This window comes from Duganella sp. CF517, assembly GCF_900110275.1.
In the GTDB taxonomy this organism is placed as follows: Bacteria; Pseudomonadota; Gammaproteobacteria; order Burkholderiales; family Burkholderiaceae_D; genus Rugamonas.
In genome coordinates this window covers 1,086,491-1,199,388 of sequence record NZ_FODC01000001.1, presented here as the reverse complement: position 1 = coordinate 1,199,388, position 112,898 = coordinate 1,086,491, and the positions used below count along the sequence as shown (strand labels likewise).

General features: G+C 64.7%; 104 protein-coding genes and 4 tRNA genes (2 of these 108 running past the window's edge). 62 read left to right on the top strand and 46 right to left on the bottom strand.

Features of this window, described 5'->3' with window-relative positions; all coding sequences use genetic code 11:
• A protein-coding gene (locus BMX85_RS05160) for a pirin family protein (protein ID WP_090314563.1) crosses the window boundary here: on the bottom strand, positions 1 to 878 show its 5' portion. The gene continues 148 nt to the left of window position 1, outside the view; only the first 878 of its 1,026 coding nucleotides appear in the window; its start codon is at positions 876 to 878; the stop codon falls past the left edge of the window.
• A 9-nt stretch (positions 879 to 887) separates the two neighbouring features.
• Positions 888 to 2,969: an excinuclease ABC subunit UvrB gene (gene uvrB / locus BMX85_RS05155; protein ID WP_090314562.1), complete on the bottom strand. Its 2,082-nt coding sequence runs from the start codon at positions 2,967 to 2,969 to the stop codon at positions 888 to 890.
• Between the two features lie 114 nt (positions 2,970 to 3,083).
• Here uvrB and BMX85_RS05150 point away from each other — a divergent pair, with 114 nt between their 5' ends.
• Both BMX85_RS05150 and BMX85_RS05145 read left to right on the top strand, forming a co-directional pair.
• The gene (locus tag BMX85_RS05150) at positions 3,084 to 4,286 is read left to right on the top strand and encodes an amino acid aminotransferase (RefSeq protein ID WP_177196647.1); all 1,203 of its coding nucleotides are present in this window, start codon (positions 3,084 to 3,086) and stop codon (positions 4,284 to 4,286) included.
• A gap of 125 nt (positions 4,287 to 4,411) precedes the next feature.
• A tRNA-Asn gene (locus tag BMX85_RS05145) sits at positions 4,412 to 4,487 on the top strand.
• An 83-nt stretch (positions 4,488 to 4,570) separates the two neighbouring features.
• On the opposite strand, the gene BMX85_RS05140 is transcribed toward BMX85_RS05145, so the two are convergent.
• A complete protein-coding gene (locus tag BMX85_RS05140; RefSeq protein WP_090314560.1) occupies positions 4,571 to 4,927 on the bottom strand; it encodes an ArsR/SmtB family transcription factor in 357 nt (118 codons plus the stop codon).
• Complete coding sequence (locus BMX85_RS05135) at positions 4,924 to 5,403, bottom strand: SRPBCC domain-containing protein (protein WP_090314559.1); 480 nt, start codon at positions 5,401 to 5,403, stop codon at positions 4,924 to 4,926. The genes BMX85_RS05140 and BMX85_RS05135 overlap by 4 nt, the downstream gene beginning before the upstream one ends.
• Positions 5,404 to 5,539: 136 nt before the next feature.
• Here BMX85_RS05135 and BMX85_RS05130 point away from each other — a divergent pair.
• Positions 5,540 to 5,615, top strand: a tRNA-Asn gene (locus BMX85_RS05130).
• Positions 5,616 to 5,698: 83 nt separating this feature from the next.
• On the opposite strand, the gene BMX85_RS05125 is transcribed toward BMX85_RS05130, so the two are convergent.
• Positions 5,699 to 6,949, bottom strand: a complete 1,251-nt coding sequence (locus BMX85_RS05125; RefSeq protein ID WP_143067898.1) for a hypothetical protein — start codon at positions 6,947 to 6,949, stop codon at positions 5,699 to 5,701.
• A gap of 439 nt (positions 6,950 to 7,388) precedes the next feature.
• On the opposite strand from BMX85_RS05125, the gene BMX85_RS05120 reads away from it, so the two are divergent.
• Both BMX85_RS05120 and BMX85_RS05115 read left to right on the top strand, forming a co-directional pair.
• A complete protein-coding gene (locus BMX85_RS05120) occupies positions 7,389 to 7,592 on the top strand; it encodes a hypothetical protein (RefSeq protein ID WP_143067897.1) in 204 nt (67 codons plus the stop codon).
• A gap of 452 nt (positions 7,593 to 8,044) precedes the next feature.
• Complete coding sequence (locus BMX85_RS05115; protein WP_090314556.1) at positions 8,045 to 8,737, top strand: DUF3334 family protein; 693 nt, start codon at positions 8,045 to 8,047, stop codon at positions 8,735 to 8,737.
• A gap of 39 nt (positions 8,738 to 8,776) precedes the next feature.
• On the opposite strand, the gene BMX85_RS05110 is transcribed toward BMX85_RS05115, so the two are convergent.
• Together BMX85_RS05110 and BMX85_RS05105 are read right to left on the bottom strand one after the other, a co-directional pair.
• Entirely contained in the window at positions 8,777 to 9,112 is a 336-nt protein-coding gene (locus BMX85_RS05110; protein WP_090314555.1) for a hypothetical protein, read from the bottom strand.
• Positions 9,097 to 9,414: a hypothetical protein gene (locus tag BMX85_RS05105; protein WP_090314554.1), complete on the bottom strand. Its 318-nt coding sequence runs from the start codon at positions 9,412 to 9,414 to the stop codon at positions 9,097 to 9,099. The genes BMX85_RS05110 and BMX85_RS05105 overlap by 16 nt, the downstream gene beginning before the upstream one ends.
• Positions 9,415 to 9,888: 474 nt before the next feature.
• On the opposite strand from BMX85_RS05105, the gene BMX85_RS05100 reads away from it, so the two are divergent.
• A complete protein-coding gene (locus BMX85_RS05100) occupies positions 9,889 to 12,078 on the top strand; it encodes a TonB-dependent receptor (RefSeq protein ID WP_090314553.1) in 2,190 nt (729 codons plus the stop codon).
• 56 nt (positions 12,079 to 12,134) lie between these two features.
• Positions 12,135 to 12,210, top strand: a tRNA-Asn gene (locus BMX85_RS05095).
• 68 nt (positions 12,211 to 12,278) lie between these two features.
• Here BMX85_RS05095 and BMX85_RS05090 read toward each other — a convergent pair.
• Positions 12,279 to 13,436, bottom strand: coding sequence for a sterol desaturase family protein (locus tag BMX85_RS05090; RefSeq protein WP_090314552.1), 1,158 nt, complete (start codon positions 13,434 to 13,436; stop codon positions 12,279 to 12,281).
• 217 nt (positions 13,437 to 13,653) lie between these two features.
• A complete protein-coding gene (locus BMX85_RS05085; RefSeq protein ID WP_229210282.1) occupies positions 13,654 to 14,595 on the bottom strand; it encodes a hypothetical protein in 942 nt (313 codons plus the stop codon).
• Positions 14,596 to 14,690: 95 nt separating this feature from the next.
• Between BMX85_RS05085 and BMX85_RS05080 the strand changes: the two genes are divergently transcribed.
• The 4 genes from BMX85_RS05080 to BMX85_RS05065 all read left to right on the top strand — a co-directional run bounded on the left by BMX85_RS05080 (position 14,691) and on the right by BMX85_RS05065 (position 21,198).
• Positions 14,691 to 15,530, top strand: a complete 840-nt coding sequence (locus tag BMX85_RS05080; protein WP_090315241.1) for a M15 family metallopeptidase — start codon at positions 14,691 to 14,693, stop codon at positions 15,528 to 15,530.
• Between the two features lie 114 nt (positions 15,531 to 15,644).
• Positions 15,645 to 19,406 carry a type VI secretion system membrane subunit TssM gene (gene tssM / locus BMX85_RS05075; protein WP_090315239.1) on the top strand — a complete coding sequence of 1,254 codons (3,762 nt, stop codon included), beginning with the start codon at positions 15,645 to 15,647 and terminating at the stop codon, positions 19,404 to 19,406.
• Positions 19,403 to 20,371, top strand: a complete 969-nt coding sequence (tagF, locus tag BMX85_RS05070; protein ID WP_090314551.1) for a type VI secretion system-associated protein TagF — start codon at positions 19,403 to 19,405, stop codon at positions 20,369 to 20,371. The genes tssM and tagF overlap by 4 nt, the downstream gene beginning before the upstream one ends.
• A 38-nt stretch (positions 20,372 to 20,409) precedes the next feature.
• Positions 20,410 to 21,198 (top strand): OmpA family protein, encoded by a 789-nt coding sequence (locus BMX85_RS05065; RefSeq protein ID WP_090314550.1) that lies wholly within the window; start codon positions 20,410 to 20,412, stop codon positions 21,196 to 21,198.
• Between the two features lie 16 nt (positions 21,199 to 21,214).
• On the opposite strand, the gene BMX85_RS05060 is transcribed toward BMX85_RS05065, so the two are convergent.
• Genes BMX85_RS05060 through tssJ form a run of 3 tightly spaced genes read right to left on the bottom strand, consistent with a single transcriptional unit; the run spans position 21,215 to position 23,951 of the window.
• Complete coding sequence (locus tag BMX85_RS05060) at positions 21,215 to 21,997, bottom strand: DotU family type IV/VI secretion system protein (RefSeq protein WP_090314549.1); 783 nt, start codon at positions 21,995 to 21,997, stop codon at positions 21,215 to 21,217.
• Complete coding sequence (gene tssK / locus BMX85_RS05055) at positions 21,994 to 23,352, bottom strand: type VI secretion system baseplate subunit TssK (RefSeq protein ID WP_090314548.1); 1,359 nt, start codon at positions 23,350 to 23,352, stop codon at positions 21,994 to 21,996. Before tssK ends, BMX85_RS05060 begins: the two co-directional genes overlap by 4 nt.
• Before the next feature lie 14 nt (positions 23,353 to 23,366).
• Entirely contained in the window at positions 23,367 to 23,951 is a 585-nt protein-coding gene (gene tssJ / locus BMX85_RS05050) for a type VI secretion system lipoprotein TssJ (protein ID WP_090314547.1), read from the bottom strand.
• A gap of 167 nt (positions 23,952 to 24,118) precedes the next feature.
• Here tssJ and BMX85_RS05045 point away from each other — a divergent pair, with 167 nt between their 5' ends.
• From BMX85_RS05045 to BMX85_RS05005, 9 genes are all read left to right on the top strand, one after another.
• On the top strand, positions 24,119 to 24,727 hold the full coding sequence (locus BMX85_RS05045) for a tetratricopeptide repeat protein (protein WP_090314546.1): 609 nt from the start codon (positions 24,119 to 24,121) through the stop codon (positions 24,725 to 24,727).
• A gap of 35 nt (positions 24,728 to 24,762) precedes the next feature.
• Complete coding sequence (tssB, locus tag BMX85_RS05040; RefSeq protein WP_090314545.1) at positions 24,763 to 25,272, top strand: type VI secretion system contractile sheath small subunit; 510 nt, start codon at positions 24,763 to 24,765, stop codon at positions 25,270 to 25,272.
• A 1-nt stretch (position 25,273) separates the two neighbouring features.
• Entirely contained in the window at positions 25,274 to 26,761 is a 1,488-nt protein-coding gene (tssC, locus tag BMX85_RS05035; RefSeq protein ID WP_090314544.1) for a type VI secretion system contractile sheath large subunit, read from the top strand.
• Between the two features lie 32 nt (positions 26,762 to 26,793).
• On the top strand, positions 26,794 to 27,285 hold the full coding sequence (locus BMX85_RS05030; protein WP_090314543.1) for an Hcp family type VI secretion system effector: 492 nt from the start codon (positions 26,794 to 26,796) through the stop codon (positions 27,283 to 27,285).
• A gap of 91 nt (positions 27,286 to 27,376) precedes the next feature.
• Positions 27,377 to 27,847 carry a type VI secretion system baseplate subunit TssE gene (tssE, locus tag BMX85_RS05025; RefSeq protein ID WP_090314542.1) on the top strand — a complete coding sequence of 157 codons (471 nt, stop codon included), beginning with the start codon at positions 27,377 to 27,379 and terminating at the stop codon, positions 27,845 to 27,847.
• A 2-nt stretch (positions 27,848 to 27,849) separates the two neighbouring features.
• Positions 27,850 to 30,465: a type VI secretion system ATPase TssH gene (tssH, locus tag BMX85_RS05020; protein WP_090314541.1), complete on the top strand. Its 2,616-nt coding sequence runs from the start codon at positions 27,850 to 27,852 to the stop codon at positions 30,463 to 30,465.
• A gap of 12 nt (positions 30,466 to 30,477) precedes the next feature.
• Positions 30,478 to 31,347: a type VI secretion system protein TssA gene (tssA, locus tag BMX85_RS05015; protein WP_090314540.1), complete on the top strand. Its 870-nt coding sequence runs from the start codon at positions 30,478 to 30,480 to the stop codon at positions 31,345 to 31,347.
• Positions 31,348 to 31,467: 120 nt separating this feature from the next.
• Positions 31,468 to 33,198, top strand: coding sequence for a methyl-accepting chemotaxis protein (locus BMX85_RS05010; protein WP_090314539.1), 1,731 nt, complete (start codon positions 31,468 to 31,470; stop codon positions 33,196 to 33,198).
• Positions 33,199 to 33,226: 28 nt separating this feature from the next.
• Entirely contained in the window at positions 33,227 to 33,865 is a 639-nt protein-coding gene (locus tag BMX85_RS05005; RefSeq protein WP_090314538.1) for a tRNA-uridine aminocarboxypropyltransferase, read from the top strand.
• Here BMX85_RS05005 and BMX85_RS05000 read toward each other — a convergent pair whose 3' ends face one another.
• Genes BMX85_RS05000 through BMX85_RS04990 form a run of 3 tightly spaced genes read right to left on the bottom strand, consistent with a single transcriptional unit; the run spans position 33,866 to position 39,218 of the window.
• Positions 33,866 to 36,757: an Hsp70 family protein gene (locus BMX85_RS05000; RefSeq protein ID WP_090314537.1), complete on the bottom strand. Its 2,892-nt coding sequence runs from the start codon at positions 36,755 to 36,757 to the stop codon at positions 33,866 to 33,868. It abuts the gene before it with no gap.
• A gap of 2 nt (positions 36,758 to 36,759) precedes the next feature.
• A complete protein-coding gene (locus tag BMX85_RS04995) occupies positions 36,760 to 38,625 on the bottom strand; it encodes an Hsp70 family protein (RefSeq protein ID WP_090314536.1) in 1,866 nt (621 codons plus the stop codon).
• Positions 38,622 to 39,218, bottom strand: coding sequence for a DUF2760 domain-containing protein (locus tag BMX85_RS04990; protein WP_090314535.1), 597 nt, complete (start codon positions 39,216 to 39,218; stop codon positions 38,622 to 38,624). The genes BMX85_RS04995 and BMX85_RS04990 overlap by 4 nt, the downstream gene beginning before the upstream one ends.
• 264 nt (positions 39,219 to 39,482) lie before the next feature.
• Between BMX85_RS04990 and BMX85_RS04985 the strand changes: the two genes are divergently transcribed.
• Positions 39,483 to 40,637, top strand: a complete 1,155-nt coding sequence (locus BMX85_RS04985) for a PA0069 family radical SAM protein (RefSeq protein ID WP_090314534.1) — start codon at positions 39,483 to 39,485, stop codon at positions 40,635 to 40,637.
• Here the strand turns inward: BMX85_RS04985 and BMX85_RS04980 are convergent.
• The 3 genes from BMX85_RS04980 to BMX85_RS04970 are packed head-to-tail and all read right to left on the bottom strand — an operon-like array spanning position 40,629 to position 42,804.
• Positions 40,629 to 41,273 carry a gamma-glutamylcyclotransferase gene (locus BMX85_RS04980; protein WP_090314533.1) on the bottom strand — a complete coding sequence of 215 codons (645 nt, stop codon included), beginning with the start codon at positions 41,271 to 41,273 and terminating at the stop codon, positions 40,629 to 40,631. The two genes, BMX85_RS04985 and BMX85_RS04980, sit on opposite strands and share 9 nt — an antisense overlap.
• Before the next feature lie 31 nt (positions 41,274 to 41,304).
• Entirely contained in the window at positions 41,305 to 41,832 is a 528-nt protein-coding gene (locus BMX85_RS04975) for an NAD(P)H-dependent oxidoreductase (protein ID WP_177196646.1), read from the bottom strand.
• Between the two features lie 57 nt (positions 41,833 to 41,889).
• Positions 41,890 to 42,804, bottom strand: a complete 915-nt coding sequence (locus BMX85_RS04970; protein WP_090314531.1) for a LysR family transcriptional regulator — start codon at positions 42,802 to 42,804, stop codon at positions 41,890 to 41,892.
• A gap of 125 nt (positions 42,805 to 42,929) precedes the next feature.
• Here BMX85_RS04970 and BMX85_RS04965 point away from each other — a divergent pair, with 125 nt between their 5' ends.
• Together BMX85_RS04965 and maiA are read left to right on the top strand one after the other, a co-directional pair.
• A complete protein-coding gene (locus BMX85_RS04965; RefSeq protein WP_090314530.1) occupies positions 42,930 to 43,955 on the top strand; it encodes a fumarylacetoacetate hydrolase family protein in 1,026 nt (341 codons plus the stop codon).
• Positions 43,952 to 44,599, top strand: a complete 648-nt coding sequence (maiA, locus tag BMX85_RS04960) for a maleylacetoacetate isomerase (protein WP_090314529.1) — start codon at positions 43,952 to 43,954, stop codon at positions 44,597 to 44,599. The genes BMX85_RS04965 and maiA overlap by 4 nt, the downstream gene beginning before the upstream one ends.
• 26 nt (positions 44,600 to 44,625) lie before the next feature.
• Here the strand turns inward: maiA and BMX85_RS04955 are convergent, their stop codons facing one another.
• Genes BMX85_RS04955 through BMX85_RS04940 form a run of 4 tightly spaced genes read right to left on the bottom strand, consistent with a single transcriptional unit; the run spans position 44,626 to position 48,904 of the window.
• Positions 44,626 to 45,792, bottom strand: a complete 1,167-nt coding sequence (locus BMX85_RS04955) for an ABC transporter permease (RefSeq protein WP_090314528.1) — start codon at positions 45,790 to 45,792, stop codon at positions 44,626 to 44,628.
• A gap of 7 nt (positions 45,793 to 45,799) precedes the next feature.
• Complete coding sequence (locus BMX85_RS04950; RefSeq protein ID WP_090314527.1) at positions 45,800 to 46,957, bottom strand: ABC transporter permease; 1,158 nt, start codon at positions 46,955 to 46,957, stop codon at positions 45,800 to 45,802.
• Between the two features lie 28 nt (positions 46,958 to 46,985).
• Positions 46,986 to 47,681 carry an ABC transporter ATP-binding protein gene (locus BMX85_RS04945; protein WP_090314526.1) on the bottom strand — a complete coding sequence of 232 codons (696 nt, stop codon included), beginning with the start codon at positions 47,679 to 47,681 and terminating at the stop codon, positions 46,986 to 46,988.
• Positions 47,678 to 48,904 (bottom strand): efflux RND transporter periplasmic adaptor subunit, encoded by a 1,227-nt coding sequence (locus tag BMX85_RS04940; RefSeq protein ID WP_090314525.1) that lies wholly within the window; start codon positions 48,902 to 48,904, stop codon positions 47,678 to 47,680. Before BMX85_RS04940 ends, BMX85_RS04945 begins: the two co-directional genes overlap by 4 nt.
• A 162-nt stretch (positions 48,905 to 49,066) precedes the next feature.
• Here BMX85_RS04940 and BMX85_RS04935 point away from each other — a divergent pair, with 162 nt between their 5' ends.
• The 13 genes from BMX85_RS04935 to BMX85_RS04875 all read left to right on the top strand — a co-directional run bounded on the left by BMX85_RS04935 (position 49,067) and on the right by BMX85_RS04875 (position 59,791).
• Entirely contained in the window at positions 49,067 to 50,413 is a 1,347-nt protein-coding gene (locus tag BMX85_RS04935) for a glucoamylase family protein (protein ID WP_090314524.1), read from the top strand.
• 69 nt (positions 50,414 to 50,482) lie between these two features.
• Positions 50,483 to 51,262 (top strand): uracil-DNA glycosylase family protein, encoded by a 780-nt coding sequence (locus BMX85_RS04930; protein WP_090314523.1) that lies wholly within the window; start codon positions 50,483 to 50,485, stop codon positions 51,260 to 51,262.
• Positions 51,263 to 51,402: 140 nt separating this feature from the next.
• The gene (gene iscR / locus BMX85_RS04925) at positions 51,403 to 51,879 is read left to right on the top strand and encodes a Fe-S cluster assembly transcriptional regulator IscR (RefSeq protein ID WP_090314522.1); all 477 of its coding nucleotides are present in this window, start codon (positions 51,403 to 51,405) and stop codon (positions 51,877 to 51,879) included.
• A gap of 42 nt (positions 51,880 to 51,921) precedes the next feature.
• Positions 51,922 to 53,178: an IscS subfamily cysteine desulfurase gene (locus BMX85_RS04920; protein WP_090314521.1), complete on the top strand. Its 1,257-nt coding sequence runs from the start codon at positions 51,922 to 51,924 to the stop codon at positions 53,176 to 53,178.
• Positions 53,179 to 53,202: 24 nt separating this feature from the next.
• Positions 53,203 to 53,592, top strand: a complete 390-nt coding sequence (gene iscU, locus BMX85_RS04915) for a Fe-S cluster assembly scaffold IscU (protein ID WP_020702063.1) — start codon at positions 53,203 to 53,205, stop codon at positions 53,590 to 53,592.
• Between the two features lie 67 nt (positions 53,593 to 53,659).
• On the top strand, positions 53,660 to 53,983 hold the full coding sequence (iscA, locus tag BMX85_RS04910; protein ID WP_019920390.1) for an iron-sulfur cluster assembly protein IscA: 324 nt from the start codon (positions 53,660 to 53,662) through the stop codon (positions 53,981 to 53,983).
• A 6-nt stretch (positions 53,984 to 53,989) separates the two neighbouring features.
• A complete protein-coding gene (gene hscB / locus BMX85_RS04905) occupies positions 53,990 to 54,508 on the top strand; it encodes a Fe-S protein assembly co-chaperone HscB (RefSeq protein ID WP_090314520.1) in 519 nt (172 codons plus the stop codon).
• A gap of 115 nt (positions 54,509 to 54,623) precedes the next feature.
• The gene (gene hscA, locus BMX85_RS04900; RefSeq protein ID WP_090314519.1) at positions 54,624 to 56,504 is read left to right on the top strand and encodes a Fe-S protein assembly chaperone HscA; all 1,881 of its coding nucleotides are present in this window, start codon (positions 54,624 to 54,626) and stop codon (positions 56,502 to 56,504) included.
• Positions 56,505 to 56,529: 25 nt separating this feature from the next.
• Positions 56,530 to 56,871 carry an ISC system 2Fe-2S type ferredoxin gene (fdx, locus tag BMX85_RS04895; protein ID WP_090314518.1) on the top strand — a complete coding sequence of 114 codons (342 nt, stop codon included), beginning with the start codon at positions 56,530 to 56,532 and terminating at the stop codon, positions 56,869 to 56,871.
• 1 nt (position 56,872) lies between these two features.
• Positions 56,873 to 57,067, top strand: a complete 195-nt coding sequence (gene iscX, locus BMX85_RS04890; RefSeq protein ID WP_090314517.1) for a Fe-S cluster assembly protein IscX — start codon at positions 56,873 to 56,875, stop codon at positions 57,065 to 57,067.
• Positions 57,068 to 57,140: 73 nt separating this feature from the next.
• A complete protein-coding gene (locus BMX85_RS04885) occupies positions 57,141 to 57,986 on the top strand; it encodes a class I SAM-dependent methyltransferase (RefSeq protein WP_090315237.1) in 846 nt (281 codons plus the stop codon).
• A 24-nt stretch (positions 57,987 to 58,010) separates the two neighbouring features.
• Positions 58,011 to 59,033 carry a low-specificity L-threonine aldolase gene (gene ltaE, locus BMX85_RS04880; protein ID WP_090314516.1) on the top strand — a complete coding sequence of 341 codons (1,023 nt, stop codon included), beginning with the start codon at positions 58,011 to 58,013 and terminating at the stop codon, positions 59,031 to 59,033.
• A complete protein-coding gene (locus BMX85_RS04875; protein ID WP_090314515.1) occupies positions 59,030 to 59,791 on the top strand; it encodes an rRNA pseudouridine synthase in 762 nt (253 codons plus the stop codon). The genes ltaE and BMX85_RS04875 overlap by 4 nt, the downstream gene beginning before the upstream one ends.
• 7 nt (positions 59,792 to 59,798) lie before the next feature.
• On the opposite strand, the gene BMX85_RS04870 is transcribed toward BMX85_RS04875, so the two are convergent.
• From BMX85_RS04870 to BMX85_RS04845, 6 genes are all read right to left on the bottom strand, one after another.
• On the bottom strand, positions 59,799 to 60,830 hold the full coding sequence (locus BMX85_RS04870; RefSeq protein WP_090314514.1) for a PEP-CTERM sorting domain-containing protein: 1,032 nt from the start codon (positions 60,828 to 60,830) through the stop codon (positions 59,799 to 59,801).
• 141 nt (positions 60,831 to 60,971) lie between these two features.
• A complete protein-coding gene (locus tag BMX85_RS04865) occupies positions 60,972 to 63,131 on the bottom strand; it encodes a prolyl oligopeptidase family serine peptidase (protein WP_090314513.1) in 2,160 nt (719 codons plus the stop codon).
• 50 nt (positions 63,132 to 63,181) lie between these two features.
• Positions 63,182 to 63,706 (bottom strand): RDD family protein, encoded by a 525-nt coding sequence (locus tag BMX85_RS04860; protein WP_090314512.1) that lies wholly within the window; start codon positions 63,704 to 63,706, stop codon positions 63,182 to 63,184.
• A 20-nt stretch (positions 63,707 to 63,726) separates the two neighbouring features.
• The gene (locus BMX85_RS04855) at positions 63,727 to 64,395 is read right to left on the bottom strand and encodes a DUF3106 domain-containing protein (protein WP_229210281.1); all 669 of its coding nucleotides are present in this window, start codon (positions 64,393 to 64,395) and stop codon (positions 63,727 to 63,729) included.
• A 104-nt stretch (positions 64,396 to 64,499) separates the two neighbouring features.
• On the bottom strand, positions 64,500 to 64,907 hold the full coding sequence (locus BMX85_RS04850; protein WP_090314510.1) for a DUF3619 family protein: 408 nt from the start codon (positions 64,905 to 64,907) through the stop codon (positions 64,500 to 64,502).
• Positions 64,904 to 65,473, bottom strand: coding sequence for an RNA polymerase sigma factor (locus BMX85_RS04845; protein WP_090314509.1), 570 nt, complete (start codon positions 65,471 to 65,473; stop codon positions 64,904 to 64,906). The genes BMX85_RS04850 and BMX85_RS04845 overlap by 4 nt, the downstream gene beginning before the upstream one ends.
• Before the next feature lie 549 nt (positions 65,474 to 66,022).
• On the opposite strand from BMX85_RS04845, the gene BMX85_RS04840 reads away from it, so the two are divergent.
• From BMX85_RS04840 to BMX85_RS04825, 4 genes are all read left to right on the top strand, one after another.
• Positions 66,023 to 67,774, top strand: coding sequence for an acetolactate synthase 3 catalytic subunit (locus BMX85_RS04840; protein WP_090314508.1), 1,752 nt, complete (start codon positions 66,023 to 66,025; stop codon positions 67,772 to 67,774).
• 1 nt (position 67,775) lies between these two features.
• Entirely contained in the window at positions 67,776 to 68,267 is a 492-nt protein-coding gene (gene ilvN / locus BMX85_RS04835; RefSeq protein WP_090314507.1) for an acetolactate synthase small subunit, read from the top strand.
• A 61-nt stretch (positions 68,268 to 68,328) separates the two neighbouring features.
• Positions 68,329 to 69,345, top strand: a complete 1,017-nt coding sequence (ilvC, locus tag BMX85_RS04830) for a ketol-acid reductoisomerase (protein WP_090314506.1) — start codon at positions 68,329 to 68,331, stop codon at positions 69,343 to 69,345.
• Between the two features lie 230 nt (positions 69,346 to 69,575).
• Entirely contained in the window at positions 69,576 to 70,271 is a 696-nt protein-coding gene (locus BMX85_RS04825) for a PEP-CTERM sorting domain-containing protein (protein WP_090314505.1), read from the top strand.
• Positions 70,272 to 70,279: 8 nt separating this feature from the next.
• Here BMX85_RS04825 and BMX85_RS04820 read toward each other — a convergent pair whose 3' ends face one another.
• The 5 genes from BMX85_RS04820 to BMX85_RS04800 all read right to left on the bottom strand — a co-directional run bounded on the left by BMX85_RS04820 (position 70,280) and on the right by BMX85_RS04800 (position 72,852).
• On the bottom strand, positions 70,280 to 70,513 hold the full coding sequence (locus tag BMX85_RS04820; RefSeq protein ID WP_090314504.1) for a hypothetical protein: 234 nt from the start codon (positions 70,511 to 70,513) through the stop codon (positions 70,280 to 70,282).
• A gap of 122 nt (positions 70,514 to 70,635) precedes the next feature.
• Entirely contained in the window at positions 70,636 to 70,902 is a 267-nt protein-coding gene (locus tag BMX85_RS04815; protein ID WP_090314503.1) for a hypothetical protein, read from the bottom strand.
• Positions 70,903 to 70,904: 2 nt separating this feature from the next.
• Positions 70,905 to 71,420 (bottom strand): YcxB family protein, encoded by a 516-nt coding sequence (locus tag BMX85_RS04810; RefSeq protein ID WP_143067896.1) that lies wholly within the window; start codon positions 71,418 to 71,420, stop codon positions 70,905 to 70,907.
• A 15-nt stretch (positions 71,421 to 71,435) separates the two neighbouring features.
• The gene (locus BMX85_RS04805; protein ID WP_229210280.1) at positions 71,436 to 72,302 is read right to left on the bottom strand and encodes a prolipoprotein diacylglyceryl transferase; all 867 of its coding nucleotides are present in this window, start codon (positions 72,300 to 72,302) and stop codon (positions 71,436 to 71,438) included.
• Positions 72,303 to 72,339: 37 nt separating this feature from the next.
• Positions 72,340 to 72,852, bottom strand: coding sequence for a CPBP family intramembrane glutamic endopeptidase (locus BMX85_RS04800; protein WP_177196645.1), 513 nt, complete (start codon positions 72,850 to 72,852; stop codon positions 72,340 to 72,342).
• A gap of 149 nt (positions 72,853 to 73,001) precedes the next feature.
• On the opposite strand from BMX85_RS04800, the gene BMX85_RS04795 reads away from it, so the two are divergent.
• The 6 genes from BMX85_RS04795 to BMX85_RS04770 all read left to right on the top strand — a co-directional run bounded on the left by BMX85_RS04795 (position 73,002) and on the right by BMX85_RS04770 (position 82,086).
• On the top strand, positions 73,002 to 73,766 hold the full coding sequence (locus BMX85_RS04795) for an SIMPL domain-containing protein (RefSeq protein ID WP_090314499.1): 765 nt from the start codon (positions 73,002 to 73,004) through the stop codon (positions 73,764 to 73,766).
• A 67-nt stretch (positions 73,767 to 73,833) separates the two neighbouring features.
• Positions 73,834 to 74,604 carry an SIMPL domain-containing protein gene (locus BMX85_RS04790; protein WP_090314498.1) on the top strand — a complete coding sequence of 257 codons (771 nt, stop codon included), beginning with the start codon at positions 73,834 to 73,836 and terminating at the stop codon, positions 74,602 to 74,604.
• Positions 74,605 to 74,708: 104 nt separating this feature from the next.
• Complete coding sequence (pssA, locus tag BMX85_RS04785) at positions 74,709 to 75,581, top strand: CDP-diacylglycerol--serine O-phosphatidyltransferase (RefSeq protein ID WP_090314497.1); 873 nt, start codon at positions 74,709 to 74,711, stop codon at positions 75,579 to 75,581.
• 70 nt (positions 75,582 to 75,651) lie between these two features.
• A complete protein-coding gene (locus tag BMX85_RS04780; protein WP_090314496.1) occupies positions 75,652 to 77,199 on the top strand; it encodes a 2-isopropylmalate synthase in 1,548 nt (515 codons plus the stop codon).
• Positions 77,200 to 77,421: 222 nt separating this feature from the next.
• A complete protein-coding gene (locus BMX85_RS04775) occupies positions 77,422 to 79,950 on the top strand; it encodes a TonB-dependent receptor (protein ID WP_090314495.1) in 2,529 nt (842 codons plus the stop codon).
• Between the two features lie 54 nt (positions 79,951 to 80,004).
• The gene (locus tag BMX85_RS04770; RefSeq protein ID WP_090314494.1) at positions 80,005 to 82,086 is read left to right on the top strand and encodes a beta-N-acetylhexosaminidase; all 2,082 of its coding nucleotides are present in this window, start codon (positions 80,005 to 80,007) and stop codon (positions 82,084 to 82,086) included.
• Between the two features lie 63 nt (positions 82,087 to 82,149).
• Here BMX85_RS04770 and BMX85_RS04765 read toward each other — a convergent pair whose 3' ends face one another.
• Positions 82,150 to 82,542, bottom strand: a complete 393-nt coding sequence (locus BMX85_RS04765; protein ID WP_090314493.1) for a RidA family protein — start codon at positions 82,540 to 82,542, stop codon at positions 82,150 to 82,152.
• Positions 82,543 to 82,751: 209 nt separating this feature from the next.
• Between BMX85_RS04765 and BMX85_RS04760 the strand changes: the two genes are divergently transcribed.
• The 8 genes from BMX85_RS04760 to BMX85_RS04725 are packed head-to-tail and all read left to right on the top strand — an operon-like array spanning position 82,752 to position 91,994.
• Positions 82,752 to 84,332, top strand: a complete 1,581-nt coding sequence (locus BMX85_RS04760; protein ID WP_090314492.1) for an ABC transporter substrate-binding protein — start codon at positions 82,752 to 82,754, stop codon at positions 84,330 to 84,332.
• A gap of 5 nt (positions 84,333 to 84,337) precedes the next feature.
• Positions 84,338 to 85,279 carry an ABC transporter permease gene (locus BMX85_RS04755; RefSeq protein WP_090314491.1) on the top strand — a complete coding sequence of 314 codons (942 nt, stop codon included), beginning with the start codon at positions 84,338 to 84,340 and terminating at the stop codon, positions 85,277 to 85,279.
• A gap of 11 nt (positions 85,280 to 85,290) precedes the next feature.
• On the top strand, positions 85,291 to 86,124 hold the full coding sequence (locus tag BMX85_RS04750; protein WP_090314490.1) for an ABC transporter permease: 834 nt from the start codon (positions 85,291 to 85,293) through the stop codon (positions 86,122 to 86,124).
• 12 nt (positions 86,125 to 86,136) lie between these two features.
• Positions 86,137 to 87,156 carry an ABC transporter ATP-binding protein gene (locus tag BMX85_RS04745; RefSeq protein ID WP_090314489.1) on the top strand — a complete coding sequence of 340 codons (1,020 nt, stop codon included), beginning with the start codon at positions 86,137 to 86,139 and terminating at the stop codon, positions 87,154 to 87,156.
• The gene (locus BMX85_RS04740) at positions 87,153 to 88,217 is read left to right on the top strand and encodes an ABC transporter ATP-binding protein (RefSeq protein ID WP_090314488.1); all 1,065 of its coding nucleotides are present in this window, start codon (positions 87,153 to 87,155) and stop codon (positions 88,215 to 88,217) included. Before BMX85_RS04745 ends, BMX85_RS04740 begins: the two co-directional genes overlap by 4 nt.
• 8 nt (positions 88,218 to 88,225) lie before the next feature.
• Complete coding sequence (locus tag BMX85_RS04735; protein WP_090314487.1) at positions 88,226 to 89,512, top strand: alanine racemase; 1,287 nt, start codon at positions 88,226 to 88,228, stop codon at positions 89,510 to 89,512.
• A 12-nt stretch (positions 89,513 to 89,524) separates the two neighbouring features.
• Complete coding sequence (locus tag BMX85_RS04730) at positions 89,525 to 91,018, top strand: N-acyl-D-amino-acid deacylase family protein (RefSeq protein ID WP_090314486.1); 1,494 nt, start codon at positions 89,525 to 89,527, stop codon at positions 91,016 to 91,018.
• A gap of 40 nt (positions 91,019 to 91,058) precedes the next feature.
• Positions 91,059 to 91,994, top strand: coding sequence for a sugar kinase (locus BMX85_RS04725; protein WP_090314485.1), 936 nt, complete (start codon positions 91,059 to 91,061; stop codon positions 91,992 to 91,994).
• On the opposite strand, the gene BMX85_RS04720 is transcribed toward BMX85_RS04725, so the two are convergent.
• Entirely contained in the window at positions 91,991 to 93,193 is a 1,203-nt protein-coding gene (locus BMX85_RS04720; protein ID WP_090314484.1) for an aminotransferase class V-fold PLP-dependent enzyme, read from the bottom strand. The genes BMX85_RS04725 and BMX85_RS04720 overlap by 4 nt on opposite strands.
• A gap of 209 nt (positions 93,194 to 93,402) precedes the next feature.
• On the opposite strand from BMX85_RS04720, the gene BMX85_RS04715 reads away from it, so the two are divergent.
• Positions 93,403 to 94,233, top strand: a complete 831-nt coding sequence (locus BMX85_RS04715) for an IclR family transcriptional regulator (RefSeq protein WP_090314483.1) — start codon at positions 93,403 to 93,405, stop codon at positions 94,231 to 94,233.
• 82 nt (positions 94,234 to 94,315) lie between these two features.
• Here the strand turns inward: BMX85_RS04715 and BMX85_RS04710 are convergent, their stop codons facing one another.
• A complete protein-coding gene (locus tag BMX85_RS04710; protein ID WP_090314482.1) occupies positions 94,316 to 95,128 on the bottom strand; it encodes a hypothetical protein in 813 nt (270 codons plus the stop codon).
• Positions 95,129 to 95,245: 117 nt separating this feature from the next.
• Entirely contained in the window at positions 95,246 to 95,734 is a 489-nt protein-coding gene (locus tag BMX85_RS04705) for an outer membrane protein assembly factor BamE (RefSeq protein ID WP_143067895.1), read from the bottom strand.
• Between the two features lie 167 nt (positions 95,735 to 95,901).
• Here BMX85_RS04705 and rpsO point away from each other — a divergent pair, with 167 nt between their 5' ends.
• The 7 genes from rpsO to BMX85_RS04670 all read left to right on the top strand — a co-directional run bounded on the left by rpsO (position 95,902) and on the right by BMX85_RS04670 (position 101,233).
• Positions 95,902 to 96,171: a 30S ribosomal protein S15 gene (gene rpsO, locus BMX85_RS04700; protein ID WP_008450438.1), complete on the top strand. Its 270-nt coding sequence runs from the start codon at positions 95,902 to 95,904 to the stop codon at positions 96,169 to 96,171.
• Between the two features lie 224 nt (positions 96,172 to 96,395).
• Complete coding sequence (gene pnp / locus BMX85_RS04695; RefSeq protein ID WP_090314480.1) at positions 96,396 to 98,516, top strand: polyribonucleotide nucleotidyltransferase; 2,121 nt, start codon at positions 96,396 to 96,398, stop codon at positions 98,514 to 98,516.
• A 118-nt stretch (positions 98,517 to 98,634) separates the two neighbouring features.
• Positions 98,635 to 99,054, top strand: coding sequence for a DUF29 domain-containing protein (locus tag BMX85_RS04690; RefSeq protein ID WP_090314479.1), 420 nt, complete (start codon positions 98,635 to 98,637; stop codon positions 99,052 to 99,054).
• A 2-nt stretch (positions 99,055 to 99,056) separates the two neighbouring features.
• Complete coding sequence (locus BMX85_RS04685) at positions 99,057 to 99,533, top strand: DUF29 domain-containing protein (protein ID WP_090314478.1); 477 nt, start codon at positions 99,057 to 99,059, stop codon at positions 99,531 to 99,533.
• Entirely contained in the window at positions 99,530 to 99,985 is a 456-nt protein-coding gene (locus tag BMX85_RS04680; RefSeq protein WP_090314477.1) for a DUF29 domain-containing protein, read from the top strand. The genes BMX85_RS04685 and BMX85_RS04680 overlap by 4 nt, the downstream gene beginning before the upstream one ends.
• Positions 99,986 to 100,072: 87 nt before the next feature.
• On the top strand, positions 100,073 to 100,714 hold the full coding sequence (gene udk, locus BMX85_RS04675; RefSeq protein ID WP_090314476.1) for a uridine kinase: 642 nt from the start codon (positions 100,073 to 100,075) through the stop codon (positions 100,712 to 100,714).
• Positions 100,715 to 100,798: 84 nt separating this feature from the next.
• Positions 100,799 to 101,233 carry a DUF29 domain-containing protein gene (locus tag BMX85_RS04670; RefSeq protein ID WP_090314475.1) on the top strand — a complete coding sequence of 145 codons (435 nt, stop codon included), beginning with the start codon at positions 100,799 to 100,801 and terminating at the stop codon, positions 101,231 to 101,233.
• 52 nt (positions 101,234 to 101,285) lie between these two features.
• Here BMX85_RS04670 and BMX85_RS04665 read toward each other — a convergent pair whose 3' ends face one another.
• The 9 genes from BMX85_RS04665 to fdnG all read right to left on the bottom strand — a co-directional run.
• The gene (locus BMX85_RS04665) at positions 101,286 to 102,710 is read right to left on the bottom strand and encodes a c-type cytochrome (RefSeq protein WP_090314474.1); all 1,425 of its coding nucleotides are present in this window, start codon (positions 102,708 to 102,710) and stop codon (positions 101,286 to 101,288) included.
• 70 nt (positions 102,711 to 102,780) lie between these two features.
• A complete protein-coding gene (locus tag BMX85_RS04660) occupies positions 102,781 to 104,373 on the bottom strand; it encodes a methyl-accepting chemotaxis protein (RefSeq protein WP_090314473.1) in 1,593 nt (530 codons plus the stop codon).
• Between the two features lie 173 nt (positions 104,374 to 104,546).
• A tRNA-Sec gene (locus BMX85_RS04655) sits at positions 104,547 to 104,642 on the bottom strand.
• A gap of 15 nt (positions 104,643 to 104,657) precedes the next feature.
• Positions 104,658 to 106,589 (bottom strand): selenocysteine-specific translation elongation factor, encoded by a 1,932-nt coding sequence (selB, locus tag BMX85_RS04650; RefSeq protein ID WP_090314472.1) that lies wholly within the window; start codon positions 106,587 to 106,589, stop codon positions 104,658 to 104,660.
• On the bottom strand, positions 106,586 to 108,043 hold the full coding sequence (gene selA, locus BMX85_RS04645) for an L-seryl-tRNA(Sec) selenium transferase (protein WP_090314471.1): 1,458 nt from the start codon (positions 108,041 to 108,043) through the stop codon (positions 106,586 to 106,588). The genes selB and selA overlap by 4 nt, the downstream gene beginning before the upstream one ends.
• A complete protein-coding gene (gene fdhE, locus BMX85_RS04640) occupies positions 108,040 to 109,053 on the bottom strand; it encodes a formate dehydrogenase accessory protein FdhE (RefSeq protein ID WP_090314470.1) in 1,014 nt (337 codons plus the stop codon). Before fdhE ends, selA begins: the two co-directional genes overlap by 4 nt.
• Before the next feature lie 96 nt (positions 109,054 to 109,149).
• Positions 109,150 to 109,824, bottom strand: coding sequence for a formate dehydrogenase subunit gamma (locus BMX85_RS04635; RefSeq protein ID WP_090314469.1), 675 nt, complete (start codon positions 109,822 to 109,824; stop codon positions 109,150 to 109,152).
• Between the two features lie 8 nt (positions 109,825 to 109,832).
• Complete coding sequence (fdxH, locus tag BMX85_RS04630; protein WP_090314468.1) at positions 109,833 to 110,747, bottom strand: formate dehydrogenase subunit beta; 915 nt, start codon at positions 110,745 to 110,747, stop codon at positions 109,833 to 109,835.
• Between the two features lie 20 nt (positions 110,748 to 110,767).
• Positions 110,768 to 112,898 carry the 3' portion of a formate dehydrogenase-N subunit alpha gene (gene fdnG / locus BMX85_RS04625; protein ID WP_143067894.1) on the bottom strand. It continues 941 nt past the right edge of the window, so the window shows 2,131 of its 3,072 coding nt (coding positions 942–3,072); its start codon lies off the right edge, out of view — the gene reads right to left on this strand; its stop codon occupies positions 110,768 to 110,770.

Sequence of the window (112,898 nt, the reverse complement as noted above, 5' to 3'; positions counted from 1 at the left end):
CTGTTCATCACGAATGGCCCCGATTGCACCACCGGTTCGCCGATCGGTCGTCCTTGCAGGATCAGGAACTGCGCCTTGCCGGCGGCGCCATTCACCAACTGCCAAGGCGTGTCGGTGCGCACGTCGTTGACGCTGCGCGATGCCAGCGGCTGGCCGCCAAGGCTGGCGCCGTCGCCGTCGAAGTAGTACAAGGCCCGCTTGGTGTCGGCGCCGCGCGCCGGCGGCAGCGTCCATTGCGCGCCGGGCTCCATCGTCACCACCCAGATCGCCAGGTCGCTGTCCTCGGCGGCGGCCCAGGAATCCGGCGGCGGGGGCAGGGCCTGCGAGGCGCCCACGCGGCCGGCCACGCAGACCACCTCGGTGCGCGCGCCGGCTGCGTCGACCACGGTTTCGCGGGGAACATCCTCTGACCACAGCATGGTGAAGTGCGGCTCGGCGAACTTGCTGCGGGCCGGCAGGTTGAGCCAGATCTGGAACAGTTCGAGGGGATTGTCATCTTCGGTCTTCAGCAGCGGGAACATCTCAGAGTGGACGATGCCGCGTCCGGCGGTGAGCCACTGCACATCGCCGGCGCCGAAGCGCGCCGCCGCGCCCAGCGAATCGGCGTGGTCGATCAGGCCATGGCGGACAATGGTCACCGTCTCGAAGCCGCGATGCGGGTGGCCGGGAAAGCCCGGCACCTGCTCGCCGTGGTACATATTCCAGCCGTCGATATTCATGAAGTCCTGCCCCAGGCGGCGCCCGGCCAGCGACGCGGCGGGGCCGAACTTGCCATCGCCCTTGGGATAGTTGTCCACGTGGTGGACGCAAAACAGGAACGGGTCCATGGTGGCCCACGGGAAGCCCAGCGGGCCGCTGCTTAAAATCGGATTCGTCATAGGTGCCGGTCAGTTTGGGGTGGGCGGCGTGTCCGCGCCCGGGGCGCCGAACAGCTGCTGTTTGAGCCCGTGCAGCTGGTCGCGCACTTGCGCGGCCTTTTCGAACTCCAGGTTCTTGGCATGATCGAGCATCGCCTTTTCCAGCCGTTTGATCTCCTTGCTGATCTGCTTTTCGCTCATCGACTCGTACTTGGCCGCCTCCTGCGCCACCTGCTGGTTCTCGCGCGCGTCCTGCGGGCTGTAGACGCCGTCGATCATGTCCTTGATGATCTTGCTCACCCCGCGCGGGATGATGCCGTTGGCGGCGTTGAATTCGATCTGCTTGGCGCGCCGGCGTTCGGTCTCGCCGATGGCGCGTTCCATCGAATCGGTCATGCGGTCGGCGTACAGCAGCGCCACGCCGTTGAGGTTACGCGCGGCCCGGCCGATGGTCTGGATCAGCGAACGCTCGGAACGCAGGAAGCCTTCCTTGTCGGCGTCCAGGATCGCCACCAGCGACACCTCCGGCAAATCGAGGCCCTCGCGCAGCAGGTTGATCCCCACCAGCACGTCGAAGGTGCCGATGCGCAGGTCGCGCAGCAGCTCGACCCGTTCCACGGTTTCGATATCGCTGTGCAGGTAGCGCACCTTGATGCCATGGTCGCTGAGGAATTCGGTCAGCTGCTCGGACATGCGCTTGGTCAGCGTGGTCACCAGCACGCGCTCGTTCTTGGCGACGCGGTCGGTGATCTCGGACATCAAGTCCTCCACCTGCGAACGGGCGGGGCGCACGATGATCAGCGGGTCGACCAGACCGGTCGGACGCACGACCTGCTCGACCACCTGGTCGGCGTGCGTGTTTTCGTAGTCGGCCGGGGTGGCGGAGACGAAAATCGTCTGCCGCATCTTCTGTTCGAATTCCTCGAACTTCAACGGCCGGTTGTCCAGCGCCGACGGCAGGCGGAAGCCGTAGTCCACCAGGTTGGTCTTGCGCGAGCGGTCGCCGTTGTACATGGCGCTCAGCTGCCCGATCAACACGTGCGACTCGTCGAGGAACATCAGCGCGTCCTTCGGCAGGTAGTCGACCAGGGTCGGCGGCGGTTCGCCCGGCATGGCGCCGCTCAGGTGGCGCGAGTAGTTCTCGATGCCCTTGGTGAAGCCGATTTCGGCCATCATCTCCAGATCGAAGCGGGTGCGCTGCTCGATGCGCTGCTCTTCGATAAGCTTATTCTCCTTGCGGAAGAACTCCAGGCGGTCGCGCAGTTCGAGCTTGATGCTCTCGATCGCGCGCAGCACGGTCGAACGCGGCGTGACGTAGTGCGAGCCCGGATAGACGGTGAAGCGCGGGATCTTCTGCTTGACGCGGCCCGTCAATGGATCGAACAGCTGGATCGATTCCAGCTCGTCGCCGAACATGTCGAGGCGCACCGCCAGCTCCGCATTCTCGGCCGGGAAGATGTCGAGCGTGTCGCCGCGCACGCGGAAGGTGCCGCGGCCGAAATCGACCTCGTTGCGCGTGTACTGCATCTGGATCAGGCGCGCGATGATGTCGCGCTGCGAGACGCGGTCCTTCTGGCGCAAGGTCAAAATCATCTGGTGGTATTCGTTCGGATTACCGATACCGTAAATGGCCGACACGGTGGCGACGATGATGACGTCGCGCCGCTCCATCAGCGACTTGGTGCACGACAGGCGCATCTGCTCGATGTGCTCATTGATGGACGAATCCTTTTCGATGAACAGGTCGCGCTGCGGCACGTAGGCTTCCGGCTGATAGTAATCGTAGTACGAGACGAAGTACTCGACCGCGTTCTCGGGGAAGAACTCGCGGAACTCGGAATACAGCTGCGCGGCCAGCGTTTTATTGGGCGCGAACACGATCGCCGGACGGCCCTTGCGGGCGATCACGTTGGCCATCGTGTAGGTCTTGCCGGAGCCGGTCACGCCGAGCAGCGTTTGGAAAAACAGGCCGTCGTCGATGCCTTCGCACAGCTGGTCGATCGCCGCCGGCTGGTCGCCGGCGGGCGGGAACGGCTGGTGCAATTTGAACGGCGAATCCGGGAAGGTAATAACCGTTGCCTTGGGGGTATCTACTACTGGTAATTCAGCCATCGTGGTCCGACCTTTGTTAGAATAATGGCCTGCCAGCGGCCTGAAGTAGTTTTTTGAGGGGCGCTGTCTACGTTCATCCGCTGCGAAACGCTTCCAATCGAATCCAATCTTATCATGACGAATCCTAGCTTGTTCAGCGCCATCGACATGGCACCACGCGACCCGATCCTGGGTATCACCGAAGCCTTCAACGCCGACCAAAACCCAGCCAAAATCAACCTGGGCGTCGGCGTTTATTATGACGACAACGGCAAAGTGCCTCTGCTGTCTTGCGTACAGAAAGCGGAAGAAATCCTGATCGCCACGCCGGCCCCGCGCACCTACCTGCCGATCGAAGGCCTGGCTGCCTATGACAAGGCGGTGCAAGAGCTGGTATTTGGCGCCGACAGCGCGGTAATTCAAGAGAAACGTGCGATCACCGTGCAAGCGATCGGCGGCACCGGCGCGCTCAAGATCGGCGCCGACTTCCTCAAGCGCTTCGCGCTTGATTCGCAGGTCTACATCAGCGATCCAAGCTGGGAGAACCACCGCGCGCTGTTCGAAAGCGCCGGCTTCACCGTCAACAACTACGCCTATTACGATGCCGCCACCCACGGCGTCGACTTCGCCGGCATGCTCGCCGCGCTGAAGGCCATGCCGCGCGGTTCCATCGTGCTGCTGCACGCGTGCTGCCACAACCCGACCGGCGCCGATCTGACGTCGGCCCAGTGGGACGAAGTCATCGCCGCCGTCACCGGCGGCGGCCTGGTGCCGTTCCTCGACATGGCGTACCAGGGCTTCGGCGCCGGCATCGCCGAAGACGGCGCCGTGGTGCGCCGCTTCGCCGACGCCGGCGGTCCGCTGCTGGTGTCGAATTCGTTCTCGAAATCGTTCTCGCTGTACGGCGAGCGCGTCGGCGCGCTGAGCGTGGTCGCCGCCAGCGGCGAAGAGGCGAGCCGTCTGATGTCGCAGTTGAAGCGCGTCGTGCGCACCAACTACTCGAACCCGCCCGTACACGGCGGCAAGGTCGTCGCCACCGTGCTGACCACGCCGGAACTGCGTCAGATGTGGGAAGACGAACTGGCCGGCATGCGCGTGCGCATCAAGGAAATGCGCGAAGCCTTCGTCGAGAAGCTCAAGGCGAAGGCTCCGGCCCATGATTTCGCCTTCGTGCGCGACCAGGTCGGCATGTTCTCGTACTCGGGCCTGACCAAGGCGCAGGTTGAGCAGCTGCGCGCGCAGTCGATCTACGCGGTCGACACCGGCCGCATCTGCGTGGCGGCGTTGAATTCGCGCAATATCGACATCGTTATTGACGCCATCGCCAAAGTGCTCTAAACTCTTGCTTCTTCGGGTTGAGCACTAGCTTGACCTGAGTGGCGACACGGAGTGCTGGCAGAAGTTGCGCTGATAGAAATCTTTCTTGATGGCGCGAACGAAACAGTATAAAATGTTGCCTCTAATCCCTGATAGCTCAGTTGGTAGAGCGACGGACTGTTAATCCGCAGGTCCCTGGTTCGAGTCCAGGTCGGGGAGCCAGAATTCAGTAAGACCAAAAAGCCCATGTGTGCTTGCAACGTTTAAGATCGTTGCAGTGCCACATGGGCTTTTTTGCGTTTGGCTCACTCCGTCTTATCGTCCTCCTTCAACAGCTCGTCGAGCGCATCGAAGCGCTGCTCCCACATTTGCCGGTTCAGCGCGACCCATTCGGCCAGCACGTCGAGCGCCTCGCGCCGCATTTCACAGATGCGCACGCGCCCTTGTTTGCGGGTGCGCAGCAATCCGCACGATTCCAGCACCGCCAGATGCTGCGCAACGGCCGTCAGGGTCACGCCGAGCGCGCCAGCCAGCGCGCTCACCGTCTGCGGCCCGCCGGTCACCAGGCGGAAGATCGCGCGCCGCGTGGCGTCGCCCATCGCGACGAAGATCTGGTCGACCGCGCCGGGCGCGAATGGTTGCGGCCGCGGTGTCCTGCTCATGCGTGCGCGTCCAGCGCATGCTGCAATTGTTCAAGCAGCTGTTCCCAGCCCATGCGGCGCATCGCCGGGCCGTCGGCGCCCTCGAAAAACGCGGCCTGGTGGGTGAACGTCAGGTGCGCGCCACCGGCCGGCGTCGCCGAAAACTCGAACGTGTGGATCGACGCGGAAAAGCGCCGGCCATTCATCGCCATCGTATTGGCGATGACGATGCGCTGCTCCGGCACCAGGTCGAGCACGACGCCATCGGCTTCGATGCTGCTGCCGGGGAAGGGCGTGCCTTCGCGCAAACGGTAGCGCGCCAGCTCGCGGCCGCCGACTTCGAGCTGCATCGAGAATTGCTCCACATCGTGGTTCCGGCCGTCGGCGAACCAGCGTCGCTTGCGCTCGGGATCGGCAAAGGCGGCATACAGGCGGCTCAGCGGCGCGGCAAATTCGCGTTCGAGGCGAAAGGTATCGAATTGGGCGGGGGCGGTCATGGCAATCTCCTTTGGCGAAGTTGAGACTTCAGTATCGGCCGGTTCAGCTCAAAGGTCAAGTCCGGACTTCAGTATTGCGCGGCGGCGAAAAGGGGGTTTGCAGATGCGGGATTGCCGTATATAATCACGCCTCTTTTCCCTGATAGCTCAGTTGGTAGAGCGACGGACTGTTAATCCGCAGGTCCCTGGTTCGAGTCCAGGTCGGGGAGCCAGAACACAGCAAGATCAAAAAAGCCCAGCCTTTACCGGTTGGGCTTTTTGCTTTCATGGCTGCGCGGAATCCGACAGCGCGATCTTACTCGGCAGCAGGTTGGCTTTTGCCGCAGTGGCTGCAGTGGAAGGCTATCATGCGATGCGGCTGGCTGCATTTCCCGCATGCTGTCAGTTGGTCGGCGCCGCAGATCTCGCACCAAGCTTGTTCGCTGTGCCGCAATTTTTCCCCACAACTCCTGCATAGGACTTTGAGCAGGCGCCTCATCCTCTGTCGGGATGGCGTGAAGAACGTCCGTTGGGCAATGAAGATCAGCAACAATCCTGCGCCGACGCTTGCAAAGATCAAGCCGTAGTACCACAGGAAGCTGATGTGCCATTGCTCCAATTTATACAGCAGCCAGCCCAGTAATTCCTCCGGCAGGAATTCGCGCATCAGTTGCAGCAAGCGTAAAGCGATTGGAATTCCACCCACCAATATGAGATGGGAAGAGACCATGATGCTGGTGTCACGTTGTTTGTCGAGCGCTTGCCGGTTCCATAACACCGCCAGCAACAATAGCGGCAGGAGAAAACCGGTTTGCGCCGCGAAGATTTTGACTGGATACCAAGCGCGCGCGGTTTCGTAAAGTTCTTGGTCGGATTGGTAAGCCGCGACCACGGGAAGCGTTTGCAGGTAGGCGGTATATGCTTTAATCGCCGGATGCTCGTTGATGGATGCGCGGGTCTCATCGCGTTGCCGTTGCGTTTTTTCGAGCGTCGCGTTCATATCATCCAGCGTGACTTTCATTTTTCCAGCTTCAACGGGCGTGATAGAGTCGCTGCGTTTTTGGTTGGCTATTTTTTCCAACAGCGCGTTGCCGTAGGTTGATTCGAGCTTACTGATCGCCGCTTTTATCTCTTCGATTTCTTTCAGCTGCTGCTTTCGTGCTAAGAAAAGCTTGCTGAGCGTCGGGTCGCTGACGGTTGCCAACAGTTTGTCGCGTACCTGATCGCACATTGGATGGCGTCCGCTAACGTACTCGTCGAATTGATCAATGGCGTTTTGCCGGTCTTCCGAAACGCGGTCGCCAAACCACTCGATGCTCCGGATACCCTCGTCGGCGCCCTCCTGAAGATAGCGCACCGTAAGATCGACACAGTGCCGATTCATTTTCGGATGTGGAGCATCAATTAATCGCGCGGTTCGATTCAATCCATCGAAGAGCAGGCTCAGGACGTAGGCATCGATGAGGAATACGAGTATCAAAGAAAACCATGATAGACGTCGCGACGACTGGGACAGCGTTAGTCTTTGCCAGTGTGTCCGGAAGAATAACGCGAGGCGGGTTAGCATAATGATCGCTCCTTAATTGCAACATATCACCCATTCTGAGAGTGTCAGCCGCACAGCGCGTTGTTGCTAGTCAAGGGAGGGCTTTTCCGTCGATTGGTGCGGCGGCGGATGCGCAGAAGTCGCACAAGCGCATCGCCGGGTCATCCTTTCGTTGGTGGTGCCTTTGCTGATGCAGCAGGCAGGCAAGCCAAGTACTGGTCGTTGGAGACTCGTCTTGCTTCGATGTTTGGGCGAGGCACTAGGGCACTTGCGACACGGGTCACGCACGCCACGTCGCAGGAAATTTTCGCGACCGCCAGAAGCGTTGCCCGTTGTGCATGCTCTGTGCATGTTCGTCGGATTGAGGCCACGGTGGACGCGGGCAGCGTGGGATAGCGAACGGTGGCCTTCGTGCTAACGTTGTACCGTTGGCACTCACTTCTCGAGATCAGGTGCCGATATGAAAAATCCATTCATGAGCATGTTCCTTAGTCAGGCCAACCGCGTCGCCAATCAGGTAGCCGGCTCCGCCCGGGCGCAGGCTACGGCTGCGGTTAAACGTGAGACGGCAAAAAACATGACGCAAATGACCAGGGTCTGGACCGACGCCATGTTCCCGCTCGCTGCACCGCCGAAACGCAAAAAGCGCCGGACTTCTAAGTAAGTCCTGGGGGCGGGTGCGGTGGTGGCTTGTTCGCGCGCCGCCGACGGCTCTTCGATGGACGATTGCGCTTCGCCAATCCGCCCTACATATTGCAGACGCTGCTTCCTCATCTGTTATCGTTGGTCGACCATCTGCGCGGAGGAGGGCGGGGGCGATCGACGCCATGCGCAACGCGCGGCTTGGATTGCAAAAAAAACACCGTTGCACAATTCGTCTCTGTCGTGGACGCAAGGCCCCAGAATTTTGCATTCAGGCACCGAATTTTGACGTAAATGTGTGAATCAGGTGGACGGGAATCTTGCGCCTCGGCATACTCAGTGGTATTGATTTTATTTCGGCTACGGAATGGAAAGATGAGGCCGCCCGCTTGCTGAGCGAGGAGGCCATGTTTCGTTTGGCGCTGGACCATGACACAGCGTCGTCATCGATAAAAAGTATATAGAGGTTGCCCCATGAGCGAAGAAAAGGATGTTGTGTACGGTACAGAAGATTTGTTGATCAGTTTGTGTAACTCGGTGACCCGCGTGCTGAACGTCGCCACGCAGAGTAAAGTGAATTATTCGGGCATGGTGCAGCGAATCACCAAGACCGGGTTGAAGCCCGACATCGGTTGCTTCGTGATGTTCGACGGCGGCTTCACCGGCCTGGTGGTGCTGAATTTCGCCGCCGATACCGCGATGGAAATCTACGAGCGCTACATGCTGCACATGGGCATGCCAAAGTCTGAGCTGGCCAGTTCGCACACGTCGGACGAAGTGTCCAACATCATGGGCGAGCTGATGAACCAGATCGTCGGCGACTTCACCGGCAAGGTGCGGCGCGAGCTGCAGACCAACATCACCCAGAACCAGCCGAAGATGCTGGTGCTGACCAAGCAGGTGATGCTGAGCGTGGACACGCCGCTGGACCGTCCGGAAATGCGCCGCGTGACGTTCTACACCGAAAAGAGCAACATCTTCTACCTGGAGCTGGCCATCGACCGCACCGAGTTCATCCGCCTGCACGATTTCGATGCGAGCGAGGTGGACGATCCGGACGTGTTGATGGACCAGGAGCGCAGCAACCAGAGCGCGGCCTCTTCGGCGGCTGCCGCATCGGCTGAAGACGAGGCCCAGGACGCGCTGCTCAAGTCGCTGGGTATGTAAGCAGGCGGGCGTAGCGGACCCGCCGCGACGCTGGCCGGCTCACTCTCCGGCCGCGTTGGACAGTGCGGCGCCCTTGGCGGGCACGCCCAACCGGCGGACGGCGCCGATGTCGGCCCGGGCATCGCCGGCAAGGGCGTACACTTCGGTGTCGGGCGCCAGCATGGCCAGCGCGAGCAGCGCGCTCGCCCCCAGCGCCACGCGGCCGTCCGCCGGCGGCGCCATCGTCCGGCGCCGCGCCAGCCAGCCACGCAGCGCGGTGGCGACATGCAAAACGCCCAAGGCCGCCAACGCCGTGTAGGCGGGTAGCGCCGGTGTCAGATAGCGGTCGTCGATGGCAACGGGCACCAGCGATTGCAGCGTCAGCTTCGCCAGCACCAGGCTGACGGCGATGCTGACCAGCGCCCAGCGCGGCGGCGCCTCCCGGCGCTGCCTGACTCCACTACGATGGCGATCAGCGCCAACGGCGCGCCCGCGTAGCCGAGGTTGCGCAGCAGCGTGTGCAGGTTGGCCGTGAGCGCCTGCCAGGCGTAGCGCAGGCCGGCCTGGTGGTTGAAGCCGTCCGCCGCGATCGACGCCGTCAGGCAGTAACACGGCACCACGACCAGTCCCGCAGCCAACGCCGCCAGGTACAGATGCGGCAGCGCCAGCGCGTAACCGCCAAGCGCAGTCCATGCCATGCCGCGATGCCGGAGCCGGGTCATCATTGCGGTCCGTTTGGGTGCCAACCTTGGTTATAGCATCTTGGGCGGGCCGAACAATGAGAGGGCGCAAGCATCGCCGGCGCGCTGGAAATGTGGGTTTTTTCATACACTTGCCATTGCCACTACGCGCGCAAACGGCCGTCATGATAGCGAAAAGGCAATGTTGCGATTCCGATCAAGCGGGGCGGCCGCGCCGGGCGCGCTGCCCACTATTATTCCGTCTGCTCCTATCGAGAACCGAATATCTAACACTTAATGCCATTTGAGATATATACGTCTTGCAATACCTGGTATCAATGAAAGAAAATACCGCCTTTCTAACGGACGGTGCATTCTAGACATCCACCGTTTGCCGTCACGGCCCCATCAGAGGACTGGACGCGTCACGAAAAGAGAGAACAGGAGACGCTGTTTTTTACTCTTTGCATTACATTTAAATCGGGAAATTGAATGATCAAATTGTCTAAGATGCACAAGCGCCTGCTGGCGCTGAGCGCCGTTATGCCCATCGGTTCCGCCTTCGCGCAAAGCGCCGCGACCGACGCGCAACTGGAAACCGTTGTCGTGACGGCCCAGCGCCGCGCCGAGAACATTAAGGATGTGCCCGTCTCGGTCACCCTGCTGAAGGACGAGAAGCTCGACGTGCTGCTGTCCGGCGGCCAGGACATCCGCCTGCTGGCAGGCAAAGTGGCATCGCTGAACGTCGAATCGTCGAACGGCCGCACCTTCCCGCGCTTCTACATCCGCGGCTACGGCAACACCGACTTCAGCACCTTCGCCTCGCAGCCGGTATCGCTGGTGTACGACGACGTCGTGCAGGAAAACGGCATCCTCAAAGGTTTCCCGATGTTCGACATGGCCGGCGTGGAAGTGCTGCGCGGCCCGCAGGGCACCCTGTTCGGCCGCAACACCCCGGCCGGCGTGGTCAAGTTCGAATCGGCCAAGCCGAACCTGAAGCAGGTCGAAGGCTACTACAGCCTGTCGTGGGCCTCGCACAACACCGTCAACCTCGAAGCGGCCGCCAACGTGCCGTTGTCGAGCGAGTGGGCGATGCGCGTATCGACCCTGCGCCAGCACCGCGACGACTTCGTCGACAACACCTTCACCGGCGCCAAGGATTCGCTGGAAGGCTACAACGAACACGCCGAGCGCGTGCAGTTCCTGTACAGCCCGAGCACCACCTTCAACGCCCTGTTCAACGTGCACGCGCGTTCGACCACCGGCAGCGCGCGCCTGTTCCGCGCCAACATCATCAAGAAGGGCACCAACGACTTCGCCGATGGCTACAACTTCAACCAGATCAGCACCAACGGCCAGAACGCCCAGGAACTGACCACCAACGGCGCCAACGCCCGCCTGACCTGGGACCTCGGTTCGGTCAAGCTGTTCTCGATCACCGGCTACGAAGGCGTGGACAATTATTACAGCCGTGGCGACATCGACGGCGGCACGCCGACCGGTCCGGGCTTCATTCCGTTCCAGGTTGAAACCGGTGGCGGACTGAGCGGCCTGCACCAGTACAGCCAGGAATTCCGCGTCGAATCGAAAAACGCGGGTCCGCTGAACTGGCAGACCGGCGTCTACTACTTCAAGGAAAGCGCCGACGGCTACAGCAACAACTACAACAGCACCACCGGCGCGCAAACGTCGCACCTGGCCAGCCATCAGACCAACAAGGCTGCTGCCGTGTTCGGTTCGGTGACCTACGACCTGGCCCAGGACCTGATCCTGCGCGGCGGCCTGCGCTACACCAACGACAAGAAGGACTTCTACACCGTCGAAGCCCAGAACGTCGTGCTGGCCGGCCCGCAGTCGGTCGACGAGAGCAAGAGCAAAGCCAGCTGGGATCTGAGCCTGACCTACAAGGTCAACCCGGACGTGAGCACCTACGCCCGCGTGGCCACCGGCTTCCGCGCGCCGAGTATCGCCGCCGCCTCGGCGTCGGTGCCGATCACCGTGGCCGACGCCGAAACCATCACCTCGTATGAAGCCGGCGTCAAGGCCGACCTGTTCAACCGCCGCGCGCGCGCTTCGTTCAGCGTCTACAACTACGAAGTGAAGAACCAGCAGCTGACCGTGGTCGGTGGTAACTCCAACGTCACCCGCCTGATCAACGCCGCCAAGACCGACGGTCGCGGCGTCGAGGCGGACTTCGAGGCGTTCATCACGCCGGCGTTCAAGGTCTCGGCCGGCGGTTCGTACAACTTCACCAAGATCAAGGACCCGAGCCTGTCCGTGGCCAAGTGCGGTTCGTGCACCGTGACCGACCCGCTCAACGCTGCCGGCCGCGTCGACATCAACGGCAACCCGCTGCCGCAGGCGCCGAAGTACATCCTGAACGCGACCGCGCGCTACAACTGGGCGCTGGAGAACGGCAACCTGTTCGTGCTGACGGACTGGTCGTATCGCAGCAAGATCAACTTCTTCCTGTACGAAGCCAAGGAATTCACCGGCAAGTCGATGGTTGAAGGCGGCCTGCGCGTCGGCTACAACTGGGATGGCGGCAAGTACGAAGTGGCCGCATTCGCGCGCAACCTCACCGACACCCAGCGCATCATCGGCGCGATCGACTTCAACAACCTGACCGGCATGGTCAACGAGCCGCGCCAGTTCGGTGTGCAGTTCAAGGGCGGTTTCTGATTTTCGCCCGCTAGCCTAGACAGCTAGAAATTGGCCGTATATAATGCGGCCTCTTTTCCCTGATAGCTCAGTTGGTAGAGCGACGGACTGTTAATCCGCAGGTCCCTGGTTCGAGTCCAGGTCGGGGAGCCAGAATTTAGCAAGATCAGAAAGCCCAGCCTTCACCGGTTGGGCTTTTTGCTTTCCGGCGGCGCGGTGGACTATTTCTGCGCCGTAAACGGGAACTTCTGCTGCTTCACAAAACCATCGGGCATGTAGTCGCCCTGCACGCCGTATTTTTCGGGAAAGCCCTTTTGTCCCTTGATGGCGGTGCCGAACAGGTGATCCAGGAAGGCGTAGTGCGCCGCGTAGTTACGGTCGATGGCGACCTCGTCCGATGAATGATGCCAGTGATGGAAATCCGGCGTGACGAACACGTATTTCAACGGGCCCCACGGCAGATGGACGTTGGCGTGGTTGAACACCGCCTGGAAGCCGACGATGATGATGTAGGCATCCATCACGTTCTTTTCAAAACCAAGCACGTACAGCCCGCCCAGCACGCCCACCCGGGTGCAGATCAGTTCGAGCATGTGCTGGCGCGAACCGGCCAGCCAGTCCATGGTCTTTGCCGAATGATGCACGGCATGGAACCGCCACAGGAACGGCACCTCGTGATAGCTGCGGTGGAACCAGTATTGAACCAGGTCGGCCACCAGGATGCATACCAGCAGCTGCGGAATGAAAGGCAGGGCCTGTACCGCGTCATGCACGCTATCGTTCACCATCCAGCCGAACAGGCGGTGGATCGCGAAGTTCACCGTCAGTAACGCCAGGCCGACGATGAAATGGTTAAACGCGAAGTGCATCATGTCGGTCTGCCACTCCTTACGGAAAAGCAGCTGGCCTTTATAGAGCGGGAAGAGTTTTTCCAGCGCCGCGAAGATGATCGTGGAGCCGAGCAGGTCGAGGATGAACCAGTCCAGGCCAATGTACGGCGTGTGGTCGGGGAAATCGGCGACAGGCACGTGGGAGCCGCCGGCCGCCACGCTGATCAGCACGAGCGCGCCGGCCACGGCGTTGAGCCCGCGCCTGCGCCTGAAGAGCACATTGAGCAGGCTGATCGAGCCGGACAGCACCAGCGCGGCAAACAAAATGTGGCGTATCACATCCGGCGAGTAGGCCTGCCGCAGTTCGGGGGTGGTCAGGTATTGCGGATAGTGGAACGCCGCCACGCCCAGCACAGACAAAATCGCCAGCGTCAACGCCAGCACGCCGCTGGCCAACCCGTTGCCTTTCGATAGCGGTCCGCTTTGCTTGAGCAAGTCGCTCGTTTCCTGAACCGCGCTACTAACCTGACTGATGACCTTGTACTCCATCACATTCTCCAATTATTGCTAAGTGGCAATAATTGGAATCATAGCCGAAGTTAGGACCTCGGGGTGCGCGATCTTCTTGACCGAGGTCAATGTTCACCATCATGCTCAGGTCCCGCAATATCTCCTCGGTATCGGATCGCGCATCGCGGCTCTCTTTTCGTTTGACGCAGCGACACCGGCGGCCAACAGCAGGCGATTCAGTAACGCCAGGCCGACATCAATTGGCCGGCGCGCGACAGGTGGCGTCCGAATCCCAGCGTCCGGAGCAAATGCGCGAGCGGCACAGCATCCCCTCGATCAGGCCGAGCTGCTTGCAGCGCGCCAGCAGGTCCGCCGTGTTGTCGCCGTCGCGACGCTCGACGATGTCGCGGCTGCGTTCGGGGGCGACGACCGCAGGCTTGCCGGCGTGCGCGACAAGCGCTGTGAGCAGGGCGACATCGGTGTCGTTGGTTGGCGCCGCCGCCTTGCCGCGTGATGCCGTAGCCGTAGCGGTGGCCTGGCTCACGCGCGGCGTTGCGGCGCTGGCGCTGTTGTATTTGCTGATGGCGCCGGCCGGCTTCGGATAAGCGGCGCCGACCGAGGCGACCCGCGTCGTCTCGGCAAGCAAGGGCTGCGGTCCGGGCGTCGGCCTCGCGGCGGCGGCGGCAGACTGCGTGTAGGCCGTCGGCCCGACTTCGCGCGGCGCCGTTGTTGGCGTCGTCATTGACCGACTCTCGCTCCTGCCCGCGAGCTTGTTTTCCGCCAGTAGCTGCGCCGGATCGTTCACGATCGCCGCCGGCAGTTCAACCGGATCGACGATCACTTCCCCCGGGTCGACGTGGGCGTTTTCCAACCGCGCGCGCGCCGGTATGGCCTCATGCCGCGGCAATGCCCGCGTGCTGCTGTAGCTGGTCTTGAAGCCGTTCGATGTGGCGCTCTTATCGTGCATCAGCCAGGCGATGCCGCACATCGCCAGCAGCAGCATGCCCAGACCCAATGTCCAGCCGTCGACGGCCCAGGCGGCGCGCGCCGGTTTGGAGGCGGGCAGCCGCGCGCCGTGTTCGAGATGCGCGAGGATGCGTTTGGCGCTGTCCATCTGCGCCCCCGGCGCTCCCATCAAGTCCGGCTTTCGTTTTGATGTGTCCACAATATTCCCTTCGAATTTGATCTGGTCTTTCACGCCGATCGCCGATCGGGCCTACGATGAAACGCTATTGACCCGATCGCTTGCCAGTGTCCATCCGGCGGCCGGACTTTGCTTTGACGGAGCGCACCATGTTTCTATTTTCTGTGTTGATGTTTTTCGTGTTCGCGTGCGTTGGCGCATGGCTGCTGCTGTTTCCGGCGGGACGCGATCTGATGACGCAGTCGGCCAGCGCGATCGGGCGCCGTCTGGAGCAGCGCCTGCGGCGCGATTGTCAACAAGGCACGCGGCAGGCGTCGGCGCTGGGACGCGGCGCGCGCGGCGGCGCCGGCAGCGCATGGCGATTCGTGCAACGGCGCTATCCGCTGATACTGGCCGCGTCCGTGCTGATGACGGTGCCGCCGCTGCTGGCGCTGATGCTCAGCGGACGCGACATGCTGGGCGGTTATGACGGCGTCGGCCATGTCACCAACGACCAGGTGGCCGATTTGCTCAAGGGCGAGCAATTGGTGGCGCCGGCGCCGTTGCCGCCGACGACGTTCACGACCGCCGAGGTTACCCTGGTGCGGCCCATGCTCGACAGCGCCAACCGCAACTGGCAATTGCTCGACCCCGACTTTTCCCAGCGCATGCTGCTGGTGTTCCGGATCATGAAGGAGCGCCACGGCTACGACATGGCGATCCTGGAGGGCTACCGCAGCCCGGAGCGGCAGAACTCGTTGGCGGCGGCCGGTTCCAGCGTCACCAATGCCAAGGCCTTCCAGAGCTACCACCAGTTCGGGCTGGCGGCCGACTGCGCGTTCCTGCGCGACGGCAAGCTGGTGATCTCCGAAAAAGATCCGTGGGCGATGCGCGGCTACCGCCTGTATGGCGAGGTGGCCGAATCGGTTGGCCTGACCTGGGGCGGACGCTGGACGATGATGGATTTCGGCCACACGGAACTGCGCGTGCCCGGCACTGTGCGCAAATAGAACAGGGCGCGGCCATCATTGTCCCCGCTCAAGAATTCGCGTCATGATTGGTGGCAACATTGATCGGTCCGCCTTCCTTTCAAGCGCTGTCGTCCGAGCCCCGACCGAACCATGATGCGAAAAATTTGGCACTTCCTGACCGATACCCGTCACCTGACGATTTTTGGTTTGGCCGCGATGGCGGCGATATTCTATCTAGGCGCGCAAGTGCTGGAGCTGGCGCTGATCTGGGCGCTGGCCGCGACCGCCGTGATGCTGGCGCTGGCGGGCCTGGTGTGGCTGTGGCGCTGGTCGCGCGCCAGGCGCGAGTCCGAAAAGCTGGCCGACGCCATCGGCACCAGCGCCGCCGCCGACGAGCCGCCGAAGGACCAGGCGGGCGCCGAGGTCAAGGCCATCCGCGACAGTCTGTTGAAGGCCATCGAGACGATCAAGGGTTCCAAGTTGGGCATCGTCTCCGGCACGCGCGCCTTGTACGAACTGCCGTGGTACATGATCATCGGGAATCCCGCCGCCGGCAAAAGCACGGCGATCACCAACTCCGGCTTGCAGTTCCCCTTCGCCGACGGCAAGGTGGTGCAGGGCGTCGGCGGCACCCGCAACTGCGACTGGTTCTTCACGCCGGACGGCATCCTGCTCGACACGGCCGGCCGCTACTCGGTCATGGACGAACACCGCGCCGAGTGGTTCGGCTTTCTCGATTTGCTCAAGAAGTACCGCCGCCGCGCGCCGGTCAACGGCATCCTGATCGCCGTCAGCATCGCGGAACTGCGCGGCGATGATCCGGAGGCCGGCATCAAGCTCGCGCTTAGCCTGCGCAAGCGGGTGCAGGACCTGATCGAGCGGCTGGAGGTGTTCGCGCCGGTGTACGTGGTGTTCACCAAGGCCGATCTGATCGCCGGCTTCGGCGAGTTCTTCGCCAAGGCCGAACGCTCGGAGCGCGAGCGCGTGTGGGGCGCGACCATGCCGTACAAGCGCAAGGCGACCAGCCAGCAGTTGATGGCGTTCTTCGACCAGAGCTTCGCGGAGCTGTGCGACGGCTTGAAGGAGCTTAGCCTGGCCAACATGAGCCAGCAGCGGCGCGAGCGCATGGAGCCGGGCGTGTTCACCTTCCCGCTGGAGTTCGCGACGATCAGGGCGCCGCTGCGGGCGTTTCTGGCGACGCTGTTCGAGGAAAACCCGTTCCAGTTCAAGCCCGTGTTCCGCGGCTATTACTTCACCAGCGCGCTGCAGGAGGGCATGCCGGTCAGCGAGCAATCGCACAGGGTGGCCAAGCGCTTCGCGCTGTCGGTGCCGGATGCGCAGGCCGTCGCCGGGGCCGGGCAGTCCGGCTTCTTCCTGCAAAATCTATTCCGCAAGGTGATCTTCGCCGACAAGGAGCTGGTCTCGCAGTACGCCAGCAAGCACAAGGTGCGGTTGACGTACGCCGCCTTCTTCGGCGCGGTGCTGTTGCTGGGCGCGTCGCTGGGCGGGTGGAGCTGGTCCTACCTGGGCAATCGCCAGTTGGTCAGCAATGTGCAGGCCGACCTCGATAAGGTGATCAAGCTGCAGGACAAGCGGCTCGATTTGCAGTCCCGGCTCGAGGCGCTGGAGATCCTGCAGGACCGCATCGAACAACTGGACAAGTACCGCGACGAGCGGCCATGGTCGCTGCGCATGGGACTTTACCAGGGCGCGCTGCTGGAGCGGAAGCTGCGCGAGGAGTACTTCTCCGGCGTGCGCGAGGTGATGATCAAGCCGGTCGTCGCCAACCTGGAGACGCTGCTGTCCGAGATGAACGCCCGCGCCGACGAATTGCAGGCGCAGGGCGCCGCTCCCGCGCAGCCTGCCGGCGAAGGCGCCGCCGCGCCGGCGGCGCCGGTCAACCGCCAGTTCCAGCAAGCCTCCGCCGGCAACGTGGAAGACGCCTACAACGCGCTGAAAAGCTATCTGATGCTGGTCGATAAAACGCACGCGGAGCCCAGCCATCTGAACGATCAGTTGACCCGCCACTGGCGCGTGTGGCTGGAAAACCACCGGGCTGCGATGCCGCGCGAGCAGATGATCCACAGCGCCGAACGGCTGATGACCTTCTACCTTGCGCAGATCGCCGACCCGTCGTGGCCGCGCGTGGAGCCGAAGCTGGCGCTGATCGACCAGGCGCGCGAGAATCTGAAGCGCGTGGTGCGCGGCATGCCGGCGCGGGAGCGCGTCTACGCCGACATCCGTGCCCGCGCCAATACCCGCTTCCCGGCGATGACGGTGGCGCGCATGGTCGGAGAGCAGGACCAGGCGCTGGTCACCGGCAGTCATGCGATCGCCGGCGCCTACACGCGCGATGCATGGGAGAAGTATGTGCAGGGCGCCTTCCGCGAGGCCGCCACGCGCGAGCTGCAAAGCGCCGACTGGGTGTTGAAAACCGCCGCGCGCGACGACCTGACCCTGGAGGGCAGCCCGGAACAGATCGAAAAGGGCCTGACCGATTTGTACAAGGCCGACTATGCGCGCGAATGGCAGAAGTTCGTGCAGGGCGTCACCATCGCCAACTTGAACGGCTTCGACGCCGCCGTCGTCGCCATGAACCGCCTGGGCGATCCGCAATCGTCGCCGATCTCGAAGCTGCTCACCACCATCTATCAGCAGACGTCGTGGGACAATCCGGCGGTGATGAGCACCGAGCTGAAAGAGGCGCAGTCGGGTTTCGTCAACTGGGTGAAGAACACCGTGATGCGGCGCGGATCGTCGCAGATCAACGTCAACGTGCGGATGGACCAGACCCGTGCCGACCGGCCGATGGGGCCCATCGGCCGCGAGTTCGCCGGCGTCGGAAAACTGGTCGCCGCCAAGGACAAGGATGCGTCGCTGATGCGCGCCTACATGGACACCTTGTCCAAGCTGCGCAGCCGGTTGAATCAGCTGAAAAACCAGGGCGACCCCGGTCCGGGCGCGCGCCAGTTCATGCAGCAGACGCTCGAAGGCACAGGCTCGGAACTGGCCGACGCGCTGCGCTACGTCGACGAGCAAATGCTGACCGGGATGAGCGACTCGCAGAAACAGGCGATCCGTCCGATCCTGGTGCGGCCGCTGATGCAAACCTTCGCGGTGCTGATCGGACCGGCCGAGGCGGAAATCAACAAGACCTGGCTGGCGCAGGTTTACGAACCGTTCCAGCAATCGCTGGCCAACAAATATCCGTTCTCGCCCAACGCCCGCATCGAAGCGGCCAGCACGGAGATCGCGCAGTTCTTCGGTCCCGACGGATTGATCGCCAAATTCGCCACCACCGCGATGGGCCCCTTGGTGCTGCGCCGTGGCGACGTGCTGGCGCCGCGCACCTGGGCCGACATGGGCATCACGCTGGCGCCGCAGACGGTGGCGCGTTTTCCAGGCTGGATAGCGCCGATCGGCGCCGGCGGCGTGGCCGCCGCCTCGGCCGCCGCCCAAACCGTGTTCCAGCTCCAGCCGATGCCCGCGCCGGGAACGCTGGAGTACACGGTCGATATCGACGGCCAGCAGATCCGCTACCGCAACACGCCGGCGCAGTGGACCAATATGGTCCACCCCGGCAGCCAGGGCGTCTCCGGCGCGCGCATCACCGCCGTATCCTTCGACGGCCGCAGCGTCGAAGTATTCAACGAGCCCGGACAGTTCGGCCTCAAACGCATGATCGACGCGGCGGCCAAGCAAAGGCGCGAAGGCGGCGTGTTCGAGCTGCGCTGGACCAACGGCGCGATCACCATCGCCATGGGCCTGAAGATCATCAGCAGCCCCGATGTCAAGGACAACGACAACACGCCGCAGGGGCAGGGCTTCCGTGGCATGCGGCTGCCGGAAACCATCGTCGGCGCTCCCGCCGTCCCCGCAGTCCCCGCGATCGCGGCCACCGGAGCGCCACAATGAAACGCCTCCCACAGAATGTACGCATCGGCTACTTCGGCAAGCTTCCATCCCGGGGGGACTTTATCAAGGCGACCAGTAACCTGGCGCTGGCCAATCTGCTTGACGGCTGGCTGGCGGAGGTGATGAACCTGTTAAGTACCGATCCGCGCTGGAAAATCAATTACGACGCGATGCGCCCGTTGCAGTTCGCTTTCGTCGGCACGCGCAGCAGACGCGCGATCGCCGGCCATCTGGCGGCCAGCAGCGACGCCTCCCAGCGGCGCTACCCGTTCCTGAGCATGACGGCCATCGAGGTCGAGTCGCCGCGCACCTTCCTCGCGCTGAGCCCCGTGGTTCTGGCGCCGCTGTGGAACGAGCTGGAACACCTGGCGGGCGATGTGCTGGATGCGGCCGATCCGGACCCCGCGCTGCAGGTGCTAGCGGCCACCACCTTCGATATCGAACCCGGCGCCGCCGAACATGAAATCGCGTTCGTCGATTTCCTCGATCGCCACAGCGTCGCCAGCCTGGAGGCGATGCTGGGCCGCGATTCGGCGCGCCGCATGATACTGGCGATCGGGCTGCTGCTTCAGCCGGTGCGGCGCAGCGCCGAGGCGCGGCTGGAGAAAAGCCTGGCGCTGCCGCTGCCGCAGGCTGCCCGCCAGCGCTACCTGGTTGCCGCATTCTGGCTGGACCTGATCGCGCCTTTCCTGCATCAGGCGGATTTCGAACTGTGCATATTCGTGGCCGATATCCGCGAGCAGCCGTCGCTGGTGATCGGCTTCGGCGGCGCCGCCCCGGAAACGCTGCAGGCCATCATCGATCCGGCGTGCGCCGCCGACCATCAGATCAACTTCGATTATTCCGGTTGGGTCGATGAACTGATCGTCAGCGATGCGCGGGTGCAAAAGCTGTCGGCCTATCTGGAACAGGGCCAGTTGTCGCTGCGTTCCGTGCAGGCGCTGTTCCACGAGACTTTCGTCTGATTCTTATACTTCGATTCCATCCAAAGAGGAGCTTTTCGATGCGCCAGCGGACCATCTGGCCGGCGGTGATGCCGGCATTGTTATCGACATCGATCTACTGCGCGGCGCAAGTGCCCGCGCCGGCGTCGCCCAGGCCCGGCCAGGTGCTGGTCAGCGGCTCGGTGCCGGACGAGGCCAGCAAGGCGGCCATGCTGGCGCGCGTGCGGGAGCTGTATGGCGCCGAGCGCGTGGTCGACCAGGTGTCGATCGCGCCGGTGTCGCTGCCGCCCAACTGGAACGGCTACGTGCAAAAACTGATCGGCCCCAATCTGAAGTTGATCAGCAAGGGTGAAATCAAGATCGACGGCACCAACGTCACCCTGCGCGGCGAGGTCGCCAACGAGGCGCAGCGCCAGCAGATCGCCAGCGACTTCGCCACCAGCCTCAATCCCAGTTACACGGTCAACAACGGCCTGCGGGTGAGCGCGGCGGAACAGAACCTGCTCGACGCGACCTTGGCTAAGCGCATCATCGAATTCGAAAGCGGCAAGGCGACGCTGACCGACTCCGGGAAGGCCATCCTGGACGAGATGGCGGCGGCGATGCAGAAGGTGAAGGGCAAAAAGGTGGAGGTGATCGGGCACACCGACAATGTCGGTCTGCGCGACAGCAACCTGGCCTTGAGCCACGCGCGGGCGCAGGCGGTGCGCAGCTACCTGGCAGAGAAGGGCATCAGCCAGGATATGGTGATGGTGTCGGGGCAGGGACCGGACCGGCCTGTGGCCGAGAACAGCAGCGCCGACGGCCGCGCGCGCAACCGTCGTATCGAATTCCGCATCGCCCAGTAAAAAAAACGCTGCCCGTTCAGGGCAGCGTGATCGTCACATACGCCGGCCTTGGCGCCAGCTTGACCAGATCCGAGTAGGCCGCCAGCGTGTCCTGCGTGTCGTGCGACAGCGACGACTCCAACCCGATATAGGCCGCCAGGCCGATTACCGCGAACAGCGCGCACAGTGCCCACAATGGCGTATTGCTACGCAGCTTGTTGACGATTTGGTCGGGGCGCTCGGCCTGCGGCGCGAAGCCCTTGCTTTTGCCCTGGATATGCGCAATCTCGTCGCCGAGGCGCGCGGTCATGTACGCCAGCCTGTCGGCGGCGTCGAGCGCGTATTTGCCGCGAAAGCCGATCAGCAAACACATATGGAACACCTGCAACGCCGGCAGCCGCGCGCCGCCGGTGCTGCGCAGCGCTTCCAGACGGTCGAAGAAGTGTTCGCCGGCCAGCTGGTCGCCAAAGATCACCAGTTGCAGCGGACGGCGCTCCCACGCGAAACGCATCGGGAACTGCGACCCCAGGATGATCTCGTCGAGGGCGGCGCAGAACGCGTACTTGGCGTCGTCGATATCTTCGCCTTGCGCGCGCAGCTTGCGCGCCTCGCTGTCGAATTCCGCCAGGTAGGCGGTGATGGTGTCGAGGAAGGCCGCTTCGCCCGGCGGCGCGCTGCCGTTCTTGAGCATGAACAGCAGATAGAAGCCCTCCTGTAGCAGGTCGAGCAGGGTTTGCACATGGCCGTAGCCCGGCTGCATCTGCCGACGCTGGCCGCCCATCAGCGTCGGGATCGCGCGGCGTTCGACTTGGGGCGTCATGCCGTCACCGCGATCAGGTTGATGCGCAGGTCGCGTATGCCGCTCGGTACATAGATCGAGATCGACTGCGCCTTGAGCATTTGTTCATACAACATGCCTTTGCTTTCCAGCGCAAAGTAGTAGGTGTCCGGCTGTACCGGGATCGCCGCCGGCACCTGCGGCGCGTGGATGATTTTCACCCCGGGCATGGCCGTCAGCACGCATTTTTCGACGTCGTCCGGCGCGCCCGCCTTGACGCGCAGCGGCACGATTTCCACCAGCTCCAGCGCCGACAGCGAGGCGCTGACGGCCAGGTAAAGCGTGGTGCGCTGGTCGATTTTTCCGGAATCGAGCTTGCCCAGGTGGTAGCTCGGCTTTTCTTCCGACAGCGCGATCGAGAAGTATTTGGTCGAGATCACGGTATCGAGCAGGTCGCGGATGATGTCATCGATCCCGGAGAAGCATGCCGCCATGTCGTCATGGCGGTAGCAGGGCAGGTGGACCAGCGAGTACTGTTTCGAGTAGGTCATCAGGGCGCCGGCCAGTCCAAGCAGCGATTCGAACAGACGTTCCGGATGCAGCTCGGGATTGCGCACGTAGTGCATCAACGACGCGGCCGAAGTGCTGACCGTATGCAGCAGCCAAAAAGACGAGACGTCGCCGGAGCGGAACTCGATGACGTTGCGGCTGGGCTCGCGCATGTGTCCCTGCAAGGACTGCACCTTGGCCTGCAAGGCGTCCATCAACCGGTCCAGCATCGCTTTCAGCGCCGGGGCGCTGGCGATCGACAGGCCCGGCGGGATAAACGAAGGATCGGGTTCGAATCCGCCCGTCACCAGGCGGCGCAGCCGTATCACCGGCACGCAGTCGTACGCGCCGAGCGGCTCCTGGTCCGATACCAATCGCACCGATTTCTTCAGGTAGCTGACTTCCGCGCTGACGGCGCGCGTGTACAGATCCGGCGTTTCACTGGTCGTTTCGCGATAGCGGGCACCCGCCTGCTGTTCATCCTTTTGCGGACCGTTCGGCGCCGCGTTGCCGCCGGCGGGCGCCAGCGCGGGCAGGGCGGCATACCAGGTCACCTCCTGCAGGCTTGGCGGCAGGGTGGACAAATCGATCGCCACCGGCAGCGGTTCGCTCGATGGCGCGTCGACGATTTCGCCATCCTGGAAGATGATGGACAGCGCCTGCAGGCGCAGACGATCGGCCTTCAGCGCATCATGATCCCATTCGATGCGGCGCACGCCCCACAAGTACGGATGCAGCGCCCGCGCGGTCTGGTGCAGCCGCGCCTCGTGATACTGGTCCTGCTGCTGGAAGTGCTGGGGGCGCAGGAATACGCCTTCTCCCCACAGGACCTTGGATGGAATGCTCATGTCGACTCCTTCGGTTATTGGCAGCGTACCGCCGCCAGGGGCTTGCCGGTTTGATTGACGGCCGTTGTCGCAAGGGCGCCGGCGCCGAGGCTCATCGCGCAGGCATGCAAGCCAACGGTGATGCCGGATTTTTCGGCGTCGGCGGCTGCGAACGACAGGCGCCAGCGTTGCTCGGCCGGCGCCTGGAACAAGGCGACGACGCCGATGAAATATGCCTCGCGCGTGACCTTCTCGGCGACCTCGTAGCGCTGGCCGGGTATCAGCGTCACCTCTTTGACTTCCAGCAGGTCGTTGCCGAGCAGTTCGCGTTCGGTCTGCGCGTTGAGGAAGGCGTTGAAGTTCATTTGCTGGAAGGTGGCGGTCTGGCGCAGCTTGTAAATCCGCGTCGTCAGCGCCATCGGCTGCTCCCCCTTGCCGGCGTTGAGGTTCTGCGCCGCGTGCAGCCGGATCGCCACAGTGCGCGGCGGCTTTTGCGCGTCGGGCAGCTCCGGCGGCTTTTGGACGCCGGCCAGTTGCAGCGCCGCGCCGGCGATGGAACCGGCCGCGCAGCCTTGGAGGGCCAGTAAGCCCGCTATCACGATCATAGTTGTTCCGTTCATGTTTTCTCCAGACGATCCATGCATTAGAACGAAAGCGGCATCGATTGAATTTGCGGCGGCGCAAGCAATTTGGAAGGGGATGAGTAATTGATTAGACGCAACTAGTGCTGCCACCGTTCATGAATAATGGCTCTCTCGTATCTGGTTTCGCAAACAAGGAGAGAGTGATGAACATCGCAAGAACATGGTTGCCCTGCGTGGCGAGCCTGATCCTGTTGTCCGGCTGTGCGACCGATGGCGACATGGTCCGCAACAAGAAATCGCAGGCATCCACGCTGGAGCAGGCGCTGACCGAGGCCGGCGCCGCGCTGAGCGCCGGCGAAAGCGACAGGGCTCAGGGAATCCTGAAGGCCGCCGCCACCAACTATCCCGCCGAGAAGGCGCCCTGGCTGCATATGGCGCAAATCAAATTCGACCGCGCCAGCTACGGCGAGGCGATCACCAATGCGCTGGAGGCGCTGCAGCGCGACCCGAACGACAAACTTGGCAACAGCATCGTCGCCGTCAGCGGCCTGCGTCTGTCGACCAAGGCGCTGTCGGACCTGAGCCGCCAAAACAACCTGAATGGCTCGCTGCGTTCGGAGGCGCAGGAGCTGGCCAAACTGCTGCGCGGGAGCCTGGGCGAGGACGTGCTGGTGCCCTCGTCGGCGGCTGCGCGCAAACCCGCTCCAGCCAAGAAGGCCACCGCCACGGCGCCGGCAAAGACCAACAACCAGACCAACAGCCAGACCAACAGCCAGAGCAACAGCAGCGATCCTTTCGGCGGCTTGAAGTAAGCCGTTTTCCTCGTTCCCTTTTTGATGGAGTTTGTATGGCAAATGGTGACAGTGTCCAAAAGCGCCTGACCAAAGTGCGTCCACCGCGCGTGCAGATGACGTACGACGTGGAGATCGGCGACGCGATGGAAAACAAGGAACTGCCCTTCGTGGTCGGCGTCGTCGGTGATTTCGGCGGCAACTCGGAGGTGGAGAAGAAGCGCCTGAAGGACCGCAAGTTCGTCGGCATCGACAGCGACAACTTCGATGAAGTGCTGAGCGGCGTCGAGCCGGTCGCGCGCTTCAAGGTGCCCAACCAGCTGGCCGGCGACGATACCAGCTTCAATGTGGAACTGCACTTCAAGGCGATGTCGGACTTCCGGCCGGAAGCCGTGGTGCGCCAGGTCGAGCCGCTCAGCCGCCTGCTCGAGGCACGCGGCAAGCTGGCGGACCTGCGCAACAAACTGGCAGGCAACGACAAGCTGGAGGACATCCTGAGCGAGGTCCTGAGCAGCACCGACAAGCTGGCGACGCTTAAATCGGCCAAGCCGGCGAAGGGAGACTGACATGCCGGCACAAATCAACCCGCTGCAGGAAGCCGCCGTCACGACCGAAGACGTCAACCTGCTGGACCAGATCGTCGAGCAAAGCAAGGTCGCCAAGTCGACGGTGGAACACGAGCGCGCCAAGGACATCATCTCGGAACTGGTCAGCCAGGTGCTGGACGGAACGGTGGTCATGTCGAACAACCTGTCGGCGACGATCGATGCGCGCGTGGCGGAAATCGACCGGCTGATTTCCAGCCAGTTGAGCGCCATCATGCACGCGCCGGCGTTCCAGAAGCTCGAACAGAGCTGGACCGGCCTGCACTACCTGGTCCAGAACTCCAATACCGGCCAGGGCCTCAAGATCCGCATGCTCAACGCCACCAAACGGGAACTGGTCAAGGACTTCCAGTCCGCGCTGGAGTTCGACCAGAGCTCGATGTTCAAGAAAGTCTACGAAGAGGAGTTCGGAACCTTCGGCGGCGCGCCCTATGCGGCGCTGCTGGGCGACTTCGAAATCTCGCGCCAGCCGGAAGACATGTACTTCATCGAGCAGATGTCGCACGTGGCGGCGGCGTCGCACGCGCCGTTCATCGCCTCCGCCGGCCCCGAGTTGTTCGGGCTGGAGACCTACGGAGACCTGGGCAAGCCGCGCGACCTGTCCAAGGTGTTCGACACCGTGGAATACGCCAAGTGGAAGGCCTTCCGCGAATCGGAGGACTCGCGCTACGTCGGCCTGGCGTTGCCGCGCTTCCTGGGGCGCCTGCCATTCAATCCGGTCGACGGCACCACGGTCGAGGGCTTCAACTTCGTCGAGGAGGTGGACGGCACCGATCACCAGAAGTACCTGTGGTGTAACGCCGCCTATGCCTTCGGCGCCAAGCTGACCAAGGCGTTCGACGATTTCGGCTGGTGCGCGGCGATCCGCGGCGTCGAGGGCGGCGGCCTGGTGGACGACCTGCCCACGCACACCTTCAAAACCGACGACGGCGAGGTGGCGCTCAAATGTCCGACCGAGGTGGCCATCACCGACCGCCGCGAGAAGGAGCTGAGCGATCTCGGATTCATCTCGCTGGTGCACTGCAAGAACACCTCGTACGCCGCCTTCTTCGGCGCGCAGTCGGCGCAGAAGGCGAAGAAATACAGCTCGGAGGCGGCCAACGCCAACGCCGTGTTGTCGTCGCAGCTGCAGTACATCTTCGCCGTGTCGCGCATCGCCCACTACATGAAGGCCATGATGCGCGACAAAGTCGGCAGCTTCGCCTCGGCCTCGAACGTCGAGGATTTCCTCAACCGCTGGCTGATGCGATACGTTCTGCTGGACGATAACGCCAGCCAGGAACAGAAGGCGCAGTTCCCGTTGCGCGAGGCCTCGGTCCAAGTGCACGAGGTGGCGGGGCGTCCCGGCGTGTACCGCGCCGTGTCCTTCCTGCGCCCGCATTTCCAGCTCGATGAGCTGTCCGTTTCCCTCCGACTGGTCGCGGAGCTTCCGCAGTCGACCAATAGCTGATTTTTCACCACAACCTGAGACTGGAGCATGCAATGGCAATCGACGTCTATCTTCACATTGAAGGCATCAAGGGCGAGTCCACCGACGACCGCCACAAGGATTGGATCGAATGTAAATCGGTCACTTTCGGCGTCGACCAGCCGAAATCGGCCACCGCGTCCACCGGCGGCGGCCATACGGCCGAGCGCTGCGAACACCGCGACATCGTGTTTTCAAAACTGGCCGACCTGTCCTCGCCGATCCTGCTGCAGACCTGCTCGGCCGGCCGCACCATCCCCAAGGCCCGGCTCGAGTTCATGCGGGCCGACGCCCAGGGCGAGCGCGTTAAGTACTTCGAAATCGAAATCGAAAATGTGCTGATCGGCGCCGTGTCGCCGGCCGTGCACGAGGGCGATATCCTGACCGAGGAAGTCGCGCTGAAATTCTCCAAGATCAAGTGGCGCTACACGCAGCAGAAAATCACCGGCGGCGCCGGCGGCAACACCTCCGGCGGCTGGGATCTGGCCACCAACCGCATCGTCTGACGATCCCCCCAGCGCCCGCCGTTTCGCGTTGCGGCGGTGCGCTTTTTGGGCCAGGCCGGCCTGGCCTGGCCTTTTTTTGCGAGGGTATCCGATGAACGGCTTCACACCTGGCCTGCTGGATCGTCTGCTGGGCGAGCAAAGCACCTGCCGTCCCGGCCACGGCATGACGTTGGAACAATTGAAGGATTCCGTTGCGCGCGACCTGGAAGATCTGCTCAACACGCGCTGCGCACTGTCCGACGAGTTGTTGGAAGCCTACCCCGAGTGCGCCGGCTCCATCATCAACTATGGCTTGATCGACTTCGCCGGCATGTGCCTGGGCAGCAGCGAGGATCGCGCCCGCATCTGCGCCGCGCTGAAGACCGCGATCGAGCGTCACGAACCGCGCCTGCGCAACGTGCAGGCATGGCTGGAGCGCGAAAACGGCTCCATCAACCGCGTCAGCTTCGCCATCAGCGCCACGCTGGCCGGCCTGCCGATGACTGAGTCGATCAATTTCGACGCGGTGCTGCAACCTTCATCCCTGCATTACTCGATCAACCGCAGCGCCCGCGGAGCCTAGACATGAATTTGAATCTGAAAACCCTGATCGGCAAACTGAATGACACCACGCGCCTGGCCGCCACGCGCGCAGCCAGCATCTGCGTGGCGCTGGGCCAGTATGAAGTGGAGGTCGAGCACCTGTTCCTGGCACTGCTCGAACAGGAACGCTGCGACGTGGTGCTGATCGCGCGCCAGTGCGGCGTCGGCATCGATGCGCTGGAGGCGGACTTGCACCATGGGGTCAGCCAGTTCAAGACGGGCAGCACGCGCACGCCCGTATTTTCGCACCACCTGCCGCTGCTGCTGGAAAACGCATGGCTGATCGCCTCGCTGGCGACACCGCAGCCGGCCGGCATTCGCAGCGCGCATCTGCTGGTCGCGCTGTTGACCGATCCGGAACTATCGCAGATCGCGCACCGCGCCTCGCCGGCGTTCGCGCGGATACCGATCGATGAAGTCAAACACCGGCTGGATAAATATACCGATGGCTCGCAGGAGGAAACGGCCGTCATCGCCGCCACCGGCCGCGAACCGCTTGTCGATGCCGCGTCACAAACCATCCATCGCACCCCCGCCCTCGACCAGTACACAACCAGCCTGACGCGCGCCGCCGGCGATGGCAGGCTTGACCCGGTGATCGGCCGCGAGACCGAAGTGCGCCAGATGATCGACATCCTGCTGCGCCGCCGCCAGAACAACCCCATCCTCACCGGTGAAGCCGGCGTGGGCAAGACGGCGGTGGTGGAAGGCCTGGCCCTGCGCATCGCCGCGGGCGACGTGCCGGCCGTGCTGCGCGGCGTGGAGATCCGCACGCTGGACATGGGCTTGTTGCAGGCCGGCGCCAGCGTGAAGGGTGAGTTCGAGAACCGCCTGAAGAACGTCATCGACGAAGTCAAGCAAAGCCCGCACGGTATCATCCTGTTCATCGACGAGGCCCACACGATGATAGGCGCCGGCGGAACGGCCGGGCAGAACGACGCCGCCAATCTACTCAAGCCGGCGTTGGCGCGGGGCGAGCTGCGTACCATCGCCGCCACCACCTGGAGCGAGTACAAAAAGTATTTCGAGAAGGATGCGGCGCTGGCGCGGCGCTTCCAGGTCGTCAAGGTCGAGGAGCCGAGCGAGGAAATCGCCAGCGCCATGTTGCGCGCGATGGCGCCGCTGATGGAAAAGCACTTCGGCATCCGCATCCGCGACGAAGCGGTGACCGAGGCGGTCCGGCTATCGCATCGCTATATCAGCGGCCGCCAGCTGCCCGACAAGGCTGTCAGCGTGCTCGATACGGCCTGCGCGCGGGTCGCGCTGGGCCAGAGCGGCACGCCCGCGCTGTTGGAATCGACGGCCAGGGGGATGGAGCGCATCGACGCCGAGATCCACGCGTTGCGGCGTGAAGAGGGTGGCGAAAAGAACGCCGACGCGGCGCGCCGCCAGCGCCTGCAGAAGCTGGCCGACACCCGCGCGGCGCTGGCCGGGGAGCACGCGAAGAACGGCGATCGTTGGCAGCAAGAGCAGTCGATCGTCGCCGCCATCTCGCGCCTGCGCGCCGGCGGCGACGGCGCCGGGGAGGTCGGCGTGCTGAAGGAGCAACTTGCGGCGCTGCAGGGCGAGACGCCAATGGTGCCGATGGAAGTCGACGCCGCGACGGTCGCCGCCATCGTCTCCGGCTGGACCGGCATCCCGCTTGGGAAGATGGTCAAGGATGAAATCCGCACCGTGCTCAAATTGCAGGACGCGCTGGAATCCCGCATCCTCGGCCAGTCCGCGGCCATCGCCGCCGTGGCGCAGCGCGTGCGCACCGCGCGCGCCAACCTGGACGATCCGAACAAACCCAAAGGGGTGTTCATGTTCGTCGGCCCCTCCGGCGTCGGCAAGACGGAAACCGCCTTGGCCCTGGCCGATCTGCTGTATGGCGGCGAGCGCAAGCTCCTGACGATCAACATGAGCGAATACCAGGAGGCGCACAGCGTCTCGGGTTTGAAAGGCTCGCCACCCGGCTACGTCGGTTACGGCCAGGGCGGGGTGCTGACCGAGGCGGTGCGCCGCAACCCGTATAGCGTGGTGCTGCTCGACGAGATCGAGAAAGCCCATCCCGATGTCACGGAACTGTTTTTCCAGGTCTTCGACAAAGGGGTGATGGACGATGCGGAAGGGCGCGAGATCGACTTTCGCAACACCATCATCATCGCCACCTCCAACGCCGGTTCGGCGGCCGTCATGCAGGCATGCCTGAACAAGGAAACCCCGCCGACGGTGGATGAACTGGAGCAGCTGCTGCGCCCCCAACTCGTCAAACACTTCAAACCGGCTTTCCTCGGGAGGCTCACGGTGGTGCCGTACTACCCGATCCCGGACCAGGTACTGGCGCGCATCATCGGGATGAAACTGGACCGCATCGGCCAGCGCATCCGCGACCAGCACCATGCGGAATTCAGCTACGACGAGGCGCTGGTCGAAGCGGTGCTGGCGCGCTGCACGGAAGTCGATTCCGGCGCCCGCAATGTCGACCATATCCTCAACGGCAGCCTGCTGCCGGAGATCGCCGAGGCGGTGCTGGAAAAAATGGCGCAGGGCGCGGCGATCGCCAGGATCAAGGTGGGCGCCAGCAAGCAGGGGCACTTTAAATACGCTATCAAATAACAAGGAGCCACCATGTTCAGCATCGCACAACTGCTGTTGCCCATCAGCGCGGACCGGATCTGCGGCGAGGACCTGTCCTTTAGCAGCGAGGTGGACGCCATCGCGCACGCGCGCACCTACGACGATCCCACGCTCGATCAGGGCGAGTGGGTGGCGGTGCTGAAGGAGGCCGACTGGCAGTTTGTCGGCAGCCGCTGCGCGGCGATGATCGAAACGAAAACCAAAGACCTGCGGCTGGCCGTCTGGCTGGCCGAAGCCCACGCCAAGACGCGCGGCCTGCGTGGCCTCGGCGACGGCTACGCGGTGCTGTCAGGCCTGTGCGAGCATTACTGGGAAGGCCTGCATCCGCTGGCCGACGACGGCGACTACGACCAACGCATCGGCAATCTGTACTGGCTGCTCACACGCACCCTGGTATTGGTCAGGGAGATGCCGCTGGACGATGGCGCCGCGCTGCTGCCGGATGCCCAATACTGCCTCGCCATGCTTGGTGAACTGGAGCGCGTGGTCGACCGGCGCCTGGGGGCCGAAGGTCCGGGTTTCAGCGCCGCCAGGGACGCCCTGCAAGCGGTGATCGTCGCCATCGCGCCCCTTGGCGGTCCGGCCGTGCTGTCGGCGGGCGGCGAGTCCACCCCCGGCGGTTCCACGCAAACGGCGCCGGGCGGACCGCTGCAAAATCGGGCCCAGGCCCTGTCGCAACTGCGTCTTGTGGCCGATTTTTTCCGCCGCACCGAGCCCCATAGTCCGGTGGCCTACCTCGCCGACAAAGCCGCCAGCTGGGGCGAGATGCCGCTGCACGTCTGGCTGCGCGCGGTCGTCAAGGATCCGGGCGCCATCGCCGGCCTTGAAGAACTGTTGGGGTCACAGCCCGCCGGCGAGTGAGCGCGGAGTGTGTGTGCGTCGCTTAGTTGTTGTAACGCAACGCTCAATCTTGCTCTCAGTGCTACGAATTTCAGCGAACAGTGCTAGCATGGGCCCATGATCCTTCGCTAGGGGTTCGCCATGAACAATCTGAAAATCGGCACGCGGCTCGGCTTCGGCTTTTCGCTCATTCTGCTGTTACTGACCACGATGACCATCATCGGCATCATGCGCCTCAGTAGCGCCAGCGCGCTGACGGACCACATGATCGACGTGAAGATCCGCGACCAGCGGCTGATCGCGGAGTGGGGCAAGATCATCGAGGTCAACGCCGCGCGCACGACGGGCGCCTGGATGGTCGCCGATCCGGCCGATCAAAAGAGTCTGGAAGCGCTGATGGCCGGATCGTCCGGACGCGCGACCAAAATCCAGGACCAGATCGGCGCCGCCATCGAGGAAGAGGAACTCAAGCCGCTGTTCAAGCAGGTGCTCGACACGCGCAAAGCCTACACCGACGTGCGCAAGGCCGTTTTTGCCGCCAAGGCGGCGGGCGACCTTGAATTGGGCAAAAAACTCTACGAAGGCGACCTGGCGCAAACCCGCACCAGCTATCTCGCCGCGCTGAAAACCTTCTCCGACCGGCAGGCCGACCTGCTCGACGCCGCCGCCGTACAGATTCGGGACCAGTACACCAGCGGCCGCACGCTGCTGGTGATGCTGGGCCTTGCCGCCATCATCTTGGGCGTGCTGGCCGCCTGGTGGATCACCCGCACCATCACAAGGCCGATCAACGAAGCGGTGCGGGTCGCGGAAACCGTATCGTCCGGCGATCTGACCAGCGAAATCCGGGTGCACAGCAACGACGAAACCGGGCAGCTGATGAACGCCCTGAAAATCATGAACTCCAACCTGGTCAGCATCGTCGGCCAGGTGCGCAACGGCACCGATCTGATGGCCACCGCATCCACCGAAATCGCCGCCGGCAATCAGGACCTGTCGTCGCGCACCGAGCAGCAAGCCAGCTCGCTGGAGGAGACCGCATCGTCGATGGAGGAATTGACATCGACGGTGAAGTTCAACGCGGAGAACGCGCGGGAGGCCAACGCGCTGGCGATCAACGCGTCGGAAATCGCCAGCCGTGGCGGCGCCGTGGTGGGCGAGGTGGTCAACACCATGGGCTCCATCAACGACTCGTCGCGCAAAATCGTTGAGATCATCTCGGTCATCGACGGCATCGCCTTCCAGACCAATATCCTCGCGCTGAACGCGGCGGTCGAAGCGGCGCGCGCCGGCGAGCAGGGACGCGGCTTCGCGGTGGTGGCATCGGAGGTGCGCAATCTGGCGCAGCGCTCGGCGTCGGCCGCCAAGGACATCAAGAGTCTGATCAACGACTCGGTCGAAAAGGTCTCGCAGGGCTCGGACCTGGTCAACAAGGCCGGTGAGACCATGAGCGAGATCGTCACCAGCATCAACCGCGTGACCCAGATCATGACCCAGATCAGCCATGCCAGCGAAGAGCAGAGCCTTGGCATCGCCCAGGTCAACGACGCCATCACCCAGATGGACCAGGTGACGCAGCAGAACGCGGCGCTGGTCGAACAAGCCGCGGCGGCGGCCGAATCGATGCAGGAGCAGTCGGCCAAGCTGGCCGACGTGGTGAGCGTGTTCAAGCTCGATGGTTTGCAGTTGCCCGCGCCGGTGGCCGCGTCCAGCCGCGCGGCGCCGCGCATGCCGCTGCGCCCGGCGCTGCCGCCGCGACGCGCCAGGCCGGCAGCCGTGGCGGCAGTCCCCGCGCCCGCCCGCAAGGCGGCGCCGGACAGCACGCGCAAAGCCATCACCACCAACGACGCGGACGGCTGGGAAGAGTTCTAAGCAGGGCCGCGCTTCGGTACAATGGCATATGACCAGTACCGACGCCGTATCCCCCAAGCCGCGCGGCACTCGCGCGCATTGTGCCGCGTGCCTGCGGCCGCAGCAAACCTGTATCTGCCGTTGGGTGGCATCGGTATCGAACCAGGTGGAAGTGCTGATCCTGCAGCATCCGATGGAGGTCGCGAACGCCAAGGGCAGCGCGCGTTTGCTGCATCTGAGTTTGTCCGGTAGCCGCCTGGAATGCGGCGAGGCGTTCGAGCCGGATCGGCTGGGCGAACTGCTCTCCGGTGGCCGCCGCAACGTGCTGTTGTATCCGGAAACTGCCGACGACAAATCACTGGGACTGGCCACGCCGCAAATGTTCGATCAGGATTGGCTCGGCGAGCCACAGCGATTGCGGCTGGTGGTGCTGGACGGGACCTGGCGCAAGAGCCGCAAAATGCTGTATCTGAATCCGCCGCTGCAAGCGCTGCCCCGGCTCCCGCTGCGCGACACCCCGCCGTCGCATTACCTGATACGCAAGGCGCACCTGCCGGACCAGCTTTCGACGCTGGAGGCGACCGCCTACGCGTTGGCGCAACTGGAAAACGACCCGCGCAAATTCACTCCGCTGATCGAGGCCTTCGACGGTTTCGTCGCACAGCAGGCCAGCTACGTACGCGCCTGATCAGGCGAGCAGTTTCAATCCTGGCGGCAGCGATTCGCCCAGCATGCGTTTTTCGTCGGCCTGGTCGAGTTGCACCACCTCGCGCACCATCGCGCTCCAATTCGCGGGAGCGCCGATCGCGCCGAGGCGCCGCAGTATCTCCGCGCGCAAGGTCTGGTCGATGTCGCGCGCACGGTCGCCCGTCATGCGTGCCAAATGGGCTGCCGCGAAGCCGGCCGGCTCCACCTTCTTCCAGTCCAGCGCCAGTATTTTTGACAGCCATTGCTCGACGACCGCGCTGTCGACGACATCGTGCGCGCTGCCGTGGAAGGGCTGGCGCGCGCCGACGCGGCTCAATCCCCACAGGAAGCGCGCCTGCGCCGCTTCCGCCTTGCCGGCGTTCGCCGCGCCGGCGCGGGTCTGGTTGGCGCCCGCCTTGGTGGCCGAGCGGGTTGCCGCGTCAAGCTGCGACAGCATCCACGCGCCGATTTCGGCCTTGTAGTTGCCGGGTATGCGTTCGAGCGACGCGCCCAGGCGCAGCATGTCTTCCTCGCTGCCGTTGACCAGCGTTGCCGGCCGCCGGCCGCGCTCCTGCGCATCCGCCTGGACGTTGAAGGCGAAATCGTCGAGCACCCGCAACTGCGCTTCCACGCTCAAGCCGCCGGCCACGCGCCGCCACAGGGTCCACCACTCGGCGCCGACCTGGCCGTCCTTGTGGTGCTGGGCGCCGGCCTCGAACATCGCCCACAATTGTTCGATGCGCCACTCGTCGAGCGGATGGCCGAAGCCGGGACGCAGGCAATACCCGCTCAGATTGAGCCACGCGCGCTCGTGTTCCGAGGACCGCCGGCGACCCTTGGCGCGTTCGATCAGCGCGTCGAACAGGCGGCGCAGCAGCGGCGTGGCCCAGCTTTCGCGGCCGCCCAACAGGTGCTCGAGTTGCGCGCGCAGCTGTTTCACTTCCTTGACGTCGACCTGCAGCGCGCGGCTGCCGAAGATACGGTCTATCTTGTCGATGGCCGCGTTCAGGCCCGCAGGCATCGGCGCGTCCTGGGGGGCGGCCGTGCCGACATCGTCGCTCTCGGCGATGCCGGCGTCGCCGCGCAGCTGGAACTCCAGCAGCCAGCGCTGCGCGTCTTCGAGCGCCACGCAATGCACCTCCAGCGTGCCGACTTCGCTCAGCGTGGTGGCCAGTTGCACCGGGATTTCCTTGCGGGCGCCGGCGGCGCCGCTGTCGCGCAGCACGGTGGCGATCGGCGGCAGCTGGACGTAATCGTCCGGCTGGAGCTCGACCAGTTCCCCGGCCAGCGGCGGGGTGGCGTCTGACGTCGACGATGCCAGGTGAAAGCGCACCGGCCGCCCGAGCCGCAGCGCGAAGGTGCGCTCGGCCAGCAGGATTTCGCGGTTTTCGGCGCTGCCGCGCGGCAGGATGCAGACCGCACGGCGCGGCTTGTCGGCGCGCTGTTCGTCGTCCAGAAGCAGGAAGTAACTGCGTGGCGAGCCGCCGCCGATGACCGGGGCCTGGCCGGTTTGACCGAGCGCATAGGCCACGCCACCGCGCGCGACGGCGACATCGGGGTCGTCGTTGTTCAGAACGCGCAGCGGCTTGCCGCGCCAATGGGAAAGCACTTCCTCCAAACGGCGTGCCAGGGCGTCGGCGCGGAACACGCCGCCGTTCAACAGCAAGGTATCGGGAACCGGTATCGTCGCATGATCGTCCGCCGGCAGGCCCAAGGCCTCGCGCGCCGCCGCCGCGTGCTGGCGCAGGAAGCCCGCCAGGTGGCGGGTGATGGCGGCGTCGCTGGCGTAGGGCAGGCCGAACTCGATGATGGCGCCGCGCCCGCGCGTGGCCGGTTCGCGCGACGGGTTCATTGGGACGAAACCGTCCACCACCAGCGCGGCCACTTCGTCGCGGGTCAGTTCGGCCGAGCGGGAGCCGCCGATCAGGCGCGAGCCGGACCCCAGCAAGGTGACGGTGGCGCGCTCCGGCGCGTCCGCCGCCAGCAGCAGTTCCTTGGCGGCGCGGCAGCGCTCCGCCAGTTGCGCCAGACGGCTCGACGACAGGCGTGGCGCGGGCGCGTCGCCATGTTGGGCGGCCGCCATGCGCGTTTCGACCAGATGCGCCAATGCCAGATCCATATTGTCGCCACCAAGGATCAGGTGATTGCCGACGCCGATGCGGCTCATTTCCGGCCGGCCGTCGGCCATCTGCACCTTGATCAAACTGAAGTCGGTGGTGCCGCCGCCGACATCGCACACCAGCAGCAGCCGCGTATCGGCCAGATCGGCGGCGAGGGTTTCGCGCTGGCGGTATAGCCAATCGTAGAAGGCAGCCTGCGGCTCCTCCAGCAGACGCAGGCCGGACAGGCCCGCCATGCGCGCCGCTTCAAGCGTCAGCGCCCGCGCGCCTTCGTCGAACGACGCGGGAATCGTCAGGACGATCTGCTGCCGCTCCAGCGGATGCGAAGGAAAGCGGGTATTCCAGGCCGATCGCAGATGCGAAAGGTAGGAAGCGCTGGCGGCGACCGGCGACACCTTGGCCACATCGGCTTCGGAACCCCATGGCAGGATGGCCGCCGTGCGGTCGACGCTCGGATGCGACAGCCAGCTCTTGGCGCTGGAGACCAGTCGTCCCGGCACCTGCGCGCCGAGCTTGCGCGCCAGACGCCCCACCACCACCTGCCGCAAACCGGCCACGTCGTCCGGCAGCCATGGCAGTTGCAGCTCGCCGTCAGCCAGCTCGCCGTCGGCCGGGTGGTAGCGCACCGACGGCAGCAACGCGCCAGCGCCAACCTCGCCCGGCGCCACCAGCTGTTCGATGTCGAACAGTTCGATGGCGGCTTTGCCCGGCGCCGAATAGGCCAGCACCGTATTGGTGGTGCCAAGGTCGATGCTGACGATGTATTGACTCATGCTCAGGCGGCGGCGCTCTCACTACCGCCCGAGCGCACGTCGAACTCCACTTTCCAGCGCTGGCCGTCGTTGGCCACGGCCAGCAATTCGAGCGTGCCCGATTCGGTCGCCATCGCATGCAGGCGCACCTGCACCACATCGCCGGACTGGCGGCCTTCCGGCGACAGCGTGGCCTGGATCTCGTTCAACTCGATCAGTTCATCCGGCCCCCAGAAGTCCAGCAGGTCGCCGATCTGGTCCTGGCGGCGCACCGAGGAGCCGAAGAAGCGGAACTGCACCGGCTCGCCGACGACCAGCCCGAACTCCTGGTTCGGCAGTTCGATCTCGCTGCCTTCCTCCATGCCGAACGGCGCCACGCACAGCGCCTGGATCGGCGGCTCCATGCCGGGGATGGCCGGCATCGACGACTCGATCGCCACGTAGTAGGCGCGCGCCGTGCCGCCGCGAATCCGCACGCCGCTGCCGCGACGCACGTAGCTGTAGTAAGCCGCGCCGCGCGCGACCGCCAGATCCAGATCGGCGCCGCCCAGCATGCGGGCCGGCTCCGCGCCTTCCATGTACAGCCAGTCGTTGAGGGTGCCCATGACGCGCTGCGCCAGCAGCTCGGACTTGAACACGCCACCGTTGAACAGCACCGCCGTCGGATGCAGGAAGGTGGCGTCGGCACTGTGCTTGCCGGCGTAGCCTTCCAGTTCGCTGGTGGCGCCGACCTGGCGCGCCAGGAAAGCGGCCAGGTGGCGCGTGATGCCGGCGTCCTGCGCATACGGCAGGCCAAGCTGCGTCAGGCCGGCGCGCGTGCGCACCGCCGGACGCGCGGCAGCGTCCACCGCCGGGAAGAAGCCGTCGAGAATAAAGGTGGTCACCTCGTCGCGCGTCAGTTCGGTGCGGATCGAACCGCCGATCAGCTTCGAGCCGCGGCTCGGCACCACGATAGGCCAGGTGTCGACGGTCGCATCGGCCAGCAGCTTCTCCTTGGCCGCGCGGCAGCCGTAGGTCAGCGCCCGCATCTGCCAGGCGTCGAGCTGGGTGCCGTTGGCGGCCAGCTTGCGCGCCACCAGGTGCGCCAGCGCCAGGTCCATATTGTCGCCGCCGAGCAGAATGTGGTCGCCGACCGCGATGCGGTGCGGTTCCAGCACGCCGTCGCGTTCCAGCACCGCGATCAGCGAGAAGTCGCTGGTGCCGCCGCCGACGTCCACCACCAGAATGATGTCGCCCGGCTTGACCTCTTTGCGCCAGCGGCCTTCGCTGCCCTGGATCCAGCTGTACAAGGCAGCCTGCGGCTCCTCCAGCAAGGTCAGATTGGTGTAGCCGGCGGCGCGGGCCGCGTCGGCCGTCAGTTCGCGCGCGCCCGGATCGAAGGAGGCGGGAATCGTCACCGTCACCGCCTGTTCGCCGAACGGCGCCTCCGGGTGCGCCTGTTCCCACGCCTGGCGCAGGTGCGACAGGTAGCGGGTCGACGCCTCCAGCGGCGAGACGCGCGTCACTTCTTCCGGCGCGTCGTTCGGCAGCAGCGCGCTGCGGCGGTCCACGCCCGGGTGGCTCAACCAGCTTTTGGCGCTGGAGACCAGGCGGATCGGCGTGGTGGCGCCACGGCTGCGCGCCATCTCGCCGGCCACGCCGGTCTGTTCGGCCGCCGACTGCTGCCACGGCAGGCTCAAATCACCCGGCGCCAGTTCGTCGGCGTGCGGCAGATACAGGAAGGACGGCAGCAGCGGCAGGTCTTCCACCGTGCCCGGCGCCGTCAACTGGGGAATTGCCAGCACGCCGTGCCGGGTTTTTTCGCCGTCGCTGGTGGCCAGGTCGACATAGGACAGCGCGCTGTGGGTGGTGCCAAGATCGATACCGATGGCGTAGCGTGGGTCGCTCATAATTCCACCTCCGCCGGTGCCAGGATCGCCGCGTCGTGCGCTTCGGCCAGCTTCGGCAGGCGCACGTTCGATGCGCGCCAGCCGCGATGGCTCAAGGCGCCGCGGAACGGCGCCTTGCCGACCACGTTGCCGGTCAGGCGCACGGCGCTGGCGTCGAAGCCTTCCTCCAGCACCACGCGGCTGCCTTCGGCCTCGCTGCGCACCGCTTCGATGGTGAAGTGCTCGCGCAGCACCTTGCCGCAGCCTTCGTGCACCACGCGCGCGGCGGCGCCGATGTCGGCGTCCGAGTAGGCGCTCAGGTTTTCCTGGGTGAAGTCGATCAGGCGCGCCTCGCGCTGGAACAGGCCAAGCAGCTGGAGCGCGGCGTCCGGCGTGGCGACGCGCAGCGTGACCGGAGCGGGGACCGGGGCAGGCGCGGGGACCGGGGCAGGTGCGGGAGCGGAAACCGGCGCGGCGGATGGCTGCGGTTCGCCGGCGGCGATGCGCGCCAGTCGCGCGGCGTACTCGGCGTCGGACAGCGCGCGGAAGAAGGCGCCGATGGCGATCGATATCCGGCTAAAAAAAGACGGCAACGGTTGAGTCGAATTGTTCATGTTTAGCTCGCGTAGAGTGAGCCGGGCCGCTGCCTGGGGCGGCAGCCTGGCGGAATGTGGGGTGGGGGCGCGCGTGGCGCGGGGAAAGTCTTTCCCCCGGAAGCCCCGCATGATACCAGTTCGGACGCGGGCGCCAAAGGCGCGCGGGCCGCACCTTTGATTTTTCGCTTGATATGGCCATTTGGAGCGCTTAGAATACTGGATATATATACAGTATCGGCGCGGCAGTGGCGATTCCCGCCCGGCGCCCGGCCCTTAGCGATCATGAACCACGACGAAAACAACCAAGAGCACGTGATGCTGCCGCCGCCTTCGCTGAAAGCGCAAAAGGGCCGTGGCGCGGTATCTAACCTGCAGGGACGCTTCGAGGTCAATGCGCGGGAAGCCTACGACGACGGCTGGGAGCGCGAGGAAGAGGAGGCGGCGCCATGGAAGACCCAGGTCACCGACGAATATTGCAAATCGATTTTGAGCCGTAACGCCTCGCCGGACCTGCCGTTCAGCGTGTCGCTGAATCCGTATCGCGGCTGCGAGCACGGTTGTATTTACTGCTTCGCCCGTCCCACCCACAGCTATCTGGGCCTGTCGCCGGGCATGGACTTCGAGAGCAAGATTTTCGCCAAGGTCAACGCGCCGGAGATGCTGCGGCGCGAGCTGGCCAAGGCCGGCTACGAGCCCGAAGCGATCGCCCTCGGCGTCAACACGGACGCCTACCAGCCCTGCGAGCGCGAGCGCAAACTCACGCGCCGCGTGCTGGAAGTGCTGCAGGAATGCCAGCACCCGGTCGGCCTGATCACCAAATCGTCGCTGATCGAGCGCGATATCGACATCCTGGCGGCGATGGCCGCCAAGCGGCAGGCCGGCGTCGCCATCACGCTGACGACACTGGACCCGGCCATCTCGCGCACCCTGGAGCCGCGCGCGGCGGCCCCGGCGCGCCGCCTGCGCACCATCCGCACGTTGACCGACGCCGGCATTCCGGTGGCCGTCAGCGTCGCGCCGATCATCCCGTTTGTCACCGAGCCGGATATCGAGCGCTTGCTTGAGGCGGTCAAGGAAGCCGGCGCCGTCACCGCGCACTACACGGTGTTGCGGCTGCCGTGGGAGGTGGCGCCGTTGTTCCAGCAATGGCTGCAGGCGCACTTCCCGGAGCGGGCGCAGCGGGTGATGAACCGCGTGCGTGAAATGCGCGGCGGCAAAGACTACGACAGCACGTTCGGCTCCCGCATGAAAGGCGAGGGCGTGTGGGCGGAACTGATACGGCAACGCTTCAAGATCGCCACCGAGCGCCTCGGGCTGTCGGGCAAGGGCAGCCGCTTTCACAGCATGGACGCGTCGCAGTTCACCCGTCCGCTGGTGGTGCCGCCGCTGGGCGCGCGCGCCAGGCCCGCCGACGAGGGGCAGCTGGATTTATTCTGACGAAGTGTTCGAGGGAGGGTTCAACGCGGCCAGGTGCCGTTCGATCTCGAAGACGTGCTGGTCGTGGCGGCCCAGTTCGCGCAGGGCGTGCGCCAGATGATTCAGGTAGTCGCTGTTCGGCCCGCTCGGTCCGGTCGAGCGGGCGATGTGACGCGCGATTTCCTGCTCGGACGCTTCGCCCAGGAAGGCCGTGTTGTCCGGCGTGGCGATGTACACCAGGCCGATGGTGCTGCCGTTGCCATCGTTGCCTTCGCCCGCACGGCCGGTGCGGTCGTCCCCGCTGCCGCTGTCGCCGTCATCGAACGTGATGGTCGTTGCCAGCCGCAGGTAGCCGTTCTTCTCGCGGTGGTCCAGATGGGCGAAGACTTCCGGCGTGACCAGGTAAGCCATGCCGTGGCATATGGCGCCGGCTTGCTCGATGATGGTCACCACGCGGCCCGGGGCCTCCGGCGTGCCGCGGTGGTCGTGCGAACCTTGCCAAAAGCGGCGCGTCCAGTTGGCGATGCTGGCCGGCCGGCGTTGCAGGTAGGGGAAGTCGGCCTTGTAGATCAGCGAGCCGTAGCCGAACAGCCATACACTGTGGTGGCCGTCGAACTGGTCCATCATCTGGTTGATGGCGATGGTGTCTGCTGTCATGATCGGTGTGCCCGCATGGGTGGCGTGGCGGTCAGTTCATGTCCGCGCGGGCGATATCCAGGTGCCGCACGCCGATGGATTTGAACGCCGCCGTCAATTGGCCTTCGTAGTTGTGCATCAGCTCGGCCTGTTGCGGGTCGTCCGCGCCCCAGCCCGACGTCACCAGCATCACGCGTTGCGAATCGGACCGCTTCGCCAGGTCGCCATGCAAGTGCAGCAAACGGTCCAGCCAGGCTTTGAGCGTCGACGGCGTGAAGTAGTTGTGCATCGGCGCGCCGACCACGACAATGTTGGCGTCGATGAATTCCTGCAACAGCGACGCGCTCAGCAGCGACTCCGCCCGCAGCTCGGCGTGCATCGGGATGGCGCTGTTCCACTGCTTGCGCATCACCTGCAACAGCGGTGCGCTGACGTGCGATAAAGGCGACGCCGCAAGGTCCCGATAGTTCACGCTGGCGCCCGCGTGCGCCGCCGCCAGCCGCGCCACCGCAGCGGCCGTATGCTGGCGCGATAGCGAACTGTCGCCCAGCGCGCAGGAGTCGATATGCAGAATATTCATACACCGAAGCATACACACGCCGCCCGGGGCGCGGTAGTGGGAAAAATGTAAGATATCTTAACCGAGCGGAACGTTCCACGCGTGCGCGGCGACGTAATCCCGCAGGAAATCGACGAAGCTTTCCGCCGCCGGCGACAGCGCCCGGGCGTTGCGCGTGTAGACAAAAAAGCGGCGGGTGAGCGCGGGATCGACCAGTTGCCGCATCCGCAGTCCATATAATTGCACCATTTTTTCCGCATACGGCAGGCAGACCGTGATGCCCAGCCCCGCGTGCACCATTGCCAGCGCGGTGGTCATGAAGGTCACCTCGTTGCAGGGGCTGAGCGACAGCTCGCGCAACGACACGTGCATATCGCGTAGCAGCCGTTCGGTGAACTGTCCCTGCAACGAAATGAACGGAAATTCGTTGATGTCGGCCCAGGCGATCCGCGCGCGCGACTCCAGCGCATGCCCGGCCGGAAACACCAGCACAAACGGCATCTCGAACAGCTGCCGCGCTTCGATCTCGGCATTGGCGTCGCGCTCGGGGCCGATGCCGAAGTCGACTTCGCCGCTGAACACGCGCGCCGACACTTGCTCGACCGGGCAGTCGGCCAGCCGCACCTGCACATCGGGATAACGCGCGGAATAGGCGGCGATGGCCTCGGGCAGCAAGGTACACGACAGCATCTGCGGCGCCGCGATACGGACGATGCCCTGCTTGAGGGCCTTGCGGCTGGCGATGTCGGCCATCGCGCGGTCCAGATCCTGCAGCATCTTCTCGAACAACGGCGTCAGCTCGCGCCCCAGCTCCGACAATTGCGTCTTGCGCGTGGTACGCTCGACGACGCGCACGCCCAGCATCTGCTCGAGCTCCTTGATCTGGCCGCTGAGCGCGGATTGTGTCAGGTTCAGATGCTCGGCCGCCAGCGTAAAACTGCCGGTTTTGGCCAGCGCGACCAGCGCCCGCATTTGTCGTAAACTCGGATTCATGGGAAAACCTGATAAATGGCGGTAAAAATACTGTTTGTATGATATCTGAGATTCGCATCTAATGTCGACGGACTGGAATTGGAGGCAACCATGAAAATCAAGCAACATCACCACGGAGAACAGCCATGAAGCTCGCCACACTCAAAGACGACAGTCGCGACGGGCGCCTGGTCGTGGTCAGCCGCGACCTGTCGCAGTACCAGCTGGTGCCGAAGATCTCGGCCACGCTGCAGCATGCGCTCGACCACTGGGACCTGGTCGCGGACCGGCTGGAAGCGGTGTACACGCTTCTCAACGCCGGCGACGCCGTCGACGCCAAGCCGTTCGACCAGCAAGCCTGCCATTCGCCGCTGCCGCGCGCCTACCAGTGGGCGGACGGTTCGGCCTACATCAACCACGTCGAACTGGTGCGTAAGGCGCGCAACGCCGAGGTGCCGGCGTCGTTCTACACCGACCCGCTGATGTACCAGGGCGGCTCGGACAGTTTCATCGGCCCGCGCGATCCGATCTACGCGCTGTCGGAGGAGTGGGGCATCGACCTGGAGGCCGAAGTGGCCGTCATCACCGCCGACGTGCCGATGGGCGCGGACGTGGCCGATGCGGCCCAGGCGATCCGCCTCGTTATGCTCGTCAACGACGTCTCGCTGCGCAACCTGATTCCGAACGAACTGGCCAAGGGCTTCGGTTTCTTCCAGTCCAAGGCGGCCAGCGCGTTCTCGCCGGTGGCGGTGACGCCGGACGAATTGGGCCTCGACTGGAGCGACAGCAAACTGCATCTGCCGCTGCTGGTCGATATCAACGGCAAGCCGTTCGGCAAGCCGAATGCCGGCGAGGACATGACCTTCAGCTTCGCGCAGCTCGTCGCCCACGCCGCCGCCACGCGGGAACTGGCCGCCGGCACCATCATCGGCTCGGGCACCGTCTCCAACAAGCAGGGCGGCCTGAATGGCTCGAGTATCGACAACGGCGGCGTGGGCTATTGCTGCCTGGCCGAGGTGCGCATGTACGAAACCATCGAGACCGGCAAGCCGCAGACCGGCTACCTGAAATTCGGCGACAGCGTGCGGATCGAGATGCGGGACGCGCAAGGCGCCAGCATCTTCGGCGCGATCGAGCAGACGGTCGCGCATTACGGGGAGCGCCGTCGATGAAGCTTTACACCTACTTCCGCAGTTCCGCCGCCTACCGGGTGCGGATCGCGCTCAATCTCAAGGGGCTGGCCTACGACGCGCAGCCGGTGCATTTGCTGCGCGATGGCGGCCAGCATCTGGCCGACGCCTATCGCGCGGTCAATCCATCGGCGCTGCTGCCGACTCTGGAGGACGACGACGGCGCCGTCATCGGCCAGTCGCTGGCGATACTGGAATACCTTGACGAGACGCGGCCGCAAATTCCGTTGCTGCCGGCCGATCCGGCGGGTCGCGCCCGCGTGCGCGCGCTGGCGTTGACGGTGGTGGCCGATACGCACCCGCTGGGGAATCTGCGGGTGCTCAAGTACATCAAGGGCGAGATGGGGCTGACCGAGGAGGTCAAGTTGGCGTGGCACCGGCACTGGCTGCGCAGCGGGCTGGAAACGCTGGAAGCGCTGCTGGCCGGCGATGCGCGCACGGGCGTCTATGCGCATGGCGACACGCCGACGTTGGCCGACTGCTGCCTGGTGCCGCAGGTGTTCAACGCACAGCGGTTCGAGGTCGATACGGCGCCGTATCCGACCCTCATGCGCATCAACGCCGCCTGCGCCGCGCTGCCGGCGTTCCAGCAAGCGCACCCGTCGCAACAATCCGACGCCGAGTAACGTCTCTTCGAACGATTGTCCCTACCTTACGCGGCGCGCAACGCATCCACGATCTTCATGCGCGCCGCCCGCAACGCCGGCAGCACCCCGCCGACAAAGCCCATCACCAGCGAAAACACCAGCGTCTTGACGACGATGTCCGCCGTCAGCCTGAACCCGAACGCCAACTCCGAGAACGACTGAAAATTCGTCGTGGAGAACGAGATGAACTGCATCAGCGAAGCGCACCCCAGCCCCAGCATGCCGCCCACCACCGCCAACAGCATCGACTCCGTCAAAAAAGCCGCCAGGATACTCCGCCGCTGAAACCCCAGCGCCCTCAGTGTTCCGATCTCCCCGACCCGGTTGGCGACCGACGCATACATCGTGATCGTCGCCCCGATCATCGCCCCGATCGAAAAGATCACCGACAAGATCAGCCCCAGCACGCTGATGAAGGTCGACAGCGCCTTCGACTGGTCCGCATAAAAAGTCTGCTCGCGCTTGGCGTCGAGCGTCAGGCGCTGGTCGCCCTCGATGTCCTTCTTGAAGGCGTCGAACAGCGACGTGTCGGCCAGGCGCAGCACCACCGCCGAATAGGCGACCCGCCGGAACGCCGGCATCAGCTGATCGGCGTCGCCCCACACCTCCGAATCGAAGCCGCTGTTCCCGGCGTCGAACAAGCCCACGACCGTCCATTCGCGCTGGCCGAAGCGCAGCGTCTCGCCGATGCCGGCGCCGGAGAAGCGGCGTGCGATGCTGGCGCCGGCGACGATCTCGGACGCGCCCGGCCGGAACATGCGCCCGGCCGTCAGCTTCACCTGCGGCCGCAGCGCCAGCCCGCGCTCGCCGATGCCACGGATAATGACGTTCGACGGCTTGGCCGAACCCCGTTTGTCGAGCGAAATGAGCACCACCGTCTCGCGCGACAGCAATGGCCGGCCGTCGGCGCCCAGCGCAATGGAAGGGTGGCTCGAGACGATGCCGGCCTGCGCCCGTTCGACGCTGCTCTGCACCTCGGTGTCGGCGCTGCGCCGTATCAGCACCACGTTGTCATATTCGCCGGTGGTCACCAGCGTGTTGCGCAAGCCTTCGTCGAGCATCAGCACCGTCGCGAACACGAACACCACCAGCGCCAGTCCGGCGGCCGTCAGCGCCGTGGTCAGGCGGCGCGCCCACAGGTTGCGGGCGACGTAGAACAGTGGAATCTTCATCGCATCGTCATCCTACGCTCCGCAGTCCCTCGACGATATTGACGCGGGTCGCCCGCAAGGCCGGCGCGATGGCCGCGACCGACCCGATGGCCAGCGCCGCCAGTATCTGCTGGATCACCGTCAGCCGCGTCACCTCGAAGACCGGAAACATCGTGCCCATTACACTCCCCAGGAAGGCGGCGAACGGAAACAGGATGACGATGCCGAGCGCCGCGCCGAACAGCGACAGCAGCAGCGATTCGCCCAGGATCATCGCCGTCAGGAAGCCGGGGCCGAAGCCCAGCGCCTTGAGCGTGGCGTATTCGCCCAGGCGCTCGCGCGCGCTCATGGCCATCGTGTTGGCCATCACCGCCGCGATGATCACGATCACGACGAACGACACCACGCGGATCGCCACCACGATCGCCTCCGACATCGACACGAAGCCGAGCTGGAAGGCCTTCTCGGTCTCGGTCAGCGTCTCGGCCAGCGAATTGCCGAATTCCTTGTCGATCGCCGCCGAAATGGCGGCGGCGTTTTCCGGCTCGTCGATCCGCACCACGTACACGCCGATCTGGTTGGCGCGCCTCGGCAGGGTTTTCTTGAGCGACTCGTTGACGTAGTCCCAGTGCAGGAACAGGGTCGCCGTGTTGGTCGTGCTTTGGCGGCCGTCGAAGATGCCGCGCACGACCAGCTCCCAGTCGCCGGGATAGATGGTCCCCTTGAGCGGGATCACATCGCCCACCTTGAAGCCGAATTGGTCGGCCAGCTTGCGGCCGACCAGGGCGCCCTTGCGGTCGCGCAGGAAGGCGGCGCGCAGGTCGGGCGGCAGCAGATAGTCGGGGTAGATATCCAGATAGCTGGCGCCCGAGATGGCGAACTGCGCGAAGAAGTTTTTCGGGTCCTTGTAGGTGCCCTGGAACCAGTTGGCGTAGCCCACGCCGGTCACGCCGGGCACGGCGCGGATGCGCGCCTCGTACGACAGCGGCAGCGGAAACACCAGCGACGTCTTGTTGCGCGTGACCAGCGTGGTGTTGGAGGCCCCCTCCGCGCCGGCGTACCAGGCGTCGATGACCGTCTGCAGCAGGCCGAAGGCGAAAAGCGCCACCACCAGCCCGAGTACCGTCAGTGAGGTGCGCAGTTTGTGGCGCAGGGCGTTCTTGACGATCAGCCGCAGGGTGTACATGGTGGCGTCCTGGCGGTCAAGGTCGGTCTCATGCCCGCTGCGGTTCGTCGGCGAGCAGTTCGCCTTTTTCCAGGTGCACCACGTTGCGCGCCTGCGCCGCCGCTTGGGCGTCATGCGTGACCATGATGATGGTCTTGCCCAGTTGCTGGTTCAATTGCTGCAGCAGTGACAGGATCTCGGCCGCCGAATGCCGGTCAAGGTCGCCGGTCGGTTCGTCGGCCACGATCAGGGTCGGATCGCTGACGATGGCGCGGGCGATCGCCACGCGCTGCTGCTGGCCGCCGGACAGCTCGTTCGGCGTATGGTCCATGCGGTCGGCCAGGTTGACCATCTCCAGGGTCAGCGCCACGCGTTCGCGCCGCTCGCGCCGCGACAATGGCGTGAGCAGCAGCGGCAGCTCGACGTTCTCGAACGCGGTCAGCACCGGCATCAGGTTATAGAACTGGAAGATGAAGCCGACGTTGGCGGCGCGCCAGGCGGCCAGCTCCGACTCGCCCATGCCGGCGATATCGAGACCGGCGATCCGCAACACGCCGCTATCCGGCTTGTCGATGCCGGCGATCAGATTGAGCAGCGTGCTTTTGCCGGAGCCGGACGGCCCCATCAGCGCGGTGAAGGCGCCGGCCGGTATCGCCAGGCTGATATCGCGCAGCACCTCCACCACCTGATCGCCACGGCGATAGGACTTGACCAGATGTTCGATCAATACCAGCGGCGCGGTCATTTCTTCGCCAATCTGACGGCCTGGCCATCTTGCAGCTTGTCTTCCGGCGCCAGTACCACCTTGTCGCCCGGCTTCAGGCCTTTGACCTCGACCAGCTCGCCGATTTTACGGCCCGGGGTGACCGCGACCCGCTTGATCCTGGCGCCGTCGGCTTCGAGCAAAAACACGGACGGCGCGCCGGCGCGCGCCACGATCGCCGCCGGCTGCACGGCGGTCACCGGTAGTTTGTCCCCCGGCGGCACGGCCTTGGACAGGAAGGCGACCTTCGCGCTCATGTCCGGCAGCACGCGCGGATCGCGCTCATCGAACCGCACCTTGACCAGCAAGGTCGCCTTGCTACGGTCCATGGTGGGCACCATGCGCGAGACGGTGCCGGCCAGGCGCAGTTCCGGGAAGGCGTCGAGCAGGATTTCGGCCGGTTGGTCGACGCGGATCTTGCTCAGGTTCGATTCGGAGACATCCGCCTCCACCTCCAGGGTGTCCATATCGGCGATGGTGACCACCGCGCCCTTGCTGTCGGCGGCGGAGGAGAACGGCGTGATGTTGTCGCCGACATTGGCGCTCTTGGTCAGGATCACGCCGTCGAAGGGCGCGCGGATCACCGTCTGGTCCACCGCCACCTGCGCCGCCTGCGCGTTGGCCCGGGCCGCGGCGATGGCGGCCTGATAGCCGGAGATGCTGGCCTTGGCCTTGTTCAGGCGCGCTTGTGCCGTGTCGTGGGCCGAGGCGGCGATGAATTTCTGGTTCAGCAGTTCTGCCGCGCGCCGGAAGGCCGACTGCGCGTCCTGCAACTCGGCCTGGCCCTGTTCCAGGTTGGCCTGCGCGACCTTGACATTGGCCTGCGCCTGGCCCAGCGCCGCCGCCACGTCCCGGTTTTCCAGCCGCGCGACCACTTGGTCCTTCCGCACGTGCGAGCCTTCCAGCACGCCCAGCCACTCCAGCCGGCCGGTGGCCTTGGACGACAGCGCGGCCTTGCGCTGCGCCACCACGTAGCCGGTCGCGTTGAGCAGCGTGTAGTTTTGCGCCGGCCAGGTCTGCGCGACCGCGACCACCTCCACCGCCGGCTTGCCGCCGAACACGCCCACGGCGACGGCGGCCACCAGTGCCAGGGCCAGTGTCAGCAGCACCATCCGGCTCCAGCGGCGGCGCCCGGGGCGCGACCCGGCCGCCGGCGTCTTGGCCTCGCGGTCGATTTTCAAACGGGAAATATCGGGAGTCGCCAATTGGTAACCTCGGGTTCCATCGGTCGGCCATTGCCAACTTCGCCATCGAATAGTGGGGCAAGCGCGATTGAATCGCAAGCGGCGGGCGTATTTGTGTGTTCCGGTACATACTGCAAGCTTACTGCTGTGACAGCATTGCCTTTTTCAATTGCTCGGACCCTTATGACCACCATGCCGCGCGCCCAGCGCCCGCCGGCCGCCGTCAACGCGGCCACGCTCGCCTTGCTGAACGAACTGCAGAAGGACTCGTTCGACTACTTCGTCAACGAAGTCAACCCCGCCAATGGCTTGATCCGCGACAAGACCGCAGAAGTCTGGCCGGCCAGCATCGCCGCCGTCGGCATGGCGCTGACCGCCTATCCGATCGGTGTCGAGCAGGGCTTCATGGCGCGTGCGGACGCCGTGGTCCGCACCCTGACCACGTTGCGGTTTTTCGCGAATAGCGAACAGAGCGAATCTGCCGACGCCACCGGCTACAAAGGTTTCTACTACCACTTCATCGACATGGGCAGCGGCGCGCGCGCGTGGCAATGCGAGCTGTCGAGCATCGACACGGCGCTGCTGATCGCCGGTATGCTGACGGCGGCCCAATATTTCACTGAGGATACGCCCGACGAAAACGAAATCCGCGCGCTGGCCGACATGCTGTATCGCCGCGTCGACTGGCAATGGATGCGCGGGCGGGAGAATCTGATCTGTCACGGCTGGAAGCCGGAAAGCGGCTTTCTGCGCTGGCACTGGGAAGGCTACGACGAGGCGCTGATCCTGTACGTGCTGGCGCTGGGTTCGCCGACCTTCCCGATCGGGCGCGACAGCTACGACGCCTGGTGCCGCAGCTACGAGTGGAAGACCGTGTACGGCATCGACTATCTGTATGCGGGGCCGCTGTTCATCCATCAGATGTCGCATGTGTGGCTGGACCTGCGCGGCATCCGCGACGATTTCATGCGCGAGCACGACTCGGACTACTTCGAGAACAGCCGGCGCGCCACGTATGTGCAGCAAAAGTACGCGATTGAAAATCCCATGGGGTTCCCGGAATACGGGGAGTTGTGCTGGGGAATCACGGCCAGCGACGGGCCGGGGCCGGCCACGCGCCGCATCGACGGCGTGCAGCGCAAGTTCTGGGACTATGTCGCGCGCGGCGTGCCGTACGGTCCGGATGACGGCACCCTGGCGCCGTGGGCGGTGGCGGCGTCGCTGCCGTTCGCGCCGGAAATCGTCATGCCCAGCATCATCCACTATCAGGACATGCAGCTGTGCGAGGCCAATCCGTATGGCTTCAAGGCCTCGTTCTCGACGGTGTTCTCGCACGGGCGGGTGGCATGCCGCCACTGGGTGTCGCCGTACCACTTCGGCATCAACGAGGGGCCGACGGTGATTATGGTGGAAAACTATCTGCACGATTTCCCATGGAACATCATGCGGGGCAACACCTATCTGCAAACCGGCCTGCGCCGCGCCGGATTCGCCGGCGGCTGGCTGGACGACAAGACCCGAACGTCCTGACCGGATTCCAGGGGCGGCGGGGCGGCGGGGAGGTACAATCCCGCCTTTCCCTCGCCGCCGCTAATTAGCATGACTATCCCCGCTTCCATTCTTGATGCGCTGTCGCGCGCCGATGCCTCGTGGCGCCCATTGCTGCTCGACGGCCTCGACGCGATGCAGACGGCCACGCCCGGCTACCTCGCCCAGCTAGCCGACGACATCTACCTGCCGACCGAACAACGCCTGTTCGCCGCCTTCGCGCTGCCGCTAGATCACGTTCGTTATGTATTGGTGGGCGAGGGACCGTACCCGCGTGAAGACAGCGCCACCGGCGTCTGCTTCATGGACGGCGCCGTCGGCAGCCTATGGTCGAACGAAGAGGGCGGCGGCTTGTCCAAGCCGGTCAACAAGGCCACTTCGCTGCGCAACTTCATGAAGATGCTGCTGGTGGCCGACGGCCAACTCACGCTGGCGGATACGGGCGGCGCGGCAATGGCGGCGATTTCCACCGTTGCCCGCGGCGGCGGCGGCACCCATATCCAGACCCTGGCCGAGATGCAGCAGAAATTGACCGGACAGGGTTTCCTGCTGCTCAACGCCTCCCTGGTGTTCCGCAGCCACGTGCCGCCGGTCAAGGACGCGAAAGCCTGGCTGCCATTTTTCGAGACGGTCATGGCGGGTCTGGCGGCCAAGGCGCCGACCAGGCCGACCATGATTCTATGGGGGAAAATCGCCGAGTTGCTGAAAAAGTTGCCGGTAATGAAAGAGTTCCCGCAGATCACGGCCGAGCATCCGTACAACCTGAGTTTCATCGGCAATCCCGACATGCATGCGTTGTTTCAGCCGATGTGCCTGCTACAGGGCAAGTAAAGCGTGGCAAGACCGAGCGGCCGAGGGGCCTCCCGGCAAACTTTCATAAAGTTTGGTATACTTGACTAAATCGATCAACTAATCAGGCTTTAAGTTGAGCAGTGCGGTCGATATTTTAACCTAGCTGAACCGAGGTAGTGATGCGTCTGACCACCAAAGGCCGTTTTGCTGTGACTGCGATGATCGATCTGGCTTTGCGCCAAGGCAAAGGCCCGGTCACGCTCTCCGGCATCAGCCAGCGTCAGGCGATTTCGCTGTCGTATCTGGAACAGCTGTTCGGCAAGTTGCGCCGCCACGAGATCGTCGAATCGATCCGCGGTCCGGGCGGCGGCTACAGCCTGGCGCGCCGGGCCGACAAGGTCACGGTGGCCGACATCATCATCGCCGTCGACGAGCCGCTGGACGCGACCCAATGCGGCGGCAAGGAAAATTGCCACGGCGCCGACGCCGCCAGCGGCGTGCGCTGCATGACCCATGAACTGTGGGCCACCTTGAACGAAAAGATGGTTGATTATCTGGATTCCGTTTCGCTGCAGGATCTGGTCGATCAACAGAAGCAAAAGAATGCTGAACAAAACGTGGTCGTGATGCACCGTAACCATGCCGCGCTGGGTTGAGCGCTTTAGCTACTAATATAGACAGAGAACCGGAGTTACCAGATGAACGCACCAGAAAAAAACCTCGCCGCAGTGAAGTTCCAGACCGCCCCGCATTTCCCGATCTACATGGACTACTCGGCCACCACGCCGATCGATCCGCGCGTCGCCGACGCCATGATTCCCTACCTGCGCGAGCAGTTCGGCAATCCGGCATCGCGCAGCCACATGTACGGCTGGACGGCTGAGAAGGCGGTCGAAGAGGCGCGCGGCCACGTCGCCGCGCTGGTCAACGCCGACCCGCGCGAAATCATCTGGACCTCCGGCGCCACCGAGTCGAACAACCTGGCCATCAAGGGCGCGGCGCAGTTCTACAAGACCAAGGGCAAGCACATCATCACCGTCAAGACCGAGCACAAGGCGGTGCTCGACACGGTGCGCGAGCTCGAGCGCGTCGGCTTCGAGGCGACCTACCTGGAACCGCAGGACAACGGCCTGATCACCATCGAGCAGCTGACCGCGGCCATCCGTCCGGACACGATCCTGGTGTCGGTCATGCTGGTGAACAACGAAATCGGCGTGATCCAGCCGATCGACGAGATCGGCGCGCTGTGCCGCTCGAAGGGCATCATCTTCCACTGCGACGCCGCGCAAGCGACCGGCAAGATCGTCATCGACCTGCAAAAAACCAAGGTCGACCTGATGACCTTCACCGCCCACAAGACCTACGGTCCGAAAGGCATCGGCGCGCTGTACGTCTGCCGCAAGCCGCGCGTGCGCATCGAAGCGCAAATGCACGGCGGCGGCCACGAGCGCGGCCTGCGGTCGGGCACCTTGCCGACCCATCAGATCGTCGGCATGGGCGAAGCGTTCCGCCTGGCCAAGGTCGAGATGGACAGCGAAATCGCCCGCATCAAGGCGCTGCGCGACCGCCTGGCCAACGGCCTGCAAGCGATCGAAGAGACCTACATCAACGGCGACATGGAGCACCGCGTGCCGCACAACCTCAACGTCAGCTTCAACTACGTCGAGGGCGAATCGCTGATCATGGCCGTCAAGGACCTGGCCGTGTCGTCGGGCTCGGCCTGCACCTCGGCCTCGCTGGAGCCGTCGTACGTGCTGCGCGCGCTGGGCCGCAGCGACGAGCTGGCGCACAGCTCCATCCGTTTCACCATCGGCCGTTTCACGACGGAAGAGGATATCGACTTCGCCATCGACCTGATGAAGTCCAAGGTACACAAACTGCGTGAACTGTCGCCGCTGTGGGACATGTTCAAAGAAGGCATCGACATCAGCTCGATCCAATGGGCAGCCCACTAATTTTAAGATCACAGGAGCATCAAAATGGCTTACTCGGAAAAAGTGTTGGACCACTACGAAAACCCACGCAACGTCGGCGCCTTCGAAAAGGGCGATGACAGCGTCGGCACCGGCATGGTCGGCGCGCCGGCCTGCGGCGACGTCATGAAACTGCAGATCAAGGTCGGCGCCGATGGCCTGATCGAGGACGCGAAATTCAAGACCTACGGCTGCGGTTCGGCCATCGCCTCGAGCTCCTTGGTGACCGAATGGGTCAAGGGCAAAACCCTGGATCAGGCGCTGGCCATCAAGAACACGCAGATCGCCGAAGAACTGGCGCTGCCGCCGGTGAAGATCCACTGCTCGATCCTGGCCGAAGACGCGATCAAGGCCGCTGTTCTGGATTACCAGACCAAGCACCCGGTAGCGGCATAATTCGGCTTCACAGCACTGTCTTACAGCGGCGCGCGGATCCAGGTCCGGCGCCGGTACGGAGAATCACATGGCAATCACCCTGACCGAAAAAGCAGCTAAGCACATCAACCGCTACATCGAACGTCGCGGCAAGGGCGTCGGCTTGCGTTTTGGCGTGCGCACCACCGGCTGTTCGGGCCTGGCGTACAAGCTGGAATATGTCGACGAAGTGGCGGACGAGGACAGCGTCTTCGAATCGCACGGCGTCAAAGTGTTCGTCGATCCGAAAAGCCTGCCGTACATCGACGGCACGGAGCTCGACTTCGCGCGCGAGGGGCTCAACGAAGGCTTCAAGTTCCACAACCCGAACGAAAAAGACGCATGCGGTTGCGGCGAGAGCTTCCGCATCTGATCGCCCATGCAAAATCACTTTGAGCTGTTCAATCTGCCGCAGAAGTTCGCCGTCGACACGGGGGCGCTCGACAGCGCCTACCGCGACGTGCAGAGCCGGGTCCATCCCGACAAGTTCGTCAACGCGACCGACGCCGAAAAGCGCGTCGCGATGCAATGGGCCACGCGCGCCAACGAAGCCTACCAGACGCTGAAAAATCCGCAGAAGCGCGCGCAATACATGTGCGAGCTGCACGGCGTCGATTTACAGACCGAGTCCAACACGGCGATGCCGATGGCGTTCCTGATGCAGCAGATGGAATGGCGCGAAGAGCTGGGCGAAGCCCGCGCCGGCAAGGACGCCGACGCGCTCGAAGCGCTCGACAAGCAACTGCGCGCCGCGCGCCAAGAGCGCCTGGCCGAGATCGAACAGCGGATCGACGCCGACGACTACGCGCAAGCCGCGCAAGGCGTGCGCGCGCTGATGTTCCTCGAAAAATTCAAAGACGAAATAGAACACAGCTTCTCAGCGATCGAAGACAACTAACAAAACTCCGGGGTCAAGTCTGTCATTCGGACACGAGCTCTGCCTTAAAAAGGTGCTAGCGCCGAGGCCGTGTCCGAATGACAGACTTGACCCCCGGATTAAAGGCTTGAATCACATGGCACTTCTGCAAATTTCCGAACCGGGTATGTCGACCGCGCCGCACCAGCATCGGCTGGCCGTGGGCATCGATCTGGGCACCACCAATTCGCTGGTCGCCACCGTGCGCAACAGCATTCCAGAAGTGCTGAACGATGAGGAGGGCCGCCCGCTGCTGCCGTCCGTGGTGCGCTATCTGCCGAACGGCCATGCCAATATCGGCTACAAGGCGCAGGCGGCGCAGACCACCGATCCGAAAAACACCATCGTCTCGGTCAAGCGGTTCATGGGGCGCGGCCTGGCCGATATCGCCTACGCCGAGAACATGCCCTACGATTTCCAGGACACGCCCGGCATGGTGCAGCTGAAGACGATCGCCGGCGTCAAGAGTCCCGTCGAGATCTCCGCGCAGATCCTGGCCACGCTGCGCCAGCGCGCCGAAGATTCGCTCGGCGACGATCTGGTCGGCGCGGTCATCACCGTGCCCGCGTACTTCGACGACGCCCAGCGCCAGGCCACCAAGGACGCGGCGCAACTGGCCGGCATCAACGTGCTGCGCCTGCTGAGCGAGCCGACCGCCGCCGCCATCGCCTATGGCCTCGATAACGGTTCCGAAGGCGTCTACGCGGTCTACGATCTGGGTGGCGGCACCTTCGATATCTCGATCCTCAAGTTGAGCAAAGGCGTGTTCGAAGTGCTGTCCACCGGCGGCGATTCCGCGCTGGGCGGCGACGATTTCGACCACCGCCTGTTCTGCTACATCCACCAGCAGGAAAAACTGGCGCCGCTGTCCGATGAGGACACCGCCATCCTGATGGTGAAGTCGCGCGAGGCCAAGGAACTGCTGTCGAACAAAAATGAAGTGACCGTCGACGCCATCCTGAACTCGGGCGAGGAGGTGCACCTGAAGATCACCGCCGAGACCTTCCAGGAGATCACCAAGCACCTGATCGCCAAGACCATGAGCGCGATTAAAAAAGCGCTGCGCGACGCCAGCGTCGATGCCGACGACGTCGACGGCGTGGTGATGGTCGGCGGCGCGACGCGCATGCCGCACGTGCAGCGCGCCGTCAGCGAGTACTTCCACACCATCCCGCACGCGAACATCGATCCGGACAAGGTGGTGGCGCTGGGCGCGGCGGTGCAGGCCAATCTGTTGGCCGGCAACCGCGCGCCGGGCGACGACTGGCTGCTGCTGGACGTGATTCCGCTGTCGCTCGGTATCGAGACGATGGGCGGCCTGGTCGAGAAGATCATTCCGCGCAATTCCACCATTCCTTGCGCCCGCGCGCAGGAGTTCACCACCTTCAAGGATGGCCAGACGGCGCTGGCGGTGCATGTGCTGCAGGGCGAGCGCGAGCTGGTCTCCGATTGCCGTTCGCTGGCGCGCTTCGAGCTGCGCGGCATTCCGCCGATGGTCGCGGGCGCCGCGCGCATCCGCATCACCTACCAGGTCGACGCCGACGGCTTGCTGTCGGTCTCCGCACGCGAGCTGCGCTCCGGCGTCGAGGCGTCGATCACCGTCAAGCCGGCCTATGGCCTGGGCGACGACGACGTCGCGCGCATGCTGCAGGATTCGTACAAGTCGGCCGATGTCGACATGGTCGCCCGCGCGCTGCGCGAAGAGCAGGTCGAGGCCGAGCGCATCATCCTGGCCACGCAATCGGCGCTGGACGAAGACGCCGGCCTGCTGTCGGACGACGAACGCGCATCGGTCGACGTCCTGATGAACAAGGTGCGCGACGTGATCGCCCAATCGCAGACCGGCGCCGCCGACCACGTGGCCGTCAAAGCCGCCGTCGAGGCGCTGGCCCACGGCACCGAAGAATTCGCGTCGCGCCGCATGGACCGCAGCGTGCGCAGCGCACTGGCCGGCAAGACGCTGGACCAGGTAGTTTAAGAACCTATAAATACAGAGGTATCAAGTGCCACAAATCGTATTCCTGCCCCACGCAAAACTGTGCCCGGACGGCGCCGTCGTCGAAGCCGAAGTCGGTAAAACCCTGTGCGACATCATGCTGGAAAATGATATCCACATCGAGCACGCGTGCGAGAAGTCCTGCGCCTGCACCACCTGCCACGTGCTGGTGCGCGAAGGCTTCAATTCGCTGAGCGAAGCGAGCGAAACCGAGGAAGACCTGCTCGACAAGGCCTGGGGCCTGGAGGCGGTGTCGCGCCTGTCGTGCCAGGCCGTCGTGGCCGAGGAAGACCTGGTCGTCGAAATCCCGAAATACACCATCAACCACGCCAGCGAAGGCGGGCACTGATATGAAGTGGACGGACATCACCGCGATCGCGGAAGCGCTCTACGATAAGCATCCGGACATCGATCCGCTGACTATCCGCTTCACCGATCTGCATAACTGGATCGTGGAACTCGAGGAGTTCGACGACGACCACACGCGCGGCGGTGAAAAAGTTCTCGAAGCGGTACAGCAGGCGTGGATCGATGAAGCCCAATAATCAAAATAGGCCAACCAAGCCAGTCAAGCCCGCACCGGTGAAAATCGGCGCCACCGTCACCGGCGCCGACAACATGCCGGAAATCCGCGAAGGCCAGACCGTCGCGCTGCTGCAGGAACTGCACATCCTGACCCGCGACGGCAAGATGAACCAGGACAGCCGCCGCAAGCTCAAACAGGTCTATCACCTGTACCAGTTCATCGAGCCGCTGCTGAAGGAAGTGCTGGCCGCGAAGGGCGACGTGTCGCTGGTCGACCATGGCGCCGGCAAGTCCTACCTCGGCTTCATCATCTACGATCTGTTCTTCAAGGCGCTGCATGGCACGCCTGGCGACGGCTCCCACATCTACGGCATCGAAACCCGCGAAGAACTGGTATCCCGCTCGCAGGAGCTGGCCAAGCAGTTCAACTTCCCTGGCATGTCGTTCCTGCCGCTGTCGGTGGCCGAATCGACCGAGTCCAGGCTGCTGCCGGACCGGATCGACATCGTCACCGCGCTCCACGCCTGCAACACCGCCACCGACGACGCCATCCAGTTCGCGTTGAAGAAGAAGGCCAAGTACATGGTGCTGGTGCCGTGCTGCCAGGCCGAAGTCGCGTCGGTGCTGAAGAAGAACAAGGGCCAGTCGCTGGGCAAGTCGGCGCTGACCGAGATGTGGCGCCACCCGATCCACACGCGCGAATTCGGCAGCCAGATCACCAACGTGCTGCGCTGCCTTCAGCTGGAGGCGCACGGCTACCAGGTCAACGTGACCGAATTGGTGGGCTGGGAGCACTCGATGAAGAATGAGCTGATCATCGCGACTTATAAAAACCTGCCGCGCCAGCGCCCCTCCGAGCGTTTGCGCGAGGTGCTTGAAACGGTCGGACTGCAAGAAATGGGCAACCGCTTCTTCACCGGGCAGCTGGAAACACAGTAAATTAAACGAAAGGGTGGCGGAACGATGAGTGATCTGAAAGAAAATTGGTTGGATCTTCGCAGCGACACCGTCACCCGCCCCAGCGCGGCGATGCGTGCGGCGATGAACGCGGCCGACGTCGGCGACGACGTCTACGGCGACGACCCCAGCGTCAACCGCCTGCAGGAATACGCGGCCGATTTGTTCGGCTACGAGGCGGCGCTGTTCGCGCCTTCCGGCACGCAGAGCAATCTGCTGGCGCTGCTGGCCCATTGCGGCCGCGGCGACGAATACCTGGTCGGGCAGGAAGCCCACACCTACAAGTACGAAGGCGGCGGCGCGGCGGTGTTGGGCAGTATCCAGCCGCAGCCCATCATCAACCAGGCCGACGGCACCCTGGCGCTAACCGACATCGCGGCCTACATCAAACCCGACGACTTCCACTTCGCCCGCACCAAGTTGCTGGCGCTGGAGAACACCATCGGCGGCCGCGTGCTGCCGCTCGATTACCTGAAGCAGGCGACCGCCTTGGCGCATGAACGCGGCCTGGCCACGCACATGGACGGCGCGCGCATCTGCAACGCGGCGGTCAAGCTGGGCGTGAGCCCGCGCGCGGCGGTGGCGGGCTTCGATTCGGTCTCCGTTTGCCTGTCGAAGGGATTGGGCGCGCCGGTCGGCTCCATCCTGTGCGGCAGCAAGCCGCTGATCAAGGAAGCCACGCGCTGGCGCAAGATGCTCGGCGGCGGCATGCGCCAGGCCGGCATGATCGCCGCCGGCGGCTTGCACGCGTTGGAGCACAACATCGCGCGCCTGGCCCAGGACCACGACAACGCCGCCTACTTCGCCGGCGAGCTGTCCAAGCTCAAAGGCATCCAGGTCAGCGCGCCGCAGACCAACATCTTCTACGTCGATATTCCGGCCGACGCGTGCCGCGGTCTGAACGACGTTTTACAACTGACCCGCATCCGCGTGTCGATGTCGCCGCGCCTGCGCATCGTCACGCACATGGATGCGTCGCGCGACGATATCGATCGCGCCATTACCGTTTTTGGGGATTTTTTCGGATGACCGACCGCACCAGCAGTAAAGATAACAACGACGACGACACCGTCCGTCTCGCCAAGCGCCTGGCCGAAACGCTGCCATGCTCGCGCCGCGAGGCCGAACTCTATATCGAAGGCGGTTATGTCAGCGTCGACGGCGTGTTGGTGGAGGAGGCCGGCGCGCGCGTGACCGAAGGGCAGAGGATCGAATTGGCCCCCGACGCCACCTTGCTGGAGATCGTCCCGGTCACCATCCTGCTGCACAAGCCCGCCGGCGCCAACGGCGGCGTGGGCAAGGACGGTTCGCCGGCCGTGCATCTGTTGAACGCAGAATCGCTGACCCGCTCCGCGCCCGGCCAGCGCTTCCTCAAGCGCCACCTGGTCAACCTGACGCTGACCAATCCCCTGGAGACCAAGGCTAGCGGCCTGCTGGTGTTCACCCAGGACTTCCGCGTCAGTCGCAAGCTGGTCGACGAGCAGGCCAAGATCGAGCAGGAGATCATCGTCGAAGTCACCGGCCAGATCATGGAAAACGGACTGGCGCTGCTCAACCACGGGTTGCCGTTCAATGGCAAGCCGCTGGCGCCGAACAAGGTAAGCTGGCAGAACGAGAACCGCCTGCGCTTCGCGGTGAAAAATCCCAAGCCGGGCCAGATTGAACACGTGTGCAAACTGGTCGGCCTGGGTGTGGTGTCGATGAAGCGCATCCGCGTCGGCCGCATCGCGATGGCCAGCCTGCCGCTAGGCGAGTGGCGCTACCTGCAGGACCACGAGCGCTTCTAGGCGGACGTTACGCCTTCGGCGCGGCACGGCGACGGCGCGCCATGAAGCCCAGCAGGCCAAGGCCGCCGGCCATCATCGCGTAGGTCGACGGTTCCGGCACCGCCGAGACGCTGGTCAGCAGCAGCGTGCCACAGTCGGTGCCGCGGCAAGCCGAGACGGCGATCTGGTTGTTTTCGTTGATGGCGATCGCGTCCTTGATAAACCATCCGTCCAGCCCGGTCACCAGCGAGTTGATGTCGTACATCACGCCGCCTTGCCACAGGAAGCCCGCGCCGAAGCCGTCGTGGCCGACCACGACGCCGGCGTTGTTGACGTCCTTGGCGGAAATCGAGAAGCCGTCCAGAGCGGTCGCCACGCCATTGGCGTACAGGTAAGCATGGTCGGCCTGCGTCGAATAGTCGCGCGAGTTGATCACGGTATTGCCGTTGTCGCTGATCGCGGCCGCATAGGACATGGTGCTGCCGTCGTTCGGTATGGCTGCCGACAGGTTGGTCGTGCCGCCGTTCGAGAAGATCGTGGCCTCGTTGAGCACCTGGCCTGCGCTACCGGCGATCTGGCCACTGTTGTTGATCCCGTTCGCTGCGCTGAAGGCGGCATTGGCCGGCGTCAGGTTGGTGACGCTTCCATTCGAATACACAAAGCCATAGGTGTTGTTGTCCGATACAACATTGCCGGTGATTTGGCCGGCGTTGTTGATGCCGGTCGCCGTGCTGTTCGCGGGGCCGATGTCGGTGTAGACGCCGCCGGAATAGCTGAACGCCTGACGGTTGCCGTATTCGCCGACAATCTGGCCGAAGTCGTTGATGCCATGGGCGAAACTTCTGCCCGATGGCGAGCCCAGATAGCTCATGCCGCTGCCGTTGTACAGCACCGCTTGCGTGGCGTCATTGCCGACTACCTGGCCGAGATTGTTCAGCGCCTGCGGGCTGAAGGCACCCAGATACGTCATGCTGAACTGCGGCGCCGTCGCGGCCAGGGCTGGCAGGCTCGCGACGCTCAGGATCAGCGAGGCGACGAATTTCATTTTGGTCGAGATCAAGACAATTCCTTCAAAAAGGGTGGGGGGAGCTGCGCACCGTGGTACGGCGCGCAGAGGTAGTTAAAACAGATAAATTTTTAGCCACCTTAACAATATCTTAATTCAAATATTGCAACTTCCCCAGCCCTGTTCGATTGAAAGTCACTTTATTTTATTGCCGTCTCCACCACCCGTTTGCGACAGGATGAAAGCGTAGGTATCGGCCGACTCGGCATCCTGCTGGGCGCGGGTCGAGCCCATGCCGTGGCCGGCGTCGAAGTCCACGCGCAGCAGCACCGGTTTGCCGCTGGCCGTCGCCGTCTGCAGCCGCGCCGCCATTTTCGCCGGGTGGAACGGCGCCACGCGCGGATCGGTCACGCCGGTCGTCAGCAGCACCGCCGGATACTTGGTGCCGTCGACCACTTGCTGGTAGCTGTCGATGCTCTTGATCGCCTTGAAGCCGGCCGGGTCGGAGATCGCGCCCCATTCAGGTTCTTCCGCATAGCCGTTTTGCTCGGCCACGTAGCGCAGCGGGTTGTGCCAGCCCACACCCGACACCACCGCCGCGAACAGGTCCGGACGCTCCTCCATCGCCCGTCCCATCGGGATGCCGCCGGCCGAACGCCCGCCGATGGCCAGGTGCGCCGGCGCCGTGTACTTGTTGGCCACCAGGTCCTCGCTGACGGCGATCAGGTCGCGCCAGGTGTTCGGCTTGTTTTCGAGCTTGCCGGCGCGGTGCCACTCGCGGCCGAATTCGCCGCCGCCGCGCACGTTGGCGTAGCCGATGATGGCGCCCTCGTCGGCCAGCGCCAGCGCCCGGCCGGCGAACGACGGCGTATACGCGGCCGCGCCGTAGCTGCCGTAGGCGGAGATGAAGGCCGGATTCTTGCCGTCCATCTTCAGCCCCTTTTTGTAGATCAGGCTATACGGAATCTGCGTGCCGTCCTTGGCCTTGGCGAAGCGCCGCTCGGTGGTGTAGCCGCTGGTGTCGATCGCCGGTTTCGGCGTGATGCCGGTGTCGGCCACCTTGCCGTCGGCGCCCACGCTCCAGATGCCGGCCGGTTCGAGCCAGCCCGACAGGATGGACAGCGCGCCCGGCGAGTCCACGTCCGCTTCGATCGAGCGCAAGGTGCCGTCGAAGGGCAGGGCGATGTCGGCCAGCTTGCCGTCGTCGCCCAGGCGTTGCAGCTTGCTGATGCCGCCGTCCATCGAGCGGATGTAGAGGCCGTCCTTGGCGCGCGCCGTGCCCTGCAACACCAGCGCCGATTCCGGCACCACCTCGACCGCCTTCTCCAGCGACGGCGACTTGGCCGACGTCTTCAGCAGGCGTCCGCGCGGATGGCCCTTGGTCGACAACAGATACAGGTCGTCGCCATGCAGGTCCATGCCGGTGATCTCATCCTCGAAACCGGCCACCGGCTGCCACTTGGCCTTGCCCTTGACGACGTCGGCCAGCGGCGCGCTGAACACGCGCTGTTCCGGCCGCACGTCGGCCAGCAGCAGCAGCGCCGTGGAAGAGTGCGGCGACGTGCCGATGTAAGGCGACTGGATCTTTTCATACTTCACCGACGGGTCGAGATCGCGCTTCATGATGATCGGATCGCGTTCCGGCTTGCCGCCCAGCTTGTGGAAGCGCACCTGCGAATCGAGGTAGCGTTCCGGCGTGTTGACCTTGCCGGTGAGCTGGTTGTAGAAGAAGCCGGAGCTGTCGTCGAGCCAGTTCGGGTTGGCGCCTTGCGTGTTGGCGATGCGCTCCTTGAGCACGGCGCCGGTGCGCACGTCCATGATCTGCAGCACCGAATCCTCGCTGCCGTCCTTCGACAGGCCGTAGACCAGCTTGCTGCCGTCCGGCGATGGTTGCCACCAGTCCAGCGAGTAGTGGCTGGTTTTCGTGTCGAGTTTGGTCGGGTCGACCAGCACGCGGTCCTTGCCGTTCATGCCGTCGCTCACGAACAGTTTGAAGTTGTTGGCGCCGGCCGGGCGCTGCTGGTAGAACACGCGGCTGCCGGCCTTTTGCACGCGCGCCGGGGCGGCCACGTCGCCCGACAATTGCTCGATGCGCTTGAGCAGCACGTCGCGCTTGGGCAGCGCGTCGAGCACGCCGCGCGCGTGGGCGTTCTGTTGTTTCAGGAAGGGCAGCCAGTCGGGGTCCTTGTCGTTCTCCATCCAGCGGTAGCGGTCGACGATGGCTTCGCCGAAGTAGGTGTCGGTGACCGGCACGACCTTGGCGACGGGGACGGCGGGAACGGGCTTTTGCGCCAGGGCGGCGGAAGCGGTCAGGGCAAGGGCGGCCCCGTACATCAGGCGAACTAACTTGGTCATCTTATCTCCTAGTGGCGGAACACCTATTCTGCCACAGAAGATTGTGAAAATTACACCGCCGGCGCGGTCTTCTTTTTCTTTTCCGGCGCCGGCAGTTGCACCAGCCGGGTGCCGCTTAGTTTGTCATGCAGGAACTGGCGGTCCTTGTCGAAAAACGCCGTCAGCGACCACAGCAGGATGCCGGCGCCGACCGCGCCCAGCGCCTGCCAGCGGTGCAGGTCCAGCGCCAGGCTGACGATCAGCGCCGGCAGCACCCACATCCAGCTCAGCAGATAACGTAGGGCGGCGGCCTTCGACGAGACGTGCGCGTGGCCGGGAAGGACCAGCTTGAGGCGCCAGGTTTTCATCGCCAGGGTTTGGCCGTCGCGGCTCCACTGGTGGACGAAGTAGATGCCCAGCACCACGAAGGCCAGCGCCTGGCGCATGTGCTCGACCAGCGGCGCGTGGCTGGCGCCGGTGACCATTTCGAAAATCAGGAAGGGCAGGAACAGCACCGCGAACCCCAGCAGGCATTCATAGACCATCGACACCAGGCGGCGCTTGATTGTCGGCAAAGTCGTGGCGGGCAAGGTCATGGTCGACTGGAATGGCAGGGCTATTTGACAATGTCGCCGGCCGGCGCCGGCGGCGCGGTCACCGTCGGTGCCGGCGCGGCGGCGGGCGCCGCCGCCGGGGCAGGAGAGGGGGCCGGGGCGGCGATCACCGGCGCGATGTTCGAGGCGTTCGGCAGCGGGCCGCCGGTGGCCGGATCGATCCACGGCGGATGCGCCGTCGCGGCCGGCGATGCGGTGCCGACGGCGGTGCCGGTGGTCGGCGCGCCCGGCTTGATCGGCGCCGGCAGCTTCATCTTGCTCTGCGAGGGCGTCGGCAGGTTGGCCAGCTGCTTCTTGGTCGGCGACCTGGCCGCCAGCGCTTTCTTCTGCTCGTCGGTGAGTTGCTGGTAGGATTCCCACTGCGTCGATTTCTGCGACGGGTCGAGTTTTTGCGCGCGCGCGAAGTTCTGCCGCACCTGGCGCCGTTCCTCCGGCGTCATCTTGACCCACTCGCGCATGCGCTCCTGCACGCGGACCTGTTCGTCCGGCTTCATCGACGCGTAGCGCTTGCCGATGCCCAGCCACTTTTGCTTGCGGATGGGTTCCATCGTGTCCCACTCGCCGGCCAGCGGCTCGAGCGCCTGCTGCTGCGCCGGGGGCAGGTCTTTCCACAGGATTTTTTCAGGCGGGATGGCGCCATTGCTCACGGTCAGGGGGCTGGAGGCGAGCACGGGCGTACCGGACTGGTTGCCGATCCATATCGCACCGGCCGCTGCTACCGCTATCACCGCCGCCGCAGCAGCGCCCCATTTTGCCCGACCGCTTAATGCCATGCTTATTGCTCGCTCTGGGTCAGATACGCGTTAAAACCGTGGTCCAGGTAGGCGGACAGCGGCAATTCATCGGACAGGACGGCAGCATCGAGCTCGGCCAGATCGGCGATGCGCTGCTGTTGCTCGTATTGATAGATGCCGGCCAGGCCGGCGACCAGCACCAGCATCGGCACGGCCACGCCCATGCGGCCCAGCCAGCCGAAGCCCTGGGACAGGAAGCCGCCCGAGGTGGCCATCCCGGTCCCGGCCACGCGCACGCTCATCGGCACCTCGACGTGGGCCTTTTTACGGGCCAGCGCCAGCTTGCGCGCCTGCGCCAGCCGGTCCGTGGTCGACGCGGGCAAATCGTCCAGCCGCTCGTTGAGCGCGTGACGCACCTTGTAGGCGAAGTTCAATTCATCGGTATTCATAGTTTTATTCCCTTGGCTTTGAGCGACTCGGCGAGAGTGTGTGTTGCGCGTGAGCAATGCGTCTTCACGCTCCCTTCGGAACATCCCATTGCTTCGGCTGTTTCAGCCACGTCCATATCCTGCCAATAACGCATCAGGAAGGCTTCTCGTTGACGTGCCGGAAGCTTTTGTACTTCCGCATCGATCAGGGCCAACATTTGCTGGCGTTCGACCTTGTCGGCGCTCGATTCGGAAGCCTCGGTGCCTTCCTCGGCGGCATACGATTCCAGTATATCAAAGTCGTCGCCGCCTTCCCCCGACGGCGCCATGCCCGAGAACAGGCTGACCCAGGTGTTGCGGACCTTTTCGCGGCGGAAGTAATCGAGGATGGTGGTCTGCAGGATGCGCTGGAACAGCATCGGCAGCTCGGCGGCCGGCTTGTCGCCGTATTTCTCGGCGAGCTTGATCATCGCGTCCTGCACGATGTCCAGGGCCGATTCGTCCTTGCGTACCGCGTAGACGGCTTGTTTAAAGGCGCGCCGCTCGACGTTTTCGAGAAAGTCGGATAATTCTTTGTCTGTGGCCATGCGTTGGGTGAGGTACTGCCGGGATCACCGGCGATAGGCGCATAATTGCTGCTGATTGTTGTTGGTATGGCTAGCTGGCGGCGATTTGCGAACTGAGCGCATGCTAGCAAAAATCGGCATTCCTTGCACCGTTTTACGTCAAAACGCCGGATTTTTGCACCGCCAACAGGCTTTTTGCCGCCTTTTCTCCAATTATTCCTTGCTCAAACCGGTGCGCTAGGTGTACCGTATGGGACGCTTTGAACACCCCGAAGCTTTATGGTCTTGTCGCAGCAGGCACACAACGCCGCCATCGACACGACGCGCTTTCATATGTAGGCAGTTTGCTCTAACCCGTGCCACAAGCGCGAGAGGTACGCACAACCGCTACAGAAGGATCCGGCAGAACGATATTTGCGTTGAGCGCCGCTTTGCACGTCACTACGGTTGGCGGAAGAGGCTTGCGTGACCGCATGACAAAGGGAAGCTGGGCAAAGCTGTAGGGGCAGGCATACTTCGCGAGGGAAGAGCATCCGATCAATCTCCAATGGACCTTGAAAGGAATGTTTCATGAACACCGAAGCATCGTCACAACAATCTGGTGGCCAAAACGGCCAACTCACCGGCGCGGAAATCCTCGTGCGCTGCCTGGCGGAAGAGGGCGTGGAACACGTCTTCGGCTATCCCGGCGGAGCCGTCCTGTATATCTACGACGCCATCTTCAAGCAAGACAAATTCCAACACGTGCTGGTGCGTCACGAGCAGGCCGCGGTCCACGCCGCCGACGCGTACTCGCGCAGTTCGAACAAGGTTGGCGTCGCGTTGGTCACGTCCGGTCCGGGTGTCACCAATGCCGTCACCGGCCTCTCCACCGCTTACATGGATTCCATCCCCATGGTCGTGATCTCGGGCCAGGTGCCCAGCCACGCCATCGGCCAGGATGCCTTCCAGGAATGCGACACGGTCGGCATCACCCGCCCCGTGGTCAAGCACAATTTCCTCGTCAAAGACGTCAAGGATTTGGCGGAAACCGTCAAGAAGGCCTTCTTCATCGCCCGCACCGGCCGTCCAGGCCCCGTGCTGGTCGACATCCCGAAGGACATCTCGATGCACAAGACGACGTACTCGTACCCGAAAGAGGTCGAGATGCGGTCGTACAAACCGGTCGACAAGGGCCACTCGGGCCAGATCCGCAAGGCCGTCCAACTGCTGTTGCAAGCCGAACGTCCGATGATCTACACCGGCGGCGGCGTGATCCTGGCCAGCGCCTCGCCCGAGCTCAACAAGCTGGTCGACAAGCTCGGCTTCCCGGTCACCAACACCCTGATGGGCCTGGGCGCGTACAAAGCCTCGAGCGAGCACTTCGTCGGCATGCCCGGCATGCACGGCACCTATGAAGCGAACATGGCGATGCAGCACTGCGACGTCCTGATCGCCATCGGCGCCCGCTTCGACGACCGCGTGATCGGCAACCCGAAGCATTTCGCCTCGCACCCGCGCAAGATCATCCACGTCGACATCGATCCCTCGTCGATCTCCAAGCGCGTGAAAGTCGACATCCCGATCGTCGGCAACGTCAAGGACGTGCTGATCGAGTTCCTGGCGCAGCTCGACGCGACCGACGCCAAGCCGAACGCGCCCGCCGTCAAGGACTGGTGGAAGCAGATCAACGAATGGCGCGGCAAGGATTGCCTGAAATTCTCGACGTCGGACCTGGTCATCAAGCCGCAATCGGTGGTGCAGAAGGTGTGGGAAGTGACCAAGGGCGACGCCTTCATCACCTCCGACGTCGGCCAGCACCAGATGTGGGCCGCGCAATACTATCCGTTCGACAAGCCGAAGCGCTGGATCAATTCCGGCGGCCTGGGCACGATGGGCGTGGGCCTGCCGTACGCCATGGGCGTGCAGATGGCCAACCCGGACGCCACCGTCGCCTGCATCACCGGCGAAGGCTCGATCCAGATGTGCATCCAGGAACTCGCCACCTGCAAGCAATACCATCTGACGCCGAAGATCATCATGCTCAACAACCGCTTCCTCGGCATGGTGCGCCAGTGGCAGCAGATCGACTACGGTTCGCGCTACTCCGAGTCCTATATGGATTCGCTGCCGAACTTCGAGAAGCTGGCCGAGGCCTACGGCCACGTCGGCATGCGCATCGAAAAACCGGGCGACGTCGACGGCGCGCTGCGCGAAGCGTTCGGCATGAAGGACAAGCTGGTGTTCATGAACTTCATTACCGATCAATCGGAAAACGTCTGGCCGATGGTGAAAGCGGGCAAGGGGCTCTCTGAAATGCTGCTGGGTTCGGAGGACTTATAACATGCGACACATTATCTCTGTATTGCTGGAAAACGAAGCCGGCGCGCTGTCCCGCGTCGTCGGGCTGTTCTCGGCGCGCGGCTACAACATCGAAACGTTGACCGTGGCCCCGACCGAAGATCCGACCCTGTCGCGCATGACCATCGTCACCAGCGGCTCGGACGACATCATCGAGCAGATCACCAAGCACCTGAACCGCCTGATCGAGGTGGTCAAGGTGGTGGACCTGACCGAGGGCCAGCACATCGAACGCGAGCTCATGCTCATCAAGGTGCGCGCGGTCGGCAAGGAACGGGAAGAGATGAAACGGACGGCGGACATCTTCCGCGGCCGCATCATCGACGTCACCGAGAAAACCTACACGATCGAACTGACCGGCGCCAAGAGCAAGCTCGACGCGTTCATCGACTCGATCGACCGCGCCTCCATCCTGGAGACGGTACGTACCGGCGGTTCCGGCATCGGACGCGGCGAACGCATCCTCAAAGTTTAACGGGCACGGCCGCGAGGCCCGCCGACACCCCAACATTAAAAATTATTACTAAGGAATTATCATGAAAGTTTTCTACGACAAAGACGCCGACATCTCCCTGATCAAGGGCAAAAACGTTGCCATCATCGGCTACGGCTCGCAGGGTCACGCGCACGCCCAGAACCTGAGCGATTCGGGCGTCAACGTCACCGTCGGCCTGCGCAAGGGCGGCGCCTCGTGGAACAAGGTTGAAAAGGCCGGCCTGAAGGTTGCCGAAGTGAACGACGCCATCAAGGCCGCCGACGTCATCATGATCTTGCTGCCGGACGAGAACATCGCCCAGGTGTACAACGAAAACGTCGCCCCGAACGCCAAGCAGGGCGCGGTGCTGGCCTTCGCCCACGGCTTCAACGTGCACTACGGCCAAGTCGTGCCGCGCGCCGACCTGGACGTGATCATGGTCGCGCCGAAGGCCCCGGGCCACACCGTGCGCGCCACCTACACCCAGGGTGGCGGCGTGCCGCACCTGGTCGCCGTGTACCAGGACAAGTCCGGCATCGCCCGTGACATCGCCCTGTCGTACGCCTCGGCCAACGGCGGCGGCCGCGCCGGCATCATCGAAACGAACTTCCGCGAAGAAACCGAGACCGACCTGTTCGGCGAACAAGCGGTGCTGTGCGGCGGCGCGGTCGAACTGATCAAGGCCGGTTTCGAAACCCTGACCGAAGCCGGTTATGCGCCGGAAATGGCGTACTTCGAGTGCCTGCACGAACTGAAGCTGATCGTCGACCTGATCTATGAAGGCGGCATCGCCAACATGAACTACTCGATCTCGAACAATGCCGAATACGGCGAGTACGTGACCGGTCCCAAGGTCGTGACCTCGGCCACCAAGGATGCGATGCGCCAGTGCCTGAAGGACATTCAGACCGGCGAATACGCCAAGTCCTTCATCCTGGAAAACAAGGCCGGCGCACCGACCCTGATTTCGCGCCGCCGTCTGACCGCCGAGCATCCGATCGAAGAAGTCGGCGCCAAACTGCGCGCCATGATGCCTTGGATCGCCAAGAACAAGATGGTCGACCAGTCGAAGAACTAAGCTTCAGCTTCATCACGAAAAAGCCGGCGCGAGCCGGCTTTTTTACGTTTGGCGTTGCGCCGCGCGACAAAAGCGGGGAGGGATTGCTGCGCTGCAGCGATTTAGATAGACTTCCGGTCAATAATATTTTTATAATTAATTGCGAGATTTGAAATTTTTGCTCTCGTCGTGCGCGGGCGGTTTCCGGCGTCGGAAACCGCCCGCTTTATCCACCTGATGATGGAGTAACGATGACAATGTTTAAATATTCGACGCTGGCCGCCGCCGTCGCGCTGTGCCTGCTGTCCGCCACCGCCTCCGCCGACCCGGTCCGTATCACCTTCGACGCCGACGACCCCATCGGCGGGCTGGCCGAAGGCGAAACGCTGGGCAATCAATATGCCGCCTACGGTGTGACCTTCGCTCCCAGTCCGTTCACGGGTCCTGGCGGACCCGTCACCGACTGGGCCACCAACACGGATATGACGATCGTCTCATCCGAAGGCTTTGACGTTGGCGGCGTGGGGACCCCGCCGCTGGTCAGCGGCAATGTCTTGCACAGCTTTTTCGGTTGGCTGGGTGAGGACGGCGATCCCAACTTTGGCGCCTACTTCAGCCAGGGCGTGACGTCGTTCAGCGTCGACTTTGCCGGGGTTTTCTTCCCGGACTCGGTGGCCTTGTACGCCTACAACGGCTCGACCTTGCTGGGCACGGTGGGTAGCAACGTCGAAACCGGCCAGTTCACGCTCAGCTTCTCCAGCGCCACGCCGATCACCAGCGTTGTCATCAACCACGGCGCCTTCGACGATTGGGTCGGCGTCGACAACATCACCTTCAACACGGCGGTGTCGGCCGTGCCGGAGCCGTCCACCTACGCCATGTTCGGCCTCGGGCTGGGCTTGCTCGGTCTGGCGGGGCGCAAGCGCGCGAACGCCGCCAAGCGGTAATTGAACCGCTACTTCGTTGTGCAAAAGCCGGCGCGAGCCGGCTTTTTCTTATTTGGGTTTGTCAGCAGCGAGCGACGAGTCGTAACGGTCCAGCCGGCAGGTAGCGTGACGACAGCGTTCTCAAGCATTTCCTCGGTCAACTCCGGAATCTCGTCATACTCTTCGGGTTGAATCTCGTGTGCGTCGACGCGTGACAGATCGGAGCCTAAGGCTCGCTGAGATAATAGATTCTTGACGCTCATCTGCGATCCTCGCATGAATGAAAAGATGGTGGGGCCCCAATCATTGTATGGAGGTGACGCACGGATTTCAAGCGCAGCGAGCGGGAGTCGACCGGGCGTCGCGAACACGGCTTATTTCGGGGTCACACGATTACATTTAGCGCGACGATGACCGCGATCCAAAACACGAAGCCGATGAATGCGGCCGTCTCGCCGCTGAACACCAGTTGCCCGTCCTCGCGCCACCACAATTTGTATGCCGTGACGTATCGACGCGCGTTCCATTTGTCGACGCGCGCGGCGCCCAGCGACAGCACCGGAATGACGACGCGGCCGGTGCCGTAACAAAACACTTCGATGACGATTCGGACCAGCACGTCGCCCGCGAAGCCTATGAAATCGAGTGCCATGTTTACTTCTGAATCATCACCCTGAAGCGGGCGCGCTGATCGACGCTCAACAGGCGATAGGGGATGGGCATCGCGGTGTCCGCCAGGCGCATCAAATAGCCGGTGGGGTAGGGGCGGACCTCGCGCACGTCGCGCCAGCTCCAGACCGAGGTGCCGCTGGCGCCGGTTCGTTTGATCTGTTGCTCATCGATGTCGATGGCGCTCGCGGCCGCATGGCGCACGCGCAGGTAGTACCACAGCGCGCCGGCCACCGTATCGGATAGGCGCCTCGTTTTTTTGTTCGACCGGTTACTCGCCCACCGGAAATCAAGATATTCACGCAGCTGCAGCGTGACGTTGATGCGGATCGGCGCGGCGTCGCTAACCGCCGCGTCTGCTTGCTGACTCAACGCGGGAACGGTCACGTCCTCATGCTCGATCGTGATCGTCGTTGTGTCCGGGGGCGGCAGTTTTTTCTGTTCGGCCATTTGCATGGCGACCGCTCTGTTGATAAAAGGCTTGGGGTGGCTAAACCACATGTCGGTCGTCCTCTCTTAGCCGGGATTGAGTAGTTTGCCGTCGGCGGCTTGGCGCTGGCCGAGCAGCAGCGCGCCCGCCACTCCCAGCACGATCAGCACGACGGCGATCATCTCGGCCTGCGTGGCCCGCATGCCAAGCACATCGAACACCGGATTGACGCGGATCTGTTCGATCAGCAAGCGCTCCACGCCCGCCAGTATCAGATACACCGAAAACAGCCAACCGGTGCGGAAAGGATGCCGGCGCAGCGCCCACAACATCAGGAAGCACACCGTCGCCATCGCCGTCTCGTAGATCGGCGCCGGATAGACGCCGGGCGCGGCGATCACTTCGCCGAAGATGTTGTTGTCGTAGGTTTGCGCCCAGAACCACGCCGGCAGCCAGTCCGGCTTGAGCGCCATGTTGGCTGCCGTGCCCCAGTCGCCGTCGCCCGACACCTGGCAGCCGATGCGCCCGACCGCATAGCCGATCATCATGGCGGGCGCGGCCGCGTCGAGCAGCGGACGTACCGGCAGGCGCCAGCGCCGCACGCAGAGCATGCCGGCCAGGGTGCCGGCGATCAGCCCGCCGAAAATACTCAGCCCCGAGCGCGTAAAGATCATGCTCATCGGATCGGCCATGAACTGGCCCGTGTGCTCCAGGATGTGGAACAGCCGCGCCCCGACCACGCCGGCGATCAGCACCACCACCATGAAGTCGCTGACCACTTCCTGCGGCGGCACGGGCACGCCGCGCCGTTGCGCCGGTCCGATCCGGCCCGCCTGGTAGAGGCGCTGCAATTCCGTGCGGAAGCAGGCGCCGGCGACCAGCGCGCCGAGTGCCACGAACAGGCCGAACGTGGCTAGCGGCAGCGGCACGTTGTAGCCGGTGACATCCCTCACAACGTCGCTTAAATACGGGTATGACATGTTTGTCCTGTTATGAAAACAATGGGACCACGACGTGAAGGAGCAGGGCGTTGTGCCCCGCATGGGCGCTGACTGCGGCCATGTAGCTCGCGCCGACGCCACGCTCGCGCACCGAAACATAGGCGTAGGCGAAAACTCCTCCGCCGAGGAAGGTCGCAACGGCACTGGCGATGCCGCCGCTGTAGAAATGCCCGAGGCCAAATAGCGTCGCGCTGATAATGATGCGCATCTGATCGCTCGCGCCAACGCGACGCGCCAATTCGATCGGCAAGAGCTGACCGACGATGGTCTCGAATAAAGGCGCCAACACGACGGCGGAGAGGAAAATGTACCAGCCTGGTTTGCCGATCAACTCCAGCGCGGCCGCACCACCCAATACGGCTTTAGGAAATGTCAGGAAAAGAATTCCCGCCGCGATGGACGTAAGGAGCACGCTGACGAGAGAAAGACTCAATCCCCGCGCAACCGGATGGCGCGGCAGGCGCGCGCTACCTAACGTGATCCAATTCCTTGCCGCCAGCATTGGGTTTCTCCATGTTGTCATTTCCGGAACAACTCTAGCACACCCAGTTAGTTGCGTGGCAATGTTACAAAGAGTCACCATGTCTTACAAGTGCGACGTGTAATTTCGGGTAAAGTTCGCCTTGTCGTAATCTCAACTTGGAGTCCGCAATGACCGTAATGAAAAATATCGCCGCCGCCGCCGCCGTCTCCTTCGCGCTCGCGGCCCACGCCGCGCCGGCCGATTCGCTGCCGACCACCGGCACCTTGGTGGTGGTGCCGGCCTTCGGCGAAGTCAAACACGCCAACGATCAGGTCATTGCCACCCTGGCGATCGAAGAGCAGGACAAGGACAAGGCCGCCGCCGCCTCGCGCGTCAACCAGAAGATGAAGCAGGGCCTCGACATCGTCAAGGCGGCCGATCCGCAGGCCAAGCTGAAAACGCAGGGCTACTATACCTATCCAGTGTATCCGGAAGACCGTCCGCTGCCGAACGGCCAGATGCCGAAGCAGCGCGTGCCGACCGCCTGGCGCGTGGGCCAGTACCTGGAAGTGACCACCACTAACCTCGACAAGTTGCCGAAAACCGTGGCCGCCGCGCAGAAGGTGCTGACCCTGAACGGCCTGCAGTTCGGCCTGACCCCGGAGACGACCAAAAAGCTCGACGACGAGCGCATCGCCGCCACCTATAAGAACCTGAACGAGCGCATCAACTCGATCGCCAACGCCATGGGCCGCAAGGTCGGCGACGCCGTGCTCGACACGGTCGACTTCGAAGGCTCGGGCAATTATGCGCAGGAGCGCGCCCAGGCCGCGCCGGCGCCGATGATGATGCGCGCCAAGATGGCCGACAGCGCCGAAGTCGCCGAGCCGAGTTTCGAGCCGGGCGAGACCACGTTGCAGATGCAACTGGTCGGCAAGGTGCGCTTCAAGTAAAGCGGCGACGGCGAACTGTTTCAGGTAAAGTCGAGCTTGCTTTTCCATTAACTTCGGAGATCGATCAATGACACACCTGAAACCGCTCGCCGCCGCCGTGGCCGCCGTCTTCACGCTGGCCGCGCACGCCGCGCCGGACTCCCTGCCCACCACCGGCACCTTGGTGGTGGTGCCGGCGTCCGGCGAGGTCACGCACGCCAACGACCAGGCGGTCGTCACCTTCAGCATCGAAGAGGTCGACAAGGACAAGGCCGTGGCCGCCTCCAAGGTCAATCAGAAGATGAGGCAGGGCACCGAGATCGTCAAGCGCGAAGACCCGCAAGCCAAGCTCAAAACCCACGGCTACTATACCTACCCGGTGTATCCGGAGGAGCCGCCGGTGCCGGCCGGACAGCCGGCCCGGCAGTCCAAACCGCGCGTCCCGACCGGCTGGCGCGTGGGGCAGTCGCTGCAGGCCACCACGACCAACCTGGCAATCCTGCCGAAAACGGTGGCCGCCGCGCAAAGCGTGCTGGCGCTCAACGGCGTGCGCTTCGGCCTGGCGCCCGAGACCACCCGCAAGCTCGACGAGCAGCGCATCGCCGCCACCTATGCCAACCTGACCGAGCGGATCAATTCGATCGCCGCCGCGATGGGGCGCAAGGTGGGCGACGCCGTGCTCGACACCGTCGATTTCGAGGGTTCCGGCAATTACGGCGGCCGCAATGTGATCGCCTACGCCCGCAATGTCGCGGCGCCGAGCCCGCGCAGGGGCGAACCGGCGGTGGCCGAACCCAGTTTCGAACCCGGCGAAACCACCTTGCAAATGCAGCTCGTCGGCAAAGTGCGCTTCAAATAGGCAAACTTGTGCAGAATAGGGGGATGGGGCGCCATCCCCCTTTTTTATTGTCGGCTCCTCTATAATGATGGCGCAGCAAGACCACATAATGAGAATGGAACCCTATGCCGAACTTTCCCCGCCGCCGCGCTAAAAACGTCGCCGCCCAAGCCAAACTGCCCAAGACGTCGCGCTTCAGCCGGTTTGCGCGCCGCGCCCGGGGCGAGGGCCTCGACAAGCCGCGTCATCGGGGGATTTACCTGCTGCCCAACGCCTTCACCACCGCCGCGCTGTTCTGCGGCTTCTACGCCATCGTCATGGCGATGAACCAGAAATTCGAACATTCGGCCTGGGCGATCTTCATCGCCATGGTGCTCGACGGCCTTGACGGCCGCGTGGCCCGCCTGACCAACACCCAGAGCGAATTCGGCGCCCAGTACGACAGCCTGTCGGACATGGTGTCCTTCGGCGCCGCGCCGGCGCTGGTGATCTACGAATGGTCGCTGGTCGGCCTGGGCAAATTGGGCTGGATCGCCGCCTTTGTCTACTGCGCCGGCGCCGCGCTGCGCCTGGCCCGCTTCAACACCAATATCGAGGTGGTCGACAAGCGCTTCTTCCAGGGCTTGCCGTCGCCGTCGGCCGCCGCGCTGGTGGCCGGCTTCATCCTGCTGATGGTCGACCAGGAAGTCTCCGGCCGCGACCTGCGCTGGATCTCGTGGAGCATCGCCATTTTCGCCGGCCTGTCGATGGTGACCAATGTGCCGTTCTACAGCTTCAAGGACGTCAACTTCCGCAAGTCGGTGCCGTTCATCGCCGTGTTCCTGATCGCGCTGGTGTTCGCGCTGGTGTCGATCGATCCGCCGAAGGTGCTGTTCCCGATCTTTATCGCGTATGGCCTGTCCGGCTACGCGGTGCTGGTGTGGCGCCTTGCGAAGGGCAAGCCGGTCAGCCTGATCCAGACCGAGATCGAAAGCGACGACCCGAGCGAGCGCCGCTAACCGGTACCCCACACATGGGCGGTAGGCCCTGAGCATTTTCAAGCAACGCAGCCACAGCAACGGAGCTAATATGAACAACTCATCCAACCGCCTGATCATCTTCGACACCACCCTGCGCGACGGCGAGCAATCGCCCGGCGCCTCGATGACCCGGGACGAAAAGGTCCGCATCGCCAAGCAGCTCGAGCGCCTGCGGGTCGACGTCATCGAAGCCGGCTTCGCGGCCGCCTCGCAGGGCGACTTCGAATCGATCAAGGCGATCGCCTCGGTGGTGCGCGAATCGACCATCTGTTCGCTCTCGCGCGCCAACGACCGCGATATCGCCCGCGCCGCCGAGGCGCTCGCGCCGGCCGAGCGCAAACGCATCCACACCTTTATCGCCACCTCCAATCTGCACATGGAGATGAAGCTGCGCATGCTGCCGGAACAGGTGCTCGAGCAGGCCAGGAGCGCGGTGCGCTTCGCCCGCCAGCACACCGACGATATCGAATTCAGCCCGGAGGACGGCAGCCGCTCGGACGAGGATTTCCTGTGCCGCGTGCTCGAAGGCGTGATCGCCGAAGGCGCGACCACGATCAACTTCCCCGACACCGTCGGCTACGCGGTGCCGGAGATATTCGGCGAAACCATCCGCCGCCTGCGCGAGCGCATCCCCAATTCCGACAAGGCCGTGTGGTCGGTCCACTGCCACAACGACCTGGGGCTGGCGGTGGCCAACTCGCTGGCCGGCGTGATGATCGGCGGCGCGCGCCAGATCGAATGCACCATCAACGGCCTCGGTGAGCGCGCCGGCAATACCGCGCTGGAGGAGGTGGTGATGGCGCTGCGCACGCGCGGCGGCTACTACAACCTGGAATGCGGCATCGACACCACGCAGATCGTGGCGGCGTCGAAGATGGTGTCGCAGATCACCGGCTTCGCGGTGCAGCCCAACAAGGCCGTGGTGGGCGCCAACGCCTTCGCGCACGCCTCCGGCATCCACCAGGACGGCATGCTCAAGTCGCGCGAGACCTACGAGATCATGCGCGCCGAGGATGTCGGCTGGGCCGCCACCAAGATCGTGCTGGGCAAACTGTCCGGCCGCAACGCCTTCAAGCAGCGCTTGCAGGAGCTGGGCATCGACCTGGAATCGGAAGCGGAGGTCAACGCCGCCTTCATCCGCTTCAAGGAGCTGGCCGACCGCAAGTCCGACATCTTCGACGAGGATATCCTGGCGCTGGTCTCGGACGAGCAGCAGTCGCAGGAAAGCGAGTTCTATCGATTCTCGTCGCTGTCGCAGCAATCGAACACCGGCGAGACGCCGAACGCCAGGGTGGTGTTCTTCATCGACGGCGAAGAGCACACCTCGGAGGGCAAGGGCGACGGCCCGGTGGACGCCACCGTCAACGCCATCGAATCGGAAGTCGGCAGCGGCGCCGAGCTGGTGCTGTTCTCGGTCAACGCCATCAGCACCGGCACGCAGTCGCAGGGCGAGGTGACGATGCGCTTGTCGAAGGAGGGGCGCATCGTCAACGGCGTCGGCGCCGATCCGGACATCATCGTCGCCTCGGCCAAGGCATACCTGTCCGCGCTGAACAAATTGCACTCGAAGATAGAGCGCGTCAACCCGCAACCCTGACGACAACGTCGTCCTGGTGATCAGGCTCCCCGCGCGGGAGCTTTTTTTTGCGCCGCGTTTCGATGGTTCCGGAAAACACTTTAATATGGTTGATGTGTTAACACTACACAATTACGGAATAACAAACGGAATAGTGGAATAGTCGGGCCAGTTGTAGTAGTCTTTGATCTCCACAACAAATTGGCCAGGTTAGTCGAGTCGGCCGAAATCCAGAGGAAGCAAATGACCAACACCAACAAGTTTTTGCTGTCGTCGATCATGCTGGCCATCCAGACCTTGGCCGCGCAGGCCCACGCACAGCAAAGCGCCGCCGTAGAGCCGGCGGCGGCACAACAAGAGTCTTCGGCACCGATTCAACCGCCATCCCACGTCCCGCCCGCATCCCGGCCACCCAGCGCGCAGGAAGCCGCCGTCAAATCGGAGGTGCAGCAGGTGGTGGTCACCGGCGTGGCCGGCGGCGGCGCCAAGCGCAAGCTCGACACCGCCTTCTCGATCACCACCGCCAACGAGGAACAGATCAAGCAGGCCAACACCACCGGCACCGCCGACCTGCTCAAGATCGTTCCCGGCATTTATGTCGAATCGACCGCCGGCGCTTCCGGCGCCAACGTGCAGATCCGCGGCTTTCCGTCGTCCGGGTCGATGCCGTACATCACGATGTCGGTCAACGGCGCGCCGATCTTCCCCAAGGCCTCGCTGCTCACCAATGACGGCCTGTTCCGTCGCGACGACACCATCGAGCGCGTCGAAGTGCTGCGCGGCGGTCCCAGCCCGCTGTTGTCGAACGGGCAGTTCGGCGCCACCATGGACTGGATCCTGAAGACCGGCGGCGACCAGCCCGAGGGCAGCATCCGCGCCACGGTCGGCACCGGCGACACCCGCCGCGCCGATTTCTACTACGGCGGCAAGATCGCCGACGGCTGGTACGGCACGCTGGGCGGCTACTACCAGACCAGCCACGGCGTGCGCGACTCCGGCTTCCCGGCCGTCGTCGGCGGCCAGGCCAGCGCCACGTTGACCCGCAAGTTGCAGGATGGCAGCCTGACCGTCTACGTGCGCAGCACCGACGAGAACGACTCCGCCTTCACCGGCGTGCCGGTCTACCAGGACCCGGTGACGCATAAGATCAGCCCCTATCCGGGCTTCGATCCGCGCACCGCCACCTTCCAGAGCAACCTGATCCGCCAGATCGCGCCGCCCGGCGGCATGACCGACGACCTCGAACGCGGACGTGGCCTGAAGGCGACGCTGGTCGGCTTCGACTTCAACCAGAAGGTCAACGGCTGGGCCCTCAGCGACAAGGCCAGCTACCTCGACGCCAACTCGCCGATCATCGCGGTGGTGGCCGGCAACGTGCCGGTGACCATGGCCGACTTCATCCGCAGCCAGATCGCCGCCACCAACGCCAAGCCGACGGTGGTGGCGGCCGCCGGCGGCAAGCTGGCCACGTCCGGCTTGGCCACCTATGTCGACAGCGGCCTGGCGGTCGACCCGAACCAGCAGGTGATCCAGAACTCGATGCAGATCGGTAACCACGATTTCCACTCGTTCTCCAACCAGTTCCAGGCCACCAAGGAAGTCGCGGCCCGCCACACGGTGACCGCCGGCGTCTACTTCTCCAGTTTTTCCAACTTCAACCGCTACAACAGCGGCAACCTGTTCCTGCAGGAAGTGGCGCACCAGGGCCGCCCGATCAACCTCACGCTCGACAACGGCGCGGTGTTGAGCAGCGGCGGCTACTTCAGCGGTCCGGGCCAGCTGATCACCGTCAACGGCAGTTCCGACGTGGTCGCCGGCTTCGTCCACGACGAGTGGGCGGTCAATGACAAGGCCACCGTCAACTTCGGCGCGCGCCTTGAGCACACCCGTCTCGACGCGGCCATCAAGACCGCCGGCGTCACCACGCTCGGCACCAACGCGCTCAACGTCTACAACGCCGGCATGCGCGATTTCTCGGCCGCGAGCACCTCGACCAAGTCCTACAACGACACCTTCAACGTGCGCGCGTTCCAGTTCGGCGGCATGTACAAGCTCGGCCGTGACATGAGCGTGTTCGCCAACGAGAGCTATGGCGGCGCCACGCCGGACTCGGCGCAACTGCGCGGCACCGATCCGGCCGCGCCGCCGCCGGTGACCCACGTGCGCCAGTTCGAGGTCGGCTTCAAGACCGCCACCCCGTACTACAGCGCGTACGTCACCTTGTTCAAGAACGACTTCGCCAATTACTTCCTCAGTCAGACCACGGTCAACGGCGTGGTCGGCAACACGACCGGCAACACCAAGGCGCGCGGCATCGAGTACGAACTGGCGTTGCGCCCGTTGCGCAACTTCCAGCTGGCGATGACGGGCAATGTGCAAAAGTCGGAGTATTACAACTACGACCCGGTCGCCTATCCCGGCATCAGCGGCAACACGCTGATCCGCCAGCCGAAAAGCCAGTTCCGCGTGACGCCAAGCTACAACATCCCGTTCGAGGACGCCTCGCTGCGCCTGTACGGCACCTACACGCAGGTCGGCGCGCGCTTCTCGGACCAGCAAAACCTGCAAGTGCTGCCGAGTTACCACACGGTGGACGCGGGCGTGATCCTGACGGTGGGCAGCCAGCTCGAGTTCCGGCTGACGGGCAACAACCTGGCCAACGAACTGGGCCTGACCGAAGGGAACGTCCACGGCACCAACGGCGACAACGTCGTCATCGGCCGTCCGTTGTTCGGCCGCCAGTGGCAGTTCTCGGCGATGTACCGCTTCTGACGGCGGCGTGCCGGCGGCCCGGTAGCCGGGCCGCCATCATATTAAGGGGGAAGCATGCGTTATCACTTATCGACACTGGCCTTGGCCGCCGCCTGCGGCTGGCTGGCGCCGGTGGCGCCGGCGCCGGCGCAGGTGCCGGCGAGCGCGCCGGCGGCGCCCGGCCTGAACCTGATGCCGGTGCCGGCGCAATGGCAGAGCGCGCCCGGCGCGCTGCGGCTCGACCGCGGGTTCAGCATCGGCTTCGCCGCGCCCGCCGCGCCGCGCCTGTACGCGGGCGCCACCCGCCTGCTGCGCCGGCTCGACGGACGCACCCAGCTGTTCTTCACCGAGGGCATGCCGGCGACCGGACCCAGGCCGGGCGCGACGCTGCGCATCGAGGTCGGCCGCGTCGGCGCGCTCACCAGCGGCGAGGACGAGTCGTACACCTTGCGCGTCGACGACGCGGGCATCGTGCTGCGCGCGGCGACCGATCTCGGCGCGCTGCACGGCCTCGAAACGCTGCTGCAACTGACGTCCAGCGACGCCGACGGCTATTACTTTCCGTACATCGACATCCGCGACACGCCGCGCTTCGTCTGGCGCGGCCTGATGCTCGACGTGGCGCGCCACTTCATGCCGGTCGAGGTCATCACCCGCAACATCGACGCCATGGCGGCGGTGAAGATGAACGTGCTGCACCTGCACCTGACCGACAACCAGGGCTTCCGCATCGAGAGCAAGACCTTCCCGAAATTGCACCAGTTCTCCAACGGCGAATATTTCACCCACGCCGACATCGGCAAGATCGTCGCGTACGCGGCCGAGCGCGGCATCCGCGTGGTGCCCGAGTTCGACGTGCCGACCCACGCCACCTCCTGGCTGGCCGGCTATCCGGAACTGGGCAGCCGGCCCGGCGAACGCTATGTGCCGTGGACCGCGTTCGGCGTCGCCGACCCGGTGCTGGACCCCACCCGCGACAGCACCTACCGCTTCCTCGACCGCTTCTTCGCCGAAGTCCTGCCGCTGTTCCCCGACGAATACGTGCACATCGGCGGCGACGAAAACCGCGATGGCAAGGATTGGCGCGAGAATCCGGCGATCCAGGCATTCATGAAAAAGAACGGCATCGCCGATAACCACGCGTTGCAGGCGTATTTCAACCGCCGCCTGTTGAAGAGTACCGACCGGCAACGGCGGAAAATCATCGGCTGGGAGGAAATCCTGAACCCGGGATTGCCATCGTCGGCGCTGGTGCAGATCTGGCTCGATAAGGCGTCGTTATTCAAAACCACCGGCATGGGATATTCCGCGCTGATGAGCAAAGGGTTTTATATCGATCTGATGCACCCGGTGGCGGAACATTATCTGGCCGACCCGGTCCTGCCGGAGGGCAAAGACTTGCCGCCCGAACAGCTGCGCCGCATCCTGGGCGGCGAAGCGACCATGTGGAGCGAGATGGTCAACGCGCAAAACGTCGATTCGCGCATCTGGCCGGTGACGGCCGCCATCGCCGAGCGCCTGTGGTCGCCCGCCCACGTGCGCGACCTCGACGACATGTACCGCCGTCTCGAGCCGACCAGCGCGCGCCTCGAGGAACTCGGACTGACCCATCTGAGCAGCAGGGATGTGATCGCGCGCAGCATGGCCGGCGCCGCCGGCGATCCCGCGCCGCTGCACGTGCTGCTGGACGTGGCGGCGCCGCTCAAGGGGCGCGGGCGCAACCAGAACCATGACGTGCACTTTGTCACGTCGCCGCTGTCCGGCTTTGCCGACGCCGCCAACCGCGACCCGCGCGACGCGCGCCGCTTCAACGAGTCGATGCGGCGCTACCTGGCCGGCGGGGCCGGCGCCGAGCGCGACCGTTTGCGCGCCATGCTGGCGCTGTGGATCGCCAACGACGCCCGCATGCCGGCGCTGGTCGGGGCCTCGCCACAGCTGGCGCCGGTGGCGGTGTTGTCGCAACGGTTGAAGGCGCTGGCCGAGACCGCGCTGGCGCTGCTCGACACCGGCTCCGCGGACGCGCTCGACGGCGCCGCGCGCGAGCGCGCCGATGCCGCCATCGCCGCCGCCAGGCTGCCTGCCGCCGGCACCGAATTGCAGGTGGTGGACGCGGTGGCGCAATTGCTGGCCAGTCGCGCGCCGGCGGCGGGGCGCTAGTTGCCGGCCGTGCGCGCCCCGCTGGGTCAGGCCCGCGCGCCGTGGCGGCGGGCCGCCGTCGGATCAGCCCTGCGGGCGGTAGGCGATCGCTTCGATTTCGATCTTGGCGTCGACCATCAGTTTGGCCTGGGTGGTCGATCGGGCTGGTTTGTTGTTCGGGAAATATTCGGCATAGATGCGGTTGAACGACCAGAAGTCGCGCGGATCATCCAGCCAGACGGTGCACTTGATAACGTCGTCGAGCCCGCACCCGCCCAGGCTCAGCGCCTGCTTGACGTTGTCCATGGTGCGGCGGGTTTGCGCCTCGATGCCGCCCGGGACGATCTCGCCGTTGTCGCCCATCGCCACCTGGCCGGAGATATACACAAAGTCGCCGGCGCGCACCGCCGGCGAAAACGGCAGCGCCTGTCCGCCTGCGCCATTGCGTTCGTTACCCAAATATTCTGCAAATGCCATCGAAAGCTCCTTATTTAAAAACGGTGAATGGAAATTTATTATATTTCATAATAAAAGGCGGTGGAATTAAATATCGGAATTTTATTTCGATATTAAATCCGGGTCTTGTTCCGCCTGTATTATAGATATTGTTTTTTTATGCGGTTTGAATATCGGGGTTTGAATCCTTGAAATTGAATGCGTGGGTATATATACATGGGATTGAATAAATGAGATTGAATGCATCCGGGTGGCGGTGGCTGGCCCCGTTGTTACTGTGGTCGCTGATGGCGGCCGTGCGCGCCGCGCCGGCCGGCGGCGCCGTCAACCTGGCGATGGTCGGCGAGCCGCAGACGCTCGACCCGATGGCCTCGACCGCCGATCTGGTCGGCGTCATCATGCAGCACGTGTACGAACCCCTGTACACCTTCGACGCCGACTGGCGCATCGCGCCGATGCTGGCCGCGTCGCTGCCGGAGATCTCGGCCGACGGCAAGCGGGTCGCCATCACGTTGCGGCGGGACGTGCGATTTCACAATGGCAAGGCGATGGACGCCGACGACGTGGTCGCCTCGCTGCGCCGGTGGCTGGACATGACGCCGCGCGGCAAGACCACCGCCGCCGCGGTGCTGGCCGTGCGCGCCGCCGGCCCCCACCAGGTTGAATTGCTGTTGCGCCAGCCCTACGCGCCGCTGCTGGCGCAGCTGGCCTTGCCGACCGGCTTCGCCGCCATCATGCCCAAGGAAGTGATCGGCGTGCCGCTCAGGCAGTTCGTCGGCACCGGGCCGTACCGCTTTGCGCAGCGCAAGTCGGACCGTTACGTGGTGCTCAAGCGTTACGACGGCTACCAGGCGCGCGCCGAGCCGCCCAGTGGCTACGCCGGCCGGCGCCAGGCGCTGCTGGCCGAGCTGCGGTTCATCCCTGTGCCCAACGCCAACACGCGGGTGCTGGGCGCCTTGTCGGGCCAGTACCATTTCGCCGATCTGCTGCCGGTCGAGGCCTATCCGCGCCTGGCGCGCGAGCCGGCGCTGCGCCCGCTGATCACCGCGCCGTTCGGCTTTCCGTACCTGGTGCTCAACACCGGCCGCGGACCGCTGGCCGGCGTCGCCATGCGCCAGGCCGTCAACGCCGCGCTCGACCTGCGCCAGGTGCTGGCCGCCGGCTTCGGCGACGCCCGCTTCTACACCGCCGAGGGCAACCATTTTCCCCGGGGCTCGCCGTTCTATGCGACCGACGGCAGCGGCGCCTACAGCCAGGCCGATCCGGCCAAGGCGCGCCAGCTGGCCGCGCGCGCCGGCTACCGGGGGCAAACGCTGACGTTCATGACCAGCAAGCAGTACGAGTTCCACTACCGGATGGCGCTGGTGATGGCCGACCAGCTGCGCCGCGCCGGCTTCCGGGTCGACCTGCAGGTGGTGGAGTGGGCCAGCCTGATCGCGCGCCGCAACGACATGGCGCTGTGGGACATGTACCTGACGCATTCGGCCTTCCTGCCGGAGCCGATGCTCAGCCCGCCACAGCTGGGCGACGGCGCGCCGGGCGGCTGGCACGGCGCGGCCAAGGACGCCATCATCGGCCGCTTCGTGCGCGAGTCCGACCCGGCGGCCCGGGCCGCGCTGTGGGGTGGGGTGCAGTCGCTGCTGTACACCGAACTGCCGTACATCAAACTGGGCACCTTCAACAGCCTGACCGTCGCCAGCGCCGGCCTGGACGGCTACACGCCGGCGCCGTGGCCCTTCTTCTGGAACACCCGGCTCGGCGCGCCGGGCCTGCAACCCCACACCCGGCACCAGGATGCCATCACACCATGACCCCCATGACACGTTACTTGTTGGGCCGCTTCGCCGGCATGCTGGTGGTGCTGTTCATCGTCGCCACCCTGGTCTTTGTCATCACCCGGCTGACCCCCGGCGACCCGGCCGCCGTGATGTTGGGCGACCAGGCCACGCAGGCCGATATCGCCCGGCTGCGCGCCGAGTACGGCCTCGACCGGCCGCTGCCGGTGCAGTTCGGCCTGTGGCTCGGCGAGCTCGCGCGCGGCAACCTCGGGCAATCGATCTTCCTGCAGATCCCGGTCACCGAGGCGCTCGCCGAGCGCGTCGAACCGACCTTTTTCCTGACCCTGTTCGGCGTCGCGCTGGCCTGTCTGATCGGCATCCCGTGCGGCATCGTCTCGGCCGTGTGGCGCGGCCGCCTGGTCGACCAGGCCGCGACCGGGCTGGCGATGCTGGGCGCGAGCATTCCCAGCTTCTGGCTCGGCCTGATCCTGATCCAGCTGCTGGCCGTCAAACTGGGTTGGCTGCCGGTGGCCGGTTACGGCGATCCGGACGCCGACCTGGCCGAGCGGCTGCGCCACCTGCTGCTGCCGGCGCTGGTGCTCGGCACGCTCAACTCGGCGCTGATCATCCGTTTCACGCGCGCCTCGATGCTCGACGTGCTGTCGGACGACTACGTGCGCACCGCGCGCGCCAAGGGGGTGCGCGAGAGCGTGGTGATTCTGCGCCATGCGCTGCGCAACGCGCTGATCCCGGTGGTCACCGTGGTCGGCCTGACGGCGGCGTTGATGATCGGCGGCGCCGTCATCACCGAGACGGTGTTCGGACTGCCCGGCGTGGGCAACCTGGTGGTGTCGGCGGTGCTGCGGCGCGACTATCCGGTGATCCAGGGCGCGCTGCTGGCCATCGCCGCCATCTACGTCTTGATCAACCTGGCGATCGACCTGTTGTACACGGTGATCGACCCGCGTGTGCGTTATTGAAGGAAAGCCCGATGCAAGCATTTATCTCCACCCTGTTGCGGCGCCCGCTGGTGCGCTTCGGCGCCGTCACCTTGTGCGTGTTGACCGTGCTGGCGGCGGCGGTGCCGCTGCTGTCGCCGTACGCGCCGGACACGCTCGACATCGGCGCGCGGCTGCTGGCGCCGTCGGCCGCGCATTGGTTCGGCACCGACGAATTCGGCCGCGACGTGCTCACCCGCGTGCTGTTCGGCGGACGCTATTCGCTGGCCGTGGGCGCGCTGGTGGTGGCCATCGCCGCCGTCTGCGGCGTGTTGATGGGACTGTGCGCCGGCTTCTTCGCGCGGCTCGACACGCCGATCATGCGGCTGGTCGACGCGCTGATGGCGCTGCCCGACATCCTGCTGGCGATCGCGCTGCTGGCCATCCTCGGCGCCTCGCTGATGAATGTGGTGCTGGCGCTGGCCATCGTCTACACGCCGCGCATGGCGCGCATCGTGCGCGCCTCGACCTTGGTGGTGCGCGAGCTGCTGTACGTGGAGGCGGCGCGCGCGCTGGGCGTGCCGACCTGGCGCATCCTGTTCGTCCACATCCTGGGCAACACGGTCTCGCCGATCCTGGTGCAGGCCAGTTTCATCTTCGCCTACGCCATCCTGGCCGAGGCGGGGCTGTCCTTCCTCGGCTTGGGCGTACCTCCCGAGCTGCCGACCTGGGGCACGATGATCGCCTCGGGCCAGAACTATTCGGATCAGGCCATGTGGCTGGTGCTGTTCCCCGGCCTGGCCATCGTGCTGGCGGCGCTGTCGCTGCAAATGGTCGGCGACGGCCTGCGCGACATGCTCGACCCGCGCTTGCGCCAGAATCTTTGAACGAGGACTCCAATGAATCATGCAACCCCGCTGCTTGAAGTCGAGCACCTGCGGACCCACTTCTTCACCCCGCGCGGCACCGTCAAGTCGGTCGACGGCGTGTCGTTCTCGCTGGCCGCCGGCGAAACGCTGGCCGTGGTCGGCGAATCCGGCTCCGGCAAGTCGGTCAGCAGCCTGTCGATCATGGGCCTGATCCCGCCGGACGCCGGCCGCATCGTCGGCGGCAGCATCCGCTTCCGGCGCCGCGACGGCAGCGTGTGCGAATTGACGCGCATGACCCAGCGCGAGCTGCGCCGGCTGCGCGGCAACGAGATGGCGATGGTGTTCCAGGATCCGATGAGCTGCCTCAATCCGGTGCTGACCATCGGCGACCAGCTGGCCGAGGCCATCCGCATCCATCTCGGTGGCGGCCGCGCCGCCGCGCTGGCCCATGCGCGGCGCATGCTGGAGATGGTCGAGATCCCGGCGGCGGCGCGCCGCCTCGGCGAGTATCCGCACCAGCTCTCGGGCGGCATGCGCCAGCGGGTGATGATCGCGCTGGCGCTGGCATGCCAGCCGTCGCTGCTGATCGCCGACGAACCGACCACCGCGCTCGACGTCACCGTGCAGGCGCAGATCCTGGCGCTGCTGCAGCGGCTCCAGCGCGACACCGGCACCGGCATCCTGTTCATTACCCACAACCTGGGCGTGGTGGCGGAGATCGCCGACCGCGTGGCGGTGATGTACAGCGGCCGCGTGGTCGAGCAGGGCGACGTGATGCGGCTGTTCGCCCAGCCGCGCCACCCCTACACGCGGGGCCTGCTGGCCTGCCTGCCGGGCCGGCACCACGGGGACGCGGCGCGCCTGGCAGGCGGGCGGCCGCGCCTGGCCGCCATTCCCGGCCAGGTCGCCAGTCCGCTGGCGCCGCCGCCGGGTTGCGCCTTCGAACCGCGTTGCGCGCTGGCGCAGGCGGCCTGCCGCGCGGCGGTGCCGGAGCTGGCCGATTTCGGCGCGGGCCAGAGCGCCCGCTGCATCCTCGGGAGCCCACAATGACGCACGATCGTTTGCCATCGGCGGCCGCCGCGCTGGCGCCATCGCCGCAACCGCTGCTGGAAGTGACGCAGCTGCGCAAGTACTTCGCCGGCCAGCGCCGCGACGCGCCGGTGCGCGCCGTCGACGGCGTCAGTTTCACCGTCATGCCGGGCGAGGTGGTCGGCCTGGTGGGCGAATCGGGTTCCGGCAAGAGCACCATCGGCCGCAATCTGCTGCGCTTGCAGGACGGTTGCCAGGGCAGCGTGCGCTATCACGGCGAGGAGCTGTTGCAGGCCTCGCCCGCGCGCATGCGCGCATTGCGGCGCGAGCTGCAGATCGTCTTCCAGGATCCGTACGCCAGCCTCAATCCGCGCATGAGAATCGGCCAGTTGATCGGCGAAGCGCTCGATACGCACCGCCTGCACCGGGGCGCGCTGCGGCAAGCGCGCATCGAACAACTGCTCGAACTGGTGGGGCTGCGGCCCGAGCACGCGGCGCGCTACCCGCACGAATTCTCCGGCGGCCAGCGCCAGCGCGTCGGCATCGCCCGCGCGCTGGCCGTCGAGCCGCGCTTCATCGTCGCCGACGAGCCGGTGTCGGCGCTCGACGTCTCGATCCAGGCCCAGGTCATCAACCTGCTGCTGGACCTGAAGGCCAGCCTGAACCTGTCGATGCTGTTCATTTCGCACGACCTCGACGTCGTCGAGTACCTGTGCGACAAGGTGGTGGTGCTCTACCTGGGCAAGGTGATGGAAATCGCCCCCGCCGCCGCACTGTTCGCCGCCCCGGCCCATCCCTACACCGAGGCGCTGCTGGCGGCTGCGCCGCGCCCCGATCCGCGCCTGCGCGCGCAGCTCGGGCAGCGCCGCCTGCTGACCGGCGACCTGCCCAGTCCCGCCGACCCGCCGTCCGGCTGCGTGTTCCGCACCCGTTGCCCGTACGCGGCGCCGGCCTGCGCCGAGAGCGTCCCGGTCCTGACCGAAACCACCCCGGGGCGCTGGCGCGCCTGCCTGCGCGACGAGGTGCCCGAGGGCGCCCTGGCCGCGCAGCACGCCGGCGCCGACACCCTTACACTTGCCTAGGAAACCGCATGCTCGAACTTACCCATATCGAATCGACACTGCTCGATGGCCGCCTGAAAGGCTTTCCCTATGAAGCGGCGCCGTGCCGCGTCGCCGACATCGGCGCGCGCGGCTGGAACGCGCTGCGCGGCGATCTGCCGTTTCCGCTGGCGCTGCTCAGGCACGACGCGCTCGAACACAATCTGCGCTGGATGGCCGACTTCACCGCCGCCGCCGGCGTGCTGCTGGCGCCGCACGGCAAAACCAGCATGGCGCCGCAGCTGTTCGAGCGCCAGCTGCGCGCCGGCGCCTGGGGGCTGACCCTGGCCACCATGCAGCAGGTGGGCCTGTGCGTGGGCCTCGGCTTGCGGCGCGTGATCCTGGCCAACCAGCTGATCGCCGAAGTCGACATCGCCCATGCCGCCACGCTGCTGGAACGCCATCCGGATCTGGAGTTCTATAGCCTGGTCGACTCGCTGGCGCAACTGGCCATCATCGAACGGGTGGCCGCGCGCCGGCCGTTCGCCCGGCCGCTGGCGCTGTTGGTCGAAGTGGGCGTGGCGGGCGGGCGCACCGGCTGCCGTGGCGGCGCCGAGGCGCTGGCCGTCGCCCGCGCGGTGGCCGCCAGCGGCAGCGTCGAACTGGCCGGCGTCGAATGCTACGAGGGCTTGCAGGTGAGCGGCGACAGCGCCGCCGACAGCGCGCTGGTGGCCGCGCTGATGGCCGACGTGCGGCAGGTGGCGCGCGACTGCGACGGCGCCGGCCTGTTCGCCACGGCGCACATCATCCTGTCGGCCGGCGGCTCGGCGGTGTTCGACCTGGTGGCGCGCGGCCTGCCGATGCACTTGTCCAAGCCGGTGCAAACGATATTGCGCAGCGGCTGCTACCTGAGCCACGATTCGGGCTTCTACGACCGCTTCGCGCGGCTGGTGGTCGAGCGCAGCGGCGGCGTGTGGCGCCAGCGTCCGCGCCTGCAAGCGGCGCTGGAGGTGTGGGCCCAGGTGCAGGCCCGGCCCGAGCCGGGGCGCGCCATCCTGGCGGTCGGCAAGCGCGACGCCTCGTTCGATATCGACTGGCCGATGCCTTTCGCGCGCGTCGCCGGCGGCGCGCGCAGCGCGCTGGACGACAGCTGGCGCATCACCAAAATGAACGACCAGCACGCGTATCTGAGCTATCCGCCGGATCAGGCGCTCGACGTCGGCGATCTGGTAGGCTGCGGCATCTCGCATCCGTGCACGACATTCGATAAATGGCGCTGGCTGCCGGTGGTGGACGGCCAGTACGGCGTCACCGGCGCCATTCTGACCCACTTCTGAGATACCCGACAGATGACCGACGTAACCGATTTGAACGATAAAAAGCGCGCGCACCCGCCTGGCGCGGATGCCGGCGCGGTCATGCTGCGCGGCGGCAGCGTGGTCGACGGCAGCGGCGCGCCCGCCTATGTCGCCGATGTCCTCATCGAACACGGCCGCATCGCCGCCATCGGGCCGGTGCTGGCGGTCCCCGCCGGGGCGCACGTGCTCGATGTCGGCGGCCTGGCGGTGTGCCCCGGCTTCATCGATGTCCACACCCACGACGACAACATCGTGCTGCTGGCGCCGGAGATGCGGCCCAAGATCAGCCAGGGCGTCACCACCGTGGTGGTCGGCAACTGCGGCATCAGCCTGGCCCCGCTGCTGCCGGCGGCGCCGGTGCCGCCGCCGCTCAACCTGCTCGGCGGCAGCGACGGCTTCCGCTACGGCGAGCTGGCGGCGTATGCCGACGCGGTGGACGCCGCGCGGCCGGCGGTCAACGTGGCCGCGCTGGTCGGCCATACCAGCCTGCGGGTGGCGCATGTGGCGGACCTGCTGCGCAAGGCCACGCCGGCGGAGCTGGCCGCCATGGAGCGCAGCCTGGCACTGGCGATGGCGCAGGGCGCGATCGGCATGAGCAGCGGCGTGTTCTACGGCCCGGCGGCCGCCGCCGACATCGACGAAGTGGCGGCGCTGGCCAGCGTGGCCGCCGCCGGGGGCGGCGTCTACGCGACGCACATCCGCGATGAATTTTCGGCCATCCTCGCTTCGATGCGTGAAGCGATGGACGTGGCGCAATCGGCGCGCGTGCCGCTGATCCTGTCGCACCACAAATGCGCCGGGCCGCACAACTGGGGCCGCACCACGGAGACGCTGGCGCTGATCGACCATGCCGCGCGCGACCAGCCCATCGGCCTCGATGTCTATCCCTACGTCGCCGGATCGACCGTGCTGCGCGCCGACCTGGTCGACGGCGTGATCGAGATCCTGGTGACGTGGTCCGAGCCGTATCCGGAATTGGCGGGCCGCTCGCTGGCGACCATCGCCGCCGACTGGCGCTGCAGCCAGCAGGAAGCCTGCGAGCGGCTGCAGCCGGGCGGCGCCTGCTATTTCCAGATGGACGAGGACGACGTCCAGCGTGTGCTCAGGCATCCCCGGTCCATGATAGGATCGGATGGTTTGCCGCACGACCGCCATCCGCATCCGCGCCTGTGGGGGACCTTCCCCCGCGTGCTGGGGCGCTATTGCCGCGAGTTGAAGTTGTTCGGGCTGGAGACGGCCGTGCACAAGATGACCGGGATGTCGGCCGAGCGTTTCGGGCTGCGCGCACGCGGGTTGGTGCGCGTGGGCTACCATGCCGACTTGGTGGTGTTCGATCCGGCGACGGTGGCGGACCGCGCGACGTTCGCGGCGCCGTCCGAAATCAGCGCCGGCATCGAGCATGTGTATGTCAACGGCGTGCCGTCGTACCGCGCAGGCGGTTGGCAGGGACGGCGCAGCGGCCGCTTCCTGCGCCACGGCGGTTGAAGCGGGGCGCCGGATCTAATATTGATAACAGGAGTAAGCCTTGGAGAAGCAATATGACATCGTCGCGCTGGGCGAGGCGATGGTTGAATTCAACCAGACCCGCGCCGGGCAGCCGGACTACCGGCAGGGCTTTGGCGGCGACACCTCGAATGTGGTCATCGCCGCCAGCCGCCAGGGTGCCCGCGCCGCTTATCTGAGCCGCGTTGGCGACGACCAGTTCGGCCACATGCTGTTGGAGTTGTGGCGGGGCGAGGGCGTCGATTGCGGCGCCGTCGCCTGCGACGCCGGCGCGCCCACCGGCCTGTACTTCGTCCATCACGGACCTGCCGGGCATGCGTTCAGCTACCGGCGCGCCGGGTCGGCCGCCAGCGGCATGCGCCCCGATAACACCGATCTCGATACGGTGCGCGCGGCGCGCTGGCTGCATGTGTCGGGCATCTCGCAGGCGATTTCGGCCGGCGCCTGCGACACCGTGTTGGCCGCCATCGATGTTGCCCGCCGGGCCGGCGTCCAGGTCAGCTACGATCCCAACCTGCGGCTGGCGCTATGGCCGCTGGCGCGCGCCGGCGCCGTGATCCGCGCCAGCATCGCCCTGAGCGATCTATTTTTGCCCAGCCTGGACGAAGGGGTGGCGCTGGCCGGCAGCGACGATGTCGGCGCCATCTTCTCGTGGTGCCGCGCGCAGGGAGCGCGCACCGTCGTGCTCAAGTGCGGCGCGGCCGGCGCATGGTACGCGGCGCCGGGCGAGGCGCCACGGCTGGCGGCGGCCAGCGCGGTCGACGCGGTCGACGCCACCGGCGCCGGCGATTGTTTCGACGGCAGCCTGCTGGCGCGGCTGGCCGACGGCGACACGCTGGCCGACGCGGTCCGCTACGCCAATGCCAGCGCGGCCCTGTCGACCTTGGGCCACGGCGCGGTGGCGCCGGTGCCGCGCGCCGCGCAAGTGCGCCACTTTTTGTCGAACGGCGCGGTTTAATCCGGCCAGGCCAGCAGTGCTTCCAGCCGCCGCCCATCGCGCTGGCCGATCGGGGTCGGCGCCGCCGGCTCGGCCACCGCGCGTCGCAGTTCGTCGACCAGGCGTTCGGCGACGATCGCGTCTTCGCCTGGATGCAGGTTGCAGGGATCGAGGTGGAAGCTTCCTTGTTCGAGCTCGTGGTCGCGCACGATCACAGGCCGCGCGCCGCGCGCCAGCGCATCGGCCAGGTCCCAGGCGGTGATGCCCGCTTGTGCCGGCGCGATCGTCACGCGCAGGCGCGATAGCGGATTGCCGGTCGGATCGGCCTCGATCTCGGCGGTGATGCCGGCGCATCCTTGCAGCGCGCGCCGCCACAGTTCCAGGCTGGCCGTTTCGCGCGACCGCACGGCCGCATGATCGCGCGTGCGCCATGCCTGCAGCGCGGCGATGGTGGCGGCCACCCCTTCCTTGCCGACCTTCATGCCACGGCCGATGCCGTGGTTTTGCAGGTAGGCCGCGCGCACCAGCTGCTTGTCGCCGGCGACGATGCCGGCCGTCAGGCCACCGAGGAATTTGTGCGCCGAGTACAGCACCAGGTCCGCGCCGGCGGCCAGGAACCTTCTGAGGTCGTATTCCGACGCGGCATCGACGATCACCGGTACGCCGGCGGCGTGGCAGACGCGCGCGAATTCGTCTAGCGCCAGCGTGCCGGCTTGTTGCGCATGGTGCGACACCACGTAGAGCGCGCAGGCGGTGCGCGGGGTGATCGCCGCCGCCGTCGACGCGGCCAGTTCGGCCGCCGCGGCGCCGGCGCCGATGATCGTGAGCGTGGCGCCCGAGAGCGTGATCGCCTGCGACAACGGCGCGCCGTAGTTGACCAGATGGCCGGACTGGATCAGCACCTCGCGTTTCATGCCGCGCGTATCGGGCAATTGGCCGATGCGCGCCAGATCGGCGCCGGTCATGCTGGCCGCCACCGCCAGGGTGATGGCGGCCGAACAGGAGGCGGTGACGAAGCCGGCCTGCGCGCCGCAGGCGTCGGCGATGGCGGCGCTGGCCAGTTTTTGCAATTCACCCATGTCGACGAACTGCGGCAGGATCGCGGCGGCGGCGGCGATGGCCTCGGGCACGGCGATGCACGCCCCCAGTGGCGTCATGGTGCCGGATACGTTGATGATCTCGCGCAAGCCTAGGCTGCTGCGAATGGACGGGCCGCTCATGTCGGGTGATCTTCCTTGGAAAACGATGGTGTCGCTGTCGCCGGCCGGTGTCGGGCCGATCACGATTGTAGGGCCAACGCCGCCAGAGTCAAAGAACTGAATCGCGGCCGACCAAAACGCTGCCTTCCCGACAAATCATGTCAGAATACCGGATGTCTATAACCTGAACCGGGGGCGGGCCGGCGCCGCCGGACGCCACGGCCGCGCCGATGAAAAAACAGAATCCCGCCGTCCCGGCGGCCAACGAAGCCGAACTGCCCCCGGGGCGCGGGCCGCGCGTGAGCGCCATGGACCGCGCGCTGCAGGTGCTCGACCACCTGTACGAGACCGGCGCGCCGGCCGGCCCCTACGCCATCGCGCGCGCCATCGGCGCGCCGCTGTCGACGGTGTACGCGCTGGTCGAGGACCTGGTGGAAAAGGCCATGCTGAGCCGCCGCGAGGACGGCAGCGTATGGCTAGGGTCGCGCCTGCACTTGTATGGGCTGGCGTATTCGCGCTCGCTCGACTTCCTCGAGCAGGCCAAGCGCGAGATGGACGTCTTGTGCCGCGAGACCGGAGAAACCGTTCAGGTGTGCGGCCGCGATGGCGACTTCATGGTGGTGCTGGCCACCGCCGCCGGTCTTGGTCATTTCCGCATCAGCTCCAACGTCGGCACCCGCGTGCCGCTGAACTGGGCGGCCTCGGGCCGGCTGCTGGTGGGCCATTTGCCGGACGCCGAGCGGGTGGAACTGTTCCGCCGCGCCGGCAAGGCCTCGCCGACCGGGCTGGCGCAAACCGACCCGCTGGTGCTGGCGCAGGCGTCGGCCAAGGCGTTCGCGGAACGGCTGTCGGTGCAGATCGGCGAATCCGATTTTTCGGTGGCCTGCGTGGCGTCGCCGATCCGCGACGTGCACGGGGCCTGCATCGCCACTATTTCCATCGTGCTGCCCGAACATAAGGTCTCGTCCGACACCCGGCGCTACGCCGACGCCGTGATCGCTTCCGCCGACCGTATCGAGGCCTCGCTCGGGTTCAAAAGCGGCGGGGTGCGCGCGGCCTGAAGCCCCGCCGAAGCGGGGCATACGGCGGGCGTGGGGCGAACGGCGGGGCGGACGGCGCCGCCGGGCAGCTCGGGCCGGTGGGTTAGAAGCGCACCTTGAGGTAGGCGGCAGGTCCGTTCAAACGGATATTCACCGCCAGATCGTCGCGCTCGCGGCGCAGGCTGATCTTCGACGCGCTGTACTCGGCCACCACGCCCACCATCGGCGTCACATACCATTCCACGCCGACGGCGCCGCCGTAGATATGGCCGTTGATGCTGCCGCCATTCTTTTTAATGCCGTTCGCATCCGCGTACATGCGCACCTGCGGCGAGAATTGATGGCGCCAGCCCAGTTCCACCAGCGGCGCATAGGCGCTTTCGTTCTCCGAGTAGCGCGCGTTGCCGCTAACGCCATTCAACACGCCGTTCGCGGTGCCGTCGATACGGGCGCGATAGTAGGCCGCGCCCACACCGACGCCAAACACGTCGGCGCCACTGCCCAGCCACCACTTGTAGGCGACATTGGCCAGGTCCAGCTTCAGCTTGGCATTGAGCTTGCCGTTGCCGGTCAGCGGCAGACCATTGACATTGGTGCTGCCGGTCAGGCCCGGGTTGTACTCTTTATCGTAGCGGTAGTAATCGAAGTCGAAGCCGTGCGAGTCGCCGATCAATACACTGGCCTTGGCGCGTGGCAAGGTCACGTTGTCGGATTTGTAGGTGCCGGTGTCGATACGGCCGTAGTTGGTGTCGCCCTCGACCTTGATGCGTGGTTCGGTGTAGAAGGCGCCGACGGACAGGCTGGCGCGGTCGAGCGCCGGTGATGGTTCCGCCCAGGCCATCGCGGTGGCGGTGCTCAGCGCGATAAGCGTGGCTGCATAGATGGCATGGCGTGCGGAAGGCGTACGTAAAGACATGAATTCTCCGAAGTGAGTTGCGAGTTGAGTTGATATGGAGAAATCATATCAATCGCCACAAATATTTCACGTCGGCGCACGGCTAAACTATGCGTGGGACTGCTCCTACCGAACCGGTCAGCGCAACCAGCGCGGCTCGCGTTCCTCGTCCGGTCCGTTGACCAGCGCCTGCACCACGCCGTTGCGGTCGAACTGCACGTCCATCAGCGAGTTCCACACATCGCTTTCCTTGTAGCGGTATTGCCAGACGTCGCCGTCGACGCTGTAATAGCGCACCTGCTTGGCTGGCCGGCCAAGGATGCCTAGCACGCTTTCCTTGTTGTCGCGGCCGATCTTGATGGTGCCGAACTTGGCGTTCGTCAGCACCTGCTCGTAGGAGATGAGCCGGTCGTCGGGGCCGAGGCGCGCCATCCACGTGTACTGGCCGAGCGGCCCCATGGCGTATTCGAGCATCGTGTCGGCGCCATTTTTATACACGCCGGTTGGCCGGCCCAGCTTCGATTGCACCACTTGGGCGCTGTCGCCCGGCGCCGGTGGCGGGCCGAACATGTTTGCGCAGCCGGTCAATGCGCCGCAAAACGTTGCCAAAACAAACAGCCTTTTCATGTCTGAGCTCCAAAAAGAGGCGGGAAGGTGACAAATTGTAGCCAAGCCGGGATACACGCGGCGCTTTTTCCGCTATACTTTCGGGTCTGGTCTTCGGACCGGTTTTTTTTGAAGTTCACGGTGTGCAGGGTTCAGACTCCGCGCACCGCATGTTAAAGGTAAATATCATGACCGTAGAAAACATCAACAAAGCCGCGATCATCGCGGACAACGCCCGTGGTCAAAAAGACACCGGCTCGCCAGAAGTGCAAGTCGCACTGCTGACCGCACGCATCAACGAACTGAACGGCCACTTCAAGGCCCACAGCAAGGATCACCACTCCCGTCGTGGTCTGATTATGATGGTTAACCGTCGTAAGAGCCTGCTGTCGTACCTGAAGGGCAAAGACGCAACCCGTTATCGCGATCTGATCGCCAAACTGGGCCTGCGTAAGTAATATTTGCGTCATCCGGCTTAATCGAAATGCCTGCGCCAGTTTGTCTGTCGCGGGCATTTTGTCATTTTCGCGGGTAAAAACTTGCTAAGCGGAACTTGGTCTTAGCGGCGCAGCATGGAATTCCTGTTTTTTTAGCAAGTGTAGTAAAGACGGCGGGTATGCCGTCTGTGGTGAGGTGAACGACAGCCCCTGAAAATCTGTCGGCAAATAGAAAGGGATTACCCATGTTTAACAAAGTTACGAAAACCTTCCAGTACGGCCAACACACCGTGACCCTGGAAACCGGCGAAATCGCTCGCCAGGCATCCGGCGCGGTGTTGGTGTCGATCGAAGACACCGTCGTGCTGGCAACGGTTGTGGCACGCAAGGATGCCAAGCCAGGTCAGGATTTCTTCCCGCTGACCGTCGATTACGTCGAAAAAACCTACGCTGCCGGTAAAATCCCGGGCGGTTTCTTCAAGCGCGAAGGCCGTCCTTCGGAAAAAGAAACGCTGACGTCGCGTCTGATCGACCGTCCTATCCGCCCGCTGTTCCCTGAAGGCTACCTGAACGAAGTGCAGGTCATCATCCACGTGCTGTCGGTCAACCCGGAGATCGATCCGGACATCGCCGCCATGATCGGCGCATCGGCCGCCCTGTGCGTCTCGGGCGTGCCATTCAACGGCCCGGTCGGCGCCGCGCGCGTTGGCTACGCCAACGGCCAGTACATCCTGAACCCCACCGTCGAACAACTGAAGACCTCCGAAATGGATCTGGTTGTCGCCGGTACCGAAACGGCCGTGCTGATGGTCGAATCGGAAGCCAAGCAACTGTCCGAAGAAATCATGCTCGGCGCCGTCGTCTTCGGCCACACCGAAATGAAAGCGGTCATCGACGCGATCCACGAGCTGGTGCGCGACGGCGGCAAGCCGGAAGTCGAATGGGTTCCACCAGCGAAAAACGAAGCGCTGATCGGCCGCGTGGCGCATTTCGCCGCCAGCAAGATCAACGAAGCGTACCAGACCAAAGACAAGCAAGAGCGCACCGCCAAGCTCAAGGCCGCCACCAGCGAAGTGCTGGCCGACCTGTCGGCTGAAGCCGCCGCCGCCGGCGCCGCGCCGATCGATTCGGCCGAAGTGAACAACATCCTGTTCGACATCGAAGCGAAAATCGTCCGCACCCAGATCCTGGACGGCGAGCCACGCATCGACGGCCGCGACACCCGCACCGTGCGTCCGATCTCGATCCGCACCTCGGTGCTGCCACGCACCCACGGTTCGGCCCTGTTCACCCGCGGTGAAACGCAGGCGCTGGTCGTCGCCACGCTGGGCACCGCCCGCGACAGCCAGAAGATCGACGCGCTGATGGGCGAGTTCACCGATTCGTTCATGCTGCATTACAACATGCCGCCGTTCGCCACCGGCGAAACCGGCCGCGTCGGCACGCCGAAGCGCCGCGAAATCGGCCACGGCCGTCTGGCCAAGCGCGCGCTGATCGCCGCGCTGCCGGCACCGGAAGAGTTCAGCTACTCGGTGCGCCTGGTGTCGGAAATCACCGAATCGAACGGTTCGTCGTCGATGGCTTCGGTCTGCGGCGGCTGCCTGGCGCTGATGGACGCCGGCGTTCCAATGAAAGAGCACGTCGCCGGTATCGCGATGGGGCTGATCAAGGAAGGCGGCAAGTTCGCCGTGCTGTCGGACATCCTGGGCGATGAAGATCACCTGGGCGACATGGACTTCAAGGTCGCCGGTACCCGCAACGGTATCACCGCGCTGCAGATGGACATCAAGATCATGGGCATCACCAAGGAAATCATGCAAGTGGCGCTGGCGCAAGCCAAGGAAGGCCGCGAGCACATCCTGGGCGAAATGCAAAAAGCCATGCCGCACGTGAAAACGGAACTGTCCGATTTCGCGCCGCGCCTGATCACCATCAAGATCAATCCTGAGAAGATCCGTGACGTCATCGGCAAGGGCGGCGCCGTCATCCGCGCGCTGACCGAAGAGACCGGCACGCAGATCGACATCAGCGACGAAGGCGTGGTCACCATCGCCTCCGTCGACGCCGCCGCCGGCCAGGAAGCCAAGCGTCGCATCGAAGAGCTGACCGCCTCGGTCGAAGTGGGCAAGACCTACGACGGCGTGGTGTTGAAGCTGCTGGACTTCGGCGCGATCGTCCAGGTCATGCCAGGCAAGGATGGTCTGCTGCACATCTCGCAAATCGCCAACGAGCGCGTCAACGCCGTTGCCGACTACCTGAAAGAAGGCCAGGCAGTGCGCGTCAAGGTTCTGGAAACCGACGACCGCGGCCGTCTGAAGCTGTCGATGAAAGCAGCCGCTGAAGAAGCGGCCGCCGCAGCGAACTAATCCCGGACTCGTCCGCTAAAACCGCGCCGTGTGCTTGCACACGGCGCGGTTTTTTTTCGTCTTGAACTTTTGATCATGGTCCGGGTCCAACACAATTCATGCGGTGGAGGGAGCAGCGATGGGCACGCTTTACGACGAGGACGTTATCGCCTGGGCCGAGCAGCAGGCGGCCTTGCTGCGCTCGGGCCAGTGGTCGCGACTGGATATCGACAACATCGCCGGGGAGATCGAGGATGTGGGCAAGAGCGAAAAACGCGCGCTGTGCCATCGCATGGCGGTGCTGGTCGAGCATCTGATCAAGTGTCGCTATCAGCCTGAGCGATGCGGCTCCAGTTGGCTGAGAACGATCCGCGAGCAACGGGCGCAGGTGCGCAAGCTACTGCGCCACAGTCCCAGTCTGCGGAAGCTGATGGCCGATCCTGACTTCGCGGAAGAGGTCTGGCGCGATGCCGTCATCCTCGCCGTCAAGGAAGCTGCGGTGGACGATTTGTCCGAGCTTAGCCCGTGGACGTTGGACGAAACGCTTCAGGAGGATTAGCCATGGGGACGTTGTATGACGATGATGTGGTTGCCTGGGCCGAGCAGCAAGCCGCGCTGATACGCGCGCGTCAATGGGCGCAGTTGGATGTCGACAACATCGCCGAGGAGATCGAGGATGTGGGCAAGAGCGACAAGCGCGCGTTGCGCAACCATATGGTGGTGTTGCTGGAGCATTTGCTGACATGGGCCTATCAGCCGCTCAGGCGTGGCGCAAGTTGGAGTGGAACCATCGGTACGCAACGGGACGAAATAGAAGACGCGCTGGAAGAGTGTCCCAGCTTGAAGAACTTGCTCAGCGATCCCGAGTGGCTTGCTACGGCTTATCGCCGCGCTGTGCGCAAAGCGCAGCGCGAAACCGGATTGAACGCGTTTCCGGCCGAGTTGCCTTGGCAGTTAGAACAAGTCCTGAATGGGGATTTCCTGCCGCCACAGCAAATTTCTAAAGGGAAGAAGGGTAAAAAGGTGGGGGGTGCATGAGCACGCTATATGAAAACGACGTTGTCACTTGGGCCGAGCAGCAAGCCGCGCTTCTTCGCGCCGGTCGATGGTCGGAGCTGGACATCGACAACATCGCTGAGGAGATCGAAGATGTGGGGAAGAGCGAAAAACGGGAGTTGCAAAGCCGGCTAGCGTTGTTGATCGCGCATTTGTTGAAGTGGGCGTATCAGCCGGGCAGGCGAAGCCACAGTTGGGTTCATACAATTCGTGAGCAGCGCGATGCGATTCAACAGGACCTCATCAAATGTCCGGGCCTAAAACCTTTGCTTACGGACCCAGCATGGATGCGGCAAGCCTACCGTTATGCAAAAGTTAAGGTGTACGAGGATACGCATGATCTGATCCTGCCGGACGAATTAGCCTGGACCGTAGACCAGATTCTTTCCACAGATTTCATGCCTGATACGGCAATAATTAGTCCGCCAGCGTAGCTTGCGAAGGACTTCAAGGATTGTTGGTTGCCCAATTCGGCATCAGCCCGACCTGTCGGTTCGGGCGCGGTTCCGGTATCATTCGGCATGAATAAGATTTCTTCCCATCCCTTTGTCATTGGTGTCGCCGGCGGAAGCGGCAGTGGCAAGTCCACCGTATCCCAGCAAGTGCTCGCGTCGTTCGGCGCCGAGATGGTCTCGGTGGTGATGCAAGACGACTACTATTGCGACCAATCCCATCTCACCCCCGAAGTCCGCCGCCAGCAGAACTACGACCATCCGCAGGCCTTCGACTGGCCGTTGCTGGTCCAGCACGTCAAAGCCCTGCGCAATGGCGAAGCGATCGAGATGCCCGAGTATGACTTCACGCAGGACAATCGCTCCGACCGCACCATCCCGGTCAAGCCGGCCCCGGTGATCGTGGTCGAGGGCCTGTTCGCCTTGTATGACGCGGACTTGCGCAAAATGATGTCGCTGAAGATCTTTGTCGACACCGCCTCCGATGTCCGCTTCATCCGCCGCCTGCAGAGGGATATCAACGAGCGCGGCCGCTCGGTTGAAAGCGTCGTCGGCCAGTATCTGGAGACCGTGCGCCCGATGCATAAGCAATTCATCGAGCCGACCAAGCGTTACGCCGATGTCATCATTCCGCATGGCGCGAACGGCCCGGCGATCGATGTGATCACTACCAAGGTGGCCAGCGTTATCGGGCAGTTGAAGCGCTCCTGAGCTTCCGGATCCACACTCTGCCGTCTCAACGTCGAACTTTCGCCCCGCACCACCGTCTAACTGGTGGATCGCGGGAGTTCACTGATGGGCAATCTATACGAAGACGACGTCCTAGCATGGGCAGAGCGGCAAGCCTCGCTTCTTCGCGCCGGTCGCTGGTCCCAACTGGATATCGACAACATCGCCGAGGAGATCGAGGATGTGGGCAAAAGTGAAAAGAGGGAACTGCGCCGCCGGCTGGCGGTGCTGCTCGAGCATTTGGCGAAGTGGCGATATCAACCGGATCATCGGGCATCTAGCTGGCTGACAACCATCCGGGTTCAGCGGCTCGACATCCAAACGCTGGTGCGTAAAGTGCCCAGCCTGAAGAGATTGATTTCCGACCGCGAGTTCGCCGAGGGCGTGTGGCGCGATGCCCTCATTCTAGCGCTCAAGGAGACGCAGTCCGTGGATTTTCCGATGGAGTGCCCGTGGACCTTGGATCAGGCGCTGGCATCCGACTTTCTGCCCGATCCATAGGCTGGGACGGACGATGGAACGCGCTCCCGGAACAGCGGAGCGCGTTCCTGCATCACTTGCCGTCGTACGTCACGCGGAACACGCGTCCGCCGTGGTCGTCCGACACCAGCATCGAGCCGTCGGCCAGCGTGACCACGTCCACCGGACGCGCCACCACTTCCTCGCCGCGCAGGAAACCGTCGATGAAAGCTGTATCGCTGACGACCTTGCTACCGTACAGCGTAATCAAGCGCACGCTGTAGCCGCTCTTGGTGGTGCGGTTCCACGAACCATGCTCGGCGACGTAGACGTTGTTGCGATAGGCCTCGGGGAACTGCTTGCCCGTGTAGAACGTCAAGCCCAGCGGCGCGACGTGCGGCCCCAGCTTGGCGACCGGTTCGACATACTCTTCGCAGGCGCGACCCTTGAAGTTCGCGTCCGGCACCACGCCGCCGTGGCAGTACGGGAAGCCGAAGTGCAGCCCGGCCTTGGGGGCGATGTTCAGCTCGCACGACGGGCTGTTGTCGCCCAGTTGGTCCGCGCCGTTATCGGTGAACCACAGCGCCTTGGTGGTCGGATGAAAGGCGAAGCCGACCGTGTTGCGGATGCCGCGCGCGTATTCTTCCAGCCCGCTGCCGTCGGCGTTCATGCGGTAGATCTTGGCGTGCTTGGTGTCGTCGGTGTCGCAGATGTTGCAGGGCGCGCCCACCGGGATGTAGAGCTTGCCATCGGGGCCGGCCTTGATGACTTTTTCGCCATGCCATTTGTCGTTCGGCAGGTCGACCTTGACCACTTCGTACGACGGCTTTTGCGCGTAGCGCTTGTCGATATTGTCGAAGCGGATCACCCGGCTGATCTCGCCGACGTAGAGCGCGCCGTTGAGAAGCGTGACGCCGATCGGGTTCTCCAGCCCGGAGGCGATGGTAACCACTTCGGCCGTCTGTTTGTCGCCGCGCGGCACCAGCGCATACACCTTGCCGGCCTTGCGCGAGCCGACGTAGACGATGCCGCTGTCGGACACGGCCATGCTACGCGCCGCGTCGACCTGGCTGGCGTAGACGCTGATGCGGAATCCTTTGGGCAGTTTGAAGCCGCTCAGGTCGATACCGTCCGGGGCGGCCTTGGCGGCGGCTGCCGGCGCGGCGGCGGCCACGGTGGTCGCGGCGGATGCAAGGATCGGTTTGTTGGCGCCGGCGGCGATATAGTCGGCCAGCAGCGCGATCTGCGGCGCGCTCAGCGCGGGAGACCAGGCCGGCATATTCTTTTCCGGCACGCCCTTGCTGATCACCTTGATCAGGTTGGCCTTGGTCGGCTCGCCGTGCAGCCAAGTGTGCTTGCCCAAGGTCGGACCAATGCCGCCTTCCATCTCGACGCCGTGGCAGGACGCGCAGTTGGCCTGATAAAGTTTTTCGGCGGCCACCGATGGTGCGGCTGCGTGCGACGCTAAAGATGCGAACGCCATGGTGATGGCCAAGGCGCGCGGAGCGATGTGTTTCATGTATGTCTCCAGGTAAATGATGGCGTATTGTGCCAGTTTTCTTGCGCTGGAGACATCATGAAAATGGAGATTAGCGCAACGCCAGCGCCTTGTGTCCGCGCGCCGGCGCGGCGTCCAGCTTGAACATGCTGACCAGTTGCGCCAGATGCCCGGACTGGCCCTGCAAGGCGTCGGCCGCGGCGGCCGCCTGTTCCACCAGCGCCGCGTTTTGCTGCGTCACGCCGTCCATCTCGACGATGGCCTGGTTGATCTGTTCGATGCCGGCTTCCTGCTCGCCGCTGGCGGTGGCGATCTGTCCCATGATGTCGCTCACGCGCTGCACGCTGGCGACGATTTCGGTCATCGTGTCGCCGGCCTGGCCGACCAGCCTGGCGCCGTCGTCGATCTTGCCGACCGAGTCGCCGATCAGCTGCTTGATGTCCTTGGCGGCGCTGGCCGAGCGCTGCGCCAGATTGCGCACTTCCGACGCCACCACGGCGAAGCCTCGGCCCTGTTCGCCGGCGCGCGCCGCTTCCACCGCCGCGTTGAGCGCCAGGATATTGGTCTGGAACGCGATGCCGTCGATCACGCCGATGATGTCGACGATGCGGCGCGACGAGGCGCTGATCGAATCCATCGTCGTCACGACCTCGGCCACCACGCCGCCGCCGCGCACGGCCACCTTGGCGGCGCTGGCCGCCAACTGGTTGGCTTGGCGCGCGTGGTCGGTGTTTTGCTTGACGGTCGAGGTCAGCTCTTCCATCGACGAGGCGGTCTCCTCCAGCGAGCCGGCTTGCTGCTCGGTACGGGTCGACAGGTCCATATTGCCGCTGGCGATTTCGTTGGACGCGGTGGCGACGGCGTCGGTGGTGCTGCGCACTTCGCCGACGATGGCCGCCAGCCGGTCGCGCATGGCGGCGATGCTGAACAGCAGGCTGGAGCGGTCGTTGGCGCGCAACGCCACGTCCACCGTCAAGTCGCCGGCGGCGATGCGGTCGGTGATGCCGGCCGCGTAGCCCGGTTCGCCGCCGAGCTGGGTCAGCAGCGAGCGCGTGATGAGCCAGCCCAGCAGCAGCGCCACGGCGATCGAGGCCACGGACAGGATCAGGATGGTGATGACGGCCGCTTCGCTGCGCCGCTGGATGCCGTTGCCGATCTCATCGATGGAGGCCTTCTGGCGGTCGGCCAGCGCCTCGATGCTGCCGACGTAGGCATCGCCGGCCGGCACGAATTGCTGGGCGATGATGGCGTTGGTTTTCTCGATGTCGCCCTGCGCCTTGGCGTCGAACGCCGCCTTGCGGTGGCCTTGGTAGATCGCGCGGTTTTCCAGCGCCTTGGCGAACAATTCTTTCGCGCGCGGGTCGATCAGCAGCTTGCCGATTTGCTCCTGCGCCCCGGCCACCCGCTTGGACGCGCGGGCGATGCCGTCCTCGAAGAATTTCTGCGCCTCGGGATCGCTGGTCTTGGCGGCGGCCTGGGCGCGCTGCACGTTCGCTTCGATGATGCCTTTCCATTCGGTGACCAGGCGTTCGGTTTGCAGTTGCTCGCCGAGCAGGTTGGTGGTGTCGGCGGCGATGCTGCGGATCGTCAATTCGCTGGCGGCCGAGATTGCCAACAGCAACAACAGGGCGGCGCCGAAGCCGACCGCCAGCCGTTTTCCGACCTTCATCTTAGAAAAAATCATTGTGCTTCCTTACATTTAGCCAGGTCTGACGACCAATTCACAACAGGCTCAATATTTTATTATTGACAATACCTGTTTCTCTAATGTAATTTTACACGCTATTTGAAAGTGACGTGCGTACGTAGTTTCACGTGCCGGCATCGGGGCTGGAGCGCGGGAAGGCGGGGAGGAGGTGGCGGAAGGCAGTAGGAGTCGAACTTACAGGAGAGCGTCTGACGCCCCCCACCGGGTTTGAAGCCCGGCCCCATCACCGGATGAGATTGCCTTCCGTGGTGCGCTATCGGCTAGTGCGCGCTGAACGACCAAGCCGCGTTGGGCCGGATCAGATGGACGTTGCCGACGCGCCGAGTATAGCCGACACGATCGAAGAACTCCAAGATTTGAATCGCGCGCTTGCGTCCAAGGCCGGTGGCGTCGCGGAACGACGACGCTTGTACCTCCGGCAAGGCCGCCACCAACTCCGCCAGCTCGGCGAGCGGCGCCGGATGGTAGAACAGATCCGGCACCAGCTGGCTGATTTCGCCGGTCTTCGACAGCTTGAGCAAGAGCCGGCGTACTTCGGCCTCCGGCAAGCCGTGCTGGCGCGCCAGATCGCGTACCCACGGCGGATCGAAGCGGCCCGAATGCAAGGACACCAGCAGCGGCTGGACCAGCGCCTGTTCGGCCTCGCTCAATTCCACGCTGTGACTTGGCAGGTGCAGGCTGCGGCCGCGCTGCTTGATCTGCCCGGTGGCGCTGAGCGCCTCGGCCAGGCGGCTCCACAGCCGGTCTTCCATCTCCGGCGCGACGATGCGTTTGAGGCGCCACAGCTCCGGTCCCGCCTCGTCGGGGGCGCGGGCGTGGAATTCGGACAGGCCGGCGAGGATACGGGACTCGAGCGCCGCCACTTCGGCCGCCGCGATCAGCAGCGCGTCGCCGCCGGACAGCGCCACTTCCACGGTGCCGGGCGGCGCCACGATCTCGCTCGCCGGCAGCTGCGACAGCCGCACCAGCGTCGACATGCGCAAACCCAGGGGGCTGCGCGCCAGCAGGGCGCCGATGCCCGCCGCGCCGCCGTGCCGGTCTTGACGTTGATCGCGATCGATGAAATCGGCCAGCGCCCGCAGCCAGTCCAGCCGCGCCGCGCTGCGCCGCTTGCGCGCCGGGCCGAAGGGATCGAGTACCACGCCGCCGCCGATGGTGGCGCTGGCCTGGGCGTTGCGGATCACGAAGCGGTCGCCGGGCACCGCGTGCACTGGGGCGTCGAGCACCAGCTGGGCGCGGCCGCTGCCGCCCGGCGCCAGCGTCTCGCCGTCCAGCGGTACGATGTTGGCCACGTGGTGCGCCGCGCCCAGGTGCACGTGCAGCGGCGACCATGGCTTGAGGGTGACGCCGCTGTCCGGCGTCAGCGTCAGTTCGACGTCGATGCGCTCGGAACACGCGGCCAGCGCGGGAGCGACGATCCAGGTGCCGCGCGCTATCTCGTCCTTGGATACGCCGCTCAGGTTCAGCGCCAGGCGCTGGCCGGCGCGGCCGCTGTCGGCGGCGCGGTTTTGCGCGTGGATGCTACGCACCCGCATCTGCCGCTCGCCCGGCGCCAGCTGCAGCGTGTCGCCCACGCGCACGCTGCCCGCCAGCGCGGTGCCGGTGACGATGGTGCCCTGGCCGGACAAGGTGAACACGCGGTCGACGCCAAGGCGGAACAGGCGGCGTTCATCGGCGGCCGGCAGCGCTGCCGCCATCGTCGCCAGATGCGCCAGCAGCGCCTTCACGCCGGCGTCGTCTTCGCTGGTGGCGTTGGTGCGGAAGATCGGCGCGCCGGCGAAATCGGTGTTCGCCAGCAGCGCCGCGATGTCGGCTTCGACGCGCGCCAGTTGGCGCTCGTCGGCGCGGTCGATCTTGGTCAGCGCCACCGCGCCGCGCCGCACGCCGAGCAGCCGCAGGATGGCGAGGTGCTCGATCGTTTGCGGCATGATGCCGTCGTCGGCGGCGATCACCAGCAGCGCGGCGTCGATGCCGGTGACGCCGGCCGCCATCGTCCGGATGAATTTTTCATGACCGGGAACGTCGATGATGCCGAGGATGTCGCCATTGGCCAGCGGCGCGTAGGCGTATCCCAGTTCGATGGTGATGCCGCGCGCCTTCTCTTCCTTCAGGCGATCGGTGTCGACACCCGTCAACGCGCGCGTGAGGGTGGTTTTCCCATGGTCGATATGACCTGCCGTGCCGACGATCATGCGGGCGTGTGCCTCAACAGAGGCAATTGTTCGGTGAAGCGCTGCTGCTGGTGCTCGTCCAGGCAGCGCAGGTCGAGCCACAGCGCGTCTTGCGACACGCGGCCGATCACCGGCAGCGGCAGCGCGCGCAGGCGCTGTTCCAGCACGCCCAGCGCGTTGCCGGTGCGGACCGTCGCGGCGGCGCGCACCACCAGCCCGTGGCTGTGCAACTGGTCGACCGGCAGGGCGCCGCTGCCGATCTGGCTCATCATCGGTTCGGCGCCGACCGTGTAGCCGTCGCCCAGCACCGCCTGCAATTGCGGCAGGATGGCCTGCGCCTGTTCGCGCATGGCGGCGGCGGGGCGCGTCAACAGCTTCAGGGTGGTCAGGCGCTCCGGCAGCAGGTCCGGCGCGCGGTACAAGGCCAGCACCGGCTCCAGCGCGGCCAGGGTCAGTTTGCCGACGCGCAGCGCGCGCTTGAGCGGGTTCTTTTTGATCTGCGCGATCAGGTCCGCGCGGCCGACGATGATGCCGCATTGCGGACCGCCCAGCAGCTTGTCGCCGCTGAAGGTCACCAGGTCGGCGCCGCCGGCGATGGTCTCGCGCACGGTGGTCTCGTGCGGCAGTCCGTATTGTTCGAGGTCGACCAGCGTGCCGCTGCCCAGGTCCACGGCGGTCGGGATGTTGTGCTGGCGCGCCAGCGGCGCCAGTTCCGGCAGTTCGACGCTTTTGGTGAAGCCGGTGATCGCGTAGTTGCTGCAATGGACCTTCATCATCAGCGCGGTCTGCGGGCCGGCCGCTTCGGCGTAATCCTTCAGGTGCGTGCGGTTGGTGCTGCCCACTTCGCGCAGCACGGCGCCGGCGCGCGTCATGATGTCGGGAATGCGGAAGGCGCCGCCGATTTCCACCAGCTCGCCGCGCGAGACGATCACCTCGCGGCCCTGCGCCAGGGTGTTCAACATCAGCAGCACGGCGGCGGCGTTGTTGTTGACGATGGTCGCCGCCTCGGCGCCGGTCAATTCCAGCAGCAGTTGCTCGACCAGGTTGTCGCGGTCCCCGCGCTTGCCGGTGTCGATGTCCCACTCCAGGTTCATCGGCCAGCGCAGCGCCTCGGCCACGGCTTGCACCGCGCTGTCGGGCAGCAGCGCGCGTCCCAGATTGGTGTGCAGCACGGTGCCGGTCAGGTTGAAGACGGGACGCAGCGGCGAGCGGTTGGACTCGCGCAGCCGTGCCGCCAGCATCGTCAGCAGCATGGGGATGGAGGTGTCGGTGGCGACCGGGCCGTGGCCGGAGCCGTCGCGCGCGGCCAGCAGCAGGCCGCGCAACTCGGCCAGCAGCGCGCGCGCCGCCTCCGTCGTCTGTGCGCGGCCGTATTCGGCGATCAGCGCCTCGCAGCCGGCATCCGACAGGATCAGATGCACGGCCGGCAGGTGGATCGCACCAGCCGCCTTCACCGGTTTGGCGGGACCGTTCATGCGGCGTTGAACCACAGCAGCGGATTGCCGCTGGCGCGGGCGTAGCCGGCTTCGCCGACCAGCAGGTCGAGGGTCAGGCTGGCCAGATCGTCGGCCAGCGGCTCGACGTTGAAGTCGTGCTCCTGGTTGAAGATCTTGCGGTAGGTTTTACAGTCTTCGCAGGTTTCGGCGCGCGCCACCTTGCTTGGATCGTTGGCCTTGTTGACCGATGCCGGATCGGCCGCAACCACGTTGGCCTTGTCCTCGTTCGTCTCCAGGCTTTGGTAGGCGATTTTGGAGGTGTGTTCGCAGCACGAGCATTTGACACGCACCATGTGCCATTCGCTGGCGCAGGCGCTGCAATGGAGGTAGCGATAGCCTTGCGACTGGCCGCCGATGCGGATCACGCTGGCCACTGGATGCGAGCCGCACACGGGACACAAGGTGTTGGTCACCAGCGGCTGCACCGCCGGCGAGTCGAGCTGGCTGGCGCGCATCGCCCACACCACCTGCAGCGCGGCGGCGACGAACGGCGCGTGCAGCGGATCGACGCCCTCGGTCACTTCCGCCAGCACGGCGTCGGCGCAGCCTTCCAGCTGGGCGGCGTCGAGCTCGCGCAGCTGCGCCAGCACGCCGGCCACCTGCGGCTGCTCCTTGGCCAGTGGGTCGAGTTGATCGAGGATGGCGGCGAAGACGGTGCGCCACGACGCCGGACGGGCGCCGCTGACCGGCAGCGGCGGCATATGGTGCTCCAGCGAGAGGGCGATTTCGGCCGCGTCGGGCAGGGCGAACGTCGCCGCGGGCAGCGACGTTGCGACCGCCGCCTGCGCGTCGACCAGGGCCGCCATCAGTTGCAGGTAGCCCTGCATCGATTCGCCCACGGGAATTCCGGTGATTTCATTGTTCGCCAGCTGGCGCAGACGGGCCGCGCGCGCGGTGAAAAGACTGCGTGCTTGCGGCAGCAGCAGGCGCGGTATGGCATTGTGATCGAGCGATTCGATTTCGCCCGGTTCAAGCAGACGTTGTACCAAAAGATGTCTCCCAGTTTGCCGGCGGCGTCGTCACGATTGCGATGCGTGTGACCTCGGCCGCCGGCTTGGGAACTATTCTAATCCCAAATTAATAAATCAATCGCGCGGCTTGTGAGTGCTCCGCGCGACTTCCTCGAACCAGCGCGGATGATGCTTGCGCGCCCACCCGTAGGTGACCGTGCCGCGCACCATCGCGCCTATCGAACCCTTGACCCACAGGCCCGCGTAAATGTGGACCACGATTGAGCAAATGATCACAAAGGCGCAGAACGCGTGCAGCAGCGCGGCGAAGCGTACCACCTCGATCGGGAAGTAGAACGCGAAGTACGCGCGCCAGATCACGATGCCCGACAACAGGAGCCCCAGCATGCACAGGATCAGCACATAGAACAGCACCTTCTGGCCGGCGTTGTAGCGGCCGACCCTTGGGAGCTTTTCCTCGCGGTTGTTGACCACGTCGCCGACCTGCTTGAGCCACTGCGTGTCGCCCTTTTCGAAGTGGTTGTGGTGCCAGAAGCGCACCACCAGCAGCGCGAACGAGGCGAACATCAGTATCCCGAAGAAGGGATGCAGGATGCGCGTCCACTGGCCGCCGCCGAGGAATACCGCCATCCACGCCGTGGCCGGATGGAACATGGCCAGGCCGGACACCGTCAGCACGATAAAGCAGATGGCGGTGACCCAGTGGTTGCTGCGTTCATTGGGCGTGTAGCGTTCGATCAGCGGGTTGCCGTCCTTGTCGCGCAACGGTTTGTTTTCAGGTGTGCCCATCGGGGTTGTCATTTTTCGCTCTCCCTGATCCGGTTGGCCTCATGCAGCGCCTCGGCTTCCTCGTCCCTGCTGACCTCATTCGGACCGACGCGCGAATAGTGGAACCAGCCCGCCAGCGCCGTCGCGGCGATGCCGGCCAGCGCGAGCGGCTTGGTCAAGCCTTTCCACAATCCGACCATCGGGCTGATACTCGGATTCTGCTTCAGTCCATGGTACAGCGGCGCCTTGTCGGCGTGGTGCAGCACGTACATCACGTGCGTGCCGCCGACACCGGCCGGGTCATACAGGCCGGCGTTGGCGTAGCCGCGCGACTTCAGGTCCTCGATGCGCTCGGCCGCGTGCTCCTTCATGTCTTCCTTGGTGCCGAAGACGATCGCGCCGGTCGGGCAGGTCTTGACGCAGGCCGGTTCCTGGCCGACGGCCACGCGGTCCGAGCACAAGGTGCACTTGTAGGCGCGGTCGTCCTTCTTGGAGATGCGCGGCACGTCGAACGGACAGCCGGCGACGCAATAGCCGCAGCCGATGCAGTTCTCCTGATGGAAGTCCACAATGCCGTTGGTGTACTGGACGATGGCGCCCGGGGCCGGGCAGGCCTTCAGGCAGCCCGGGTCCTCGCAGTGCATGCAGCCGTCCTTGCGGATCAGCCATTCGAGGTTGCCGTCGTTGCTCTCGTGTTCCGAGAACCGCATCACGGTCCACGATTGCGGCGTCAGGTCGAGCGGGTTGTCGTACACGCCGGTCGTCTCGCCGACGTCGTCGCGCAGGTCGTTCCACTCCATGCAGGCGGTCTGGCATGCCTTGCAGCCGATGCATTTCGAGACGTCGATCAGCTTGGCGACGACACCGGTGGCCGGAGTGCGCGCCACCGGTGTCTGCACCGTGGTGGCCGACATTCGTTTGATATCAAGTGATTGTAAAGCCATGTTTTATTCTCCTCGGGCCGTCATGCTTTTTCCACTTTCACCAGGAACGACTTGAATTCCGGTGTCTGTGAATTGCCGTCTCCAACCGTCGGCGTCAGGGTGTTAATCAGGTAGCCCGGTTTGGTGACTCCCTTGAACCCGAAGTGAATCGGCAGTCCGACCTGGTGGGTCTTCTTGCCGTCGATGGTCAATGCCTTGATACGCTTGGTCACCACGGCCTTCGCCACGATGTGTCCACGCTTGGAACTGACTTTGACACGATCGCCGTGCGTCACGCCGATCTCCTTGCCGAGGTCTTCGCCGATTTCGACGAATTGCTCCGGCTGGATGATCGCGTTCAGGCGCGCGTGCTTGGTCCAGTAGTGGAAATGCTCCGTCAGACGGTAGCTGGTGGCCACGTGTGGATACTCGTTCGCCTTGCCCAGCTTCGCCCTGTCGCCCGGGAACATGCGGCCGGCCGGATTGCTGGTGGCGCGCGGGTTATTCGGGTGCATCGGGTTGTGGCCGATCGGCGTTTCGAACGGCTCGTAGTGCTCGGGGAACGGACCTTCGGCCATGGCGTCGCGCGAGTAGAAGCGCGCCACACCCTCGGCCAGCATGATGAACGGACCCATGCCGTTTTCCGGCGGTTCGTCGGCCTTGAAGTCCGGGACGTCCGGGCCGGCCCAGTTGCTGCCGTTCCAGCCGATCAGCTTACGGGTCGGATCGAACGGTTTGCCCTTGGTGTCGCACGAGGCGCGGTTGTACAGCACGCGGCGGTTGGCCGGCCAGGCCCAGGCCCAGTTCAGCGTATTGCCGATGCCCGACGGGTCGCTGTTGTCGCGGCGGCCCATCTGGTTGCCGGCGGCGGTCCACGAACCGGCGAAGATCCAGCATCCGCAGGCGGTGCTGCCGTCGTCGCGCAGTTGCGCGAAGCCGGCCAGTTGCTCGTTCTTCTTCAGGATGACTTTCGTCGGGTCCTTTGGATCGGTGAGCTCCTTGAGCGCCTTGCCGTTGAACTCCATCGCGATCTCCTCCGGCTGCGGGCTCAGAGGCTGGGCGTAGTTCCACGTCAGGTTGACGATCGGATCGGGGAATTTGCCGCCGTCGGTCTGGTACATCTTCCGGATGCGCATGAACAGGCCGGACATGATCTCCAGATCGCTCTTGGTCTGGCCGGGGCCTTCTGCGCCTTGCCAGTGCCACTGCAGCACGCGCGAGGAGCTCACCAGCGAGCCGCGTTCCTCGGCGAAGCAGGTGGTCGGCAGGCGGAACACCTCGGTCATGATCTTGGTCGGATCGACCTGGTGGAACTCGCCGAACGGACGCCAGAATTCCGCCGTTTCGACGGCCAGCGGGTCCATCACCACCAGGAACTTGAGCTTCGACAGCGACTCGGTGATCTTCTGCTTGTCCGGCGCCGACGCCAGGATGTTGAAGCCCTGGCAGATGTAGCCGTTCATTTTCCCCTGATGCATAAGCTCGAAGGCCTGCATCATGTCGTACGGCTTGTCCAGCTTCGGCAGGTAGTCGAACGCGTAGTTGTTTTCCTCGGTGGCGGCGTCGCCCCACCAGGCCTTCATGAAGGAGACCAGGAACTTCTTGGCGTTGCTGTAGTAGCTAAGCTGGTTCGGGCGCAAAGGCTGCAGCGCGCGCTTGGCCGTATAGGCTTGCCAGTCCTGTTCCGCCTCGCCGGGCAGGGTCAGGTAACCCGGCAGCATATTGGTCAGCAAACCCAGGTCGGTCAGGCCCTGGATGTTGGAGTGGCCGCGCAGCGCGTTCATGCCGCCGCCGGCGATACCGATATTCCCCAGCAGGAGCTGCACCATCGCGCCGGTGCGCAGGGTTTGCGCGCCGGTCGAGTGCTGCGTCCAGCCCAGGGCGTACAGGATGGTCGCGGCGCGTCCGGGGACGGCCGTCGACGCCAGCATCTCGGCGACCTTGTGGAATTTCTCCGGCGGCACGCCGCAGGCTTTCTCCACCATCTCCGGGGTGTAGCGCGAGTAGTGCTTCTTCATCAGCTGGTACACGCAGCGCGGATGCTCGAGCGTCGGATCGATCTTGGCGTAGCCGTCGTCGCCCATCTCGTAGTTCCAGCTGCTCTTGTCCGCGTACTTGCCGGTCGCCTCGTCGTAGCCCGAATACAGGCCGTCGTTGAAGGCGAAGTCCTCC

Excerpts from the sequence above, each read along its gene's own strand:
- BMX85_RS05030 (WP_090314543.1), top strand. The coding sequence starts at position 26,794 with ATGGCAATCGACGTCTATCTTCACATTGAAGGCATCAAGGGCGAGTCC.
- BMX85_RS04995 (WP_090314536.1), bottom strand. The coding sequence starts at position 38,625 with ATGAGCGACCCACGCTACGCCATCGGTATCGATCTTGGCACCACCCAC.
- BMX85_RS04635 (WP_090314469.1), bottom strand. The coding sequence starts at position 109,824 with ATGGGCACACCTGAAAACAAACCGTTGCGCGACAAGGACGGCAACCCG.
- BMX85_RS05045 (WP_090314546.1), top strand. The coding sequence starts at position 24,119 with ATGAACATCGCAAGAACATGGTTGCCCTGCGTGGCGAGCCTGATCCTG.
- BMX85_RS04665 (WP_090314474.1), bottom strand. The coding sequence starts at position 102,710 with ATGAAACACATCGCTCCGCGCGCCTTGGCCATCACCATGGCGTTCGCA.
- BMX85_RS04825 (WP_090314505.1), top strand. The coding sequence starts at position 69,576 with ATGACAATGTTTAAATATTCGACGCTGGCCGCCGCCGTCGCGCTGTGC.
- BMX85_RS04685 (WP_090314478.1), top strand. The coding sequence starts at position 99,057 with ATGGGGACGTTGTATGACGATGATGTGGTTGCCTGGGCCGAGCAGCAA.
- BMX85_RS04945 (WP_090314526.1), bottom strand. The coding sequence starts at position 47,681 with ATGACCGCGCCGCTGGTATTGATCGAACATCTGGTCAAGTCCTATCGC.
- ilvC (WP_090314506.1), top strand. The coding sequence starts at position 68,329 with ATGAAAGTTTTCTACGACAAAGACGCCGACATCTCCCTGATCAAGGGC.
- BMX85_RS05065 (WP_090314550.1), top strand. The coding sequence starts at position 20,410 with ATGCGCCAGCGGACCATCTGGCCGGCGGTGATGCCGGCATTGTTATCG.
- BMX85_RS04660 (WP_090314473.1), bottom strand. The coding sequence starts at position 104,373 with ATGATTTTTTCTAAGATGAAGGTCGGAAAACGGCTGGCGGTCGGCTTC.
- BMX85_RS04780 (WP_090314496.1), top strand. The coding sequence starts at position 75,652 with ATGAACAACTCATCCAACCGCCTGATCATCTTCGACACCACCCTGCGC.
- BMX85_RS04690 (WP_090314479.1), top strand. The coding sequence starts at position 98,635 with ATGGGCACGCTTTACGACGAGGACGTTATCGCCTGGGCCGAGCAGCAG.
- tssM (WP_090315239.1), top strand. The coding sequence starts at position 15,645 with ATGCGAAAAATTTGGCACTTCCTGACCGATACCCGTCACCTGACGATT.
- maiA (WP_090314529.1), top strand. The coding sequence starts at position 43,952 with ATGAAGCTTTACACCTACTTCCGCAGTTCCGCCGCCTACCGGGTGCGG.
- tssK (WP_090314548.1), bottom strand. The coding sequence starts at position 23,352 with ATGAGCATTCCATCCAAGGTCCTGTGGGGAGAAGGCGTATTCCTGCGC.
- BMX85_RS04795 (WP_090314499.1), top strand. The coding sequence starts at position 73,002 with ATGACCGTAATGAAAAATATCGCCGCCGCCGCCGCCGTCTCCTTCGCG.
- BMX85_RS04935 (WP_090314524.1), top strand. The coding sequence starts at position 49,067 with ATGACCACCATGCCGCGCGCCCAGCGCCCGCCGGCCGCCGTCAACGCG.
- BMX85_RS04865 (WP_090314513.1), bottom strand. The coding sequence starts at position 63,131 with ATGACCAAGTTAGTTCGCCTGATGTACGGGGCCGCCCTTGCCCTGACC.
- BMX85_RS04990 (WP_090314535.1), bottom strand. The coding sequence starts at position 39,218 with ATGAACAATTCGACTCAACCGTTGCCGTCTTTTTTTAGCCGGATATCG.
- fdxH (WP_090314468.1), bottom strand. The coding sequence starts at position 110,747 with ATGGCTTTACAATCACTTGATATCAAACGAATGTCGGCCACCACGGTG.
- BMX85_RS05115 (WP_090314556.1), top strand. The coding sequence starts at position 8,045 with ATGAGCGAAGAAAAGGATGTTGTGTACGGTACAGAAGATTTGTTGATC.
- BMX85_RS04975 (WP_177196646.1), bottom strand. The coding sequence starts at position 41,832 with ATGAATATTCTGCATATCGACTCCTGCGCGCTGGGCGACAGTTCGCTA.
- BMX85_RS04845 (WP_090314509.1), bottom strand. The coding sequence starts at position 65,473 with ATGGCCACAGACAAAGAATTATCCGACTTTCTCGAAAACGTCGAGCGG.
- BMX85_RS04730 (WP_090314486.1), top strand. The coding sequence starts at position 89,525 with ATGACCGACGTAACCGATTTGAACGATAAAAAGCGCGCGCACCCGCCT.
- BMX85_RS04920 (WP_090314521.1), top strand. The coding sequence starts at position 51,922 with ATGAACGCACCAGAAAAAAACCTCGCCGCAGTGAAGTTCCAGACCGCC.
- BMX85_RS05105 (WP_090314554.1), bottom strand. The coding sequence starts at position 9,414 with ATGGCATGGACTGCGCTTGGCGGTTACGCGCTGGCGCTGCCGCATCTG.
- iscU (WP_020702063.1), top strand. The coding sequence starts at position 53,203 with ATGGCTTACTCGGAAAAAGTGTTGGACCACTACGAAAACCCACGCAAC.
- tssJ (WP_090314547.1), bottom strand. The coding sequence starts at position 23,951 with ATGAACGGAACAACTATGATCGTGATAGCGGGCTTACTGGCCCTCCAA.
- BMX85_RS05140 (WP_090314560.1), bottom strand. The coding sequence starts at position 4,927 with ATGAGCAGGACACCGCGGCCGCAACCATTCGCGCCCGGCGCGGTCGAC.
- tssH (WP_090314541.1), top strand. The coding sequence starts at position 27,850 with ATGAATTTGAATCTGAAAACCCTGATCGGCAAACTGAATGACACCACG.
- BMX85_RS04790 (WP_090314498.1), top strand. The coding sequence starts at position 73,834 with ATGACACACCTGAAACCGCTCGCCGCCGCCGTGGCCGCCGTCTTCACG.
- tssC (WP_090314544.1), top strand. The coding sequence starts at position 25,274 with ATGCCGGCACAAATCAACCCGCTGCAGGAAGCCGCCGTCACGACCGAA.
- BMX85_RS05100 (WP_090314553.1), top strand. The coding sequence starts at position 9,889 with ATGATCAAATTGTCTAAGATGCACAAGCGCCTGCTGGCGCTGAGCGCC.
- BMX85_RS05060 (WP_090314549.1), bottom strand. The coding sequence starts at position 21,997 with ATGACGCCCCAAGTCGAACGCCGCGCGATCCCGACGCTGATGGGCGGC.
- BMX85_RS04680 (WP_090314477.1), top strand. The coding sequence starts at position 99,530 with ATGAGCACGCTATATGAAAACGACGTTGTCACTTGGGCCGAGCAGCAA.
- BMX85_RS05135 (WP_090314559.1), bottom strand. The coding sequence starts at position 5,403 with ATGACCGCCCCCGCCCAATTCGATACCTTTCGCCTCGAACGCGAATTT.
- BMX85_RS04860 (WP_090314512.1), bottom strand. The coding sequence starts at position 63,706 with ATGACCTTGCCCGCCACGACTTTGCCGACAATCAAGCGCCGCCTGGTG.
- BMX85_RS04955 (WP_090314528.1), bottom strand. The coding sequence starts at position 45,792 with ATGAAGATTCCACTGTTCTACGTCGCCCGCAACCTGTGGGCGCGCCGC.
- BMX85_RS04810 (WP_143067896.1), bottom strand. The coding sequence starts at position 71,420 with ATGTGGTTTAGCCACCCCAAGCCTTTTATCAACAGAGCGGTCGCCATG.
- BMX85_RS05005 (WP_090314538.1), top strand. The coding sequence starts at position 33,227 with ATGACCAGTACCGACGCCGTATCCCCCAAGCCGCGCGGCACTCGCGCG.
- selA (WP_090314471.1), bottom strand. The coding sequence starts at position 108,043 with ATGAACGGTCCCGCCAAACCGGTGAAGGCGGCTGGTGCGATCCACCTG.
- BMX85_RS05150 (WP_177196647.1), top strand. The coding sequence starts at position 3,084 with ATGACGAATCCTAGCTTGTTCAGCGCCATCGACATGGCACCACGCGAC.
- BMX85_RS04745 (WP_090314489.1), top strand. The coding sequence starts at position 86,137 with ATGAATCATGCAACCCCGCTGCTTGAAGTCGAGCACCTGCGGACCCAC.
- BMX85_RS04965 (WP_090314530.1), top strand. The coding sequence starts at position 42,930 with ATGAAGCTCGCCACACTCAAAGACGACAGTCGCGACGGGCGCCTGGTC.
- BMX85_RS04930 (WP_090314523.1), top strand. The coding sequence starts at position 50,483 with ATGACTATCCCCGCTTCCATTCTTGATGCGCTGTCGCGCGCCGATGCC.
- ilvN (WP_090314507.1), top strand. The coding sequence starts at position 67,776 with ATGCGACACATTATCTCTGTATTGCTGGAAAACGAAGCCGGCGCGCTG.
- BMX85_RS04750 (WP_090314490.1), top strand. The coding sequence starts at position 85,291 with ATGCAAGCATTTATCTCCACCCTGTTGCGGCGCCCGCTGGTGCGCTTC.
- BMX85_RS05010 (WP_090314539.1), top strand. The coding sequence starts at position 31,468 with ATGAACAATCTGAAAATCGGCACGCGGCTCGGCTTCGGCTTTTCGCTC.
- tssA (WP_090314540.1), top strand. The coding sequence starts at position 30,478 with ATGTTCAGCATCGCACAACTGCTGTTGCCCATCAGCGCGGACCGGATC.
- BMX85_RS04950 (WP_090314527.1), bottom strand. The coding sequence starts at position 46,957 with ATGTACACCCTGCGGCTGATCGTCAAGAACGCCCTGCGCCACAAACTG.
- BMX85_RS05080 (WP_090315241.1), top strand. The coding sequence starts at position 14,691 with ATGTTTCTATTTTCTGTGTTGATGTTTTTCGTGTTCGCGTGCGTTGGC.
- BMX85_RS04720 (WP_090314484.1), bottom strand. The coding sequence starts at position 93,193 with ATGAGCGGCCCGTCCATTCGCAGCAGCCTAGGCTTGCGCGAGATCATC.
- BMX85_RS05090 (WP_090314552.1), bottom strand. The coding sequence starts at position 13,436 with ATGGAGTACAAGGTCATCAGTCAGGTTAGTAGCGCGGTTCAGGAAACG.
- tssE (WP_090314542.1), top strand. The coding sequence starts at position 27,377 with ATGAACGGCTTCACACCTGGCCTGCTGGATCGTCTGCTGGGCGAGCAA.
- BMX85_RS04760 (WP_090314492.1), top strand. The coding sequence starts at position 82,752 with ATGAGATTGAATGCATCCGGGTGGCGGTGGCTGGCCCCGTTGTTACTG.
- BMX85_RS04770 (WP_090314494.1), top strand. The coding sequence starts at position 80,005 with ATGCGTTATCACTTATCGACACTGGCCTTGGCCGCCGCCTGCGGCTGG.
- iscA (WP_019920390.1), top strand. The coding sequence starts at position 53,660 with ATGGCAATCACCCTGACCGAAAAAGCAGCTAAGCACATCAACCGCTAC.
- BMX85_RS04820 (WP_090314504.1), bottom strand. The coding sequence starts at position 70,513 with ATGAGCGTCAAGAATCTATTATCTCAGCGAGCCTTAGGCTCCGATCTG.
- BMX85_RS04970 (WP_090314531.1), bottom strand. The coding sequence starts at position 42,804 with ATGAATCCGAGTTTACGACAAATGCGGGCGCTGGTCGCGCTGGCCAAA.
- rpsO (WP_008450438.1), top strand. The coding sequence starts at position 95,902 with ATGACCGTAGAAAACATCAACAAAGCCGCGATCATCGCGGACAACGCC.
- pssA (WP_090314497.1), top strand. The coding sequence starts at position 74,709 with ATGCCGAACTTTCCCCGCCGCCGCGCTAAAAACGTCGCCGCCCAAGCC.
- pnp (WP_090314480.1), top strand. The coding sequence starts at position 96,396 with ATGTTTAACAAAGTTACGAAAACCTTCCAGTACGGCCAACACACCGTG.
- hscA (WP_090314519.1), top strand. The coding sequence starts at position 54,624 with ATGGCACTTCTGCAAATTTCCGAACCGGGTATGTCGACCGCGCCGCAC.
- iscX (WP_090314517.1), top strand. The coding sequence starts at position 56,873 with ATGAAGTGGACGGACATCACCGCGATCGCGGAAGCGCTCTACGATAAG.
- BMX85_RS04985 (WP_090314534.1), top strand. The coding sequence starts at position 39,483 with ATGAACCACGACGAAAACAACCAAGAGCACGTGATGCTGCCGCCGCCT.
- BMX85_RS05125 (WP_143067898.1), bottom strand. The coding sequence starts at position 6,949 with ATGCTAACCCGCCTCGCGTTATTCTTCCGGACACACTGGCAAAGACTA.
- BMX85_RS04715 (WP_090314483.1), top strand. The coding sequence starts at position 93,403 with ATGAAAAAACAGAATCCCGCCGTCCCGGCGGCCAACGAAGCCGAACTG.
- BMX85_RS04840 (WP_090314508.1), top strand. The coding sequence starts at position 66,023 with ATGAACACCGAAGCATCGTCACAACAATCTGGTGGCCAAAACGGCCAA.
- tssB (WP_090314545.1), top strand. The coding sequence starts at position 24,763 with ATGGCAAATGGTGACAGTGTCCAAAAGCGCCTGACCAAAGTGCGTCCA.
- BMX85_RS04765 (WP_090314493.1), bottom strand. The coding sequence starts at position 82,542 with ATGGCATTTGCAGAATATTTGGGTAACGAACGCAATGGCGCAGGCGGA.
- BMX85_RS04850 (WP_090314510.1), bottom strand. The coding sequence starts at position 64,907 with ATGAATACCGATGAATTGAACTTCGCCTACAAGGTGCGTCACGCGCTC.
- BMX85_RS04875 (WP_090314515.1), top strand. The coding sequence starts at position 59,030 with ATGACCGACCGCACCAGCAGTAAAGATAACAACGACGACGACACCGTC.
- BMX85_RS04775 (WP_090314495.1), top strand. The coding sequence starts at position 77,422 with ATGACCAACACCAACAAGTTTTTGCTGTCGTCGATCATGCTGGCCATC.
- udk (WP_090314476.1), top strand. The coding sequence starts at position 100,073 with ATGAATAAGATTTCTTCCCATCCCTTTGTCATTGGTGTCGCCGGCGGA.
- tagF (WP_090314551.1), top strand. The coding sequence starts at position 19,403 with ATGAAACGCCTCCCACAGAATGTACGCATCGGCTACTTCGGCAAGCTT.
- selB (WP_090314472.1), bottom strand. The coding sequence starts at position 106,589 with ATGATCGTCGGCACGGCAGGTCATATCGACCATGGGAAAACCACCCTC.
- hscB (WP_090314520.1), top strand. The coding sequence starts at position 53,990 with ATGCAAAATCACTTTGAGCTGTTCAATCTGCCGCAGAAGTTCGCCGTC.
- BMX85_RS04705 (WP_143067895.1), bottom strand. The coding sequence starts at position 95,734 with ATGAAAAGGCTGTTTGTTTTGGCAACGTTTTGCGGCGCATTGACCGGC.
- BMX85_RS04740 (WP_090314488.1), top strand. The coding sequence starts at position 87,153 with ATGACGCACGATCGTTTGCCATCGGCGGCCGCCGCGCTGGCGCCATCG.
- BMX85_RS04885 (WP_090315237.1), top strand. The coding sequence starts at position 57,141 with ATGCCGGAAATCCGCGAAGGCCAGACCGTCGCGCTGCTGCAGGAACTG.
- BMX85_RS04815 (WP_090314503.1), bottom strand. The coding sequence starts at position 70,902 with ATGGCACTCGATTTCATAGGCTTCGCGGGCGACGTGCTGGTCCGAATC.
- ltaE (WP_090314516.1), top strand. The coding sequence starts at position 58,011 with ATGAGTGATCTGAAAGAAAATTGGTTGGATCTTCGCAGCGACACCGTC.
- BMX85_RS04755 (WP_090314491.1), top strand. The coding sequence starts at position 84,338 with ATGACACGTTACTTGTTGGGCCGCTTCGCCGGCATGCTGGTGGTGCTG.
- iscR (WP_090314522.1), top strand. The coding sequence starts at position 51,403 with ATGCGTCTGACCACCAAAGGCCGTTTTGCTGTGACTGCGATGATCGAT.
- BMX85_RS04670 (WP_090314475.1), top strand. The coding sequence starts at position 100,799 with ATGGGCAATCTATACGAAGACGACGTCCTAGCATGGGCAGAGCGGCAA.
- BMX85_RS04980 (WP_090314533.1), bottom strand. The coding sequence starts at position 41,273 with ATGACAGCAGACACCATCGCCATCAACCAGATGATGGACCAGTTCGAC.
- BMX85_RS05120 (WP_143067897.1), top strand. The coding sequence starts at position 7,389 with ATGAAAAATCCATTCATGAGCATGTTCCTTAGTCAGGCCAACCGCGTC.
- BMX85_RS05000 (WP_090314537.1), bottom strand. The coding sequence starts at position 36,757 with ATGAGTCAATACATCGTCAGCATCGACCTTGGCACCACCAATACGGTG.
- uvrB (WP_090314562.1), bottom strand. The coding sequence starts at position 2,969 with ATGGCTGAATTACCAGTAGTAGATACCCCCAAGGCAACGGTTATTACC.
- BMX85_RS04710 (WP_090314482.1), bottom strand. The coding sequence starts at position 95,128 with ATGTCTTTACGTACGCCTTCCGCACGCCATGCCATCTATGCAGCCACG.
- BMX85_RS04735 (WP_090314487.1), top strand. The coding sequence starts at position 88,226 with ATGCTCGAACTTACCCATATCGAATCGACACTGCTCGATGGCCGCCTG.
- BMX85_RS04800 (WP_177196645.1), bottom strand. The coding sequence starts at position 72,852 with ATGCTGGCGGCAAGGAATTGGATCACGTTAGGTAGCGCGCGCCTGCCG.